Source organism: Rhodanobacter sp. MP7CTX1, assembly GCF_014205795.1.
Taxonomy (GTDB): Bacteria; Pseudomonadota; Gammaproteobacteria; order Xanthomonadales; family Rhodanobacteraceae; genus Rhodanobacter.
This window is the reverse complement of sequence record NZ_JACHCN010000001.1, coordinates 401,025-516,367: the sequence shown is the minus strand read 5'-3', so window position 1 is coordinate 516,367 and position 115,343 is coordinate 401,025. Positions and strand designations below refer to the sequence as shown.

General features: G+C 60.2%; 108 protein-coding genes and 4 pseudogenes (1 of these 112 only partly in view). 52 read left to right on the top strand and 60 right to left on the bottom strand.

Annotated elements, in window-relative coordinates; genetic code table 11:
* Positions 1-79 carry the 5' end (the start) of an H-NS histone family protein gene (locus HDE77_RS02475; protein ID WP_184415537.1) on the bottom strand. Its footprint begins 368 nt before the window's first position, so only the first 79 of its 447 coding nucleotides appear in the window; the start codon lies at positions 77-79; its stop codon lies off the left edge, out of view.
* Between the two features lie 33 nt (positions 80-112).
* Positions 113-628: a DinB family protein gene (locus tag HDE77_RS02470; RefSeq protein WP_184415536.1), complete on the bottom strand. Its 516-nt coding sequence runs from the start codon at positions 626-628 to the stop codon at positions 113-115.
* A 408-nt stretch (positions 629-1,036) separates the two neighbouring features.
* Here HDE77_RS02470 and HDE77_RS02465 point away from each other — a divergent pair, with 408 nt between their 5' ends.
* Both HDE77_RS02465 and HDE77_RS02460 read left to right on the top strand, forming a co-directional pair.
* Positions 1,037-2,116, top strand: coding sequence for a hypothetical protein (locus HDE77_RS02465; protein ID WP_184415535.1), 1,080 nt, complete (start codon positions 1,037-1,039; stop codon positions 2,114-2,116).
* A gap of 101 nt (positions 2,117-2,217) precedes the next feature.
* Positions 2,218-3,081, top strand: coding sequence for a hypothetical protein (locus HDE77_RS02460; protein WP_184415534.1), 864 nt, complete (start codon positions 2,218-2,220; stop codon positions 3,079-3,081).
* 66 nt (positions 3,082-3,147) lie between these two features.
* Here HDE77_RS02460 and HDE77_RS02455 read toward each other — a convergent pair whose 3' ends face one another.
* The 6 genes from HDE77_RS02455 to HDE77_RS02430 form a co-directional block, all read right to left on the bottom strand.
* On the bottom strand, positions 3,148-4,287 hold the full coding sequence (locus HDE77_RS02455; protein WP_343206044.1) for a YncE family protein: 1,140 nt from the start codon (positions 4,285-4,287) through the stop codon (positions 3,148-3,150).
* Positions 4,288-4,395: 108 nt separating this feature from the next.
* Complete coding sequence (locus HDE77_RS02450; protein ID WP_343206043.1) at positions 4,396-5,289, bottom strand: creatininase family protein; 894 nt, start codon at positions 5,287-5,289, stop codon at positions 4,396-4,398.
* Positions 5,290-5,675: 386 nt separating this feature from the next.
* Positions 5,676-5,912 (bottom strand): hypothetical protein, encoded by a 237-nt coding sequence (locus HDE77_RS02445; RefSeq protein WP_184415533.1) that lies wholly within the window; start codon positions 5,910-5,912, stop codon positions 5,676-5,678.
* A 126-nt stretch (positions 5,913-6,038) separates the two neighbouring features.
* Positions 6,039-7,244, bottom strand: coding sequence for a PAS domain S-box protein (locus HDE77_RS02440; protein WP_184415532.1), 1,206 nt, complete (start codon positions 7,242-7,244; stop codon positions 6,039-6,041).
* A 57-nt stretch (positions 7,245-7,301) separates the two neighbouring features.
* Positions 7,302-7,913, bottom strand: a complete 612-nt coding sequence (locus HDE77_RS02435; protein WP_184415531.1) for an acyl-homoserine-lactone synthase — start codon at positions 7,911-7,913, stop codon at positions 7,302-7,304.
* Between the two features lie 153 nt (positions 7,914-8,066).
* On the bottom strand, positions 8,067-8,471 hold the full coding sequence (locus HDE77_RS02430; RefSeq protein ID WP_255482486.1) for a DUF4902 domain-containing protein: 405 nt from the start codon (positions 8,469-8,471) through the stop codon (positions 8,067-8,069).
* A gap of 169 nt (positions 8,472-8,640) precedes the next feature.
* On the opposite strand from HDE77_RS02430, the gene HDE77_RS02425 reads away from it, so the two are divergent.
* From HDE77_RS02425 to HDE77_RS02410, 4 genes are all read left to right on the top strand, one after another.
* Positions 8,641-9,306: an autoinducer binding domain-containing protein gene (locus tag HDE77_RS02425; protein WP_184415529.1), complete on the top strand. Its 666-nt coding sequence runs from the start codon at positions 8,641-8,643 to the stop codon at positions 9,304-9,306.
* Positions 9,307-10,163: 857 nt separating this feature from the next.
* A complete protein-coding gene (locus HDE77_RS02420; protein WP_221444075.1) occupies positions 10,164-11,693 on the top strand; it encodes a DUF4331 domain-containing protein in 1,530 nt (509 codons plus the stop codon).
* A 9-nt stretch (positions 11,694-11,702) separates the two neighbouring features.
* The gene (locus tag HDE77_RS02415; protein WP_184415528.1) at positions 11,703-13,013 is read left to right on the top strand and encodes a hypothetical protein; all 1,311 of its coding nucleotides are present in this window, start codon (positions 11,703-11,705) and stop codon (positions 13,011-13,013) included.
* Positions 13,010-14,269, top strand: coding sequence for a HupE/UreJ family protein (locus HDE77_RS02410; protein WP_184415527.1), 1,260 nt, complete (start codon positions 13,010-13,012; stop codon positions 14,267-14,269). The genes HDE77_RS02415 and HDE77_RS02410 overlap by 4 nt, the downstream gene beginning before the upstream one ends.
* Before the next feature lie 28 nt (positions 14,270-14,297).
* Here the strand turns inward: HDE77_RS02410 and HDE77_RS02405 are convergent, their stop codons facing one another.
* Both HDE77_RS02405 and HDE77_RS02400 read right to left on the bottom strand, forming a co-directional pair.
* On the bottom strand, positions 14,298-14,648 hold the full coding sequence (locus HDE77_RS02405; RefSeq protein WP_184415526.1) for a DUF3147 family protein: 351 nt from the start codon (positions 14,646-14,648) through the stop codon (positions 14,298-14,300).
* A gap of 51 nt (positions 14,649-14,699) precedes the next feature.
* The gene (locus HDE77_RS02400; protein ID WP_184415525.1) at positions 14,700-16,856 is read right to left on the bottom strand and encodes a TonB-dependent receptor; all 2,157 of its coding nucleotides are present in this window, start codon (positions 16,854-16,856) and stop codon (positions 14,700-14,702) included.
* Between the two features lie 434 nt (positions 16,857-17,290).
* On the opposite strand from HDE77_RS02400, the gene HDE77_RS02395 reads away from it, so the two are divergent.
* Both HDE77_RS02395 and HDE77_RS02390 read left to right on the top strand, forming a co-directional pair.
* Complete coding sequence (locus tag HDE77_RS02395; RefSeq protein WP_343206042.1) at positions 17,291-18,271, top strand: cytochrome b/b6 domain-containing protein; 981 nt, start codon at positions 17,291-17,293, stop codon at positions 18,269-18,271.
* On the top strand, positions 18,264-19,019 hold the full coding sequence (locus HDE77_RS02390) for a molybdopterin-dependent oxidoreductase (protein WP_184415523.1): 756 nt from the start codon (positions 18,264-18,266) through the stop codon (positions 19,017-19,019). The genes HDE77_RS02395 and HDE77_RS02390 overlap by 8 nt, the downstream gene beginning before the upstream one ends.
* A 45-nt stretch (positions 19,020-19,064) precedes the next feature.
* On the opposite strand, the gene HDE77_RS02385 is transcribed toward HDE77_RS02390, so the two are convergent.
* From HDE77_RS02385 to HDE77_RS02375, 3 genes are all read right to left on the bottom strand, one after another.
* Entirely contained in the window at positions 19,065-19,637 is a 573-nt protein-coding gene (locus tag HDE77_RS02385; RefSeq protein WP_184415522.1) for a molybdopterin-dependent oxidoreductase, read from the bottom strand.
* A gap of 27 nt (positions 19,638-19,664) precedes the next feature.
* A complete protein-coding gene (locus tag HDE77_RS02380; RefSeq protein ID WP_184415521.1) occupies positions 19,665-21,263 on the bottom strand; it encodes an MFS transporter in 1,599 nt (532 codons plus the stop codon).
* Between the two features lie 111 nt (positions 21,264-21,374).
* The gene (locus HDE77_RS02375) at positions 21,375-22,334 is read right to left on the bottom strand and encodes a GlxA family transcriptional regulator (protein WP_184415520.1); all 960 of its coding nucleotides are present in this window, start codon (positions 22,332-22,334) and stop codon (positions 21,375-21,377) included.
* A 115-nt stretch (positions 22,335-22,449) separates the two neighbouring features.
* On the opposite strand from HDE77_RS02375, the gene HDE77_RS02370 reads away from it, so the two are divergent.
* The gene (locus tag HDE77_RS02370; protein ID WP_184415519.1) at positions 22,450-23,256 is read left to right on the top strand and encodes an SDR family oxidoreductase; all 807 of its coding nucleotides are present in this window, start codon (positions 22,450-22,452) and stop codon (positions 23,254-23,256) included.
* Between the two features lie 74 nt (positions 23,257-23,330).
* Here the strand turns inward: HDE77_RS02370 and HDE77_RS02365 are convergent, their stop codons facing one another.
* The 12 genes and pseudogenes from HDE77_RS02365 to modA all read right to left on the bottom strand — a co-directional run bounded on the left by HDE77_RS02365 (position 23,331) and on the right by modA (position 32,833).
* Entirely contained in the window at positions 23,331-23,675 is a 345-nt protein-coding gene (locus HDE77_RS02365) for a hypothetical protein (RefSeq protein ID WP_184415518.1), read from the bottom strand.
* Between the two features lie 25 nt (positions 23,676-23,700).
* Positions 23,701-24,972, bottom strand: a complete 1,272-nt coding sequence (gene glp / locus HDE77_RS02360; RefSeq protein ID WP_343206041.1) for a gephyrin-like molybdotransferase Glp — start codon at positions 24,970-24,972, stop codon at positions 23,701-23,703.
* Positions 24,969-26,129, bottom strand: coding sequence for a HesA/MoeB/ThiF family protein (locus HDE77_RS02355; RefSeq protein WP_343206049.1), 1,161 nt, complete (start codon positions 26,127-26,129; stop codon positions 24,969-24,971). Before HDE77_RS02355 ends, glp begins: the two co-directional genes overlap by 4 nt.
* Positions 26,127-26,531: pseudogene (locus HDE77_RS20700) on the bottom strand (molybdenum cofactor biosynthesis protein MoaE); the annotation flags it as partial. The pseudogene HDE77_RS20700 and the gene HDE77_RS02355, both read right to left, overlap by 3 nt.
* On the bottom strand, positions 26,528-26,770 hold the full coding sequence (locus HDE77_RS02350; RefSeq protein WP_184415516.1) for a MoaD/ThiS family protein: 243 nt from the start codon (positions 26,768-26,770) through the stop codon (positions 26,528-26,530). The gene HDE77_RS02350 and the pseudogene HDE77_RS20700, both read right to left, overlap by 4 nt.
* Positions 26,767-27,369 carry an NTP transferase domain-containing protein gene (locus tag HDE77_RS02345; RefSeq protein ID WP_184415515.1) on the bottom strand — a complete coding sequence of 201 codons (603 nt, stop codon included), beginning with the start codon at positions 27,367-27,369 and terminating at the stop codon, positions 26,767-26,769. The genes HDE77_RS02350 and HDE77_RS02345 overlap by 4 nt, the downstream gene beginning before the upstream one ends.
* The gene (moaC, locus tag HDE77_RS02340) at positions 27,366-27,854 is read right to left on the bottom strand and encodes a cyclic pyranopterin monophosphate synthase MoaC (RefSeq protein WP_184415514.1); all 489 of its coding nucleotides are present in this window, start codon (positions 27,852-27,854) and stop codon (positions 27,366-27,368) included. The genes HDE77_RS02345 and moaC overlap by 4 nt, the downstream gene beginning before the upstream one ends.
* Complete coding sequence (gene moaA, locus HDE77_RS02335) at positions 27,855-28,877, bottom strand: GTP 3',8-cyclase MoaA (protein WP_184415513.1); 1,023 nt, start codon at positions 28,875-28,877, stop codon at positions 27,855-27,857.
* Positions 28,878-28,911: 34 nt separating this feature from the next.
* Complete coding sequence (locus HDE77_RS02330; RefSeq protein WP_184415512.1) at positions 28,912-30,114, bottom strand: molybdopterin molybdotransferase MoeA; 1,203 nt, start codon at positions 30,112-30,114, stop codon at positions 28,912-28,914.
* 108 nt (positions 30,115-30,222) lie between these two features.
* Positions 30,223-31,290 (bottom strand): molybdenum ABC transporter ATP-binding protein, encoded by a 1,068-nt coding sequence (gene modC / locus HDE77_RS02325; RefSeq protein ID WP_184415511.1) that lies wholly within the window; start codon positions 31,288-31,290, stop codon positions 30,223-30,225.
* A 43-nt stretch (positions 31,291-31,333) separates the two neighbouring features.
* Positions 31,334-32,020 carry a molybdate ABC transporter permease subunit gene (gene modB, locus HDE77_RS02320; RefSeq protein ID WP_255482485.1) on the bottom strand — a complete coding sequence of 229 codons (687 nt, stop codon included), beginning with the start codon at positions 32,018-32,020 and terminating at the stop codon, positions 31,334-31,336.
* A 6-nt stretch (positions 32,021-32,026) separates the two neighbouring features.
* A complete protein-coding gene (modA, locus tag HDE77_RS02315; protein WP_184415510.1) occupies positions 32,027-32,833 on the bottom strand; it encodes a molybdate ABC transporter substrate-binding protein in 807 nt (268 codons plus the stop codon).
* Between the two features lie 336 nt (positions 32,834-33,169).
* Here modA and HDE77_RS02310 point away from each other — a divergent pair, with 336 nt between their 5' ends.
* The 9 genes from HDE77_RS02310 to HDE77_RS02270 all read left to right on the top strand — a co-directional run bounded on the left by HDE77_RS02310 (position 33,170) and on the right by HDE77_RS02270 (position 44,358).
* Positions 33,170-34,831 carry an OFA family MFS transporter gene (locus HDE77_RS02310; RefSeq protein ID WP_184415509.1) on the top strand — a complete coding sequence of 554 codons (1,662 nt, stop codon included), beginning with the start codon at positions 33,170-33,172 and terminating at the stop codon, positions 34,829-34,831.
* Positions 34,832-34,842: 11 nt separating this feature from the next.
* Positions 34,843-35,343, top strand: a complete 501-nt coding sequence (locus tag HDE77_RS02305; RefSeq protein ID WP_343206040.1) for a formate dehydrogenase subunit gamma — start codon at positions 34,843-34,845, stop codon at positions 35,341-35,343.
* On the top strand, positions 35,340-36,899 hold the full coding sequence (locus tag HDE77_RS02300; protein ID WP_184415508.1) for an NADH-quinone oxidoreductase subunit NuoF: 1,560 nt from the start codon (positions 35,340-35,342) through the stop codon (positions 36,897-36,899). The genes HDE77_RS02305 and HDE77_RS02300 overlap by 4 nt, the downstream gene beginning before the upstream one ends.
* Positions 36,900-36,926: 27 nt before the next feature.
* Entirely contained in the window at positions 36,927-39,818 is a 2,892-nt protein-coding gene (gene fdhF, locus HDE77_RS02295; RefSeq protein WP_184415507.1) for a formate dehydrogenase subunit alpha, read from the top strand.
* Complete coding sequence (gene fdhD, locus HDE77_RS02290; RefSeq protein WP_255482484.1) at positions 39,805-40,668, top strand: formate dehydrogenase accessory sulfurtransferase FdhD; 864 nt, start codon at positions 39,805-39,807, stop codon at positions 40,666-40,668. Before fdhF ends, fdhD begins: the two co-directional genes overlap by 14 nt.
* Positions 40,665-40,886, top strand: coding sequence for a formate dehydrogenase subunit delta (locus tag HDE77_RS02285; protein ID WP_184415505.1), 222 nt, complete (start codon positions 40,665-40,667; stop codon positions 40,884-40,886). Before fdhD ends, HDE77_RS02285 begins: the two co-directional genes overlap by 4 nt.
* Positions 40,887-41,078: 192 nt before the next feature.
* Positions 41,079-42,530: a S41 family peptidase gene (locus HDE77_RS20695; RefSeq protein ID WP_184415504.1), complete on the top strand. Its 1,452-nt coding sequence runs from the start codon at positions 41,079-41,081 to the stop codon at positions 42,528-42,530.
* Positions 42,531-42,746: 216 nt separating this feature from the next.
* A complete protein-coding gene (gene bla / locus HDE77_RS02275; RefSeq protein ID WP_184415503.1) occupies positions 42,747-43,649 on the top strand; it encodes a class A beta-lactamase in 903 nt (300 codons plus the stop codon).
* Between the two features lie 196 nt (positions 43,650-43,845).
* Positions 43,846-44,358, top strand: coding sequence for an AAA family ATPase (locus HDE77_RS02270; RefSeq protein ID WP_184415502.1), 513 nt, complete (start codon positions 43,846-43,848; stop codon positions 44,356-44,358).
* A gap of 128 nt (positions 44,359-44,486) precedes the next feature.
* Here HDE77_RS02270 and HDE77_RS02265 read toward each other — a convergent pair whose 3' ends face one another.
* Complete coding sequence (locus HDE77_RS02265) at positions 44,487-45,119, bottom strand: TetR/AcrR family transcriptional regulator (RefSeq protein ID WP_184415501.1); 633 nt, start codon at positions 45,117-45,119, stop codon at positions 44,487-44,489.
* Positions 45,120-45,175: 56 nt separating this feature from the next.
* On the opposite strand from HDE77_RS02265, the gene HDE77_RS02260 reads away from it, so the two are divergent.
* On the top strand, positions 45,176-45,961 hold the full coding sequence (locus HDE77_RS02260; protein WP_184415500.1) for a CPBP family intramembrane glutamic endopeptidase: 786 nt from the start codon (positions 45,176-45,178) through the stop codon (positions 45,959-45,961).
* A gap of 185 nt (positions 45,962-46,146) precedes the next feature.
* On the opposite strand, the gene HDE77_RS02255 is transcribed toward HDE77_RS02260, so the two are convergent.
* Positions 46,147-46,308, bottom strand: a complete 162-nt coding sequence (locus tag HDE77_RS02255) for a hypothetical protein (RefSeq protein WP_184415499.1) — start codon at positions 46,306-46,308, stop codon at positions 46,147-46,149.
* A gap of 34 nt (positions 46,309-46,342) precedes the next feature.
* Complete coding sequence (locus HDE77_RS02250) at positions 46,343-46,516, bottom strand: hypothetical protein (RefSeq protein ID WP_184415498.1); 174 nt, start codon at positions 46,514-46,516, stop codon at positions 46,343-46,345.
* Positions 46,517-46,830: 314 nt separating this feature from the next.
* Between HDE77_RS02250 and HDE77_RS02245 the strand changes: the two genes are divergently transcribed.
* The 3 genes from HDE77_RS02245 to HDE77_RS02235 all read left to right on the top strand — a co-directional run bounded on the left by HDE77_RS02245 (position 46,831) and on the right by HDE77_RS02235 (position 48,447).
* Positions 46,831-47,571 (top strand): carbonic anhydrase family protein, encoded by a 741-nt coding sequence (locus HDE77_RS02245; protein ID WP_184415497.1) that lies wholly within the window; start codon positions 46,831-46,833, stop codon positions 47,569-47,571.
* Between the two features lie 196 nt (positions 47,572-47,767).
* Entirely contained in the window at positions 47,768-48,076 is a 309-nt protein-coding gene (locus tag HDE77_RS02240; RefSeq protein ID WP_221444074.1) for a DUF3761 domain-containing protein, read from the top strand.
* Positions 48,077-48,120: 44 nt separating this feature from the next.
* Entirely contained in the window at positions 48,121-48,447 is a 327-nt protein-coding gene (locus HDE77_RS02235) for a hypothetical protein (RefSeq protein WP_184415496.1), read from the top strand.
* A 110-nt stretch (positions 48,448-48,557) separates the two neighbouring features.
* On the opposite strand, the gene HDE77_RS02230 is transcribed toward HDE77_RS02235, so the two are convergent.
* Positions 48,558-48,782 (bottom strand): hypothetical protein, encoded by a 225-nt coding sequence (locus tag HDE77_RS02230; RefSeq protein WP_184415495.1) that lies wholly within the window; start codon positions 48,780-48,782, stop codon positions 48,558-48,560.
* Between the two features lie 180 nt (positions 48,783-48,962).
* Here HDE77_RS02230 and HDE77_RS02225 point away from each other — a divergent pair, with 180 nt between their 5' ends.
* The gene (locus tag HDE77_RS02225) at positions 48,963-49,592 is read left to right on the top strand and encodes a chemotaxis protein CheB (RefSeq protein WP_184415494.1); all 630 of its coding nucleotides are present in this window, start codon (positions 48,963-48,965) and stop codon (positions 49,590-49,592) included.
* The gene (locus tag HDE77_RS02220) at positions 49,589-50,074 is read left to right on the top strand and encodes a hypothetical protein (RefSeq protein ID WP_184415493.1); all 486 of its coding nucleotides are present in this window, start codon (positions 49,589-49,591) and stop codon (positions 50,072-50,074) included. The genes HDE77_RS02225 and HDE77_RS02220 overlap by 4 nt, the downstream gene beginning before the upstream one ends.
* Positions 50,075-50,127: 53 nt before the next feature.
* Here HDE77_RS02220 and HDE77_RS02215 read toward each other — a convergent pair whose 3' ends face one another.
* Positions 50,128-50,859 (bottom strand): DUF1206 domain-containing protein, encoded by a 732-nt coding sequence (locus HDE77_RS02215; protein ID WP_184415492.1) that lies wholly within the window; start codon positions 50,857-50,859, stop codon positions 50,128-50,130.
* On the opposite strand from HDE77_RS02215, the gene HDE77_RS02210 reads away from it, so the two are divergent.
* From HDE77_RS02210 to HDE77_RS02200, 3 genes are all read left to right on the top strand, one after another.
* Positions 50,858-51,343: a hypothetical protein gene (locus HDE77_RS02210; RefSeq protein WP_184415491.1), complete on the top strand. Its 486-nt coding sequence runs from the start codon at positions 50,858-50,860 to the stop codon at positions 51,341-51,343. The two genes, HDE77_RS02215 and HDE77_RS02210, sit on opposite strands and share 2 nt — an antisense overlap.
* A 682-nt stretch (positions 51,344-52,025) precedes the next feature.
* Entirely contained in the window at positions 52,026-52,748 is a 723-nt protein-coding gene (locus HDE77_RS02205) for an antibiotic biosynthesis monooxygenase (protein ID WP_184415490.1), read from the top strand.
* A gap of 15 nt (positions 52,749-52,763) precedes the next feature.
* On the top strand, positions 52,764-53,159 hold the full coding sequence (locus tag HDE77_RS02200; protein WP_184415489.1) for a cupin domain-containing protein: 396 nt from the start codon (positions 52,764-52,766) through the stop codon (positions 53,157-53,159).
* Positions 53,160-53,477: 318 nt separating this feature from the next.
* On the opposite strand, the gene HDE77_RS02195 is transcribed toward HDE77_RS02200, so the two are convergent.
* Complete coding sequence (locus HDE77_RS02195; RefSeq protein WP_184415488.1) at positions 53,478-53,891, bottom strand: response regulator; 414 nt, start codon at positions 53,889-53,891, stop codon at positions 53,478-53,480.
* Positions 53,892-54,169: 278 nt separating this feature from the next.
* The gene (locus HDE77_RS02190; protein WP_343206039.1) at positions 54,170-55,021 is read right to left on the bottom strand and encodes a helix-turn-helix domain-containing protein; all 852 of its coding nucleotides are present in this window, start codon (positions 55,019-55,021) and stop codon (positions 54,170-54,172) included.
* Positions 55,022-55,145: 124 nt separating this feature from the next.
* Here HDE77_RS02190 and HDE77_RS02185 point away from each other — a divergent pair, with 124 nt between their 5' ends.
* The 3 genes from HDE77_RS02185 (at position 55,146) to HDE77_RS02175 (ending at position 57,058) form a co-directional block, all read left to right on the top strand.
* A complete protein-coding gene (locus tag HDE77_RS02185) occupies positions 55,146-55,589 on the top strand; it encodes a nuclear transport factor 2 family protein (protein WP_184415486.1) in 444 nt (147 codons plus the stop codon).
* 244 nt (positions 55,590-55,833) lie between these two features.
* Positions 55,834-56,142: a UBP-type zinc finger domain-containing protein gene (locus HDE77_RS02180; RefSeq protein WP_184415485.1), complete on the top strand. Its 309-nt coding sequence runs from the start codon at positions 55,834-55,836 to the stop codon at positions 56,140-56,142.
* 16 nt (positions 56,143-56,158) lie between these two features.
* On the top strand, positions 56,159-57,058 hold the full coding sequence (locus HDE77_RS02175; RefSeq protein WP_184415484.1) for a hypothetical protein: 900 nt from the start codon (positions 56,159-56,161) through the stop codon (positions 57,056-57,058).
* Positions 57,059-57,223: 165 nt separating this feature from the next.
* Here HDE77_RS02175 and HDE77_RS02170 read toward each other — a convergent pair whose 3' ends face one another.
* Positions 57,224-57,739, bottom strand: a complete 516-nt coding sequence (locus HDE77_RS02170) for a DNA starvation/stationary phase protection protein (RefSeq protein WP_184415483.1) — start codon at positions 57,737-57,739, stop codon at positions 57,224-57,226.
* Between the two features lie 44 nt (positions 57,740-57,783).
* A complete protein-coding gene (locus tag HDE77_RS02165) occupies positions 57,784-58,461 on the bottom strand; it encodes a DUF1275 family protein (RefSeq protein WP_184415482.1) in 678 nt (225 codons plus the stop codon).
* A 328-nt stretch (positions 58,462-58,789) separates the two neighbouring features.
* On the opposite strand from HDE77_RS02165, the gene HDE77_RS02160 reads away from it, so the two are divergent.
* The 5 genes and pseudogenes from HDE77_RS02160 to HDE77_RS02140 form a co-directional block, all read left to right on the top strand.
* Complete coding sequence (locus HDE77_RS02160; protein WP_343206048.1) at positions 58,790-60,163, top strand: M28 family metallopeptidase; 1,374 nt, start codon at positions 58,790-58,792, stop codon at positions 60,161-60,163.
* 254 nt (positions 60,164-60,417) lie between these two features.
* The gene (locus HDE77_RS02155; RefSeq protein ID WP_184415480.1) at positions 60,418-60,699 is read left to right on the top strand and encodes a hypothetical protein; all 282 of its coding nucleotides are present in this window, start codon (positions 60,418-60,420) and stop codon (positions 60,697-60,699) included.
* Positions 60,700-60,720: 21 nt separating this feature from the next.
* Positions 60,721-61,101 carry a TraR/DksA family transcriptional regulator gene (locus HDE77_RS02150; protein WP_184415479.1) on the top strand — a complete coding sequence of 127 codons (381 nt, stop codon included), beginning with the start codon at positions 60,721-60,723 and terminating at the stop codon, positions 61,099-61,101.
* A 188-nt stretch (positions 61,102-61,289) separates the two neighbouring features.
* Positions 61,290-61,604: a DUF4031 domain-containing protein gene (locus tag HDE77_RS02145; protein WP_184415478.1), complete on the top strand. Its 315-nt coding sequence runs from the start codon at positions 61,290-61,292 to the stop codon at positions 61,602-61,604.
* A gap of 373 nt (positions 61,605-61,977) precedes the next feature.
* Positions 61,978-62,331, top strand: a pseudogene (locus tag HDE77_RS02140) (DUF3363 domain-containing protein); the annotation flags it as partial.
* 68 nt (positions 62,332-62,399) lie between these two features.
* Here the strand turns inward: HDE77_RS02140 and HDE77_RS02135 are convergent.
* A complete protein-coding gene (locus HDE77_RS02135; protein WP_184415477.1) occupies positions 62,400-62,975 on the bottom strand; it encodes a TetR/AcrR family transcriptional regulator in 576 nt (191 codons plus the stop codon).
* 248 nt (positions 62,976-63,223) lie between these two features.
* Between HDE77_RS02135 and HDE77_RS02130 the strand changes: the two genes are divergently transcribed.
* Positions 63,224-63,976 (top strand): glucose 1-dehydrogenase, encoded by a 753-nt coding sequence (locus HDE77_RS02130; protein ID WP_184415476.1) that lies wholly within the window; start codon positions 63,224-63,226, stop codon positions 63,974-63,976.
* 198 nt (positions 63,977-64,174) lie between these two features.
* The gene (locus tag HDE77_RS02125) at positions 64,175-64,807 is read left to right on the top strand and encodes a class I SAM-dependent methyltransferase (protein ID WP_184415475.1); all 633 of its coding nucleotides are present in this window, start codon (positions 64,175-64,177) and stop codon (positions 64,805-64,807) included.
* A 396-nt stretch (positions 64,808-65,203) separates the two neighbouring features.
* Here the strand turns inward: HDE77_RS02125 and HDE77_RS02120 are convergent, their stop codons facing one another.
* From HDE77_RS02120 to HDE77_RS02110, 3 genes are all read right to left on the bottom strand, one after another.
* Positions 65,204-65,899: a dienelactone hydrolase family protein gene (locus tag HDE77_RS02120; protein ID WP_184415474.1), complete on the bottom strand. Its 696-nt coding sequence runs from the start codon at positions 65,897-65,899 to the stop codon at positions 65,204-65,206.
* A gap of 53 nt (positions 65,900-65,952) precedes the next feature.
* Positions 65,953-66,219: a XapX domain-containing protein gene (locus tag HDE77_RS02115; protein WP_184415473.1), complete on the bottom strand. Its 267-nt coding sequence runs from the start codon at positions 66,217-66,219 to the stop codon at positions 65,953-65,955.
* Positions 66,220-66,586: 367 nt separating this feature from the next.
* The gene (locus tag HDE77_RS02110; protein WP_184415472.1) at positions 66,587-67,480 is read right to left on the bottom strand and encodes a LysR family transcriptional regulator; all 894 of its coding nucleotides are present in this window, start codon (positions 67,478-67,480) and stop codon (positions 66,587-66,589) included.
* Between the two features lie 480 nt (positions 67,481-67,960).
* On the opposite strand from HDE77_RS02110, the gene HDE77_RS02105 reads away from it, so the two are divergent.
* The 6 genes from HDE77_RS02105 to HDE77_RS02080 all read left to right on the top strand — a co-directional run bounded on the left by HDE77_RS02105 (position 67,961) and on the right by HDE77_RS02080 (position 74,138).
* On the top strand, positions 67,961-68,938 hold the full coding sequence (locus HDE77_RS02105; RefSeq protein WP_184415471.1) for an AraC family transcriptional regulator: 978 nt from the start codon (positions 67,961-67,963) through the stop codon (positions 68,936-68,938).
* A 281-nt stretch (positions 68,939-69,219) separates the two neighbouring features.
* Positions 69,220-70,182, top strand: coding sequence for an alpha/beta hydrolase (locus HDE77_RS02100; RefSeq protein ID WP_184415470.1), 963 nt, complete (start codon positions 69,220-69,222; stop codon positions 70,180-70,182).
* 54 nt (positions 70,183-70,236) lie between these two features.
* Positions 70,237-71,136, top strand: coding sequence for an alpha/beta hydrolase (locus HDE77_RS02095; RefSeq protein ID WP_184415469.1), 900 nt, complete (start codon positions 70,237-70,239; stop codon positions 71,134-71,136).
* A gap of 46 nt (positions 71,137-71,182) precedes the next feature.
* Positions 71,183-72,142: an MBL fold metallo-hydrolase gene (locus HDE77_RS02090; protein WP_184415468.1), complete on the top strand. Its 960-nt coding sequence runs from the start codon at positions 71,183-71,185 to the stop codon at positions 72,140-72,142.
* Between the two features lie 97 nt (positions 72,143-72,239).
* Complete coding sequence (locus HDE77_RS02085) at positions 72,240-73,049, top strand: alpha/beta hydrolase (RefSeq protein ID WP_184415467.1); 810 nt, start codon at positions 72,240-72,242, stop codon at positions 73,047-73,049.
* Positions 73,050-73,175: 126 nt separating this feature from the next.
* Positions 73,176-74,138 carry a pyridoxamine 5'-phosphate oxidase family protein gene (locus tag HDE77_RS02080; protein ID WP_184415466.1) on the top strand — a complete coding sequence of 321 codons (963 nt, stop codon included), beginning with the start codon at positions 73,176-73,178 and terminating at the stop codon, positions 74,136-74,138.
* Positions 74,139-74,247: 109 nt separating this feature from the next.
* Here HDE77_RS02080 and HDE77_RS02075 read toward each other — a convergent pair whose 3' ends face one another.
* Complete coding sequence (locus tag HDE77_RS02075; RefSeq protein WP_184415465.1) at positions 74,248-75,147, bottom strand: LysR family transcriptional regulator; 900 nt, start codon at positions 75,145-75,147, stop codon at positions 74,248-74,250.
* A 127-nt stretch (positions 75,148-75,274) separates the two neighbouring features.
* Between HDE77_RS02075 and HDE77_RS02070 the strand changes: the two genes are divergently transcribed.
* The gene (locus tag HDE77_RS02070; protein ID WP_184415464.1) at positions 75,275-76,057 is read left to right on the top strand and encodes an SDR family oxidoreductase; all 783 of its coding nucleotides are present in this window, start codon (positions 75,275-75,277) and stop codon (positions 76,055-76,057) included.
* A gap of 166 nt (positions 76,058-76,223) precedes the next feature.
* On the opposite strand, the gene HDE77_RS02065 is transcribed toward HDE77_RS02070, so the two are convergent.
* On the bottom strand, positions 76,224-76,775 hold the full coding sequence (locus HDE77_RS02065; protein ID WP_184415463.1) for a type I restriction endonuclease: 552 nt from the start codon (positions 76,773-76,775) through the stop codon (positions 76,224-76,226).
* An 808-nt stretch (positions 76,776-77,583) separates the two neighbouring features.
* Positions 77,584-77,761: pseudogene (locus HDE77_RS20395) on the bottom strand (protease); the annotation flags it as partial.
* Between the two features lie 233 nt (positions 77,762-77,994).
* Here HDE77_RS20395 and HDE77_RS02055 point away from each other — a divergent pair.
* From HDE77_RS02055 to HDE77_RS02045, 3 genes are all read left to right on the top strand, one after another.
* Positions 77,995-78,147 (top strand): DUF3309 family protein, encoded by a 153-nt coding sequence (locus HDE77_RS02055; protein WP_343206047.1) that lies wholly within the window; start codon positions 77,995-77,997, stop codon positions 78,145-78,147.
* Between the two features lie 318 nt (positions 78,148-78,465).
* The gene (locus tag HDE77_RS02050) at positions 78,466-79,569 is read left to right on the top strand and encodes a catalase family protein (protein ID WP_184415461.1); all 1,104 of its coding nucleotides are present in this window, start codon (positions 78,466-78,468) and stop codon (positions 79,567-79,569) included.
* Positions 79,570-79,718: 149 nt separating this feature from the next.
* Complete coding sequence (locus HDE77_RS02045; RefSeq protein WP_184415460.1) at positions 79,719-80,099, top strand: response regulator; 381 nt, start codon at positions 79,719-79,721, stop codon at positions 80,097-80,099.
* On the opposite strand, the gene HDE77_RS02040 is transcribed toward HDE77_RS02045, so the two are convergent.
* On the bottom strand, positions 80,075-83,197 hold the full coding sequence (locus HDE77_RS02040; protein ID WP_184415459.1) for a PAS domain S-box protein: 3,123 nt from the start codon (positions 83,195-83,197) through the stop codon (positions 80,075-80,077). The two genes, HDE77_RS02045 and HDE77_RS02040, sit on opposite strands and share 25 nt — an antisense overlap.
* Before the next feature lie 320 nt (positions 83,198-83,517).
* On the opposite strand from HDE77_RS02040, the pseudogene HDE77_RS02035 reads away from it, so the two are divergent.
* Together HDE77_RS02035 and HDE77_RS02030 are read left to right on the top strand one after the other, a co-directional pair.
* Positions 83,518-84,266: pseudogene (locus HDE77_RS02035) on the top strand (DNA-formamidopyrimidine glycosylase family protein).
* 58 nt (positions 84,267-84,324) lie between these two features.
* Entirely contained in the window at positions 84,325-84,912 is a 588-nt protein-coding gene (locus HDE77_RS02030; RefSeq protein ID WP_184415458.1) for an alpha-ketoglutarate-dependent dioxygenase AlkB, read from the top strand.
* Positions 84,913-84,915: 3 nt separating this feature from the next.
* Here HDE77_RS02030 and HDE77_RS02025 read toward each other — a convergent pair whose 3' ends face one another.
* Positions 84,916-85,860 (bottom strand): Ku protein, encoded by a 945-nt coding sequence (locus tag HDE77_RS02025; RefSeq protein WP_184415457.1) that lies wholly within the window; start codon positions 85,858-85,860, stop codon positions 84,916-84,918.
* 30 nt (positions 85,861-85,890) lie between these two features.
* The gene (locus HDE77_RS02020) at positions 85,891-86,382 is read right to left on the bottom strand and encodes a DUF6496 domain-containing protein (RefSeq protein ID WP_184415456.1); all 492 of its coding nucleotides are present in this window, start codon (positions 86,380-86,382) and stop codon (positions 85,891-85,893) included.
* Between the two features lie 261 nt (positions 86,383-86,643).
* Between HDE77_RS02020 and ligD the strand changes: the two genes are divergently transcribed.
* Positions 86,644-89,199, top strand: a complete 2,556-nt coding sequence (ligD, locus tag HDE77_RS02015) for a DNA ligase D (RefSeq protein WP_184415455.1) — start codon at positions 86,644-86,646, stop codon at positions 89,197-89,199.
* Positions 89,200-89,229: 30 nt separating this feature from the next.
* Here ligD and HDE77_RS02010 read toward each other — a convergent pair whose 3' ends face one another.
* Both HDE77_RS02010 and HDE77_RS02005 read right to left on the bottom strand, forming a co-directional pair.
* On the bottom strand, positions 89,230-90,498 hold the full coding sequence (locus HDE77_RS02010) for a carbohydrate porin (RefSeq protein ID WP_184415454.1): 1,269 nt from the start codon (positions 90,496-90,498) through the stop codon (positions 89,230-89,232).
* Between the two features lie 97 nt (positions 90,499-90,595).
* Positions 90,596-91,951 (bottom strand): Nramp family divalent metal transporter, encoded by a 1,356-nt coding sequence (locus tag HDE77_RS02005; RefSeq protein WP_255482483.1) that lies wholly within the window; start codon positions 91,949-91,951, stop codon positions 90,596-90,598.
* 278 nt (positions 91,952-92,229) lie between these two features.
* Between HDE77_RS02005 and HDE77_RS02000 the strand changes: the two genes are divergently transcribed.
* The gene (locus HDE77_RS02000) at positions 92,230-92,415 is read left to right on the top strand and encodes a CsbD family protein (protein ID WP_184415453.1); all 186 of its coding nucleotides are present in this window, start codon (positions 92,230-92,232) and stop codon (positions 92,413-92,415) included.
* 23 nt (positions 92,416-92,438) lie between these two features.
* On the opposite strand, the gene HDE77_RS01995 is transcribed toward HDE77_RS02000, so the two are convergent.
* From HDE77_RS01995 to HDE77_RS01985, 3 genes are all read right to left on the bottom strand, one after another.
* Positions 92,439-93,275, bottom strand: a complete 837-nt coding sequence (locus HDE77_RS01995; RefSeq protein WP_184415452.1) for a glycosyltransferase family 2 protein — start codon at positions 93,273-93,275, stop codon at positions 92,439-92,441.
* Positions 93,276-93,568: 293 nt separating this feature from the next.
* Positions 93,569-95,158 (bottom strand): glycosyl hydrolase family 39, encoded by a 1,590-nt coding sequence (locus tag HDE77_RS01990; RefSeq protein WP_343206038.1) that lies wholly within the window; start codon positions 95,156-95,158, stop codon positions 93,569-93,571.
* Between the two features lie 34 nt (positions 95,159-95,192).
* Complete coding sequence (locus HDE77_RS01985) at positions 95,193-96,545, bottom strand: GH1 family beta-glucosidase (RefSeq protein WP_184415451.1); 1,353 nt, start codon at positions 96,543-96,545, stop codon at positions 95,193-95,195.
* Positions 96,546-96,692: 147 nt separating this feature from the next.
* Here HDE77_RS01985 and ugpC point away from each other — a divergent pair, with 147 nt between their 5' ends.
* A complete protein-coding gene (gene ugpC / locus HDE77_RS01980; RefSeq protein WP_184415450.1) occupies positions 96,693-97,802 on the top strand; it encodes a sn-glycerol-3-phosphate ABC transporter ATP-binding protein UgpC in 1,110 nt (369 codons plus the stop codon).
* A gap of 160 nt (positions 97,803-97,962) precedes the next feature.
* Here the strand turns inward: ugpC and HDE77_RS01975 are convergent, their stop codons facing one another.
* The 11 genes from HDE77_RS01975 to HDE77_RS01925 form a co-directional block, all read right to left on the bottom strand.
* Positions 97,963-100,809: a discoidin domain-containing protein gene (locus tag HDE77_RS01975; RefSeq protein WP_184415449.1), complete on the bottom strand. Its 2,847-nt coding sequence runs from the start codon at positions 100,807-100,809 to the stop codon at positions 97,963-97,965.
* Positions 100,810-100,813: 4 nt separating this feature from the next.
* Entirely contained in the window at positions 100,814-101,635 is an 822-nt protein-coding gene (locus tag HDE77_RS01970; protein WP_184415448.1) for a carbohydrate ABC transporter permease, read from the bottom strand.
* The gene (locus HDE77_RS01965) at positions 101,632-102,510 is read right to left on the bottom strand and encodes a sugar ABC transporter permease (RefSeq protein WP_184415447.1); all 879 of its coding nucleotides are present in this window, start codon (positions 102,508-102,510) and stop codon (positions 101,632-101,634) included. Before HDE77_RS01965 ends, HDE77_RS01970 begins: the two co-directional genes overlap by 4 nt.
* Positions 102,507-103,838, bottom strand: coding sequence for a sugar ABC transporter substrate-binding protein (locus HDE77_RS01960; RefSeq protein ID WP_255482482.1), 1,332 nt, complete (start codon positions 103,836-103,838; stop codon positions 102,507-102,509). Before HDE77_RS01960 ends, HDE77_RS01965 begins: the two co-directional genes overlap by 4 nt.
* Positions 103,835-105,301 carry a glucoamylase family protein gene (locus HDE77_RS01955; protein WP_184415446.1) on the bottom strand — a complete coding sequence of 489 codons (1,467 nt, stop codon included), beginning with the start codon at positions 105,299-105,301 and terminating at the stop codon, positions 103,835-103,837. The genes HDE77_RS01960 and HDE77_RS01955 overlap by 4 nt, the downstream gene beginning before the upstream one ends.
* A 47-nt stretch (positions 105,302-105,348) precedes the next feature.
* On the bottom strand, positions 105,349-106,869 hold the full coding sequence (locus HDE77_RS01950) for a tryptophan halogenase family protein (protein ID WP_184415445.1): 1,521 nt from the start codon (positions 106,867-106,869) through the stop codon (positions 105,349-105,351).
* Between the two features lie 122 nt (positions 106,870-106,991).
* On the bottom strand, positions 106,992-110,015 hold the full coding sequence (locus HDE77_RS01945; RefSeq protein ID WP_184415444.1) for a TonB-dependent receptor: 3,024 nt from the start codon (positions 110,013-110,015) through the stop codon (positions 106,992-106,994).
* Between the two features lie 241 nt (positions 110,016-110,256).
* A complete protein-coding gene (locus HDE77_RS01940; protein ID WP_184415443.1) occupies positions 110,257-111,312 on the bottom strand; it encodes a LacI family DNA-binding transcriptional regulator in 1,056 nt (351 codons plus the stop codon).
* 314 nt (positions 111,313-111,626) lie between these two features.
* Complete coding sequence (locus tag HDE77_RS01935; protein WP_255482481.1) at positions 111,627-112,421, bottom strand: alpha/beta hydrolase-fold protein; 795 nt, start codon at positions 112,419-112,421, stop codon at positions 111,627-111,629.
* Positions 112,422-112,537: 116 nt separating this feature from the next.
* Positions 112,538-114,292 (bottom strand): ABC transporter ATP-binding protein, encoded by a 1,755-nt coding sequence (locus HDE77_RS01930; RefSeq protein ID WP_184415442.1) that lies wholly within the window; start codon positions 114,290-114,292, stop codon positions 112,538-112,540.
* Between the two features lie 278 nt (positions 114,293-114,570).
* A complete protein-coding gene (locus HDE77_RS01925) occupies positions 114,571-115,182 on the bottom strand; it encodes a peroxiredoxin (RefSeq protein WP_184415441.1) in 612 nt (203 codons plus the stop codon).
* Between the last annotated feature and the right edge of the window lie 161 nt (positions 115,183-115,343).

The window sequence follows — 115,343 nt, the reverse complement described above, 5'->3', positions numbered from 1 at the left end:
CTGTATGCATCTGCGATTGCGCATCTGCGATGAGGGCCTGAAGGTCTTTCGGTGACAGTGCTTCGAGATTAAGAGCCATGAGCAGTTCTCATTAGTTGGGGCAGTGGTCATTCTAGGGCAACCGAGCGCAAGCACGGTCGCGTAAGAACACGGGAAGATCAGTCGTCGGTGGATGGGCCGGGATCTGATAGATCATGCCGGCAATGTGACCGCGGTGATATGTTGCATGATTGACGACGTGAAGCAGGATGTCGCTACGACTCATCGAGCCGGCCCCTCCGCCGATGAAGGTGAAATTCAGTACCTCCTTACAGGCTGCCTCATTCAAGCTCTCTGCATAGCGAACGTACCAGGCATCGATACTTTTTTGCGCGTCGCGCAACTCCCCAAACGGCGGACTGGCTTCTGGATTCCGCGTGGTGAATTCATGGGAGTTGCTTTCAAGATGAGCCTTCCATACGAGATCCATGACGTACACATGGTTCAGAGTGCGCAGGATATTTCCGAAGACAATTTGACGCTCCGCAATCAACTCGCTTTCAGGGTGTTCCGAGAGTGTCTGAAAGAGCAGATCATTGGCCCATGCCTTGTAGCGGGTGAGCATCTGCAGATGGTCAATACCGGACATTGATTGTCGTTTAAAAGCTTGCAGTGATTAGGGGGCTCTATCTTGCGTATGTCGTCAGCGCTCAATACGCCGGCATCTCGCAGGTTCTTTCGACGCATTCTACACAGATATCGTCAACTTCCTGCAATTTCGGGAAATGTCAGAAACCAGCCAATGGTGCCATGAAGGACAGCCCGGATCAGCATTCAGCGGCACCCGGGCACTGAATTGAAGTTACCTGTGTTTAACGGAATCTCGCGCAGGATGCCCACACGCGGTCTCGACCTACGCCTTTTCTGGGCGCGAGTCAGCCCGAACGACGCACAGCATGTTGAGGGGTCTGCTGGGTGAGCCATCGCTTGATGGCGTGAATGCGTGCAACTGCTTTCCGGGGAACGCTGCTTTATTCGATCATCATGAGGGGGTGTCATGGCCATACCAACTCCGATTCCGGTCTTCAGCCATTTTTCTGACGATGCAGCGGTCAACCAGGCTCGTGATGCGTTGGCTTGGTACGCACAATTCGCGATGTACGCGGAAGACCTGTATGTGCACGATAGCTCTGACCCCAGGGGCGATATCCGATTTGCTCCGGATTGGGGCTTCGTCGATTGGCTGCGCACGACGGTGGCTGCCGACGTGGTCGGCGATATTGAACATTGGCTGCTTGGCTTGAATGACACCACCTACTTCGGCGCCCTATTTCGACACCAGCAGGAACCCGACCAATATCTCATTACCATCCGTGGAACGGAGAGCGGACCCGAATGGGCGCAGAACGTGGTCGCTACACCGGATGTCCTGCACGGAATGACACTTGCACTTACCACCCAGCTGATAAAAAAGGGTGGCAACGCAAAAGCACATCCGGATGGCGGCTTTGTGCCTGCCGGCTTCTATGGGATATATGAAGCAATGACTCTAGGCGCCGCCGCAACAGTCTCACCGCCGGCAGCGGCAACGGGCATCACCCAGAAAATCGGCTCCCTGCAGACACTAAAGCAGCGAACGGTGGGGGATGCTTCCGTGACCGTTGTGGGCCATAGCCTTGGCGCCGCTGTTGCCGCTTACTTATCCTACGACCTGGCCAAGAATTCCGGCTTCGCACAGGTCAACGCCTATTTGTTGGCCACGCCGCATCCTGGTGACAAAATTTACGCTGAGCATTTCACCGGCACAGGGGTGAACTGCGTATCCGTCGCTTACGAACGCGACCTGGTTCCCGCGGTGCCACCACCGCCGTTATACGTTCCACTGGCGGAAACTGTGACTATCAGAGTGAATGGATCGTCTATAGCTCAGAACGAGATCATGGCGAGTGCAACGATCGGGGACAGCATCGGCGGCAATCACCATGCTGTCTGCTATGCCGCGATGCTGTCCTCCACCGTTGCGAAAAACATTGCATGTTATGCCCTGGACAAAGCCTGCGTAGACTGCATCCAGAGTCCGTCAGCACAGCCTCAACTGTTGCAAGGATCAAATTTTCCCGCAAATCCATGGCAATGATCTGCATCGAGGTCGCGACGAGGCTGACTCATCTAGACGCATCCACGGGCTGCTGCAAAACATGATGTGATTCATCTGCAGGCCCACACTTTGGAGGCAGTATGTTCGGAAGCACCGTTCTCGAAGTCGCCATGGGCATGATCGTCTGTTTCGGCTCCATTGCCCTGATTGCCAGTAGCGTGCAGGAGGCCTTTGCTTCGATGTTGCGTTGGCGCGCGAAGACATTGTTCACTGGTGTCACGGATCTGCTCAATGGGCAAAGCCTGGTGCTTGATATATACAACCACGCCCTGGTGAATCCACGTAGCGACGGCAAGGCTACGACGCTCGCCGAGATACCGTCGAAGTACGCGCCCTCCTATATCGAACCGGCAAATTTCGCCCAGGCGCTGGTCGATTCACTGCAAAAAGGACAGGTCACGTTCACCGCATTGCGTCCCGTTATCGCCGCCATCACCGACGTGCAGCTGAGGACGTGCCTGCTCGGCATGTACGACCGCGCTGCCGGAGACGTCAACCGATTTGAGGCAGCCATCGCCGGATGGTTCGACTCCGCCATGGACAGGATCTCCGGTGCGTACAAGCGCAAGTCGCAGTTCTGGACGTTCGTGTTCGCCCTGGCTATTGCCGTGGGCTTCAATGTCGACGCCCATCAGATCATGGCCACGCTGTGGGTACTCACGGTCAACGGCCACGTCCCTGCCACCGTCGTCGTCGCGCCAACAACGGTGCAGGGGGCGTTGTCCTCGCTGGACCAACTACCGATCGGATGGCACCGCCTGTCGTCGCTGCAGACTCAGCTATTGCAGTCGGCCGTTCTGTGGGCGGTGCCGGGGTGGGTGGTCACGGCGACTGCCGCACTGTTCGGCGCACCGTTCTGGTTCGGGTTGCTCGGCAAGGTGGCGGATCTTCGTGGGGTTGGAACAAAACCCGCCGAAGAAAACCCGAACCCAGGTAAATCCTGAATCACTCCGCCATACGGTGACACCAGTTTGGAACCGACGCCACCTCCGCGATGCGCTGATTACCCCTCAGCGCATGTCTCCGGTGTGACCCAGCGAATAACGTCCGGGCTGCGGCCAGACGGCCAGTCCGTGAGGCTCTGCACCTACCTTGATCGATTTGACTGCGCCGGTCGTCGTGTTGAACGCATAGACGACGTCATCAAACCGTCCCGACAGCCACAAAGTCTTGCCATCGGCACTGACATTTCCCATGTCCGGACTGCCGCCGCCCGGGATCGGCCAATTAGCGATGATCTTGCGGGTGGCGAAGTCCAGCACGGACACACTGCCTTTTCCGTGACGCGGCCCGTGAATGAGGTTTGAGCCACGGTTTGCGATATAGAGTTTCGTGCCATCGCGGCTTGGATACATCCCATGGGTACCGACACCGGTCGGGATAAATCCGATCTGGGTGAAACTCTTGCCGTCGATCACGTAAACGCCGTCCGCCATCATGTCGGCGACATAGAACACCTTGCCATCGGGCGAAATACGAATGTCCTGCGGCATGCCCTTCTTGCCGAGCGGGAGGTAACCGAGCACCTTGCGGTTGACGAAATCGATCTTGGCCAACTTTCCTTCGAATTCGCAGGTGAAAATGGCGAAGCTGCCGTCAATCGAAAAATCGGCGTGATTGATGCCCTTGCATCCGGGAACGGGAAGGCTCCATTTCAGCGCCATCGTGTGCGGATCGCGAAGGTCCAGTCGCGCATGCGCTTCCACGACCACGATCGCGTTTTTACCATCCGGCGTGAAGTACATGTTGTACGGATCATCGACCTTGATGGCCGGGCCCGGCTTGCCGGTCTTGGGATCGATCGGGGTCAGGCTGCCGTCAGTCCGGCCTTCAGCATTGTTGGTTACCCACAGTGTCTGCAGGTCCCATGCAGGGACAACATGCTGCGGGCTGCGGCCGACGGGAAACTTGTCAACTACCTTGTACGTCGCCGGATCGATCACATAGACGTCGTTCGAGCGCAGATTGGGAACATAGATCCGCGGCAATGCAGCGGCGACTGCCGGGCTCAAATGGCTGGCACTGGTTTCGCTGTAGAGATTGCCGGGATTGACCACCGGAAGCATGCCCGCAACGGGAACAATGGCCTGCGCAGCGGCGACACTGGCTGCAGCACACAAGCCTGCCGAGACGACCGCCGCATGCGACACGAACCGCAACGAACGGCGAAAACCTGAAGTAACAGAACGCGGAATAATGATGAATCTCCTTATCGAACAGAGTAGCTATTGTAGGTCGAGTCACTGGCCGCCGGCGGCTCAGCGCGCTGCCGTGTCCTTCTTCAGGGCATCGATCGTTCTTGAAACGATAGCATCAATGCCCAACCGGCCAAGTTGCGCGGTCGAGCGACGTGGATCCCCATCGTAGACCCCATCCGCAGCGCCAAGTTTCGGGCCGTTTTGCAGCCGATCCACTCGAACCATTTGCGGTGCGACCGCGAGTTGCAATGAGGTATCGGCGAGTCCGGCATGCGTACCGATCTCGCTATCGCGAAAGCCGTGCTGGCGCAGGATCTGGGCGTAGCCGTCTGAAAGGGAGTCGTAGTATTCCGGCGGCACGAAGGCCCGCGTACGTGAGCCGGACCACGTCTTGTTGAGTTGGGCAACCACCCGCTTCAGATCATTCTGATAGCCGCCATGGTCGCCCAGAAACACGATGTTCCGGAAACCGTGAACCGCAAAACTATTGGCCGCGGATTCCAGCATCTGCTCAAACACCGTGTCCGGAACAGTAATGGTTCCCGGAAAGCGCATGTGAGACGTCGGCGGCGCGTAGCTTCCCTCCGGCACATAGGCAATCACCGGGGCGACGAGCGCATTGCCCAGCCCCTCGGCAATTTTCTGCGACAGCCACGCCACGCGTGCGTTGTGCTTGCCCAGCGCCACGTCAGGTCCGCTTTGCTCGGTGCCGCCGATAGGAATGATGATGGTGGTCTTGCCCGCTTGAACCTGATCGCGCACCTCGGTCCAGGTCAGGTCCTCCAGGAGCACGGTTCGGGGTGTTTGCGCGAAAGACATCTGCGTGGCAATGAGCAGAATGACTGAAGCGAAAGCTTGCTGCCAAGGACGGCGCATCACGACGGTACTCCCTTGTCGCAAGCGGTGAAGCGCGCTGTACGTACTGACATTTTTTATCTGGCCGACCTGGGGCACTTCGAAAACCGGACACTTTGCATCGGGACCAGCGTGAAGCTGCTCCGCTGTGCCGAAGATCTTACTGCGCTCGTTGTGGAGTACATGCCGCTATCGCCCGCCAGGCTACAGAACCTGCGGGCCATCCGGTCTATGCCGATGAGCTGCTCAATCAGGAGTTTTGCGAGGCGGAACATGGCCTGCTCGTAGAAGAAGACGCGTGAACATACACAAAAACATACACCAAAGTCCAAGCTGCCTGGACAGGCTTGAAGCCTCCAGACGAACAAAACCCCGCTGTTGTGCGGGGCTTTGTTCGGTAGCGCGGTAGAAAGTCAAGCCAACAGCGCTCGATGAAGAGGCATAACTGCCGCCTGACTCCCGTTGGTTACCGACGCAGTCCTACTTCATCCTCGACTACGCATGTTTGGCACATGGCCATATTTGGCAAGAATCGTCGGTTCCGAGTGGTCGCGTCGATCAACCCCGATGACCCCCTGGTAAACCAGCACGCCGTGTCGGTTCGGAGCCAGCGTCTCGCCCTGTTTGCGCGCCACGCTTTCACTGTCATACAGCAACGGCTCATCGGCCCGAATCCCGTCATACACCTCGTGGAAGACCTGCACTGCGTAGATTTTTTCCATGGAGCGATTCCTTGCGATGGGGATTGGAAATCCGGACTTGGCTTGCGTAATTGATTGTGAAAAAGAAGCACATGGCGATCGACCTGCGCGTACTCCGCGAGCTCGATAGGTCGTCGACTCAGCGAATTAATCTGACCCCTTACGGCGGTCGGAATGCTGGTCATGCTCGGCACCCCCTACGTTGGAGCCCCATTGCACGTGATCCATCCAGCCACGCTCCTTCCCGAAAACCTCTTCGATCTCGCGAGCGATCCGATCTCCGATGTGTGTCTTGGGTTTTTCGGCGGCGAAACGGCTGACCTGTGAAGCTGACTTGCCCAGCAGCTCGGCCAGCACGGTCAAGCTTCCAAAGCGCTTGCCATCGCGGGTTCCGTCGCGCCCGACGGTCTCCAGAAGCAGGCGAACATTGCGATGTCGAATCTCTTTGATATCCAGCTGTTCAACCTGATGGCGCCTGCGGACCTCGCCCATCGCCAAGGCCTCCTCAAACGTTTTCCGCTCGGTAATATCCATGACGACACCGACATAACGCCGAGCGTCTCCACCCGGAGAGATCGCCTCGCCTCGGCGCGCGAGCCACCGAACTTCGCCCGTAACTGGGTCGACACGCCTGAACTCCGAATAGGAGATCGGATTGGACAGACCGCGGCGTTCAGGTCCCAAAAGCGAGCGTCGGTCATCCTGATGTATAAGGCCAGCCAAGAGCTCTTCGGTGACTACGACGTCGGCGGCCAATCCCCATACGCGTCGATATTGTTCTGAAACCTCGAAACGACCGGAGTCGGGAAACCACTCGAAGGTGCCCACGCCGCCGGCTTCCTGGGCGAAGCACAGGCGTTGATCGGCTTGAAATCGCTGTGTGGTGTTCTTCACCACAGCCAATGCCCCCCGGGGCGTCCCGGACTCATCGACGACCGGGCTGTAATTGATATCGAGCCAGATGTCCTCGGGCTGCCCATCGCGTAGCAGGACCATGTGCTGGTCGTGGAAATTGACGGTGTTTCCATCAAGCACGTGGTTCAGCGCCTGTGCTCTGAAGCCAGCCACTTCCGACCAGCTATCGCGTACGGTGCGCCCGAGCAAACCCGGATGACGAGAACCCGCGATTTCGCAGTAGGCATCGTTGTACAGCAACGTGCCCTCGGCTCCCCACTGGATGGTCATGGGCACATCGGAACGCAGGATCACCGATGTAACGACGCGCAAACAGTCCGGCCAATGGCTGAGCTGCCCGAGGGAGGTTTTCCCCCAGTCGAAAGCTCGAATCAGCTCGCTGGTTTTGGAGCCCTCCGCCAGAAAGGGGAAGGAACCTGAAGTGTTCTTGTCAGTCATGCAGGCCTGAACAATGGGATGGATGGCGGGGCTGCGCCTCGACATCCGTGAGTTGGGTCAATGCGACAGTGCGCTTGATTCGGTCAACGGGAGGTGCAGGGCCTGACGAGTCTGATCGTCCAGCTCGATCCACAGGGCCAGCACGGGTTCCCCATCAATCAGCTGAGGCGGCCCAACGCGATGCGCATGCATGCCGATGCTTCTGAGGATTCTCTCGACCCCCATGGCAGTGAAGGTGATCAACCGGGTGGCGCCCTGCCCGATCGCCGCCTCGGCCACGGCAGCGAACAAGACGCAGAAACGTCGCCTGGCTTCCTCGCGGGATATGGCAGGCGTTTCGCCAGTGGCTTTCGTCGAGAACCGCGACAGCTCCCAGACGTCGGAGGCATGCGGCGCCGGCGCGCCATTCATGAGACCCGGAAAGACCTCGTCAAGCAGGTACGCCTGGGTGGTTGGCAACAAACGCGCACAGCCGCATACCACTTGGCGCACGTCTCTTGCAATCACATACAACGTATCCGGCCGATCAAACTGGTCACGTTCCAAGCCGTTCTCCACCGGCAATTGCCAGTGCAACGTCTGTATGAATACTTCGTACCTATACGCAGCGAGTTCCAGCTCAAGGCCGGGCGCCAATTGACTTTTGATGCCTGAAACAACCGTCAACATGTGCCGTGACTCCACAAACCTGGGGACCACGGCATTTGAGGAGAATTTTCCTGAGGCGATAACTGTAATTTCCTACAGTTGCTTCAAGCGCGAATTTCGCGGCGGAAACCGGAGGCGGCCAACGCTCAGTCTCACAGCCTCCCGCGGAGCCGTTCAGAGGTGGCCAAGCACCTGCCCGGCGCCGGATGCTGGCTCGGCGGGCTGCCAGGATTCGCGCGCCAACCACGCGTGCAACAATTCGTTGGTCTTGTGCATTCCCAAGTCATACCCCGCCTGCGTCACGAGCATGACATTGCTACTCATTCCGCCCGGCGCGACGAACGTTCGGCCGTCTGCCAGGCTAAACCAGGCCCATCCGATGCTGATCTGTGGAGCGGCCTCTTCGGTCGCCCACTCGCAATACCCTGCACAGGAAGCAGGGATATCGTCTACGATAAGATCCTGCTGCAGTCCCTCGTCTTGCCACGCAAGCTTGGACGGGAAATTCAGATTCGAAAGTGCGTCGAACGTCATGCGTATATAGCCGTCCAACGACCTTTTGGTGTCAGTGAAGATCATGCATGAGGGTGATGAGGGGCTCACGGCATTTCTCCATAAGATCGGGCGGGTTACCCTATCCCCACTCTTGGAAGAGGGCCAACTGTCATTTTCAGCAGATTGACTTAGGACGACACTTGTGAAGGCTTGGCGAGAAGACTGTCTGAATCGACTCACCGTATCAGCGGGAGTGTCGACGGACGAAGTCCTGAAAGAACTCGCTTCCATCGTGCACCACCTGGGGTTCGAATATTGCTCCTACGTTTTGCGTGTGCCCTTCCCCCTGTCCAGTCCCAGTGTGACGTGGGCCAGCACCTATCCGGAGCGCTGGTTGAAACACTATTTCGCGAACAACTATCTCGAGATCGACCCACTCATCCAGCGAACATCGAAGGAGCTGTCCCCGGTGGTCTGGACTGATGAAGTCTTCGATAGCCAGCCAGCGTTCTGGGAAGAAGCGCGATCGCATGGCGTAAGCCATGGCTGGGCGCTCGCCACCCACGGCAAGCACATGACGACCGGCATGCTTTCCCTGGCACGATCACATCAACTGGTGACTCAATCCGAATTGGCAGAGACGGAGATGAAGCTGGTCTGGCTATCCCACTTGGTCCACGGTTTGATTGGCACCACCGAAGTCCAAAGGCTCATGCCGAGGCCCGAAAGCGAACTGACCTCCCGCGAGACCGAAGTGTTGCGATGGAGCGCCGCGGGCAAAACTGCCGAAGATATCGGGAGAATTCTTGGTATCGCCGAACGCACTGTCACGTTTCACATCACAAGCAGCCTGACCAAACTTGACGTCGCCAACAAGACGCAGGCGGTCGCCAAGGCATTGCTGCTGGGAATGCTCTGATCAAGCCGACGAGATTCGGAACACTCCCATTTCAGCCAGCAGAAGCCACCACCTGGTTACCTGTTTCGTGCTCGGGTGAATCTTTCCACATGACAACACCGTCGACTGAGCCTCCCAGGTAGGCGGCGTGAGCACGCGCAAGCACTTCGGTCTTGAAGTACCGAGTGATCCCTTCGCACCCATTGCGGAACCATGCACAACATAGGTGGTGTTCGTCATTACCCCTCTCCCTACCCTCGGCATCCATGCGCGCCCAACGTGGCACGAGAGTGCCGATAGATGAACTGGAAGAAATTACAGGTTCGCCTGGATCGTCATCCCCTATATCGTTGCGACGAGGTTGCCCAAGCCGAAGGATGGCGGCATTGCCGACCCGGAATGTCAGGCCGAAGGGATTCGCAGGGCAGCCTCATGCTGGTTATCGAAAGGACTCACCTTGGCGCCCAGATTCTGGGCGCCATTCTTTTGGATCGACCAAAGTCGCTCGCAGCTGTCCGCATTGGCGCGTGATAAGCGCAGAGCGCCACGAACACGATTCGCGCAAAAAATAAACGGCACCTGAATGGACCAGGCCATTGGTCGCCCCTCCCAAGATGTTCTGCATCCGCGGCCCCGATCCGGGCGTACGTCCTTGTGTCTCCCAAGGAAGCGAGATGGCCAGGGGGTCGACTGTGAAGATCAGCCATTCGATGTGCTTGCATGCGCTTAAGCAAATGCGCTGACAAGGCCACCGATTTCTGACTCACGCCGAACAGATCACCAAACGGAATCTGCAAGGGAGCCGTGTGGCGTCACTTTCGCGTCAAGCCCAAGAGACCTCCGCGGAATCGGATCATTCAGCGCGACGAGGCAACACCATGAAATTGAAATTGAAACCCATAGTCCTGCTACTGGGATTGGCGCCCGCCATTGCCATGGCTTCAAGCCATCGCGAAGCGCCATTCATCAGCACCATGCCGCAAGTGGACGCCAGCGACTTCTACATGTTCATGAGCTATGAGCCAGGCCGTCAGGGATACGTGACTCTGCTCGCCAACTACAACCCGTTGCAAAATCCTGGTGGCGGTCCGAACTTTTACGCGCTGGATCACAATGCCATCTATGACATTCATATCGACAATACCGGCCGCGCCAAGGCAGACCTGACGTTCCGATTCAGATTTACCAACACGTACAAGGATCTCACGGTGCCCACGGGGACGACTGGTACGCCGATTGCCGTGCCATTGCTCAATATCGGCGCAGTCTCCAGCACCAATCAAGCGGCGCTCAATCGCACCGAGACCTACACAGTGGAATTGCTGCAAGGCGATCCGGATACGGCCAGAGGTCGACCCCTTGTCAATAGCGCCGGCGGTTCGGCGGTTTTCACCAAGCCGGTCGACAATATCGGCAACAAGTCGATCGCCAACTACGCGACCTACGCCAACAGCTATGTGTACAACGTTGTGATACCTGGTTGTTCCCAACCCGGTCGTGTCTTCGCCGGCCAGCGCAAGGACGGTTTCGTCGCCGATCTCGGTGAAATCTTTGACCTGGTCAACCTGAATCCGCTCGGATCCAGGGATTCCACGCATAACGCGCTCACGGACAAGAATGTCGACACGCTGGCGCTGGAAGTACCCGCAAGTTGCCTGCGTGACAGCAGTGGCGACGCCGTGATCGGGGCCTGGACCACAGCCAGCATAGGCAGGACGCGGATCATTGGCCCGCAGGGCGAAGCTCAATCCGTCCCGGCAAACTTCGCCGCGGGCGACAACTTTGTGCAGGTATCGCGTCTGGGTCAGCCACTGGTGAACGAACTGGTGATCGGTCTGCCGGACAAAGACAAGTTCAACAACAGCAAGCCCAACAACGACACGCAGTTCCTGAAATACGTGACCAATCCCAGTGTGCCGGTGCTTTTGAATGCGTTGTTTGGCGCGAACGTGCCGCAAACGCCACGCAACGATTTGGTCACCGTATTCCTGACCGGCGTGCCGGGTATCAACAAACCGGCGAATGTCACCCCGTCCGAAGAGTTGCGCTTGAACACGACAACTCCGGTGACCGCACCAGCAAACCAGAACGATCTTGGTGTGCTGGGTGGCGATCTGGCGGGCTTCCCCAACGGGCGTCGACCGTATGACGATGTCGTTGATATCGCCTTGCGCGTGGAGGAAGGTGCGCTGTGCAGTACAGCGATCGGCACTTGCGGCAGCGAAGCCACCGACCCGAACAAGGGAGCACCATTTACCGACGGTGCACGCTCGCCCGGACCGACCGCAGCGACCGAACACGTAACGGGCGATGAGTTTGCTGCTGACACCTACCTGGCTCAGTTTCCCTACCTGATGACGCCGCTTGCGGGTTCGCCCAACGGCGTTAATGGCGTGGCTGCCAACTGAGTGATGGCCATGGGCCGCCTTCAACTCCATCGCATGAGCCCCGATGAACGCAGAGGTGACTCTGGGGTAGCGCACCGCAACGGCTGTTGCGGTGCGCTACGTTTCTTCGTTGCCCTGGCCCTATTCCTGACCGCCAGCGTCGTGCAGGCCGATCAGACCACGCCGTACACACCCGCCAACGCGTCCGTGGTGCTACAACTCGTTCCGCCGACCACTGACCCGCGGGTGCGCCGCTTCAATCAGCTGCGCAACGACTTCAGGCAACATCCGACCGATATGAGCAAGGCGGTGGCCTTGGCGCTCGCCTACATCGACTACGGGCGGTCCACCGGTGACTCGCGTTTTCTGGGTCGCGCAATGGCAGTGATCGAACCGGGCATGGAACAACCGGAACCACCCATTCCTGTGTTGTTGGTGCATGCAACGATCCAGCAAAGCCGGCACTCTTTTCATGCATCGCGCGAGGAATTGATGCAGGTCCTCAAACGCGACCCCGGCAACGCCCAGGCCTGGCTGACGCTGGCCACGATTGGCATGGTGCAGGGAGATGACGCGCTGGCCAATGACGCCTGCGTACATCTGGCCAATGCCAGCAGCGATTTCATGGGCATCGTGTGTACCGCATCTCTGCGTTCGCTCACCGGGCACGCCCCGCAGGCCTACGCGCTGATGTCGATGGTCGAGGATCCGGGCCCCAAGGCACCGGTCGCCATACGGGCGTGGGTAGAAGGCCTCATGGCCGATACCGCTGCACGCATGGGCAAGCCGGATGCGGCCGACGCCCACTTCAAGACTGCCCTGCAAATGACACCGGGCGATAATTTTCTGCTCGCCGACTACGGCGAATTCCTGCTCGACCAGGGGCGGCCACGGGACGCCATCAACCTGGTCAGCGGCGACATCCAGTCCGATACGTCGTTCCTGGTATGGGTATCGGCCGAAAATGCCTTGGGCTTGCCGCGAACCCGCATCGATGTCGCCGAGATGAACGCCCGGTTCCAATCCATGGCGCAACGCGGTGACCACGTTTTCATGCGCGAGCAATCCAGTTACATGCTACATGTCCTGCATGATCCAAAAGCTGCGCTCGACCTGGCGCAGCAGGACTGGAAGGTACAGCGATCGCCCAAGGACGTGCGTGTGTATCTTGAGGCGGCACTCGCCACTCATGATCCATCGGCGGCGACACCTGTGCTCGATTTCGTTGCCCGCACGCATCTCGATGACGTGACCATCAATCCACTGATTGCACAGTTGCAGGAAGCGCCGTCGATCGCGGCGCCCGTCGCGACATCGAAGCCGAAGGGAAATGGCCCATGAGCATTCGCCGTTTGCTCATTGCACTTTGCGCCCTAGCCCTCGGCCTGACTCCGCTGAGCGCGCTGGCACACAAGGAAAGTGATGCCTATCTGACGTTGCGCACCGATGCCACCAACGACCATGTGATGCACGGCCAATGGGATATTGCCTTGCGCGATCTCGATTTTGCGATCGGTATCGACGCCAATCACGATGGTGCGATCACCTGGGGCGAGGTTCAGACGCAGCGCAAGGCCATCGAGGACTACGCGCTATCCCGCCTTGAGGTCAAAGGCGATGGCCTGACGTGTGCCATGCAGCCCAGCGGTCAGAAGGTCGACGAGCATACGGATGGCGCTTATGCGGTCATCCTGTTCGATGCCGTCTGCGACAAGAACATTCCCAGCAAGGTCACCGTTGTCTATCGCTTGATGTACGACCTCGACCCCTATCACCGGGGCATTATCACCCTCCGCTCGGGCGACAAGATCGCCGGTGCGGTATTGGGGCCGAGCAACCCCGTGGCAAGCCTCGACTTGCGCGAACCGGATCGCTGGGGGGAATTCAAGAGCTTTGTTACCGACGGTATCTGGCATATCTGGACGGGAGTCGATCACATCCTGTTTCTGCTGTCGCTGCTGTTGCCAGCTGTGCTGATCAGGCGCCGCCTACCGCCGCACGGCAATGGATGGCGGGTTGGAGCAGCATTGGCGGAAAGCAGCGGCGCGCTGATGGCGGTTGCTACCCAGCACCCTCGCTATGGCTGGGAACCAACGTCGCGGTTCTGGCCGGCGTGCCTGGATGTGATCAAGATCGTATCCGCGTTCAGCCTGTCACATTCGGTGACTCTATCGCTGGCGGTGCTGGGTTTCGTGCACCTGCCCAGCCGGCTGGTGGAATCCGGTATCGCGCTGTCGGTGATGGTCGCAGCGTTGAACAATGTCTATCCCCTTGTGCACAAGCGAGTCTGGCTGATTGCGTTTGCCTTCGGCTTCATTCACGGCCTGGGTTTCGCCAGCGCCCTGGCCGGATTGCAGTTGCCAGCCGGAGCCATGGCAGCGTCGCTCGGCGGTTTCAGTGTCGGCGTGGAGATCGGCCAGGAGGCGATCGTGCTTGCCTTCCTGCCGCTGGCCTACCTGCTGCGCAAGACATGGTTCTATCAAGTGGTGCTGTTGCGCTGGGGCTCGTTCCTGATCATCGCCCTCGCGACCGGCTGGCTCGTGCAGCGAGCCTTCGATATCCTGATTCCAGGCTTCAGCGCGATCATTCCAAGCTGAGGTCGCCGGCTCCGCCCGAAAGTTGGACTCAGAGCAACTTGATGCCGAATGGCTTGACGACGAATGCAAACGCGCCAAAGCAGACGATCGTCAATATCGCGCACATAGCCAGAGCCGGCCAGAAGCCAAATCGGGCGAACAAGCGCGGAAAGGCCAGAAACATGGGTAGCGTGGGCAGGACGTACCAGAACATATACCACGCGTGATTCGCAATCTTGTCGGCAGGCTGCTTTTCAATATGCAACCAGGTCAGCGCCAACAACGTGACCAGTGGCAGCGAGGCGAGCAAGGCGCCCAGGCGATCGCTGCGCTTTGCCAGCTCGGATACGGCGACGACAATCGCCGCGGTCAACAGATATTTCGTGATGATCCAGAGCATGGATTCAGCGCCCGTATCAGATGTGCGTATCGTCATGCCGGCAGGCGGCGACTAGAGCTTCAGGTTCAGCGTAAGACGGAACTCACGTGGCTCGCCAGGATGGACCGTCATGCCGTCGGGCACGATCGGGCTATTCGGTGAAACCCGATAGTCTTGCTCGTAAGCGATATCGTAATACTTGCGATCAAACAAGTTCAGTACGTCCAGCGATAGCGAAATGCGTGGCGTCAGTGCACGTTGTACACGCATGTCCGTCACCACGGAGGGCGGCCCCATCAGGGTGCCATCCTGCGACAGCGGATATTTTCCGATGTAGCGCAGCTTCACATCTCCCGACCAGCCATCGACGTCATGCACGCTCAGTCCCACCGAGGCGACTTTCGGTACGGCGTTGGGAATGGCATTGCCCTGTTGCCCATTTTCGTTCTGATGGGCATAGCGCGCGTGGGTATAAGCCAGGTCGGCATCGAACAGAAGCCAGTTGTTCAACACAAGGTGATTGTTCCATTCAACGCCCTCGCGTTTGCTTGCGCCATTGGGCGTCGTGCTACCGATATCCGAATCTGCGTTGTAGATGAGTTCGGACTCGCTACTCAAACGCCAAAGCGCCAGCGAGCTTTGCAGTCCGGGAATGATTTCCGTCCTCACGCCAATCTCCTGGCCAAAAGCACCGACCAAAGGTGGCACGGGCGAAGCCGGACCGCCGGTGGTGGGATCAATCTTGTAAATGACGCCGCGCGCATCGTTGCTGTGAAAGCCGTCGCCCGCATCCACGAAGAATTCTGTTTTATCCCAGGGGCCGAAGATCAGGGACAACTTCGGAGACGTCCTGCTGGCTGACGCACTGCCACTGTTTTGCGCGAGTGCCAGCGAGGTCAGACCCATCTGGAGGCTGTCCTCACGCACACCTAGCAGGCTGCGGAACCAGTTGCTCCATATCGTGGTGTTTTCCACATACATCGCCGCTTCAGTCTCGCCGACCAGATTGTCATCTACGGTCTGGAACGGAACGCGGGCCTGCGTATCGAACAGGCCGACATGGATATAGTCCCGCCGCACCTGTACGCCGGCTTCAGTCGTCGAATCATGACCGAACAGGCTGTGCAACCAACCATGGGCGATTTTCGTGCCCAGCATATTGCGTGCTTCCTCCTGCTCGAATTGGTCACCCGTGTTCGGGCGCAATTCGAAGAAGGTGAAATTGGAAAACAGCTGCAATCGGTAGTGTTCCAGATACGCCGAAATCGTGGTGTAGCCTTTGGCGTCGTGCGTATGCCATTCGCCGGAAAGAATGTCGCGTGCGGTATCGCCACCGTCCGTGGGGTCGAGGGCACAGAACCGGCAAAGCTGGCCGGACTGGATCAACGCCAGAGGCACCTGGTCCGTGGAATTCCAGTGCGCGTCGTAGACGTTGGCATCGACCGACCAGCCACGCGATGTATCGCCATCGCTCAGGCGCAGGAAGCCATTGATCTTGCGCATGTCCTCAGGCGACTTCCAGGGCCCGTTCTCTTCGAGCCCCTCTACCGCCGCGAGCAGGGTTGGCCCGTGGGAACCCGAAAAAGCAGCCGAGCCGGAATTGCTCCTCTTATCGGACGAGAACACGGGGAAGGAACCCGCGAGCAGGACTCGGCGGTAGTCATAGCTACCCACTGTCAGTTGGGCAAATGGATTGCTCAGGCTATTTCGGTAGTAAATGTCGGCGGAGCCAGCCGCGGAGAAGTCACCGTTCTCGGCAAAATACGTGCCCTTCCGATAATCGATCTGCTGTACCAATTCGGGGGTCAGGAAGTTCAGGTCGGTATAGCCCTGCCCGTGCGCGTTCGTGGGCATGTTGACCGGAACACCATCGACACTGGAGGCAAAATCCGTGCCGTGATCCAGATTGTAGCCGCGCAGAAAATACTGATTCGCCTTGCCGTCGCCCGAATGCTGAGTGACCACCATGCCGGGGATGGCTTCCAGCACCTGGCCTGGTCGAAGTAGCGGAATGTCCTGGAGCAACGAACCAAGAATCACGCCCTGCGAGGCTGCGCTGGACGTTCCCACACCGTTCTCGTAGTGCCCGGTGACCACCACCGCTGGCAAGGTGCTCGCGGACGCGGCACTCGCGGGGGCGCCTGCTGCCAGGGGCGAATCCGATGGCTGTGCCCGGGCGATGGGCGTCGTAAATAACACGCAGAAGAACAGCCATGCGGGCCGCTGCATGAAGTGACTTAGACGGGAACGGGATGTATCCAACCAGGATCACCTACTCGAGATGAGGCGAGTGAGCCGAACGATTCAACGGCGAGGGTCACTCTTAGGTACGTCCAGGTCCCGCGTTTGGATTCATGGTGTTCTTGATCTCCATAGCGTAACGACTTCGACTGTGGTCAAGGGCATGCGGCCAAGGTCACTGGCCTGCGAACGGGTACTCGGCCTGATAGCTGCCTATGCCGGGCAGGTAACCGCAATCACTATGGCAGCGAAGTCATTGTGGCAGGATCGAATGAGACTGACCGATAGTCATCTTCGGTACGTCCGCAATTGAAAGCAGGCCTATGGGGATTTCAGCGGGAGGTTGTCTTGGTGACTGTAAAGCGCGAGTACAATGCTTCGATGGCCAATCTGTTCCGTTTGCTTCGCCGGGGTACATGGTCGTGAATACGGAAAGCCTGACTGTCGCCGACATTGACGCGCCGACACCCGAACCACGTGCATCATCTCGTCAGGTGGTCTACCGGCATGCCCTGCCGATCCGGATCATGCACTGGATCAACGTGATCGCACTGACGCTGATGTTCTTCAGCGGTCTGCAGATCTTCAACGCGCATCCGAATCTCTATTGGGGCAATCGATCCGACAAGGGCAAGGAAATCCTGTCGCTGGCCGCGCATCAGGACGCAACGGGCAGCCTTGTCGGCACCACCCGCATTGGCCACCACGAATTCACCACCACAGGCGTGCTGGGCGTCTCCAAAGATGGTAATGGCATGCCGACAGTGCGTGGTTTTCCCTCCTGGATCACCGTGCCGGGGCCGGGCTGGCTGGCGATGGGACGACGCTGGCACTTCTTCTTTGCCTGGGTGTTCGTGCTCAACGGCCTTTGCTACGTCGGCTACTCCCTCGCCAAACGGCACCTGCAGCACGATCTGTGGCCCACCGGTGCCGACTGGCGGGGCATCGGCCGCTCCATCATCGAGCACATCCGCTTCAAGCATCCCCACGGCGCGGAAGCGTTGCGCTACAACATTTTGCAGCGACTCGCCTACCTCACCGTGATCTTCGTATTCGGCGTGGGCATCGTGCTGATGGGCCTGGCGATGTCGCCGCGGATGGATGCCGTGCTCTCGCCGTTGGTCGAAGCTGTCGGTGGTCGCCAGTCCGCGCGAACCATCCACTTCATCATCGCCTGGGCGTTCGTCGCGTTCGTGCTGATTCATTTATTCGAGGTGCTGATCAGCGGGGTTTTCAATCAGCTGCGCGGCATGATCACCGGCTACTACAGGATTGATTCGGGGGAAGCTGACACTGTCCGGATTCACCCTGCCGAAGTCGAAACCGCAAGGGTCGATACGCACGAGGTTGATGAAGTCACACCGGACGCGCCAGCCGCCACCGAGGAGCGTCCCCATGACTGATCGTCGATCGTTCCTGCGCATGGCCATCATGGGTACGGCCGGCATCCTTGTCGCTGGCTGTGACCGGATCTCCCAGAGCGGCTGGGGAACCCGGGTACTTGGCAGCGCCGAGGGATTGAACCGTCGCGTACAGGCGTTGCTGGCGCCGTCCAGCAGCATGGCGAAGGAATATTCCGAGGCGGATATCTCTCCTGTGTTTCACGCCAATGGCACCACGCAACCCGGCACGCCTGCCTACCGGGCGCTGATGGCAAACCAGTTTCGCGACTACACGTTGCAGATTGACGGCCTGGTCAACCGGCCGACCCGGCTATCGATCGACGACCTGAAAAAACTCGACACGCGCACGCAGATTACCAGGCACGATTGCGTGGAAGGCTGGAGCGCCATCGGCAAATGGCAGGGCACGCTGTTGTCGGCCGTGCTCGACCATGTCGGGGTCGATCCGCAGGCACGGTTCGTCGTATTTCATTGCTTCGACGAAATGGACGTGGGCGTGCCGTATTACGAAAGCGTGGACATCGGCGAAGCGAGACATCCGCAGACGCTGCTGGCGTTTGCCTTGAACGACCAGCCTTTGCCGGTACCCTACGGGGCGCCTCTGCGTCTACGTCTCGGCCGCCAGCTCGGCTACAAGCAGGCGAAATATCTCAGCCGGATCGAGCTGGTCAAGTCCTTCGACGCGATCGGCGACGGCAAGGGTGGCTACTGGGAAGATCAGGGTTACGAGTGGTACGCCGGCATCTGATCAGGTCGGTTCGCTGAATGCGCCAAGCGTCCTCGCGATGCATGCTTATTTGCCGGAGTCAGTCTCTGTACGAGCCGAGGTACGATCCAGCCCGGATGAACCATCCACGATCTCGATGGTTTCGACCTCCCGCACCCATCGGGCCGGCCGCTTGTCCCCTTCCACAACAAGCCGAAATGGCCCGTCTTTCCGGGATAACGGATGGCCATCCTGTCGGTCGACCAACAACACATGGCGATCGCCGAACGCCGCGTCCAACTCGGTCAGACTGAAGACCACCTGGTAGCCATCGGCAGCCGTGACACGAACGAACTTGGCCATTTCGCGTCCCCGCAATGGCTTGTCCGTCGGCGCGCCGGCACGCCGCAAAAGCTCGGCAAGTGCAACGCCTTCCCACAGGCTCGGCTTCTCATCATGCACACCCGCCGTGATGCTGCTGCGTGGCAGATTCGCCAAATCGTTTTCGGTGAACGTGGTGGCGGCTCTTCCAGCGACCAGAATCTGCACGGACCCCGTGCTCAGTGATGCGGAAGGTGCTTGCGCGCCCCAAGCGGAAAACACGAGACACGACGCCAGAGATACGGCGATGCCTAGCTTCATCAAGGATATCTTCAACATGGGCGTTATTCGCTCTCGATCATAGGACTATCGTTGAGGCGCTGGCGAACCGACCGTATCACCCTTGCCGTCTATCAAGAACCACGCGCTGATCGCGCTCAGAAGTGCGAGCGCGCTGGAAATGGTCATTACCCAGCGAAATCCAGAGACGAAGGAGAGTCCGATAACACGTCGCAGTACAAGTGTGTCCTGGGATGAGACCTGGGCGGGTATGACGATCCCTGCCAACTTCTGGCGTTCCGCCAGGATGGAGACCACGGTAGCCGGGGCCACCCCTGAGTGGGCAAGCGCGGTAGCCAGCGCATTGTCGAATTGATGGGTCAAAACAACACCGAACACAGCAATCGCGAGTAGCCCGGCCACGCGGGACATCGCATTGTTGACACCCGAAGCGGTGCCCGCCAGATCGGTGCCCACCGAGTTCATGACGGTGGTCGTCAACGGCGCGATCGTAACGCTCATACCCAGACCCAGGACACATATCGCCGGGAAAAACGTGACCCAATAATTGGGGTTGATCGTCGGCCATGCAAACATCCCGAAGCCGACCGAAGCCACTACGGGCCCAACGACCAGCGGGAGTTTGGAACCGAACACATCGACCAATCGCCCGGCCCACCGCGACAGGACGAACATGATCACGATAAAGGGCATAAAGACCGCGCCCGCCGCCGTCGCGCCATACCCCTGGACCTGAATCAAGTCGAGCGGTAGAAAAAACAGGCTTCCTCCCAAAGCGGCGTAAAGCAAAAACGTAAGAAGGTTCGCGCCGGCGAAGTTGCGTTCGCGGAACAAACGCAAGGGAAGCATCGGAGAGTCTTGATGCGCCTCAACCCAGAAGAAAAGTACCAGCGCGATAACTCCTGCAGCGCCTGCGATCAACACCGCAGCGCTAAACCATCCGCTCGGCGCGTCGATGAGTGCGAACACGATGCCGCCCAGCGCGACTATCGCCAGCAAAGCACCTCTCAGGTCAACCGGGCTCTGGTTTTCCCGGTTTCGACTCTCTGGAACTTTCGTCAGGCAAATGATGAGCAATACACAACTGACCGGAAGATTCACGAGGAACGCCCACTTCCAGGAATAGTGCTCCACCAGGTATCCCCCAACGACAGGACCGATGGCCGTGGTGATGCCACTGAATGCTGACCAGGTCCCTATGGCCGCACCGCGCTCGGCCAAGGGGTAAGCCGAGCTCACGAGGGCCAGGCTTCCGGGAATCAGCAGCGCTGCTCCGATACCTTGAACGGCACGCGCAGCAATCAATTGCAGTGCACTGCCCGAAAGCGCACACGTGAACGATGCGATCGCAAACAGCGAAACCCCGATCACGAAAATGAGCCGTCTTCCGTAGCGATCGCCCAGTGCACCGCCTACCAGAAGTAACGCGGCCAGCGTGAGCGCATAAGCCTCCATCACCCACTGCGCGTCGGAAACTGCAGCGTTGAGCTCACGTTGAATGGCGGGAAGCGCTACGTTGACAACGGTGCCATCAACAAACGCCAGGCTTGACCCAAGCACGGCAGCAACCAGTGTCCACCGGCGCGAAGCCACTGAGCAGGGCACGGCTGGAGCATCTGACAAGACCCTACCGTTGTCGCATGGCGGCGTTCCGATGTGGCTCATGCTCCAGATGTCCGGTTGCAATGCCTGGCGCGGATCCGTGCTTGGGGACGCAGCCAGGCATGTCTCAAGGTCCCCGATGACTGCGCAAACTCTACACCTGATCGTAAAGGATCATGCGTGAGCAGCCGCGGGCTCGCCATCGGCGCGCGTCGCACGCTGCATCACCTGAGGTGGCTGCCCGAACGCGCGCAAGAAGGCGCGGCGCATGCGCTCACGATCTCCAAAACCCGTCTCGCGAGCTATGACATCCATCGAGTGCTTGCCGGAGCCCATCATCAATTGTGCCGCTTCGACACGTAGCTGCTCGACGGCCTTCGCCGGCGATTGCCCGGTCTCGGCGCGGAACGCTCGACTGAATTGCCTGGGGCTCAGGTGTGCGGACTCGGCGAGTTGCTCCACCGACAGTTCAGCCGTCAGGTTTTGTCGGGCGTAAGCCAGCGCGGTTTGAACTCGATCGGATCTCGGCTCCAGCTCAAGCAGCGCGGAAAACTGCAACTGACCACCCGCACGACGGTGGTAGACGACAAGTTTCTTGGCAACCAGCCGTGCCACGTCGGCCCCAAGATCTTTTTCGACCAGCGCGAGCGCGAGATCGATGCCGGCGGTCATTCCGGCGGACGTCCAAACCGGTCCATCAATGATGAAGATGCAGTCCTGCTCGACCTTTACTGCGGGAAAAGCCCGCTGCAACTCTTTGGCGTGATACCAATGGGTCGTCGCACGCCGGCCATCGAGCAGCCCTGCTTCGGCCAGCGCGAAAGCACCGGTGCAGGTCGCCCCGATCCGCCGGGATGTCCGCGCCGCTTCGCGCAGAAACGCTAGAAGGCCAGCTGACGCGGGCACGATGTCGTTGTCACCGCCGACCAGAATGGTGTCGAATCGCTGGTCGTCGAAGGGCTCCGTGCTGACTGAAAATCCACCCGAGGATGGAACCAGCCCGCCATGTTCAGACAGCAGCTTGATGTCATAAACGGCTTCGTTCGCGGTGAGGTTCGCGAACTCGAAAACCGTGGTCATGGCCAGTCCCATCACCTGGAAGCCAGGAAAAAGAACGATCCCGAGACGCAACATGACCAGATCTCCGCAGCGTCCTGAAACGTTGCATATATGTCATTGATGACGGGATGCTACGCGCCTAGCCTAGCTCTGTAAAGCCGGCGTCCGCCGACCACTACGGAGAAAACTCATGGTTACTGCATCAAAAGGCACCGCTCTCATTACTGGCGCATCGTCAGGCATTGGCGCCGTCTATGCCGATCGGCTGGCTCGCCGCGGCTATGACCTCATCCTCGTCGCTCGCAATCGAGACCGTCTAGGCGCGCTTGCCACTCGCCTGACCGCCGAGACGGGTCGCACCGTCGAGGTTCTCGCCGCCGACCTGAGCGTGGACACCGACATTCGCCTGGTCGAAGAGGTATTGCGCACGGACTCAAGCATCACCCTGCTGGTCAACAACGCCGGCGTGGGGGCGGCTTCTCCCTTGCTTGCGTCGGACCCCGTCAAGATGGATTCGATGATCACGCTCAACGTCACCGCACTGACGCGACTGGCTGGTGCTGCTGCGCGGGGATTTGTGGCCAGGGGTGTCGGCGCGATCATCAACATCTCATCGATCGTTGCTGTCGCACCCGAACTGCTCAATGGTGTTTACGGCGGCACCAAAGCCTTCGTGCTGGCTTTCAGTCAGTCGCTGCATCACGAGCTGAATGACAAAGGCGTAAAGATTCAGGTGGTCTTGCCGGGCGCGATCAGCACGGAATTCTGGGACGTTGCCGGCCTGCCCATCGAGAACCTGCCGCAAACCATGGTGATGAATGCCCAGGATCTGGTCGACGCCGCGCTTGCCGGTTTCGATCACGGTGAATTGGTGACCATTCCATCGTTGCCCGAGGTGGCTGATTGGGATGCTTTCGAGCGTGCGCGCCGCGAGCTGGGTCCGAATTTGTCCCACAACCAGCCAGCCAAACGCTTTAGTGCTCGTGCGGTAGCCTGATGTTCTGAGGTGATCGCATCAAGTGGATGTCCGCTGTCGTCGGCGGACGTCCATAGCTTCGCCGCCGGTCGAGATCATGGCGATCGGCGATGCCTCACGCTATCGCGTACATCCACGTCAAACAGCAACTGCAAGGTATCCCCGGCATCCTTACCTGCCATTGTGTAGCGGAGCCCTTCGCGCGTCGGCAGACGCGACGCATGCTCGCGCAACGCGGCATCGGGCAAACCGATCTGCCAGGCATCAGCCTGACCGGAAAACGTCGCGTCATCAGCTTGCGTTGTACGAACTGCAAAGCTGATCGCGAAAGCATCAGCGAATCCTGTGCGCGTCTCCAGCCCGTCGCCCGCCAGCAACCTGGCCAGTTCATTCTCGTCAATGCGTATCCGCAATTTCTGGCTTTCGATCTGGATTTTCATGAGCATGCTCCGTGATTTCAGCGGATCAAGGCGATGGGCGGATGCCGAGCGCGGCGCAGGGTTCCAGGCTGACGATCTCGACGCGCTTGCCGGCGGCACAGTCGCCCGCGTCTTCGGTCAGCACGACCCAGCTATCAGCCCCTGCAAAGGGCCTCATGCGAAACGGCTGCTGCTGGCTCGACACGCTGGCGTGCAGCTGACCTTCTGCACCCTGATGCAAGGTGGCACGCAGAAAATGGCGCATCCCGGCTTTGGGTTGCTGCGGCGTGTCAAGCACGGCGCGCAGCGGAGCCTCGGCGCCCTGCCCCATCATCGCGCGTAGTGCCGGTACCACGAAGAAACGAAAGCCCACGGCGACAGCCATCGGTGTACCCGGCAGCGCGAGAATCAGCGGACCCTCCGCCAATCTCGCGCACAACAGGGGCTTGCCAGGGCGAATCGCCACCTTGTGGAACAGCAGCTGAGCGTTGAAGCGGTGCAGCGTGTCAGGCACGAAGTCGTAGCGACCCATCGACACCGCGCCTGTACTGATCACCAGGTCGACGCCTGCGCTCACAGCACGCTGCAAAGCAGCGGCAAAGGTGCTCGCGGTGTCGTCTACCGTTTCGCATGACAGCACCTGCGCACCCGCCGTGGTGAGTGCGGCGACGAGATAAGGGCCGTTGGAGTTGTAGATATGGCCGTCGGCGAGCGGTTGCGAGGGATCGGCCTGCAGCTCCATGCCAGTGCAGACAACAGCGATGCGAGCGCGGCGCACCACCTCCACCTGGGCCACACCCAGCGCAGCCAGCAGCATGATGTGCGCAGCCTCGATGCGCGTACCCGCGGTGAGCACCGTCGATCCCTGCGCTGCGTCAGCGCCGGTGTGGCGCACGTTGTAGCCCGCCACGAGTGGATCGAGCAGGCGGATACGTGCAGGCGAACCGTCCGGATGCGTATCCAGTAGCTCGGTGCGCTCTATGGCGACCACCGCATCGAACCCGTCAGGCAGGCAGGCGCCGGTCATAATTTCGCAGGCGCTGATCGCATCCGCTTTGCGCGGCTCGCCCGCCGCCTGCGAGCCATGCACGACATGTTCGGAACCGGCTGCTAGCGGCTCGCGTGCGCATAGCGCATAGCCGTCCATCGCGGCGTGGTCGAACGACGGCAGCGCGATCGGGCTGCGGATATCGGCAGCCAGCACGCGGCCAGGGGCTTCGACGAGCGCGCAGTGTTCGCCGGGCAGTGACCGGACCTGCGCAAGCAGACACTGCAGCGCCTGGGCATAGCCGATCATGGGTTGATGAATTTTGCTCACCCGGGCACGTGATCGCGCGCAGGATGCATGGCGGCAATGCCCCCGGCCAATGAATGGACGTTGTGCATGCCCTGCTCACGCAAGCTGCGTGCAGCATGCCCGCTGCGACGGCCAGTGCTGCAAACCAGCAGCACGCGCCCCAAGGCGAGTTCGCTGGCAAGCGCTTCGATCTGCGTGGAAGGCAGTGACCGCGCTTGCACCGGCAGTGGCTGCGCGGAGATCTCATCCAGCTCGCGCACATCGATCAGAGTGTAGCCGGCAGCGATGGCCTCATCGAAGTCGTCAAACGCGAGATCCACCGCGCGTTCCTCCAGTGCCTGGGTCAATGCGCGGCGTGCCACCTCGATGCAGCCGCCGTGCAGTGCACAGCCCTGCGCCGAGTCGATTGGCAGCCGCTGGCTGCTGCCTTCGAGCAGGTTGACCAGCAGCAGCGCATGATCAACCGGTCGCGGCAGGTCGAGCAGCAACTTGAGCGCCTCGGTGGCCTGCATCGCGCCCAGCACACCGGCCACCGGACCGAGCACGCCGGATTCCACGCAGGTGCCAGCGACACCGGGAGCCGGTTGCTGCGGCCACAGGCAGCGCAGGCATGGCGCACCGGGTTTGGCCGTGACCACCTGCAGCTGACCTTCGTACTGGTAGATGCTGGCGAGGATCAGCGGCGTACCGGTAAGCACAGCGGCGTCATTGCACAGATAGCGGCTGCGCATGTCGTCGGTGCACTCGACCACCAGGTCGAACTGCGCGAATACGTCAGCCACGTTGCCGGCATGCAGTGGTTCGGCGAAGGTTTGCACGGTGACGGTGGGATTGAGCGCGGCGATGCGTTTCGCGGCCAGCTGCACCTTGAGCTCGCCGATGTCGCGCGCGTCGTAGAGCGTCTGTCGATGCAAATTGCTGGCGTCGAGGCGATCGCCGTCGACGATGCCGAGCGTGCCGACGCCGGCGCCAGCCAGGTAGGTGAGCACCGGGCAGCCGAGGCCGCCAGCGCCGATTACCAGCACGCGCGCAGCGGCGAGTTTTGCCTGGCCTGCTTCGCCCACATCGCGCAAGCGCGTCTGGCGCGAGTAGTCCGGCACAAAGACCGGTTCGGACGTTTGCTCGTACGCTTGCAGGTGTTCGTGCTCATGCGCGCGGTGCGTGTGCGCGCAGGCCACCCACGACGTGTCGCCGTCGAGGTAGTGCTCTTTCTTCCAGATCGGTAGCCGGTGCTTGATCTCGTCGATGATGTAGCGGCAGGCACGGAACGCCTCGTCACGATGCGCGGAGGAGACGCCGATCCACACTGCAAGCTCGCCGATCTTCAACTGGCCGGTGCGATGCACGCAGTGCGCTGCGATGATGCCGTAGCGCGCAATCGCCTCTTCGACGATGCGCTCGCCCTCGACCATCGCCAGCTCGGCGTAGGCCTCGTACTCAAGGCCGTCCACTTCACGACCTTCGTTGCTGTTGCGCACCCAGCCCTCGAAGGTGCAGAAGCCGCCGCTGCCCGGATGCTGCAGCGCCCTGCGCAGCTGCGCAGGATCGAACGCTGTGCTGGACAGGCTGAAATGTTTCATCCGCCGGCCACCGGTGGAATGAATACGATGGTGTCGCCCTCGCCAACCGCCCTGCCCCAGTCACTGAACTGTGCGTTGACCGCGACCTTGAGCGCATCGGCCGACAGCGTGAATCCGTGGCGCACACGCAGCTCGTCGTACAGCTCACGCAGCGAAGCCGCCGAGGTGGTCAGTTGCTCACCGCTGGAGCCGGCCTGCTCGCGCAGTTGTGCGTAGTACTGCAAGGTCACCGTGATCATGATGGTGACCCTATCTGTCGCTGCATCAGTGCGAATTCCTCGGGGGTATTGATGTTGTCCAGGGCGTCGCCTGGCGCAGGCAACAGAGTGATGCGAGACATCATAAGCGCCTTGCGCGGGCAATAACTTCCGTCATCGACCCGCTGCCTGAGCAACGCATGGCTGGAGGGTTCCCACAACGCACACAGCGGTTCGGGCAGCTCGTCGAAGCGGCTGGCGAAAACGGTGGCATCGGTGGCGGGATCGCGTGCATCGATCAGCTTGCGCAGGGTCGCTTCGTCGAGCAGCGGCAGGTCGCATGCCAGCACCAGCCAGGCGACATCCGGGTGGGTATCCTGGGCGGAGAGAATGCCGGCGGCGGGACCGATCGCATCATAGCGATCCACGATCTGCGGCAGGCTGGCGCGCAGCGGATCATCACGTTGCTCACTGCGCACCGAAACAAAGGCGCGCTCGGTCACCGCTGCGAGCAGACGCCATGTACGCAGCAGTTGCGGCTCGCCCGCGTAGGCAAGCTGTGCCTTGTCGCGCTGCATGCGTCGGCTGGCGCCGCCGGATAGCAGCAAGCCATAGATCGGTGGCGCAGCCTTGGTGCTCATGCGACGACTCCGCTGACCACCTGATCGATATCGTGCTTGCCGCCGGTTTTCTTCAGCAGGCGAATCTCGCCGATGACGATGTCGTGCGACATCGCCTTGCACATGTCGTAGATGGTAAGCGCAGCAATGCTTGCGCCGGTGAGCGCCTCCATCTCCACGCCAGTGCTGCCGCGGCAGGACACGGTGCAATCGATCAGCGCATCGCGGCCATCCATGTGGATCACGATATCGCACTTGTCCAGACTCAGCGGGTGACATAGCGGAATCAGCTGCGAGGTGGCCTTGGCGCCCATCACGCCAGCGATGTGCGCCACAGTGAACACCGCACCCTTCGGCGTGACGTAGCCAGCCGCATGCAGCGCGTCGGCGACGTCGGCCGGGAACGTCACGCGCGCACGCGCCTGCGCCGTGCGATGGGTAATCGGCTTGGCGCCGACATCCACCATGCGTGGCTGCTGCGAATCGTCGACGTGCGAAAGCTTCATCTATCCTCCGATGTAATGCATTTCTATTTTACGGCGGACATTGTTATGCCGCTCGGCGCGCTCCTCGCTGTAGCGATCGGCACGGCCCAGCCATATGTCACGCAGGCGATCGAGCAGTTGCTCGTCATTGTCTCCCGCGCGCAACGGGCTACGCAGGTCGGCGCCCTGATTCGCGAACAGGCAGGTATAAAGCATGCCCTCGGAAGATAGCCGGGCGCGCGTGCAGCTGCCGCAGAACGGTTCGCTGACCGAGGAGATTACGCCGATCTCGCCGGCTCCATCGCGAAAGCGGTAGCGCGTGGCAACCTCGCCCGGATAGCGCGCCGGCAGCGCCTCAAGCGGCCAGCGCGTGTCGATGCGTTCGATCAGCTCCCGCGAGGGCACCACGTCATCGGGCGTCCAGTCATTGCGATTGCCGACGTCCATATATTCAATGAACCGCACCACGATGCCGCTGCCGCGAAAGCGCTCGACCAGATCGGTCACGGTGTGCTCGTTGACACCACGCTGCACCACCGCGTTGAGCTTCACCCCCTGCGGATAGCCGGCCGCCTGAGCCGCGTCGATACCGGCCAGCACGTCCTCGAGCGCGCCGCGCCCACCGCTCATGCGATGGAACAGGGCGGGGTCGAGCGTATCCAGACTCACGGTCATACGATCGAGACCGGAATCGCGCAATTCAGCGGCGTGGCGGGAAAGCAGCACGCCATTGGTAGTCATCGCCAAATCCTTGATGCCGTCGATACGCCGCAATCGCGCCACCAGCTCAGCCAGCTTGGGCCGAAGCAGCGGCTCGCCGCCCGTGAGGCGCAGCTTGCTCACGCCCAGCTGCACGGCCAGCCGGCACAGCCGCTCGATCTCGTCGAAGCTCAGGCGCTCGTCGTTGCGCAGAAATTCAAAGTGCTCGCCGTAGGTCGCCTCGGGCATGCAATACGGACAACGGAAATTGCAGCGATCCATCACCGAGATGCGCAGGTCGTGCAGCGCCCGGCCCAGACGATCCCGCGGCAATTCGGCGGTCATTGGTGGACTCGCGATGGTGTTGGAAGACGTCATATCACCAACGATAGAACGCTGCCGCCGTGCCGGCTACCGCGACGTTCTGGCCGGGCGGCAACTGCACGAAGCCGTGGGTGCGCGGCAGCGAGGAGAAATCGCCCGAAGTCCGCGATGGCACCGGGTGCGCCAACGCCCTTCCGGACGAATCATGCTGTACGTGCGCAGGTACAAAACACGTCAAATTTGCGTTGGTGTCGACCGCCTCATCCAGGCAGACGTGCTCCAGTGGCTCCGCGACGGCGCCCATGGACGCCAGCAGCGCCGGCATCACATAGCGAATCGCACAGACCAGTGCCGAAACCGGGTTGCCGGGCAGCGCGAACACCGCCTGGCCCTGCGCCCCGATACCGAACCACATCGGCTTGCCCGGCCGTTGTGCGATGCGATGAAAAACGCAGCGCACCCCGAGCGCATCGAGTGCGGCCGGCACATGGTCGCGCTGGCCCATCGAGACGCCGCCGGACAGGATCAGCACCTGATGCGCCGCCAGCAGCGCACCGAGTATGGAGACGGTCGCGCCAAGATCGTCTGCAACCTGGCTCAGTGCCACCCGGCCGAAGCCGCGGCTGCGCAATGCGGCGGCCAGCGCGCGATCGTTGGACCGGCGGATCTGCCCTTCGCCGAGCGCAGCACCCACGTCCACCAGCTCGTCGCCGGTAGCAACGACGGCAACCGATGGCACGATGGCAACCTCGACATCAGTCACACCGTTCGCCGCGAGCACCGCCATTTCCGGCGCGCCAATGCGAATACCGGCATTCAGCAACAGCGCATCGATGGGGCAGTCGGAGCCGCGCGCGTGGATGAACTGACCGCTTGTCGGCACGTAGCCTTCAGCCAATAGATAACGATCCCCTTCGCGCAGTGTCTGCTCAACTGGGACGATGCAATTGCAGCCATCCGGCAACATCGCGCCGGTGGTCACTTCGATGCAGCAACCGTCGTCGACGAGCGTCTGCGCCACCATGCCGGCCAGCTGCACACCACACACCGCAAAGCTGCGTGGCAACGACCCGCTCCAGCGCAGCGCGATCCCGTCCATCATCACGCGATCGAACGGTGGCTGGTCCCGCTCGGCCCGGATCGGCTCGCGCAGGATCCGGCCAGCGGCGACGTCCAGCTCCACCCGCTCGCTGCCGAACGACGGCATGTGTCGGGTGATCAGGGCTTCGGCTTCGGCAACGCTGATCAGCTCATTCATTGACGCGATGGCCTGCAAGGCGGTGGCATGGCGCCAGGGCGCCGTGAAGGGAAATCATGGTGGTACGAGCGACCTTTGACAACCGCGGCGGCGGGTACCGACGTCGTATCACGCACCCAGCGCCACCGCCTTGACCTGTGCCCACACCTCGCTCCCGGGCATCAGCGCGAGCGCATGCCAGGAGCGTCGGGTGATACGCGCCAACAGTACGCTGCCACCTGCATCAAGCTGCACCAGGCATTGGGAGGGATGATCCGCATCAGCCATCGCGATCACGCGGGCGCGAATCTGATTCAGCGCGCTACTGCCCGTCTGGCGTTCATGCGTCAGCACCACGTCGCGAGCGCCGATGCGGCAGCGCAGTCGCTGGCCTACAACATCACGGCGGCGCGGCACGAAGAGCGTGCCGCCAACAAACGCCAGCTCGGTGAGATGGTCGTGCGCGTCGTGGCCGGCGACGGTGCCTTCAATCACCGCGCCGACGGCTTCGACTAGCGTTGCAGGTAGGTCAAGACGGGTAAGCGTTGCCTGCAAAGGTCCCTGCGCTACGACGTGACCGGCATCGAGCAAGACCAGGTGATCGGCCAACCGGGCGACTTCGTCAATCGCGTGGCTGACGTAGATCATCGGCACCGCCAGCGCCGCATGCAGAGTTTCCAGCCGACCGAGCAGATCGTTGCGCGCGGTGGCATCGAGCGCCGACAGCGGCTCGTCGAACAGCAGCAGGGACGGGTCGGACAACAGCGCACGCACGATGGCGACGCGCTGGCGCTCACCACCGGAAAGCGCCTCGATACTGCGCCCGAGCAAGGCGCGCAAGCCGAACTGGTCTATCAGCGCGTCACGATCGATATGTTTCGGCCGACCGGCGCGGCGATAGCCATAGTCCAGGTTGCCGGCCACCGAGCGATGCACGAACAGGCTAGCCTCCTGGGTGACGTAGCCGAGCCGACGCCGGTGCGGCGGCACGAACACGCGCCGTGCGCTGTCCTGCCATAGCTCGTCGCCAAGACTTAACCTGCCCTCGCTACCGCGATCCAGCCCGGCGATCGCACGCAGGCAGCTGGTCTTGCCGGCGCCGGAAGGGCCGAACAACGCGGTGATGCCACGGGATGGCAGCGCGATGTCGAGTTCGATCGCCAGGTCGCCACGACGCCACGCCAGTGTCGCCTCCACCCCGCGAGGACCATCCTTTTCTCGAAGATTTGGCGCCCGCTGCTCAGCCACGTTCGTGCCTGCGCGGACGCAGCAACGACATCGCCAGTAGCGCAGCGAACGAGAACACCAGCAGGCATAGTGACAATGTATGCGCCTGGGAGTATTCACCGGCTTCGACGTGATCGAAGATACGCATCGACAACACCCGTGTCTGGCCCGGGATATTGCCGCCAATCATCAGCACGACACCGAACTCGCCCATGGTGTGTGCGAAGCCCAGCACCGCCGCCGTGATGAAGCCCGGCAGCGCCATCGGGCAAGCAATGGAGAAAAAACGATCGAATGGACTTGCACGCAAGCAGGCCGCAACCTCCAGCGGCCGCACCCCGATTGCCTCAAACGCGTTGTGCAAGGGCTGCACCACGAACGGCAGCGAGTACAGCACCGAGCCGACCACCAGTCCGCCAAAGGTAAATGGCAGCGCCGACAACCCCATCGCGGCGATCAGCCTGCCCACCGCCCCATGCGGACCGAGCAGCAACAGCAGATAGAAACCCAGCACGGTCGGTGGCAGCACCAGCGGCAGTGCTACCACCGCAGCGACTGGCCGCTGCCAGCGCGAACGGGTCTGTGCCAGCCACCACGCCAGCGGTGTGCCCAACAGCAGCAACATGGCGGTGACCGTCGCGGCCAGTCGCAGGGTCAGACCAAACGCCTGCAGATCCTGCGTCGACAGTAGCGGCATCATTGTGGCTCAGTGATCCGCTGCACCTGGCAGGGTGAAGCCATAGCGCGTGAGGATGGCGCGCGTCGCCGGACTCTGCATGAAACGCGCGAAATCCTGCGCCAATGCATTGTCGGCACCGCGTTTGGTCAACACGAAACTCTGCTGCAGTGGCTCGTAAGCCGTCGGCGGCACTGGCGCATAGCTGCCCTTGGCCATGGCCGGATCCAGCGCCAGCGATTGCGCAATGATGCCGACCTGGGCATTGCCGCTCTGTGCGAACTGCGCCGTCTGCGCGATGTTTTCACCGAAGACCAACCTCGGCTGAAGCTGATCCCAGATACCTGCGCTGCGCAACGCCTGCTCGGCCCGTTTGCCATAAGGCGCGTGCTGCGGATTGGCGATCGCGATGCGGCCAAAGCGTGGCTGCACCAAGTCGGCGACCTGCACACCGTGCATGTCAATGCTTGCGCTCCACAAAACGATGCGACCCACCGCATAGGGCACCGGTTGCCCGCCAGCATTGCCATGCGCGATCAGCTGCTTGGGGTAATCGCTGTCCGCCGAAAAGAACAGCTCGAACGGGGCGCCCTGCTCGATCTGCGTCAGCAGCTGGCCGGACGCCCCATACACCACGTCGATGCTGTCGGCCGGATGATCATGACGATAGGCGGCGATGACGTGGTCCATCGCGTAGTGCAGGTCTGCCGCTGCGGCTAGTGTTATGTGTCGACTTCCGGCGGCTTGATGTGCGTCAGCCTGATCTACGGCGGCGTGTACCGACAGGGCCGTGATGGCCATGCCCAGAACAAACAACCAACGGGAAAGAATGCGCATACCAATATTCCTTGAGCGCAGTGCTGCGCCGCATTAATGGGAAGGAAAGGGCCGCTGCATCATGACATTCTCTCCCAGAAGGCGCACGTGATCTCGGTAACATGAGGCTTTGGTCGCCGGATAGCATGCGCATACCGGCGCTCCCCGCGCGCCATGCTGCGCCGCATTAAAGGAAACGCAACGGTTCACCGCATCATGCAGTTCTGTTGGCAGAGGGGCACGTCACGCCAGCGTCATGAGACTTTGATCGACTGGAACACAATTGAAACACTTGCATGACTAAGAAGATCGAAACCTGACATCCGGCGCAAAGCCGGCCACCATAAGGGGGTATGTATGGCTCGGGAACTGGTAACAGATGTCTTCGATGGATCAGCTGGAAGCTCGCCGGGATTTTTTTCCAGAGAGCGCACCATCGCCGGTCCAGCTTTCAACCGGTGGTTGGTACCGCCCGCGGCGCTGGCGATCCACTTGTGCATCGGCATGGCCTACGGCTTTTCGGTGTTCTGGCTGCCGATGAGCAAGCTGCTGGGCAACACCGATCCCACTGTTTGCGCGAACCTGGGTTTCTTCGCTGCGCTTACCAGCACCAGTTGCAACTGGACGGTGCCGCAGGTTACTCACATCTTTGAAACTTTCATCGCAATGCTGGGCATATCGGCCGCATTGTGGGGTGGCTGGGTGGAACATTCCGGGCCACGCAAGGCCGGCTTTATTGCTGCCTTGTGCTGGGGCGGTGGACTGATACTCGGCGGCCTCGGCGTATCGATGCACCAGTTATGGCTGGTATTTCTTGGCTGCGGCGTGCTCGGCGGCGTGGGTCAGGGCCTGGGTTACATCTCGCCAGTATCTTCGCTGATCAAATGGTTCCCGGACCGACGCGGCATGGCCACCGGCTTTGCCATCATGGGTTATGGCGGCGGCGCGATGATCGGTGCACCACTGGCCGTGGCATTGATGAAGCACTTTTCCGATGTCAGCGCACAAGGAGTGGCGTCGACGCTGATGGCGATGGGCGCCATCTATTTCATCGTGATGGCCTGCGGCGCGCTGGGCTTCCGCGTAGCCCCGAACGGCTGGAAACCAGCCAGCTGGACATCGCCGATCGCCGACGATGGCAAATCGATGATCACCCGCCGCCACGTGCATCTGAACCGCGCGTGGAAAACTCCACAATTCTGGCTGCTCTGGGGCGTGCTGTTTCTCAATGTGACAGCCGGCATCTCGGTGATCTCGATGGCCAGCCCGATGTTCCAGGATGTATTTGGCGGCAAGCTAGTCGGGCTGGCGAACACCGCCGCCGAACTCAGTGCTGCACAGAAGGCCGCCGTGGTCGCGGCAGCAGCGGGCCTGGTCGGCTTGATCAGTCTGTTCAACAGCCTAGGGCGTATCTTCTGGGCGTCGCTGTCGGACAAGATCGGCCGCAAGAAGACGTATTACACCTTCTTCGCACTGGGCATTGTCTTGTACTGCCTGTTGCCGACCTGGGGACATCTGGCACTGGCCGGGCTCTTCGTAGCCACCGTGTGCGTCATTCTGAGCATGTATGGCGGCGGCTTTGCGACCATCCCTGCGTATCTGGCGGATCTGTTCGGAACACAAATGGTCGGTGCCATCCATGGCCGGCTGTTGACCGCATGGTCGGCGGCCGGCGTGATCGGCCCGTTTCTGATCGCCGCCATCCGTCAGACGCAGATCGATTCGGGCGTCGCCAAAACCCTGGTATACGACCGCACGCTCTACATCATGGCGTTCCTGCTGCTGCTGGGTCTGATCTGCAACTTGCTGGTGAAGCCAGTGAAAGAATCGGCATTCATGAGTGACGAGGAGCTCGCACGCGAGCGCTCGTTGCAACATGAGGACCGGGTGACCATCACCGCTGAAACGGCGGCCCGCGGAGGCTTTGGCATGATGGGTGTACTGGCCTGGCTGGCAGTTGGCGTCCCGTTCCTGATTGGTCTATATATTGCGTTGGCTAAAGCCGCTGCTTTGTTCTGAAGGTGACGCAAGTGAAACGCGCTCCAAATATCAACTTGCTGCCGGACATCCCGGAGGATGTCCGCGCAGCGGTGCTGGACGTCACGACCCGGCTCAAGGATCTGCCGGGCGCGCTGTTGCCAGTACTGCACGCAGTTCAGAAAGCGCTCGGTTACGTGCCGGAAATCTCCGTACCGTTGATCGCGCGCGAGTTGAATCTTTCACGCGCCGATGTTCACGGCGTCATCAGCTTCTATCACTTCTTTCGCAGCAAGGCGCCGGGGCGGCGGGTGATCTATGTGTGCCGCGCCGAATCGTGCCAGGCGATGGGTGCCGTTAAGCTGGAGAAACATATCAAACAGCGCCTCGGCGTAGACTTTCACGAGACCACCGCCGACGGCGCGTACTCGCTCGAACCGGTCTATTGCCTTGGCAATTGCGCATGTTCGCCGGCAATCATGGTCGACGATGAACTGAAAGGCCGGCTGACGCCCGAACGCTTCGATGCATGGCTGGCCGCGGAGAACGGATGAGCATCACGGTTTACGTGCCGCGCGATGCCAGCGCACTTTCACTGGGTGCCGAAGCTGTCGCCGATGCAATCAGCGCCGAGGCTAAACAGCGTGGCGCCGATGTGCATATCGTACGCAACGGTTCGCGCGGCCTTTACTGGCTTGAACCGTTGGTGGAAGTGGCAACGCCGTCCGGTCGCTTTGCCTACGGACCAGTCCAGCCCGAGGACGTCCCTGCCCTGTTCGAGGCAGACTTCCTGCACGCAGGCAAGCATGCATTGATGCTCGGGCCAAGCGAGGACATCGCTTATCTGAAGAGTCAGCAGCGACTGACCTTCGCCCGAACCGGCATTGTCGATCCGCGCAGCCTGGACGACTACCGTGCGCACGACGGTTATCGCGGACTGGAAGCTGCGCTGCGTATGAGCGGCGCCGACATCGTCAAGGTCGTCACCGATGCCGGCCTGCGTGGCCGCGGTGGCGCCGCGTTTCCTGCCGGCATCAAGTGGAAGACCTGCCTCGACGCCAACGCCGATCAGAAATACATCGTCTGCAATGCCGACGAGGGCGATTCCGGAACCTATGCCGATCGCATGATCATGGAAGGCGATCCGTTCGTCCTGATCGAAGGCATGACCATCGCTGGCCTGGCTGTCGGCGCAACGCATGGCTACATCTATCTGCGTGTGGAATATCCGCATTCGCAGCGCGCACTGGAGGCGGCGATCGCCGTCGCCGAGGCCAACGGTTATCTCGGCGACGACGTGCTCGGCAGCGGCAAGGCATTTCATCTCGAAGTGCGCATGGCGGCCGGCGCCTATATCTGCGGCGAGGAGACCTCGCTGCTGGAGAGTCTCGAAGGCAAGCGCGGCCAGGTTCGCTTCAAGCCGCCCCTCCCTGCGATCCAGGGCCTGTTCGGCAAACCCACGGTGATCAACAACGTGGTGACGCTCGCCAGCGTACCGATCGTGCTGGACAAGGGTGCCGAGTTCTATCGGGATTTCGGCATGGGCAAGTCGCGCGGCACGCTGCCGATCCAGCTGGCCGGCAACCTCAAACGGCCGGGCCTGGTCGAGCGCGCTTTCGGCGTCACGTTGCGCGAACTGATCGAGGATTACGGCGGCGGCACCGCGAGTGGTCGACCGGTGCGCGCAGTACAGGTGGGCGGCCCACTTGGCGCCTACATACCCATATCGCAACTGGATACGCCGATCGACTATGAGGCATTCATCGCGATCGGCGGCATGCTTGGCCATGGTGGCATCGTGGTGTTCGATGACAGCGTCGACATGGCGGCGCAGGCGCGCTATGCCATGGAATTCTGCGCGATCGAATCCTGCGGCAAGTGCACGCCTTGTCGTATCGGCTCGGTGCGTGGGGTCGAAGTGATCGATCGCATGGTTGCTGGCGATACAGCCGAGCGCGAGCGCAACGAGGTTCTACTGCGCGACCTGTGCCAGACCATGTTGGGTGGTTCGCTGTGCGCACTCGGTGGCATGGCACCGTTCCCGGTGCTCAGCGCGCTGGATCATTTTCACGAAGATTTTTCAGGCGCCACCGAGAAAACCGCGACCTGAGAACTGCTTCCAAGGAGACACTGCATCATGTTGTCCATCGTCGATATCGATTACGGCACGCCCAAATCCACGTCCGAAAAGACGGTCGCGCTGCAGATCGACGGCAGGACACTGAACGTGCCTGAGGGTACGTCGGTGATGCGGGCTGCCGCCCAGGCCGGCATCAGCATTCCCAAGCTGTGTGCGACCGATATGCTCGAAGCGTTCGGTTCGTGTCGGCTGTGCCTGGTCGAGATCGAGGGACGCAAGGGCTATCCGGCCTCGTGCACCACGCCAGTGACCGCCGGCATGAAGGTGAGCACGCAGACGCCGAAGCTGGCCGAGATTCGCCGTGGCGTGATGGAGCTGTACATCTCCGATCATCCGCTGGACTGCCTTACCTGCCCCGCCAATGGTCACTGCGAACTGCAGGACATGGCCGGCGTGGTCGGCCTGCGCGAAGTGCGCTACGGCTACGACGGCGCCAACCACGTTTATGCAGAAACAAAACAGGGCGAAGCGAATCCGCTGTTCGTCGCCAAGGACGAATCCAACCCCTACTTCACGTTCGATCCCTCCAAATGCATCGCCTGCTCGCGCTGCGTGCGTGCCTGCGATGAAGTACAGGGCACGTTCGCGCTGACCATCCAGGGTCGCGGCTTCGAATCCAAGGTGGCCGCCAGCCAGGACAACCGTTTCCTTGATTCCGAATGCGTCTCCTGCGGCGCCTGCGTGCAAGCCTGCCCCACCGCCACGCTGTCGGAGAAATCGCTGATCGACAAGGGCCAGGCCGAGCACAGCGTGATTACAACCTGTGCCTACTGTGGCGTTGGCTGCAGCTTCCGCGCCGAGATGAAGGGCGAAGAAATCGTGCGCATGGTGCCGGACAAGAACGGCCACGCGAACCACGGACATTCCTGCGTCAAGGGCCGCTTCGCGATCGGCTATGCCACGCATCCGGACCGGATCACCACCCCGATGATCCGCGCAAAAATCTCCGATCCATGGAAGATCGTGAGCTGGGAGGTTGCGTTCGCCCATGTGGCCAACGAATTCAGGCGCATTCAGGGGAACTACGGCAAGCACGCGATCGGCGGCATCACATCCTCGCGCTGCACCAATGAGGAAACCTATCTGGTGCAGAAGCTGGTGCGTGCCGGCTTCGGCAACAACAACGTCGATACCTGCGCACGCGTCTGCCATTCGCCGACCGGCTACGGCCTCAAGGCCACGATGGGTGAATCGGCGGGCACGCAGGATTTCGATTCGATCGAGCAGACCGATGTGGTGCTGGTGATCGGCGCCAACCCCACCGATGCCCACCCGGTATTCGGCTCACAGATGAAACAGCGCTTGCGCGCGGGCGCCCGGCTGATCGTGATCGATCCGCGCCGCATCGACCTGGTACGCACGCCGCATATCAAGGCTGACTACCACCTCAAGCTCAAGCCCGGCACCAATGTCGCCATGTTGAACTCGCTCGCCCATGTCATCGTTACTGAAGGCCTGGTCGACGAAGCGTTTGTGGCGCAGCGCTGCGAACCGGAAGCGTTCACCAAGTGGCGCGCTTTCGTGGCACAGGAAAAATGCAGCCCCGAAGCGATGGCAGCGCAGACCGGCGTACCGGCTGAAGCCGTCCGTGGCGCAGCCCGCCTGTACGCCACCGGTGGCAACGGCGCGATCTATTACGGCCTCGGTGTCACCGAGCATGCGCAGGGATCCACCGCGGTCATGGGTATCGCCAACCTCGCCATGGCGACCGGCAACATTGGTCGCGAAGGCGTGGGCGTGAACCCGCTGCGTGGCCAGAACAACGTGCAGGGCTCCTGCGACATGGGTTCTTTCCCGCATGAGTTTCCCGGCTATCGCCACGTCGGTGATGTGGCCACGCGCGAGCTGTTCGAGAAAGCCTGGGGCGTGCCGCTGCTGGACGAACCGGGCCTGCGCATTCCGAACATGTTCGAGGCCGCGCTGGATGGCAGCTTCAAGGGCCTGTATATCGAAGGCGAAGACATCGCCCAGTCCGATCCGGATACCCAGCACGTCACCGCGGCACTCAGCGCGATGGAATGCATCGTGGTGCAGGACCTGTTCCTCAACGAGACAGCGAAGTACGCCCACGTCTTCCTGCCCGGCAGTTCGTTCCTGGAGAAAGACGGCACCTTCACCAACGCCGAGCGCCGCGTCTCGCGCGTGCGCAAGGTGATGGCACCGAAGGCCGGCTATGCCGACTGGGAGATCACCCAGGAACTGGCGCGCGCGATGGGCTATCCGATGAACTACAGCCACGCCTCGGAGATCATGGACGAAATTGCGCGATTGACCCCGACCTTCCATGGAGTCAGCTTCGACACGATCGATCGTCTCGGCTCGATCCAGTGGCCATGCAACGAGGATCACCCCGAAGGCACGCGCGTGATGCACGTGGACGAGTTCGTGCGCGGCAAGGGCCGCTTCATGCTGACCGAATACGTGCCGACCAGCGAGAAGGTGAACGCCGAGCATCCGCTGATCCTCACCACCGGCCGCATCCTCAGCCAGTACAATGTCGGCGCGCAGACTCGACGCACCGCCAACGTGATGTGGCACGACGAAGACCGGCTGGAGATCCACCCACACGACGCCGAAGAACGCGGCATCAACGAGAACGATTGGGTAGGTATTGCCAGCCGGGCGGGCGACACCGTGTTGCGCGCGATGATCTCGGAGCGGATGCAGCCTGGCGTGGTCTATACCACGTTCCATTTCCCCGGCTCCGGCGCCAACGTGATCACCACCGAGAACTCGGACTGGGCGACCAACTGTCCGGAATACAAGGTCACCGCGGTACAGGTCACCCGCGTTTCGCAGCCGTCCGAATGGCAGAAACGCTTCCGCACGTTCTCCAATGAACAGCAGGCACTGCTCGATCAATCGGTGGATACGCTTGGGCAACCCTGAACACGACGCGACGATTGAGGGTACGGCCGCCGTCGGCTTCGTCTCCCGCCGCGTCAATCGCTGGCGCCACGGTAAAGCTACGTGTGAAGACGATTGCGTGGCCGAGGAGATGCCGATCGCGATGGTCTACAACGGCGTGAGCTTCGCCGTGATGATGGCAACGCCGCATGATCTCGAAGACTTCGCGTTGGGCTTTTCGCTCAGCGAGGGCTTGATCGCCACCCCGGAGCAGTTGCAGGACGTGCAGGTGCACACGCTGCTGGAGGGTATTGAGCTCGCGCTGCGGGTGGCACCCGAAGCGCATGCCGCGCACCTTGACCGTGCTCACGAACGCCTGATTCCCGGGCGCAGCGGCTGCGGCATCTGCGGCACCCGCGATCTGGAACAGGCGATCCGACAGAACCCACCGGTGGGCGCTGGCAGCACGCTGACCCACGACGCACTCGAACACGCACTGGGCGAATTGCAGACGCGCCAACCGATGAATGCTGCCACCGGCGCAGTTCACGCCGCCGCCTGGGCTGACAGCAACGGCGACATCCTGCTGGTTCGCGAAGATGTCGGTCGCCACAACGCACTGGACAAGCTGATCGGCGCCATGCGCCATGCCGGCATCGATCCCAACGCCGGCATGGCGCTCGTCACCAGCCGCGCCAGCTACGAAATGGTAACCAAGTCGGCAAGTGCTGGTATCGCGATACTCGCCGCGATATCCGCACCTACCGCCCTGGCCATTGAACTGGCACGCAGCGCCGGCATCACCTTGATCGGCTTCACCCGCCCGGGCAGCCACAACATCTACACCCATCCCCATCGACTCATACCCGCGCATTCCGGGGAACTGCCATGAACATCGAACGACTGGTCGCCATGGCCAACGACATTTCGAACTACTTTGCCGCCGAGCCCGATCACGCCATGGCCGTCGAAGGTATCCGCGACCACCTGACCAAGTTCTGGGACCCGGTCATGCGTCGCCAGCTCAAGGCCCACGTGACAGCCGGCGGCGATGGCCTGACACCGCTGGCCCGAGAAGCCGTCGAACGCGTTGTGGTCTCCCCAAACTGATCCGGGCTTACAGGACACAGACAATCCGCCGTAGAAATCGCACTATGGCCCTTTGGATACCCTGCATTTGCCACGATTGTTGACTGCGGTCAGGACGCACTGACATCGAATAGCCACAAGGTTTCGAAGGATCATGCAAATACTGCGGAGCCGATCATTCCGTTTCAATGCCAATCCGCTTCTGGTGGGCAGGTGAGCATCGCTCCGTCATCACTTCTCAGCGCAGTGCTCTTGGCTTCCACCTTTCTGTCCAGCGCCCCGAGTGCCGAGGCAACGCCTCCGTTGCCCACGCATCGGTACGTCCCGACGATTCAAAGCGGCGAGGTGACACACCTTGCGCAGGGGCGCTGGGATCTTTCCAGCTACGGCATGCTATTCGACTTCAGCGCACATGAGGTTGGTGTCTTCGACCGTGCTGGAGGGCTGTGTTGGCGCGACACCGAATATATGGATGCGAAGTCAGTCAATGACCTCGTTCCCTTTGTCGCGACCGGCTCATCGCCGTCCTCGTTGCTGTTTGCTTCCTCACCGGACGGCACGCAATATCGCACCGAGCCGGTTTCGATGCTCCCGCTGGCGTGCACCGAACTGCAGGACCGCACCTCACCGCTCTATATCTTCAATGCGATAACCGCCTCGCTGCTGGAGCTTTATCCCTTTGCGCGCGAACACAACGTTGACTGGGCGGAGCGAACGTCGCGGCTACGGCCCCGCATAGCGTCGGTTCATAGCAAAGTTGAGCTGCTGGCGGTGTTCATAGAGCTCTTCCGCGGCGTCGAAGACCCTCATACAAGCCTTGCGGGCAGCATCAACGGCAAGCCCTTCAGACTGCGCTCCTTCCGCGGCCAGGACTTCAAGGAACTTGAGGCGGCATATTCACGGCAAAACCAATACGACATTTTTCTGGACTGGCTTTTTAAGCGCTGGATGCCTGGCGAACTCGACCAAGCTTCCGCGGCACTGCTGCCGGGTACACGCCAACAGGCCTTCGATAGCGGTTTGGTTTGGGGCAAGCTAAAGGGAAATATAGGCTACCTGGCCATCAACAAAATGGCAGGCTTCCGACAAGACAGCGATCTTGCGGGGGATCGATCATTGCTTGGACCTGCATTGGATCGAGCCTTGGCTGACCTGCAAGACACCAGCTCCCTGGTATTGGATATCTCGCACAATATGGGCGGTGACGACGAGATTTCATCCGACATTGCGGCCCGCTTTGCTGACAGGGCGCGCAAGGCCTACAGCAAGCAGGCCTTTCGCGGTGGCACGGTGCAATGGTTCGAGACGGTTCCTCACCAGGGAGCCCGCTATCTCAAACCAGTCTATCTGCTAACCAGCGAACTCAGTGCTAGCGCGACTGAGGTCTTTGCCATTCGAATGCGCGGGCTGCCCAACGTTGTACAGGTTGGCGAGACCACCCAAGGCATCTTTTCGGACTCGACGGAGAAAGGCCTTCCGAATGGCTGGGTGCTGGCCATGTCTACTGAGATATACCGGGATCCGCACGGTAGAAATTATGAGGGCTCCGGCCTAAGCCCGGTGGTTCCTTATCGTGTCATTGGGGTGAACCATGCGGCGAACAGATATCGCAACGCCATCCTTCGCGCCGCTGAGCTCGCCACCACGCATAGACTTGCTTACTAATCTGCTTACGTCCGTTTCCACCCGAAACGGACACTGTTAAGGACAGGGACGATGATGAGTTCAGGGTATTCAATTTTTGGGGAAAGTATGTCTGGCAAGTGCGCTTCATTCTCTTGGAGAGCACTTGTACTCATTGGAGGCCTGCTGCTGACGACTCTCGTTTCAACCGACGATCTAGGGCAATCTCGAGTGTCGAATGTGCCCCTCCAACAGGCCTTGGAACAACTCGCAGCGGGGGCTCGGCCCGGCATCCTCGGCATAACAGTGCTGGATATGGATATGGGCACGGCAATACGCATAAACGCAGATCGTGCCTACCCGATGATGAGCGTTTTTAAGGCCCCAGTCGCGGCAACCGTTCTTGCGCAGATCGATGCCGGAAGCCTTTCGCAGGATCAAAAGGTGACGATAAACAGCAAAGATGTCGAAGGGGGCTCTGCAGTTCCATCCATCGGCGCCCACTTCAGCGGCGAACAAATGACGTTCTCGGTACGACAGCTGCTCACTGCAGCCGTAAGCGAAAGCGACAACACCGCCGCTGATGCATTGGTCAGGCTTGTGGGTGGCCCAAAGGTCGTAACCGAATTCTTGCGGGCTCACGGCATCAACGGCATGCACGTCGATCTGGATGAAGCGGGTGTCGCAAGCGTCTTCGAGGAAACCGAACACGGAGAATCCATTTCTCCGCAAGAAACCGATCTACAGGCTTTGGCACGGCATCGGCGCGGCTACAGCGCTTATCTTCATGATCCGCGCAACAGAGCTACGCCCGACGCTGCCGCAGACTTTCTTAAGAAGCTTTGGGAGGGGCAGCTGCTGTCGCTGGAGTCGACCAAGCGATTGCTTGACCTCATGTGCAATCAGACCGTTCCCGCTCGCCTTAGAAGTGGATTGCCTGCGGAGGTCCGCCTTGCGGACAAAGCTGGAACGTCTTACTCGTTGGACGGAGAGACGGCAGCTTTCAACGACATGGGTATCATCATGCGCCCCAATGGCCGCCCCACCATCATCGCCGCATTCCTGACCGCTTCCTATGCCGACAAAACCCAAAGAGAGGCGCTCTTTGCGGAAATTGCCAAAGACGTGTCAGCGATACGAGCTCGGCATACGTCGCATTGAGCGCAGGGTCTGACGGAGACACCCACGTCGGAACCGGGGTTGCACGATGTCACTTGCGCCTTGTCGGATAGAACTGAGCTAACCCTGATGACGTCCGCAACCGACGGTTAAGACCGCACCCGCAGTGGACCTGGACGTCTAAAGCCGTCTTCTTCTGAACCCCTGCTTCTTCAGAACCCTGAGGCAATCAACGCACATGCATCGAATACTCATCACGGGAAACGCGGGCTCGGGAAAAACTTCGGTTGCCATGGCATTGGCAGCCAGTTTGAACCTGCCGTACGTTGGCCTCGATAGCATTGTCTGGAAGGCCGGATGGGTCAGAACACCGAGGACCGAACGTCGAGAGAAGGAGATGGAAATTTCGCAGCGCCCGTCGTGGGTTGTGGATGGCGTTTCCGAAATCCCCATGCAGAAGGCCGACTTCATCCTATTTTCCGATGTACCAAGGCACAGATGCTTCTATCGCGCCTTTTTCCGAAATCTTCCCTATCTTTTTAGTTCGCGACCGGGAATGCCGGAGAGATGTCCTGAGATCCGGATTGTCCCAACGTTAGTAAGGATCATCTGGAATTTTCCAGTCACCGTTGCTCCCCTAATTCTCGCTGTGAGCCATCGAAGTGATACACGCTTCTTTCGCGCCAAAACTCAATTTGAGATAGATTCTGCAGTAGCAGCGATCAGTTCGGCTGTTGCATCGACCGTTTGAGACCGCCACCCGTTACCGTCGTTTGACACAGCCGTGAGAAGAGTGCCGCGAGCCCTCAATGCCGTATGCCCAAATGGCGCCAATCCTGCTTGAGTATCGACAACCTACCCCGAGATTGAGCCTGAAGGTCAACGATTACGGAGGTAGGCGACGAAGCTGGCCGTCAGGTCGCTTGCAAGCGATTCATCCGTAACGTCTGGCAACGCCTGCCACATCGAGTTCTCGTTTAGGGCGTGTGCCTCGACAGAACATGCCGCGTTCAGCACGGCAAACCGCAGGGCGCGCTCGGGATTCAATCTCTTGATTTCGTCTCGGTGGTGCATGAGCAAGGCAGCAACCTCACTAAGGTTTGCGGCCATGATCCTACGCGCCTCAATGACGAATGCTCGATCCCCCGAGGCATCAAGGTAGCGCACAAGTGCGCGCATCAGTAGCGGATGGCGTCGATGCTGTTCGAACAGGGACCGTATGACTTGCGTGACGGTTGATTCCAGATTCTTCCTGAGGAGAAGCTTCTTCATCACCTGGCGGTTGTTCTGGTTGCTGCTCTCCAGCGCGTGCAGAAACGCGGCGCGTAGCAAAGCATCTTTGTCGGCATAGCGGCGGTAGACGCTGGCTGGAGCGACGTCCGCTGCTGCGGCAATCCGTGGCACGGTAGCACCTTCCAGCCCAGCTTCGTCAACGACACGAATTGCCGCCGCGAGGAGGCGTTCAGCGGTGGCGCGGCTACGAGCCTGTTTCGGACTGATTTCGCTGTTCATCGGGCCAAGTCTAGACGTTTGGCCTAAAGTATGAGAATGTAAATACGCATTCGCATATGGCCAAGCCCCCCATGCAACTTTTGCCAGTCGCGCAAGACCTCTTCACAGCCTTCTTGGTACTTCTGACGCCGTTGATCAGTATGCGCCGCACACAGCAACTGCGGCGCTGCACGAGCGGCGAGGCACGCATCACGTCGTACCAGTTCACGATTTGGAAACTTTGGGTCTCCGCAGCCGTTGCGGTGTTACTTGCTTACCCAACGAACCTGAATGTGCTTCCAGACCAAGAGCACGTTGCAACTTGGCTTGGCGCGCATCTGCCCGTATTCCTGGTCGCGGCCGTTGCAACAACTTCGTTCGTGATTATCGGCCTCCGCCAGGGGTTCCGTGCCATGGCGGACGCCGCATGGCGCAAGAAAGTGGCGAAAGCGGTGCAGACGATGAGGTTCATGCTTCCTGTGTCGGCGAAGGAGCGACGGTATTGGATCATGCTCAGTCTCTCTGCCGGCATCTGCGAGGAGCTGCTGTATCGCGGCTTCCTGATGCATTACCTGTCGGGATTACTCGCAGGTGGTGTCGCACTCGGTGTCCTGGGCGCCTGGCCGGTGGCCTCGACGCTGTTCGGACTGGCACATGTCTACCAGGGAGTCGCGGGCGTCATCCGCGCCACGATCGCAGGCTTGTTGCTTGGCCTGATAGCGATCCTCACAGGTCAGTTGATCCTGCCGATCCTGCTGCATGCCCTATTCGACTTGCAGATGCTTTGGATGTATCGGCCGGTCGACGACGATCCTGACATTGCCGAAAAGCTGATACAGGGTTGCACTCCATCGGAATTGTGATCTTCGGCGGTGCACTGACGGGTCTTCACCGAAGTCGCCGGTCGACTCCGGCTGCTGGCGAACGTGGTCCGTTCTTCTCGCGAAGATTGTCGGGCTAGATGCCAGGAGTGGGCAATGCGATGGCGATGATGGGAAGCATGATTGACGTTTTGCAGAAGGCCCGCGGTAGCGCAGAAGTATTGAACTCAGGATTTCCTGGGATCCTTCGCCTTAGCGCCGGAACCACCCTCCTTCTTGATGCCCCCTGCCCTTTGCTGTTCATAGTCACGTGAGGGCGGCAGCTCCTGCTCATGCTGTGCGTTCTTGCCTCCGGGCTTTACCAGATGCTCACTCTCATCTTTTTTCACGTGAAATCTCTCCATATTGGGGTGTCGCAGGCAATCAGTCGACCACAAAGTGTTCGCCATATTTTGTGCTGTGGGCCAACAGGTACGAATCAAAGAAATCCTGATCAGTTTTCGTTGTGTCCTTGAATTGTTCAGCCAGGTCTGGATCCATTTGACGACGGATTTCCTCGAAGTCGAACGTTTGCCCGTTGTAAGTGATCTTGCTCATGGGGTTCTCCCTCTTTTCATCGGCGTGAATAGCGCAATCTGCACTTTCCCGGCACCAGTTACTCATAGGCACCTGTCGTGCTTGCGCTGCCCACGTAGCCTGCGGGTCAGTTCGTTAAATTCGCGCGTGCTTTCTGTCTAGGCCCATTGCACTCTCAGGCTTGGCGATCGACCATCAATCTGGCTTTCCGGACTCGCTGCAGACTAGGAAAATCCAACGTTGCCGGGACCTGATGCACAAGTTCATGCGCACGTTATTGTTCGATCTCCCCATACCGTAACTGTAGGAGGCGCAACGTGAGGATGACGTTTGTAGTGCTGACTGCCACCGCGCTTTTGGTGCCCGTGATTTCGCAAGCCCAGTGGAAGACGCCGTGGGACTATGAAGGTAAAGCCGGTGCCGAACATTGGGCTTCGCTGGATCCGGACTACGCTGTCTGCGGTAGCGGGAAAGAACAATCGCCAATCGACATTCAAGCTACGCAGAAAGCCGAGCTCCCCGCGTTGCGGTTCGTCGACGAAAGCAGCCCGCTCAAATACCTCATCAACAACGGCCACTCGATCCGGGTGGACTACCACGCCCCAGGAAGCGGAGACTGGCTGATTGTGGGCGATCAGCACTACCAACTAACCCAATTCCACTTTCATCGCCCCAGCGAAGAGTACGTTCACGGCAAACCGTACGACATGGCGCTTCACCTGATGTATGAAGCCAGCGACGGCAAGGTGGCCGGAGTCACGGTGCTCCTGAAATCGGGCCGTGCAAATACCACCATTCAGCAGCTTTGGGACCATATGCCGATGACCCCCGGCAAAGAGCAGGAAATTCCCGGCGTCGAGATCAACCCCGCCGGCCTGCTGCCGCGCGATACCTCCTATTACACGTACATGGGCTCGCTGAGCGCCCCGCCCTGCACCGAGGGCGTCACATGGTACGTACTGAAGACTCCCGTGGAGATTTCAGCCAAGCAGATCACGGCATTCGCCAAGCTCTATCCGCGCAATGTGCGTGCCCTTCAGCCGCTCAACGGACGCATCGTGAAAGAGAGCAGGTAGCGCAAAGAAGCCAGACGATCCCGCGCAGACTCGCCCGTCATGTAGGCCGTAGCGCCAGAGTGCACTGCCGTCGGCCGGATCGCATCCGGGCGGTAGCACGTGCCACCCGATGCCGACTCCTCCCCCATCCAAGCAAGCTTGGCAAAGCTTTTGCTTTAGTCCCCTGGACAAACAAGAGAAACGCAGGGGATCGACCGTGGTTAAGCATCTTGGCATCGCGCTGGGCCTGTGCCTTATGGCGCTTGGCGGCACGGTGGCGGCCCAGAACACCGCACTGCAGACGCAGCAAGGTAGCGCGCAGAGCGTCACAAATGGCTCAACAGAGCTTGTGGAGACGGGTAGCTACGTCAACAAGGAGGGCTACTCGGTCCATCGGCCGGCGCACACCGTGTCGGGCAACGTTTCGTCGGGTGCGTCGGCGCAGTGTCGCGACGGTAGCTACAGCTTCAGCATGAGTCATCGCGGCACCTGCTCACACCATGGCGGCGTCTCGAGGTGGCTGTGATGCGATACAGAACTTTATTTGGCAGAAACCGTCGGGGAAAGAACATGGCTTTGACCACCTGCCTGAACTGTGGAAACAACGTCAGTATCCACGCCGCATCATGTCCTGACTGTGGCTCCGTGCTGAGGGCCCAAAGCTACCTTGCATGGCCCACATTCCACATCGCCACCGGAGCTTTCGCGATTGCTGTCGCGGCACCGTTCCTGTCATCCACTGGTGTCGCCTGGCTCAAAGTGCTCAGCATGGTCCTGTTGGCGCTGGTCACGATCTGCATGGCCTGGATCATTCCCGCCATCGTTGAAGGCAAGCGACGCCAGAAACGATCGTCCAAATCGTCGAAGAGTCAGGAGTTCGTGCCCACCAGGAATTGAAACCTGGGGTCGCAACGCACTTCCGTCGGAATCGTAGGTGGCAACTACGTACTCTCCGAGCCAGGTCGCTTCATATCTTGCTGACCTCGGTCGCCTGATTCGGCTAGTACTTACGCAATTCCCTTTACCCGATGGTCGAACATCCGCCATTGCCCGTCGCCACCCTCGACGGTGATCAGGGTATCGTCTCCGCACTGCTGCGCGTGCACAGCAGAGCTGACTGCGAACCGAAGTGCATCCTTGCGACTCTTGAATTCCGAATGACCGTCATTGCTCACTTCCACGGACCATTCACCATGGCGCAACGGCGCATACGGAATATCGAAGATGATCATATAAAAAAAACCATGGGGTGCTGGATGATCTGCAGCTTGGGCTCCCTTCCGTGACCGCACCGTAAAACTCGACGGCGGATCGTAGCCAACTTTCGGCGGCAACCTTGTCGCCAAATCTCAGCACGCTGCATATACAGAGGCGAGAGCACCCTCAAGTCACTTCGCCAAGGGATCAATTCAATGTTTGCGCTCAAGCGATCCGATTTCGTCGTTGGCACGTCGCCAATCGTGGTAGTCGCCGCTTCGCGCGGCGGGCTGGCTGCACTGTTCCAGCTCTGCCACTTGCTCCCGACCAACTTTCCAACGGCGATTCTGGTCGTTCTGCACACGTCGCCAGACGGTCCCAAACTCGCGGCAGGGATACTCAACCGCAAGATTGCGATGCCGGTCTCCTATGCTCACTCAGGCGAGGAGCCGAAACCAGGACATGTTTACCTCGCTCCGCCAAATCATCACTTGACCATCTCTGCCGATGGTCGAATGAACCTGAACCAGCAGCCGAAAGTTCATCATTCGCGACCCGCGGCCAACCCTCTCTTTGAGAGTGCGGCAGCGGTATACGGCTCGCATGTCATTGGCATTGTGCTGACTGGCGGTGACTCCGACGGCGCGGAAGGACTGCGCTCAATTACCAGCGTCGGTGGCGTTGGAGTCGTTCAATCCCCCTCCGATGCATGCGATCCAAGCATGCCTATCGCCGCCATGGAAGAGGATCACCCGCAGTACATTCTTCCCGTGGAGGAAATGGGACCGCTGCTGATGAAGTTGGTTTTCAGCAAGCGTCAGATGTCCGGAATGATCCCATCATGAGCTCTCAGCTAGTCGCCGACTTCACGACTCAATTTGCAGCGATGGCCGCCGCAAACAAGCTTTTGTCTTGTGGGCTAGGACGCGAACATGTTGCTGTCATGGTGTATGGGAGCGTCGGTAAATCAGCTGCCAACGCAAGCACGTCTACGAGCGTCATCCCGCATGTGAGCGATCAGGATCTCGAGGTGAATGACCCGCCATCCGAATTACACTATCCAAGCAATATTCCAGAGCCCGCGCAGTTCGGATACACCCAGGTGACCGTGGAATTGAACCATGAACTGTCCGCAGACGATGTTCGATTCATCCTGGAACTTGCGGGTCCGCAATCCATTCGAAGCGTCGATGAAGAATTCGGGCGCGAAGGTCCAGAGGTCTGGTCCGCCGGCCACTACGGCAATTGTACTGATGTGAGACGAACGATCGAAGCCTCTCGTGCTGGGGAATCCATGCCGTCACCCAGTCGAAATGAATCCAGCTAGCACTTGATGCGTCGGTGCAATTTCAATGCACGGACTGTGCAGATGTTGAACGGTCAGATAAGGCGGTAACGTGCCTTGGCGAACTGGAACACACCATACGCCATCAAACCGAAAGCCACGACGCCAAGCAGCCATGGCCCATCGGATTGCTCTCTCAATGCATACAATGCGGCAACGAGACCTTGTGCCCTTTCCGCACGAAAACGCCATGCGGTGAAGACCAACAGAACACCGATCAGCCCGAAGACGACGCCACGCGTCAGTACTCCGAACAGACTGACGGCAACGAGCAGCTGATGTCTTTCCCCGCCGCTCAAGCCGATGCGCTTACCGATGCTCACGGTCGCGGCGCGGTAGATCTGAAATAGACCAAATACGGCGATCCCGATACCGATGCTGGCCACCGCCCAGCGCCCGAACGGCTGTTGCATCGCCCAGGTTATCCATTGTGCCGTCGTGCGCCCCCGATTCGTGTCGCCACGCGCCATGAACAATCGCCAGGCCGCACCGCCAATCAGTGCGCTTTGGATCACCGCGCTGCCCAGGTAGCCAAGGCGCGCCAGCAATCGCTTCAGGCAAAACCGCACACCCCCGTGTTCCGGGTCAAATGCGGCCTGGATCAATTTCCATGCGGAAAACGCGACCAGACCCGCCAGTAGTGCAACCAGCATGACGCCGCCCAAAGGCAACTCGGCCAGCCGATGCATGGCGCCAATATAACCTTGCGGTTGCTCGCGCGGAAAGGTTGCCGCGACTAAGGCAAAGCCACCGAGCAGGAAATACATGGCGCCTTCGCCAACGAAGCCGCACCGTGCCGTCCAGCGGATCCAGGTCGGTACTCTGCGGTTCGCAAACGTCACGTCGGCCCACGACTCCAAGGCGGTTGCGGGGCTATCGACAGGCATCACTGATCCGCTGTTCGGCATCTCCATCACGGGCGCTGGAGGGCCCGCCAACTCACCGCTTGCCCAGTTCGTGCCGGCTCCTTTCACTGAGCTCGACACCGAACTTCTTCGCTGCTGTCTGGATGCGCTTCCAAGCCTCGTCTTTTTCTTCGGCGCTTACGCCTTCGACCTGATTGAAGCGAGCGACGGCGTTGCGCACATGCGTGGCGTTCTCAAGAGGTTCCTTACGTTGCCTGGGAAACGCGAAGTTACTCTTGCTCAGGTCGTCGCGCTTTTCGGTATCGAGTTTTGCCATGTCATCTCTCCTGTCGTATTGATGGACGCCAGCACTCAGACCAAGGCTCGTCTCACCAGCGACTTTTGATAGCGTTCACTGGCATCACGAACGGCCTGTCACTCGCAGTAAAAGTTCCACACAAACAATCTCTCTCGACCCAGTGGTCGGTCGTGACATCCGGCAAGTCGCTGAGAGCTTCGCTCTGCGGGTTCTTTACTTCATCGCGATCAAGAGCCGATACGGGGGGAGACTGCGGTGCATTGGTGCTCATGATGAATGTCCGGATAGGCGAGGGGTCGCAGCGAGATGAGGTTTGACGACGCACATACAACGACCCTTGGGCGATAATGCAACCCACGCACGTGAACGCGCGGTGTTATCGATCTGCTCAAACAGCGATGCCTGTTTAACATCTCATTCGGCCCCAACCTTTGCCGCCATGAACGCTACGTGGTTGGTGCCATTCGGCGACTGCGCGTATACCTGGCCTTGCAATACAAAGGCGACTCCTGTCCCGGCCAACATCGGCATTACGCCGCGTGCGCCTTGGTAGTCGCTACCTGAAACAGCTGGTTCGATACCCACGTTGGGTTCACGCGCTTCGTGCTGTCATGTCGACTTGGAGTCTGTAAAGGCAGCGTCATCATGGGCAAGCCGCCCGGGCAATCTGCAACAGCGCCGTGTGCTTATGACGCGTCAACGAAGCCCAGCAGAGTGTTAGCGTGGTTAGCGCAATGCCATCCCCGATCACCCTGCCGAGGAAACCTCCATGTTTGCGGTGATCTTCGAAGTCCACCCGAGGAAAGAACGCAAGGATGAATATCTTCATTGGGCAAAGCATCTGAAGCCCATCCTGGAGACCGTGGACGGCTTTATCGACAACGAACGTTTCGGCAGTAAACGAACTGAAGGCAGCATTCTTTCGCTGTCGACCTGGCGAGACGAAAAATCGGTCGTGCGATGGCGCACGCAGAGTGAGCATCACAACGTGCAGGAGAAAGGCCGCTTCGAAATTTTCGAGGGCTATCATCTGAGGGTTGGTGAGGTTTTTTCGGATAGTCACCCACCGCAAGGCGAAGCGATTGATGAAAAGCGCTTCGACGAAACCGTGGTTGGCGCAGCCAAAGTCTGCACCGTCACGGAAGTTACGCTTGCTGATGAATCTTCGTTGGTTCCGAATGGTTCAGCACTTCCCACGCATCTCGGCCTCCAAACCGGTACGCAAGGACTGATTGACCAAGAAGTCTTCGAAAGCATCACAAACCCCGGCAAGTTCCTGTTGCTGGGATCGTGGAAGGACGTAAGCACGGCGCAGGCATTCAACCCTCGTTTGTTTGCCGGCATTTCATCATTGCGCCATCGGCAGGTGCGGGTGATCCGCGACTATGGCATGTCCGATCGCCGCGAGGCACCGCAGTATTACCCGGACGTGAGGCCAGCCCAAGCGGGCCATGAAGACGTCAACGTCAGGTGCCAGAATGAGTCTCCGTAAGACGGGAGCATTCACATGAAGTCCCAGTTTCCTTCAGCACTGGAGTATTCAGCGCAGACGGCGCGCTACCCTGCTTTGGCTGTCGTCGATATTCGCGCGGAACAAGCCGCAGTAACCGAGTCGTATCAAAACCAGGTACTGCTCGATGTCAACACCGACTGCATGCGGTTGGCGGTGTTCGAGGGCGAGTATCGCTGGCATCACCATCCGGATTCGGACGAGCTTTTCCTGGTGGTGGCCGGAACGCTACAAATCGACCTCATGGATGGCAGCCGCATGGAACTTGCCGAATGGCAGAGTGTTGTCATCCCGGCAGGTACGGTGCATCGAACACGAGCCATCGGACGCACAGTCAACCTCACCTGCGAAAGGAGTGGCACAAAAACCGTATTTGACGAGCTGCCGTCCTGAATTCGGGAAATTCAGAACGGGCCATAGGCACGATCGGCTCGAATCCAACCAAAACGGGTGTCGTCTTTGATGCCTTGTGGATGCGCAGGAGAGCGATCGAAATATGGCCGCTGGCATAGAGATGATTCAGCGATCGTGACCGACGATAGCGGCTTCGCGCTGCGGTTCGTCGATCGCCGCGGCAAAGGACCGCGCAAAGTCTGCTTACGGACAGAAGCCAAATGAGCGCTGCTCACACGTGGGCGGCGAATGCACTACCCACTTCAAACGCCACATTTGCAGTCAACTTGGGCACGCCCCGATGCCAAGCATCCAAACCTATCCGGCCGTACATTCGATGATGGCTTGGCGCAGCTGCTCTACGTCGTAAGGTTTGCAGACAAACGGCGCGGACGAATAGATGGTGGGGATGTCAGCGCGTTTGGCATGAGTAGCCAGGATATAGGGAATGCCGCGTGGTATCAGCTTGTCCAGAATAGGAAAGGCAGATTCGCCATTGAGGTTTAGATCAACGATCGCCAGTTCATACGTGGCCGTCTCGGCAGCTGCCATCGCGCCTCTGAACGAGCCCTCGCAGTCGACCGGCGTATAGCCAAGCTCGGCTAACACGTCGACAAGCGTCGAGGCGAGCAAGTAGTTGTCTTCGACAATGAGTACGCATGGTTGCCCGCTGGACCGCGAAGCGTCGGTGGGCCCTATGTCCTTGATTGTGTCTAGCGTTTCCAATTCCATTGTCACCCCAGCATACGCTCCCCCTCTCCAGGTGCAAGTGCGATGAATGGCGAAATGGCGGTTATTCGCCGCGTTGAACATCTATCGCCCATTCGCCGTCCGCTTTCCTGCGATGGCCGAGTCTGCCGAGGGCGCCAGATTTATGCATGAACAGGAGTTTTAAGGGAGATTGGCTTGATCTGCCTTATGGCGTTTCAGGCCGACTAGGGCGTTCAGCAAGCAGCATTACTATATCGGCACGCCAACACGCAGACATTGAACGATGCAATGGGAGGTAATCACCGCAATTCCAGGTATTCGCCCGGCGCGCACCCGACCATTCTCTTGAAGTCGTTGTTGAAATGCGACTGGTCAAAATAGCCCATGTCCTGTGCGAGGGCCGCCCATGCCACCGGTATGCCAGCACTCAGCTGATTAAGCACGTCATACACTCGATAACGCTTGATCACCCAGCGCGGACTCGCCCCGACATATCGATGGAACAGTCGTTGGAGTGTTCTCTCCTGCAGACCACACCGTGCCGTGACGTGTTCGACGCGCGTCACACAACGGTCATTCGCAATCTCCTCCACGATCTTGCAAGCAATGTCTACATTAGGATCGCGCGGTGGCAAATGTGCGATCAGGAACTGCGCCGCCGCATCTACCATGGCGTGATCATCGCAACATGCCAATACACTCTTCTCTGCAGGTATCGCATTTGGGAATACCTGCTGGGCCGGCAGAGACGTATTCACAATCGTGCTCACGGGCTTGTGAAAAAACGGATAGAACGCACCAGCGCGAAACTTGATCCCGAGGATGCGGTCGTCGCCCTTCAACTCTCGAACGAAGCGGCTCAACTGCACGCCATAGATCCTTGAGCGGCCTGGCGCGAAGACGAGATGCACGCACGGATGGGGAAGTACTACTCGGGTTTGCGGAGCGCAACCGCGAAGCGCCCACGATTCCATCCAGAAATGTTCCACCCAATCGGCCAATGCGCTGGGCGGCCTATAGCGTATGTGCTGGTAGCTACCTGGCGGGGGCGAGTGACGCAATATCCCGCAGCCCTGTCCGAAAGCGCCACGGCGTGGTGGGCTCCCTTGCGCTTGCCCATTCGGGTCGAGATGTCGGCTTTTTCCAATCATCTTCGCGCGTCTCGCGATTCAATGGAGATACAGGCTTCGCGGTCTAGCTGAGGATGCCCACGGCCAGTTTTACACCAGCTGCCTCCAGCCTGCCTACTACTGCGAGTTCGAGGAGATCCTCCCGATGAAAACTGCAACGGCGATCCTGATTTTCTGCGCTGTATTTGGCCTGACGAGGCCTACCATGTCACCCGCATCAGAGGCTAACCTGGAACCGATGAAAACCGTTCAGCTGAAGTTTGCGGCATTCAATGTGCATGACGTTGCGGCCATCAAAAACATTTACGCCAGTGATGCAACCCTGCATAGCCCGGACTATCCCAAGCTGGTAGGCAATGCGCAAATAGCCGATACCTACAGACAGCTATTTGCAGCTATTCCCGATGCCCGAGATAACATCGTGAGCATCCAGAGTTCGGCAGATACCGTCTACGCGCAGTTCGTACTCACCGGGCATTTCAATGGCGTGGAAAGCAAACCCGTCTCCATCCGCATCATCTCCGTCTACACGGTCAAAGATCACCACATAGTTGGCGACTCAACCTACTACGATCGAAAAGCACCATAGAAAAATAGGCGCGTCCGGAACGTACCGCCAGGAAACCGCGCGGTACAGCCTATTCAGAATCGGAAAGGCGGATTCCCCGGTTGAGGTTCAAGTCAACGACCGCCAGCTCATACGCTCGTCTGGGGGCAGCGTAACCGCGCTGTCGAGCTTCTTCCGCTTGCATTACTCGCGCTGCAACCCGCCAACGCCCTCAAGTCGGCCTATGATTACGGCTGGCCGTGTTGCGCTTCGACGGAATTTCCCGATGACCAGACGTTGCAGCCATCTCGCTTCCATTCAGGATGTCACACCAAGCGCGCGAGGTTGCGAGGAATGCCTCAAGTCCGGAGACGTCTGGCTGCACCTGCGCATCTGTCGCACCTGCGGACACGTGGGCTGTTGTGACGATTCACCGAACCGACATGCGACCAGGCACTTTCACCGTAGCCAGCATCCGATCATCGAAGGTTATGATCCACCGGAGGGCTGGGGCTGGTGCTACGTCGACGAGGTCACGTTCGACCTGCGCGACCGCATGACGCCGCAGCTCGGTCCCATTCCGCGCTATTACTGACCCAGGGGTCATCGCCATGGCCACACCTATCCGGATCCTGTTGCAGACGACCATCCCCACCGTCGACGACGACTGGCACATTGGCCGATTCAGTCTGCTGCGCGACTATCTCGCCAACCTGCGCGATGCCGCCGGCGAGTCGTTGTTCGAGGTGGTTGCACGCGACCGTGATCCGCCCGACGCTCCCGATAGCGTCCTGTCGCAGCTGGACACTTCATCATTCGATGAGATGTGGCTATTTGCTGTCGACACAGGCAACGGCATCACCACGGAGGATTGCGAGGCGATCACACGCTTTCGCCAACGTGGCGGCGGCTTGCTGGTGACGCGTGATCACATGGACCTCGGCAGCTCGGTATGCGCACTGGGTGGGGTCGGCGCGGCGCATTTCTTCCATACAAAGAATCCCGATCCCGATGCCTCCCGTCATCACGTTGATGACACCTTCACCACAGAGATTCTCTGGCCCAACTATCACTCGGGAGCCAACGGCGACTTCCAGCACATCAGCATCAGCAGGCCGCTGCATCCGGTGCTTACCGACCCGGATTCGCCGGACGGTGCATTGCATTCGTTGCCCGCGCATCCACACGAAGGGGCTGTCGGCAAACCGGAGAGCGATCCGACAGCGCGCGTGATTGCCACGGGACGCAGCAAACTGAGCCAGAGGGAGTTCAATCTCGCAGTGGCGTTCGAGCCGTCGCCCGCGGGCGGACCGGCGATCGCCCAATCCACCTTCCATCACTTTGCCGACTACAACTGGAACCCATCCATGGGAGCGCCGAGTTTCGTCACCGAAGCACCCGGCGATGCCCTTGCACATGCGCCCGAGGCGCAGCGTTCGATCGAACGCTACGTCAGGAACCTCGCATTGTGGTTGGCCGGACAGCCAGTGGACACGGTGATAGCGGAGTAAATTCGTTCGTTTCACTATGCTCAGGGCGAACGGTTTGTAGAGTGCGTGAGGTGGGGACAGCAGGGCTGCGTTGGTTGGGATGAGCAAAGCGAAGCCCAACATTCCGGCACAAAAGCGCTGGGCTTCGCGAACGCTCACCCCAATCTACTGGCGACCTCGATGGTCTCAGGAGCGTCCAGATTCAAACAAGAACCATACCCGACGCTCTGCTTCATCGATCCATGTCTCAAGCACGCTGGCGGTCGCTACGTCGTGGTAGTTGTCGCATAGAGCATGCGTCTCGCGCATAAATGAAGCGAGGCGTGCGTTGTCTTCGCGAAGCTCGGCCAGCATGTCGGCGGGAGTGACGAAGTCGGCGTCGTTATCCGACAGTCGTTGCAGTCGGGTGATGTGTCCTGTCGAGCGTAGTGTGGTGCCACCGACCTTTCTTACGCGCTCGGCAATCGGGTCGATCGTCGCGAAGATCTGATCGGATTGCTCGTCGAGCAACAGGTGATAGTCCCTGAAGTAGGGACCGGACATATGCCAGTGGAAGTTCTTGGTTTTCACGTAAAGTGCAAAAACGTCGGCCAGCAGCGCGTTCAATTCAGCGGTGATATCGCGCCTCGCATCGTCCCCGAGTGAGTTCGGCGTCTTGAGTGACGCTTTTTGCTCTTGCTTTGCCTTGGCTATATTGACCATGGGTTTTTCCTCATCTTGGCTAGGGTTGCTTTGAGACAATCGACTTATGTTGTGGCGTAGGCCTCCTCATGGTTGTAGGTCAATAGGGCAACGACGGGCAGCACGACAAAGCATTTGACGCTAAACAGATCAAAAAGCAGGGCTCCGCCTCCGCAGCCCAGGGCGAAGGCACATACATTCGTCACCATGCGTGAGAGCCGTGCATCAATCGCGACTTTCTGCTCGGCAGAGACACCTTGAAACTTGTCGGCAAGATCGAGCATCACTTGGGTTGTTGTACCGGTCATCAGCGTTGTCGGCGGCGCATGGGAAAGATGTACGCGCTGAACCGCATTTTGAATCGCCATGGCCGCGACGAAGGTCAGGCCGGTCAATATGGCTGAGACACTGTCGCCATTGGGAAACGGACCAAAATAGAACGCCGATGCCGCGCCGACGATCAGCAGCAGCAGCATCAACATGAGCATGGTGCGCAACACCGGGCGCCCGCGACGGATCAGCACGTAGCGCAAAAGCCTCACCAAGGCCACGACCAGGCAAAAGACCGGCAATGCCAGCAACTTCGCTATGGCCCCTGTGGCGCCGGTCACCAGCGAGGCGCCGAGCGTGACAAAGTTACCCGTCACATGCGCGGTAAAAAGCCCATGCAAGGCCAGGAATCCGGCGGTATCCACATAGCCGGCGTTGAAGCTCAGCAGCGTTGGGAGCGTGGGCTTTTTCATGACGGCAATGGAACCCTTCGAAAGGTCACCGTGGTCTCCTGGGGTTGGAGCTCCTTACACTTGCTGACGGTCGCATGTGTCGCCACCCTGGCGAACTTCAAGTCCGAGTCATGCCACGAAGTAGCGCTCGCTTGCGTGGGTGAGGCTGCTGATCGCTCCCCAGTTTAGCTGCAACTGTCCGTGGCTGCTGCCGTGACGCACCGATCAGGCCTTCAATACGCATGAAAGTCTCCGAGCCTCCTGGCTGCCTTCAACCCTGTCTCACGCCCAACGGCTACTCGTTGTAAGGTTGGGTTTCCTTCATTCAGGGGTCCCCGCCGTGCGTCGAATCCTCCTCCTTTCCTTCGCCCTGTTTCCAGCGCTTGTCTTCGCCAGTCAGGGCGAAAGCCCCGCCGAACCACTTGAGCAACCTTCCCTACATGTACTCGCCAGCGCGCCCAGCGAAACCGAATTGCGCGCGACGATCGAGAAGCTGGTCGGCTTCGGCACTCGTCACACACTGTCCGATACCAAGTCCGATACACGCGGCATCGGGGCGGCACGGCGCTGGGTGAAAGCGCGCTTCGAAGCGATCTCGCACGACTGCGGCGGATGTATCGAAGTAGTTACGCCATCACAGATGTTCACCGGCAAGCGCATTCCGCAATCCACCGAAGTGATGGATGTGGTGGCGATCAAACGCGGCAGCGAAGGTTCAAAGCGCGTGATCGTGATGACCGGCCATCTGGATTCGCGCGTCACCGACGTGATGAACGCAACCAGCGACGCACCTGGCGCGAATGACGATGCCTCCGGCGTCGCCGCGTTGATCGAGGCCGCCCGACTTCTGTCGAAGGAGGACAATCGTGCCACCCTGGTATTCGCCGCGCTCTCAGGCGAAGAACAAGGCCTGTACGGCGGCAAGGTGCTGGCCGACTATGCGACCGCGCAGGGCTGGCAGGTTCAGGCTGATCTCAACAATGACATCATGGGCAACAGCCGCGGTCAGAACGGTGTGCTCGACAACACCACGGTGCGGGTGTTTTCCGAGGGCACCAAGAGCAACGAGACCGACGCGCAGGCAAAGTACCGCCGCTATCACGGCGGTGAGGTGGATTCACCCTCGCGCAACGTCGCCCGCTACATGGAACAGACGGCCGAGCGCTATCTGCCTGATCTACGCGTGCACATGGTCTATCGGACCGATCGTTACGCGCGCGGCGGCGACCAGGTGTCGTTCCTGGAAGCCGGCTATCCGGCGGTACGCATAAGCGAAGGTCATGAGGACTACACGCGCCAGCACCAGGATCTGCGCACCGAAAAGGATATCCGCTATGGCGACACCATCGATGGCGTGGATTTCCGTTATCTGGCCCGTGTCACCGCGCTGAACACGGTGACGATGGCTGCAATGAGTCGCGCGCCCGCTCCACCCACCGGCGTCGATATCGAAGGCGCGCTGGCCACCGACACCACTGTGCACTGGAAGAAAGTGCCTGGCGCCGCAGGCTACAGCGTGCATTGGCGCGACACTACCGCGCCGCAATGGCAATTCAGTCGTGCCGTTGGCGACACCGACCAAGCCGTGATCAAGGACGTCGTGATCGACGATTGGTTCTTCGGCGTTTCGTCTGTCTCGGCCGATGGCTATGAGAGCCCTGTAGCGTTTCCGGGTGATGCAGGCAGTTTCGTGCGCTCGCCGCCGGTGGCCTCCAAGCCGTGATTTCCGACCCGGGTCGCAGTCGCGTTAGTTGCGACCCGGTGCGAAGGCTCCAGCATCATCGATGCCAGCCGCATTGCAGCGCCCTCGGCGCCCCCCGCCGCGCGTCTTTACAGAGTTTTCACCTGCTCGATTCCATTGTGTGGGGACACTAGGCACGGTGGATTCCCGGCCGTCCCGCCGTCGAGCCCCGCTACTTGGCCTGCGCCACGGAGGCACGACTCGACCCGTGCTCTGCACCTGCCGGATGGACGCCCATGCACGAACAGATCGAACCGGGTTTCATGGTCTTCGTCTCTGACGGCGAAGAGGGTATCGGCGCCGTGCGCGAGGTCAGGCATGGCCTGCCCGAGCTGCTGATCTACATCGAGAACGCCGGCGACTTCGTGGTGCCGATCTCGGCGGTCGCGGCGGTGCATTCAGGCAAGGTGATCCTCGACCCCTCACGCGTGGGGCTGCGCGTGCGCAGAGCGCTCGCCACGGCGCGCGACTCGGAAGATCCTTCCTACATCGCGCCGGCTACCGACGCAGACGAATAACGGCAACGCCAGGAGAACCCCATGTCGGAGCAACATGCCGGATTGAGCAAGGAGTTCATCGACCAGCAGCACCAGCGCCTGCTGGCATTGCGCAGCCAGTTGCTTGGCGGCGAGCGGAGCACGCTTGCCGGTGAGCGCCAGTTCCAGCAGCAACACGGCGACGAAGCGGAAGAGTTTGAAGAAGCGGCGCAGGACATGGCGCGGATGGAGGTCGACCAGGCAGTGCAAGACGTGGATGTCCGCCGCATCGCGCATGTCGAACGCGCTCTGCAGAAGATTGAAGATGGCAGCTATGGCATGTCTGACCTCAGCGGCCAGCCGATCCCCAAGGCCCGGCTCGAGAGCACGCCAGAGGCTATCCTCACTGTGCAGGAAGAACGCGGCCTGGAAACCGGCCGTTGACGATGGAGCGATCGCCTCCCCACGCCCACCCGTACCCGACCTACCCCACCATCATCGATATCTGAGCCGGGTCGCCATGCGCATCCTGCCCGCCAGAATGGTCGCCCGGACGTTGCCCTGGATTTTCCTCCCGTTAAAATAGCCGACCGCGATCGACATCCTGAAGGACGGCGGGGAATCATCAGGCGATGACCGTATACGTCGACAGTCTTCACAACTACGGCTGGGTTCTCCATGGGCAGGTAACACCAAGCTGCCACTTGTTCACCGATGCGCTCGACCTCAGCGAACTGCATGCGATCGCGCTGCAGATCGGCATGCGCCTCGAGTGGTTCCAGGACAAGACCCTCGCACCCCATTACGACCTCGGACCGAGCCTTCGCGCAGCGGCGATCGAAGCCGGTGCCGTACCCGTTGAGCGAAGGCAGGCAGCACGACTCTGGCGGGCCCGCCGAGCGCTGCTGTCCGATCGTCAGATGGCTCGGTCAGCCCCACCCAAGTAACGGCTTCTACGCATCCCATTAATGATTGCGCGCCTTGTTCAGGGAAGTTTGCGCACGGTACCGCTGCGAAACGTCGCCCCGCAAGCCGGCACTTGGCTTCACGCGACCGGCTTTCCAAAGTTGACAGCCATCTTGGGTAACCAGTCGTCTGCTCGCGATGGCAGTTTGAACAACATCCTCTGGAAAAGGGCGGGCTGCACGGGCACAAACTCGCGCGGCCACATTTGCGGCTCGGGCATCATGTAATGCCGGCGTACGGCCTAATACAAACGATGGGCCGCCCGTTTCCAACCTTCTCCGGCTTGTCTCGAAGACACCCATGCCCACAAGTGGTGCCTTTGTGGTGCGGCTCTTGAATGGGTTGTCGCCGAGGCTAGCCGAGCAGGGATTGGCCGAGCGTCGCAGGCAGCGCGTCGTCCTTGCGCGCAACCTGCTGGCGACGCTCCACGGGCGCGAGCTGGCGCAGGCCGCAAAGGAAATAGCCACCGAAACCGGGCTGGAACATCAGCCGATGGCCGACGGGCAGCGCGTGGACTGCATCTACCGGCGCAGCGTCATGCCCGCCAGCGGACGCTACGCGATGCTCGACGACAGCATGGAGTTCTCGCTGCTGCCGTGGAAGCCGGTGATCAAACAGCGGTTGGTGCAGCAGCTCGCCGCGACGGTGCGCGGCGGCGGCGCGTCATGGGAGATTGGTGGTAGCGAGGCGCGGCGATTGGCTGTTTGAGCATCCTGTCAGGGGCTGACTTGCGGAAGCCAGCCGACGCAATGCAGACAACCATTCTTTCCACTCCGTTACGTCGCCTTCTTGGCATCGTTGCTCGACGGATTTGTCAGGACGGCGCTCGTAATAAGGTGAGAGAGATGGCCCGCCCGCGGCGCGAATGAGGGTAGATCGACGAGCCAGCCGAGCGCTGCCATCAGGCCGAACAAGTCGTCACCATTCATATCGGCGCGGGCCGTACCTTCGGCCTGACCACGGAGCAGCAGTCGCGCGCTCGCTGAGTGCACCGCTGCGCATGAAGCATAAAGAGCAGAGTCCGGGTTCGTGTGGGCGGCCGCCATCAGGGCGACAACGCCCGTATGGCTTTGTGCGAATGCCAGCCATTCGTGAAACCAGGACACGAGCGCTTCGTCAGGTGAATTCGATGTTTCGAGTTCGTCGGCCTTCTGCGTCAGTGCGTCCAGGTCCGTACACACCAACGCTTCAAACAAGGCTTCTCGCGTCGGGAAATGGCGAAGCAGCGTGGCCAACCCGACTTCGGCCCGGCGGGCGATATCTCGCATGGACGCGCCGGCGCCTTGCTCGGCGATGACGTCGCGCGCAACGGCGAGTACATGGCTGTAATTTTTCTTGGCGTCAGCTCGCATGGGGGCCCTTGACAAACGGATCAGTGATCCATATATTTGGACCACTGATCCGAATATACAGCGTCTTTGTACCAGTGGGAACAGAGGCGCGACAACTCCTAGGAAGGATGCATGACATGAACAGACTGGTCGCCGTTGACGCCGGCCGCAAATCTGACCCCGGCGTAGTCCGTGCCTGGCCCCTCCAGTCGCGAGACCACGCTTCACAAGCTTCACAAAAACACACCCATCGAAAAGGATGAAAGATTATGAAAAAACTGGAAGGTAAGGTTGCAGTCATCACGGGCGGAAGCAGCGGGATTGGCTTGGCCACAGCCAAGCGCTTCGTGGATGAAGGTGCGCACGTCGTGATCACTGGGCGACGAGAGAAAGAGCTGAAGGAGGCCGCCACCTTCATCGGGAGAAACGTTATGACGGTCATGGGCGACGTGTCGCGCTTGGAAGATCTGGACCGGCTCTATGCCGTCGTGAAAGAGAAGCATGGTCACATCGACATTCTCTTCGCGAACGCGGGCGCGGGGACAATCGCACCGCTCGCGGCAGCTACTGAGGCCCATTTTGACCAGACCTTCGACGTGAACGTGAAGGGGCTGTTCTTTACGGTGCAGAAGGCCCTTCCCCTCTTCAAAGACGGCGGTTCGATTATTCTGAACTCTTCTGTCTCTAACGTGCTCGGTCTCCCAGGGTTTACCGCCTACGCCGCGAGTAAGGCGGCTGTGCGCAACTTCGCGCGCGGCTGGGCTTTGGAGCTGAAAGACCGCAAGATCCGCGTGAATGCCATGAGCCCCGGAGCAATCGATACTCCGGCCTTGGCGACGACGACGGGCCTCACCGCTGAACAGGCCGAGCAAGCGGTCGCACAGTTCACCACGCAGATTCCAATGGGTCGCAGAGGCATGCCCGAGGAAATCGCGGCAGCAGTCGCGTTCCTCGCCTCCGATGAAAGTTCTTACATCACCGGTATAGATCTCCCCGTCGACGGGGGCATGGCGCAGGTCTGACTCCGACGCGGTCCCGTGCTGGCCTCCAGCCCCGCCAGTCGAGGGACCACGCTTCTAAAATTTTGGTTCTATCAGATGATCGGAGAAACGTCATGAAATACCTGATTAGCTCCGACCTTCGGGATAGACGGTAAATCACCCGTAGATCGCCCCTCGGATACCGCGCTCGTCGAATACCCAACCGTAAAGGAGATCTCTATGTACGACCAATCCAAGCTATCCGAGTTGATCCGGTTTGCACGAGTCGATGCGGGCTCCACCGTCATCGACGTTTACCCAGGCGATGGCGACTGGACCCGTCTGTTCTCCGACATCGTTGGACCCGAAGGACGCGTCTACAGCTTCGTGCCGGCCGAAGTCGCCCACTTCAAGAACGATCCGGTCGGCGGCATGCGGACGCTTGCCAAGGAGCCGGGCCGGGAGAATGTCGAAGCCGTCTCGGCGGACCTCGTGGCGATGCCGGAAGTCACGCAACCAGCGGATGTCCTGTGGCTGCACCTGTTCTACCACGATCTCCATACCGCGCTGATGCAGGCCGGGGGCGCGACGGCGGCCGACTTCAATCGCGCCGTCTTCAAGCGGCTGAAGCCCGGTGGGTCCTACGTCATCGTGGACCACGCCGCCGCCGTCGGGGCGGGCATGAACGACGCCCAGTCGCTCCATCGGATTGAGCCTGCCTCCGTTCGCGAGGAGGTGGAGGCGGCCGGCTTCGTGCTGGACGCGGAAAACACCATCCTCGCGAACAAGGACGATCCACACTCGATCAAGGTGTTCGATCCATCGATCAAGGGCGAGACCGATCGCTTCGCCTATCGGTTCGTGAAGCCCTGACAGGTCGCAAACTGGCGTACCCGCGATGATATGCCTAGCTGAGATCCTTAAGATTCAAGAACCAGAGGTCAAATCTCCCGTCAAGTCCGTAAGTGGTGGTGTCAGTGGAAAACGACATGGCCCTTTTTGGCACGATCACCGGATAACCGGCCCCAGGCCCTTTGGTATAGCCGCCGCGCCCCTTCCCCGCACAAACCGTCATCCCGGCAAAAGCCGCTATCCCGTGCATGTGGCGCTCGATCAATTCGCTTGAATTGGCTTCCGTTGAAGTGGTAACCGAAGCAACGCTTCCGTTCTCAGCGGGTAGCTACTCTCAAACGTAGTAGCCGCTATATGGCACGACGCTCTGCAGCGGAACGACACTGGGCGATTCCTTCATGCACGCACACGGTCTACTCAGGTGACTAGATATTCCCGAAAAAAATCGACCGTTCGCTGCTTGGCGAGCGAGGCATCGGCCGCGTTGTAGTGGTCGCCGCCGTGTCGAGCGAAGGCATGCTGTCGCTGTGGGTAAGTATCGATCTCGACCAAAGGGCAGCCGGACAAGGCTGCCTGAATTTTCTTTTGCGCAGCGGGCGCCATGTATTCATCGTTCCCCGCCAGGTGCATGAGCAGTGGTCCTTTCACTCGCCCGAGTTCATCGACGTACCGCTCTGTACCTCCGCCGTAGTAAGAGACAGCCGCGTCCACAGGGTGACGAGCAGACATAAGGGTTGTCAGCAGTCCACCCAGACAAAAGCCCATGACCCCCACCTTGTGTGTCGATGAAAGGGGGCGCGCCACTTCGACGGTAGCGTAGACGTCATCGACCGCTTTACCGATATCGAGTTGATCGTAGATTTCGAAGGCCTGTCTTGTTTCAGATTCGATGTGATCGGACAGTTCAATACCCGGCGCTACGCGCCAATACAGGTCCGGGCACACGGTCACAAAGCCCTCCTTTGCTATCTCTCCTGCGGTGTAGCGGATGCCGGCGTTAACCCCGAAGGCCTCCTGAAGCAAAACAACGATCGGCCCGCTACCCGACTTGGGTTTAGCCACATAGGCGGAGAATGTACCGTCTGAAACCGTTATGGTCAGCGTCTTTTCCATGGCTTAGTCCGTAGATGATTGAGCACCCGTAAGGCGCGCCGCTACGCGATGACTTACTTCTCGCTGCCGCACGACTTCAAGTCATTGACACCCGGCAATCGCGCAAACGTATGTGCGCGCAATTCCTTCGAGCAAACCGCGACGGTGACAGGCTGCCCCTGCAGAACTTTCCGCACCACCGGAACGGCTTGTTCGCCAACCAGGATGCCCAAGAGTCCTATCAGAGCGACCATTGGTGGAGCGGGTGATCTAACGTTGAGAACACCGTAAATAAGGCCAACCAGAAGCCCCACAGCGGAAGAGATCAAATAGATCTTCATTGCTTGTCCTCATACCGACCTGGCGGGGGTATTCCACATCGTGCAGCAGACCCGGTAGGTCTGAACGCTTCCAGGTCTCGCCGCGGCACTTGCGTCTTGTCTCTGGGCGGCGACACCGCCGTGACCATTTCACGTCCTGACACGGCGGTCACACTTAACTCGCCTACTCCTGGCCGCCACCGGGACCATTTCTTGCGTCGAAGTCCATCGGGAATTCGTAATCAAGTCTGGTGCCGACACACATTGCCGTATTGTCCGAATCACTGAGGATTGGATAAAGACGCTGAGGTTCTCTTCGCACCCTGGAGCGGGGATGCAGCAGCCGCCGGTCGTGGCCCAGTGCTGCCGCAGTTGATCCCCCGATCGGCTAATTTAGGACCGAGTTATGCCGCAGCCTCTCAACGAGCATATCCAGGAAGAGCTTCACCTTTGCCGACACATGCCGTCCCTCAGGAATAAGTGCATGGATCGGGAGCGGCGGACCTTCAAATTCAGAGAGAACGGGTTGAAGGCGCCCCTCCACAAGGGGAGAGGCAATTTTGTAAACCATGATCTTTGTGAGTCCCCAGCCAGCCATGGTCGCAGCGATTCCAGAGCCATCGTTGCTGCACAACAGCCGGGGGTTCACGGTGACAGTCGTGTCAGGGTGACAGAACTCCCAATCCTGGGGCGACCAAATATCGGCCACGGCAATCACATTGTGACCGCGGAGATCAGACGGCGAATTGGGAACACCGTGCGCGTCAAAGTACGACGGAGATCCGCAGACAATGCTTCGTACAGAACCCACGAGAATCGCGCGGTAGTCAGAGTCAGGCAGATGCCCAATACGTACGCCCACATCGATCTCCTCGGTCACCAGATCGGTGACACGATTCGTGAAAAGAGCGTGCCCTACGACCCGCCGGTGCTGTTGTAAAAAGTCCAGAAGAATGGGCAGCACATATAGCTGTCCAAACAACTCGGGCGCGGTTACCGTCAGCTTCCCGGATGGCGTTGAGTAAGCGGCGGCCGCCGCCGATTCGGAAGCATCGATATCGGTCAGGATGCGCCGGCAGTCTTGAAGGTAACGGACGCCTGCCTCGGTAATCTTCAGTGCTCGAGTTGTGCGAACAAAGAGGCGCGTTCCGATTTGCTCTTCAAGGTAAGTGATGGCGCGCGTTACGGCCGAGGCGCTCATGAATAACGTTCGCGCCGCTTCAGCCAAACTGTCGCAGTCGGCGACCTTCACGAAGATCTTCATAGCAGCGTAGCGGTCCATCGAGCCGACCCTCTATCGTCGATATGGTCTGCCCATGGGGCAAATTCTTGCCTCTACGTCCAGTGACAGTAGAGACCTTACGTCTCACGGACGCAAGTTTGTCACGCCATGCGGGCTCGAAGACGCGCCGAACTCTAAAGTCCTTCTTAACAAGTGGCCGAAAGTCGCCGCGAATCTGAGTTTTCGCGCACGTCACCGATATTCACCGCTCGATCCTTGCGCAAGATGATGCGTGGCATTGCGAAAAAAAGGTATTCTCATGGCGGTGGTAGCGGCGCAAGATCTCCTTCCCATCCCATCAGTCCCGGCGTTGGCTCAGGGCTGGATTGGCATACAGAAGCGGATACCACTCGGACGAGGTGACGTCGCTCGGTTATCGAGGCGTCCTGCAATGTCGAAGGTAGCCCGATCACCGCCAGGGCTGCCTGCTCTTTATTCTATCAGGGGAACTGAGGCTCCATCTTTGATTAGGGGCATGCCATGCTCGATGAAGAAACCACCCTGATGAGCTTGATGTTCCAGCGCGACGGTGACGGTAGCGTCCTGCGCTCCGGCATCTCGATCACTTCACCGCGCTGCGTCATCAATCACGATCGCATCCAACCCGCTAGTGAAGTGGTCTGCGAATCATTGCCCTGCAGGTCGATGTTCACCGTGGTGGTCTATCTCGAAAGCTACATTGGCCACGACATGTGGTGCAACGCGCAACGCGTTGCCCTCCCGTTTCAGTCGGAAGGCATGGTGGGTATCTATGACCGGGCGTATTGCTGGAACAGCGTTGTTCGTCGATCTCTCAATTGCGTCCAGTTCCATTTCCCCAAATCACGTCTTGACGAACTGACGGGCGGCACAGAGGGCAAGAGCGTAGTGCCCCTGGAAAGAATGCCAGCGCGACTCTCACTGTTCGATCCACTTCTGAAATATCTCGCACTTGCCTGCCTTCCCTTGCTCGAATCGCAAGGAGAGCCAGCGGCCTCCCATACCGAACAGATCATGGATGCGGTGGTCACCCACGTGGCTCGCACGTACTACTGCGTAAAAGCCAAGTCGACGTTCGATCGCGATCGATTAGCCCCCTGGCAAATTCAAAAGGTCAACGAGATCGTCTCCGAAAAGATTGAAAGAAGGCTATCTATCGAAGATCTGGCGTGCGCGTGTGCGCTTTCGCCGAGCCACTTCTCCTATCTGTTCAAGAACACGACGGGAAGCGCGCCGCACCAGTGGCTCTTGAATCGCCGCATCGACTTGGCCAAGAAGCTACTTCTCGGCACGGATGAGCCACTGGCCAGTATCGCTTCTGCCTCCGGATTCTCGGATCAAAGCCACTTTACGCGGGTCTTTTCACGCCGGGTAAAGGCAAGTCCGTCGGCGTGGCGCCGCTCGGAGTGCGCGCACTTCCGCTCATCCCAAGAACAACGCGCATCGGCTGCTCAAAGCGCATGGTCAGCCACGCTCTGACAACCACCTGTTCGGACAATTCTGCAAATGGCCCTTGTTTATCCAATCTCTGCGCTTCAACAGCTCGTAAGGTGCAGCTGGCGACACGCGAAGTGAACCTTTAGCACAGTCAATTCAGTCAGACCGCCCTTGTCGCTTGGGGAGAATGACGCAAGACACGGGAGCAAAGCCCGGACTCACCGGCTGAGGCGGCAAGCACCGCCCCCTTCCGCGTCACTTGTCCAAGCGCTTGTCAGCGACATCAAAGACGGCGGCATGCGCACTTCAGGAGGTACTTACCCATGAGATCCAACACAACGTCAGCCACAAGGCGCAACTTTGTCGTCGGTGGACTCGCCGTTGTCGCTGCAGCAACACCGCCCGTCAACGCAACCAAGACGAGCGGCCCAAGCGCTTCCGGGTCACACGCTGACTCCCCCGCGAAACGCGCGGTCATTACGCAGGACGGCACCCGAATTTTCTACAAGGACTGGGGAACGGGTCAACCCGTGGTCTTCTCCCACGGGTGGCCGCTGATGGCGGATGCATGGGACAACCAGATGTTTCTCATGGCATCTCATGGTTTTCGCGGTGTTGCCCACGACAGGCGTGGGCACGGGCGTTCCGATCAGCCGTGGTCGGGAAACGACCTCGGCACTTACGCCGACGATCTTGCCGATCTTATCGAGGCGCTCGATTTAAAGGACATCATTCTGGTTGGCCATTCCACAGGCGGTGGCGAAGTCACGCGATATGTCGGCCGCCATGGCACCAAACGCGTGTCGAAGGTCGTGCTGGTCAGTGCGATTCCACCGTTGATGTTGAAGACAGCAGCCAACCCCGGCGGCCTTCCCATCGGCGTTTTTGACGATATCCGTGCAGGTGTCCTCAACAACCGTTCGCAGTTCTACAAGGATCTGAGTGCGCCTTTCTACGGCGCGAATCGGCCGGGATCAAAAGTCTCACAGGGCATACGAGACAGCTTTTGGCTGTGGTCGATGCAGGCAGGGTTGAAGGGTTCCTACGATTGCATCAAGGCGTTTTCGGAGACCGACCTCACCGAGGATCTAAAGAAGATCGATGTGCCAACCCTGATCATTCACGGCGATGACGATCAGATCGTACCGATCGCGGACTCGGCGATGCTCTCCTCAAAAATCGTCAAGAACGCGACGCTCAAGGTCTACGACGGCGCACCTCACGGACTCTTCGCCACGCACACCGAGCGATTCAATCAGGACCTGCTTGCCTTCGCGACCGCATAGGCCGTGCAGCAAGCCCTAAACCGCCATGACCAGCGACAACGCGGGAGACATCCGATGAGCAACGACAAATCAACCCCTACGCAGCAGATGCCAGTGACGCACCATCGGTATGCGCAGATCGATGGCATCAAGATCTTCTATCGAGAGGCAGGATCGAAGGATAAGCCCTGCGTACTTCTTCTTCACGGCTTTCCCACCTCATCACACATGTTTCGTAACCTGATTCCAGCTCTGGCAGACAGCTACTACGTGGTTGCGCCGGACTACCCGGGGTACGGGCAAAGCGATATGCCGGACCGAAAGTCCTTTACCTATTCCTTCGATCGCTACGCGGAGCTGGTCGACCAATTGCTTTCGAAACTCGGCATCAAGCGCTATGCCATGTACGTCATGGACTATGGCGCGCCGGTCGGTTGGCGTCTCGCTTTAAAGCATCCCGATCAGGTGACCGGGCTGATCGTGCAGAACGGAAACGCCTACGACGAAGGCCTCAAGGAATTTTGGGATCCCATTAAAAAATATTGGTCGGAACGCACCGACGAGAACGCCAAGGCCCTGTTGAAACTTTTCACACTCGAAACCACCAAATTTCAATACACCGATGGCGTCGATGACGTCACCCGCGTATCCCCGGACAACTGGGTGCACGACCAGGCGTTGCTGGATCGACCCGGAAACTCGGACATCCAATTGGACATGATGTACGACTACCGGACGAATCTTCCCCTCTACCCGAAGGTCCAGGAATACCTGCGAAAGCATCAGCCGCCAACACTCATTGTCTGGGGGGAGCGCGACTTCATCTTCCCGGCAGACGGTGCCCACCCGTACAAGCGCGACCTCAAGGAGCTGGAGTTTCATCTGATTCCTACCGGGCACTTTGCGCTCGAGGACAAGGCGGACGTCATCGTTCCACTCATTCGAGACTTCCTCGCCAGGCGCGTGACGAAGTAGTAGTCCACGGGCAAAGACGCGTGATCAAAGACGCTGGAGAGCAACCATGTTGACGACGAACCGTTTGCAGACTGAGATATCAGGACTGGCGATCCTTGGGATAGCCCTTGCACTCGGCCTTTCGTGCCCACCTGCAAGTGCACAAGTCCCTGCCATAAGCCCCGTAACCACGATCAACGAAGCCGCGGCAAAACCCGACATTGTGCTGACGCCCCTGCGCGGAAATCTCACCGTCGTGTCCGGGTCCGGTGGAAACATCACGGTGCTGACGGGAACTGACGGAAAGTTCATGGTCGACGGCGGTATCTCGCTGTCCAAGGACAGCATCCAGGCGGCATTGGCCAAGATCAGCAACGCGCCTTTGAAATATCTCGTCGACACGCACTATCACTGGGATCACACCGACGGCAACCCGTGGCTTCACCAGGCGGGCGCCACGATCATCGCGACCCCCAACACCGTCAAACACCTCTCGATGCCCACGCGAGTGGACGACTGGAAATACACATTCAAGACGATGGCACCCGACGGCATGCCGACCGTAGTGATCAGTGGCCCCAAGACGTACAACTTCGACGGCGAGAGCATTGTGTTGACACCCGTCGTGCCCGCGCACACGGACAGCGACCTCTACGTCTACTTCAAAAAGGCCGATGTGGCTGTTCTGGGCGACCTGTTCTGGAACGGTGTTTATCCCTTCATCGACAATGAGCAGGGCGGCGGCATCGACGGCATGATCAAGGTCGACAACCAGATTCTCGCCGTCATCACGGACAAAACCATCGTCGTCCCGGGTCACGGCCCTGTCGGCAATCGGAAAGACCTGGTGGCATTCAGGGACATGTTGGTCGGTATCCGTAACAACGTGGGCTCTCTCAAGAAGCAGGGGAAATCGCTGGCCGATGTTGTCGCATCGAAACCCACAGCGGCCTTCGACGCTACATATGGAAAGTTCGTCATTGGCCCGGATTTCTTTACCAAGATTGTCTATGACGGTATCAAGTGACGGCGAGTCATCCGGGGTGGCCGGATGACCATCGATCTGTCTGACCGAAGAGCCATGAACCACAGGCGTCAATAGCTTCTGAGAGAGGTACGTAGAGATGAAAGTTCTTCTCACCACATTAGCCGCTACCGCGATTGCTCTGGGAGTAACTTCGACAATCGTTCGTTCCGCGACACCAGCTGCCCCCGACGCAACCGGCGTAACGGTGGTTTTGGTGCACGGTGCGTTTGCCGACTCTTCCAGTTGGGATGGCGTTGTGAAGTTGCTTATCAAGGACCAGGTCAAGGTAGTCGCTGTGGCTGTGCCTCTGCGAGGACTGGTGATCGACACCACGAGCGTCACCGATCTTCTGAAGAGCATCCCCGGGGACGTGGTGTTGGTCGGCCACTCTTATGGCGGTCAGGTCATCACCGCGGCAGGTTCCGGGAATCCCCACGTCAAAGGGCTGGTATATGTCGACGGCCTGGCGCCGGATACTGGCGAGAGCGCCGCCGACATCAGTGACCATTTTCCGGGCGCCACTCTGGGGCCCGCCCTGGCTCCCCCGGTCAGTCTCAGCGATGGCGGAAAGGATCTCTACATCAAGCAGGACCGCCTTCCGGACCAGTTCGCGGCGGACGTCCCTCTGGAGACGGCGCAGCTCATGGCGGTGTCGCAGAGACCGGTCACAGATGCTGCGCTCCACGACAAGCTGCAGGGCCCGCCTGCGTGGAAGTCGGCGCCATCCTGGTTCATCTACGGCAGCCTGGACAAAAACATCGTGCCCAAAGCTCACGAATTCATGGCGAAGAGAGCCCACGCACGCCGTACTGTGGCTGTCGCGGGCGCATCGCACGTGGTGATGATCTCTCACCCCGATGCCGTCGCGAAGCTGATTGAGGATGCCGCTCATTTGGCGCATCCCTGATGGATATTCTTATCGCCCCGAGCAAGGTGACGCGCCTGGAATTGCCTCGTCGCTTTGACGAGGGCGCCGAACTTGATTTCGGAGAGTAGGAATGTATTCCTCAGTGGAGACGTGCCATGCCGTCTGATGAATGCGAATGCAATACGTCAAGCGCAGGCCATGACAATGATCGAGAGATTTGCGGCGGACGCCGTCGTGCGATGGCATGTTGGTGAAAGAGCCCTGCAGCACACGATTGGTGCGGACCAGGTATTCGCCGGCTTGGAGAGCCGTATCTTCCATACGCAGCTAAGCGAGCAGCAGCGCATCTTCTTCTCTTGCCTGAGTCTTCTTGTTATCGGGTCAGTGGATGACGAAGGACTCGTCTGGGCAACAGTGGTCTCAGGAAGTCCGGGCTTCTTGTCGTCACCCAACACCAGGACGCTAAGTATCGGCACGGCACTGTCCGAAGCGGATCCCGCACGTAAAGGCCTCCATTCGGGAGAGTCGGTGGCTTTGCTGGGAATCGATTTCGCGACGAGGCGGCGATACCGAGTGAACGGAAAGGTGGTCGCGTCGGCAAGTTCCCACATGGACATTCGAACGGCACAAGTGTTCGGCAATTGCCCCAAGTACATCAAGGTGAGGCACGTGGTGGGCAGGCCTGCATCAACCGACCCGGTGGATGGACGCGAGGAGCTGAGTGTACTGGATGGCGATGCGCGCTCTCTTATCGAGAGAGCCGAGACATTCTTTGTTGGGTCGTACGTGGATTTGCCGGATACGGGGCGCCAGGTCGACGTGTCTCATCGAGGCGGGCCTGCTGGCTTTGTCCGTGCCAGTCAGAACGGTACGCTCACTGTGCCGGACTACTCGGGCAATCGATTTTTCAACACACTCGGAAACTTCGCAGTAAATCCACTCGCCGGTCTGGCATTTGCGGACTTCGAGCAAGGCACCTTGCTTCAACTTAGCGGTGCCGTGGAGCTAGTGCTAGACGGACCTGATATCGATGCGTATCCCGGAGCAGAACGTCTTTGGCGGTTCGTACCTCGAACCGTGGTCCGAAGACATTCGGCCTTTGATCTCCTGCAGTTGAAAGGGGCGTGACCATTCCCTGCTCTTGGCGCGTAAGTAACTGGACAAGCGTGGGGTTGAGCCATGGGCCCATTGTTGTTTGGTTGATCCAGTAGCAAACGGAGGTATAGACAAAGAGAACCTATTGATACCGTTTATAGACTTCGGTGATCCAACTGACAAAGACGCGGACTTTTGCACTTAGCTGCCGGCTTGGCGGGTACACGATATAGACGTCCAGCGGCTCAGGACGCCACGGCTCCAGTATCGGCATCAGCTCGCCTCGGGCGATCGCGGGGCGCACCATGAAATCAAGCGTGTGGATAAGACCGAGACCCGCCAATGCTGTCGCGAGATGTGCATTGCTCTCGTTCACGATGACGCTCGTTCGAGGGTCGATTTGAAAAGAGTCCCCATGGTCCCGAAAGTGGAGCGGCTGGACGACCCTGGTGCGCGCAGAAAAATAGCCTGCCACGGGGTAGTTTCCTTCGAGGATCTGCTTCGGATGGTCGGGCGTGCCGTAGCGCGCCAGGTAAGCTGGGCTGGCACAGGTCGTCCACTTAAGTTTGCCGATGCGATGGGCGATAAGTGCAACGTCGCTGGCAGTACTTCGGATGGCGCAGTCGATATTCTCGCCAATGACGTCGACCACTCGATCGGTCACACCGATTTCCAGGTGAATGTCCGGGTAGCGATCTCGGAACTCTGGCAGGGCCGGGATGAGAATGCCGCTGGCTGTGGAGCCGCCGGTATCGACGCGTAGGCGACCTCGCGGGTTGGTGTGAGTGCGGCCCAAGGTGGACTCGACATCATCCAACTCGGCCAGTAGTTGGCGCATGCGTTCGTAGTAGGCCGTGCCCTCATGGGTGACCCGCAGGCGGCGCGTACTGCGCTCAAGAAGCGGGACGCCGAGGTGCACCTCCAAGGATCGGATCCACTTGCTCACCGTGGCATTGGGCATTTGGAGGGATCGGGCAGCGCGGTTGAAGGCGCCGGTCTCAACCACACGGCAGAAAACTCGAATGGCTTGCAGATGATCCATGGCCGTTCCTCGTGCCACTCGATTATCTACCCATGTGGATAAACAAAACACGAAGAGCCCGTTTATCCATCGAAACAGGGACCCATTAACTGGGCTCACCGGGCGCAATCGCCCTACTGGAGAGCACATGAACATCCTCGATCACACCAAGATCAACGCCGAACGGCATGCCGGCAAAGTCGCATTGGTTACCGGCGGCAGTTCAGGGATTGGACTTGCAGCGGCCAAGCGACTTGCGCTGGAGGGGGCCAAGGTCTACATCACCGGTCGACGCCAAAGTGAGTTGGATTCGGCCATCGCCGAAATCGGCCATCACGCCACGGCCGTCCAAGGCGACGTTTCAAAGAACGCCGATCTCGATCGCGTATTCGGGCTCATTGAAGAGGTGGAGGAACGGCTCGACATACTGCTGGCCAACGCCGGCGGTGGCGAGTTCGCGCCCCTCGGCGAGATTACGGAAGCGCAGTTCCACAAGTACTTCGACATCAACGTAAAAGGGACGCTATTTACGGTTCAGAAGGCGCTGCCGTTGATGTCGTCAGGCGGTTCGATCGTGATCACGGGATCAATCGCCGCGGTCAAGGCATTTCCCGCCTTCAGCGTGTACGCAGCGACGAAGGCTGCCTTGCGCTCGTTCGTGAGGACCTGGTCCGTTGATCTGAGGGGCCGAGGCATTCGCGTCAACATCGTTGCGCCGGGAACCGTGGTAACACCCGCGTACAAAACCGAACTGGGCTTCAGCGACGAACAGATTGAGCAGTTCATGGCGCAAACATCCGAAATCACGCCACTGGGTCGGCCGGGATCGGCAGACGAAATTGCCGGCGCGATGTCGTTTCTTGCATCCGATGAAGCCAGCTATATAACGGCTACCGAGCTCGTCGTTGACGGCGGGCAGTCGCAAATCTAACTGGCTCCCGAGGAGGCCGCGTGCTCATCGCCCACGGCAGTGCAGTGAGGCCGAAATCCCATCGATCGAGCCGCATCGGTTGCACGGTCATCGTGCAACTGCCTTTGGGAAGTTGACGCCTTGGACAATCGGTTCATCCCCAAGGATGGACCGATTCGTTGAAGAGCTAAAACTTCGATCGCGTCGTGAGAGCGAAGTGGCTCTGCGCGATATTTTTATGGGGTATCAACGCGCCTGCTTCGTCGAAATTCGCCTGCAGCACCGCGCTTTCTTGCTCTGGAGCGAACCTCTTCCAGCGTCGGTAGCGGTCCCAAAGTTCGGTGGGGCTGGGAAATCTATCCATCGCCAGCGACTGCTCGAGCTGCTCGGAGGTTCCGGTGCGGTCGTGAAGCTGAAATCCTTTGCCGTTTGAGGAGAAGACGTATGGGATATCGAGCGTGGCGGCGTAGCCCAGCGCCTGCTGCGTGCCATCAGCAATGGCGCGGGTCTGATCCTTAGCCTCGATCAGCGCCAGCGGCAGATGCTTGTAGTAGAGGACATAGTCGGCCCGCTTGGCCTTTCCCCTGGTAACCAGCCCACCCCGGACGATGATGCGGCCCTTGGTGAAGCCGACTTCCTCGCGAATCTGTGTTTGCACGTCCCACCCGGCGGCGACCAAGGCCGGGGTGATGAACTTTGTGCAGACGTCGCGTTCGCTCAGTTTCGTCCCTGCATCCACTGACCTGGGCCCCTAGCTATTGCCCACCCGAAGCGCGCATTTCCAGAACTTAACAAAGGAGGCCTTAGATGAGGCTTTCCGAGAGCTTCGGAATCCGTCGTCAAGAAACCGGCCCGAAATAGATCCAGGCCCCGGGGTCTAAGAAGTTGGGAGCTGTCCATCTCGGACGAGCTTAATTCGATGGCAGACCAGAGCCGTTCCTTTCCGATCAGGAGCCTGGCTGGAAAAGTTTGCCAAAGCCATCGTTCTGGAACGTGCAAACTTTGTTGGGCGTTCATCGAAGTTTGCGCAAACGCGCAAAGTTCAACGAAATGCGCAGCTTCTTTCGGTCACACTTCATTAACGAACCGTCTAGTACATTAAGTGCGTGTCGTGAGACACCGCTCCCACCGCATGGCTAGGCTCCCCTCCTCTGCCATGCAATTAGACGGATCCCCCAAGGCCCGCAGACTCCCCATCTGCGGGCTTTTTTACGTCTGCGACCCATGCGTTCACGGGCCCGGGTCGGTCGCCTGACCGAGATCGCAACGAGCCCAGCCGGCCCGAGGAAACCTGCTTGGAGTGACCTCTTGGTCGACAGCGCGATGGGCGCCCGCTCGCGCCATGGCGACCCATGCTGATGGGGAGATGTCGACTACCTTCAGGCGGCCTTGGAAGCGGTTGCCAGCGACCCAGCGGTGGCGAACCTGGACAGGCAGTCGCCGGTGCCCCACCTACCGAGCCGCCGCACGTCGAGAGACATTTGCGCGCGTGTCGAGAATGGCGCCAGGGTGCCATGGCTTGCCGACTGCGCATCTTCCAGCGCCACATCCACGGTCACTGTGCCGCCCCAATTCCTGTTGCTCCAAGCCCTGATGTGCTTGGTGCCAGCCAACCTTTGCCCCAGCCTCTTCCAACAGCCGCTTTGGTTCGGTCAATTCGGATTGCTCGAAATCGTTGGTGGCGAGCACGGCGACCTTGAGGCCGCTTAGCTTGAACAGGGTCATCACGATCTCCTTGATGATGGACACCCAGCATTGCTGGCCACGCATGCGGGTCAAGTCATTTCCCGTGCATGCGCTGTGATCGGCCAGAGAGGATTACATTGACACTGCATGCACCGATGCATCGCTACCGTTGATAAATCGCGCGTAGGTTCGAAATTCTGCGCGAGGATCCGTCCACTGCGAACCTTGCCTAGGGCTCATCGCACCTGACGACAAGGACACCACCCATGTCTATTTCATTGCTGCTCGTCATCGTCCTCATTTTGCTCTTGATCGGTGCGCTGCCGACGTGGGGATATAGCCGTTCATGGGGCTATCGGCCGATAAGCGGCCTCGGGATCGTTCTCATCATCGTGATTGTGCTGCTGGTGCTCCACGTCATTTGAAGCGCGCATTGATGCCTCACAAGCCGATGCGGCAGAAGCGAAGTCGCTGGATCGCATTCCTTTTCCTTGTCATCTCGATTGTCGTCATGCTCGGGATGGGCCTCTACCTGAGTGCAACGCATCAAGCAATGCATCCGCTCGACAGTGGTTCACCAGGCAGCACGTCGGTACAGCCCCATTAGCCCAGGCGGCGCATTGGTGGAAGATGCGGGGCCTGTCCTCTCCAACGCGAGACGGCGGCATGAGTGCTGTGGCGGTGATGCACCCGACGCAGATGTCGTCGGTGTTCTTACAAGCGCTCAGAGTCAGGAGAACGACATGTCTTATCTCATTCCCGCTTCACTGCTGCATTACGATTCCTCGCTGGAGACACCCGAAGCCGACGAAGCCGAGACCATTCACGCGCTGCTTGAAGCCCTGCATAAGATCAACGAGACGACTTTCCGCGACAACCACCATGGATTGCGCAGCGTGCACGCAAAGAGCCACGGCCTGCTGACGGGTGAATTGCGGGTGCTGGAAGGGTTGCCGCCGGAATTGGCGCAGGGCCTGTTCGCTCAAGGCGGGACCTACCCAGTGGTAATGCGCTTCTCGACCGTTCCCGGCGACCTGCTCGACGACAAGGTGTCCACTCCGCGCGGTCTGGCGATCAAGCTGATCGGCGTGCCGGGCGACCGTGTATCCGGTTCGGAAAATGATGCGACGCAGGATTTTGTGATGATCAACGGTCCCGTCTTCGGTGCGAAGGATGCCAGGCATTTTCTCGGTAGTCTGAAACTGGTGGCCGCCACCACCGACAAGGGAGAAGCGTTGAAGAAGGTGTTTTCAGCCGTAGCACGTGGTACCGAGAAGCTCATCGAGGCGTTCGGCAGCAAGAGCGGAACCGTCATTGCCCTGGGTGGTCACCCGGAAACGAATCTCCTCGGCGAAACCCATTTCACGCAGGCGCCCGTGCGTTATGGCCGCTATGTGGCGAAGCTATCGCTCGTCCCGGTATCACCGGAACTGCGGGCGTTGACGAACGCCCCGGTCGACCTGCACGACAAGCCCAACGGATTGCGCGAAGCGGTGATCCAGCATTTCGCGCAGCTTGGCGGCGAGTGGGAGCTTCGCGCGCAGCTGTGCACCGACGTGGCGAGCATGCCGATCGAAGATGCCTCGGTGGAATGGTCGCAGGACAAAAGTCCCTACCTGAGCGTGGCACAGCTCAGCGTGCCTGCGCAGACAGCGTGGTCCGAGGCACGCTCCGAGGCGATCGATGACGGCATGGCGTTCAATCCATGGCATGCGCTGGCCGCGCATCAACCGCTGGGCTCCATCATGCGTGCTCGCAAGGTTGCCTACGAAGTGATGTCAAAGGTGCGTGCTCGACAGAATCACCGTCTGATCACCGAGCCCTCGGCGCTCCCTTTGCTTTCGTAGTGTGCTCGACCGAAGTCACTCCTCGGTCCAACTGAGGTGATGGGCCATCAAATCACGGACACATTCCTGGCCGGATCGCACAATTGGCGCGCTGAACAGCATAGACTTCCGACGATAGCGGGCCGCTCCCGGCCGGAGCAAGGCAGACCATGTCGTCACTGAAAACCCGGCGCGTATTGATAGTCGAAGACGATCCGGTGGTCGCCATGGTGGTGGAGGACACTCTGCGGGGCATGGGACTGGAGACCCTGGTCAACCTCAGCCTGTTCGATGCCCTCAACGAACTCGAAACCAGTGATATTGATGCCGCCTTCATCGACATGGGGTTGCGCGGCGAAAGCGCCCATCCCGTCGTGCTCGACCTTGTCACTCGTGGCATACCGGTTGTGGTGATGTCAGGCAAGGACCAGCCCGAGCTGAGGGCAGAGTTCCCGCAGATCCGGATTGTCCTCAAACCATTGAGCGTGCAGGCGCTGCAAGAGATCACGCTGGAACTGCTCGACATTCAGCGGTCAGCGTTGAAGCTCTGACGGTACCGGCGGCTCAGGATGCCGTGTTCGGTGTTCTCGATCATTTCGCGTATTCGCAATGCCAGCGCCTGGACGGTGAACGGCTTGGTGATCAGTTCCATGCCTGGCGCGAGGAAGCCAGCTGCCAGCGCGGCACCCGACGCGTATCCGGTCATCAGCAAGACCTTGATCCCGGGATGAAGCTGTTTTGCTGCATCAGCAAGCAGGCGACCGTTCAAACCCGGCAGACCGATATCGGATATCAACAGATCGATCGCCTGCCCTGAACCCAGCACCTCCATCCCCACCTCGCCACTGGCAGCTTCGATCGACTGGTATCCCAACTGGTCCAGCACTTCGAGGACAATCTTCCGCACCACCGGCTCGTCCTCAACGACCAGCACCACTTCGCCCCTGCCGGCAGGACTGTGGGACGCGAGCACCGGTGGAGGCGCCTGCACCTCCGCGCTGTTCCGGGGCAGGTACAGCAGGATCGAGGTGCCAAGGCCCGGTTTGCTGCGAATCTCGCAATGGCCGTTCGACTGGCGGGCGAACCCGTACACCATCGACAGGCCGAGACCGGTGCCGTGTCCTGTGGGCTTGGTGGTGAAGAACGGATCGAACGCGCGCTCGACGACCTCCTGTGGCATTCCGGTGCCGGTGTCCGTGACATCGATGCAGATGTACTGGCCGTAGGCCACGTCGCGCAATGTGCCCGCCTTCGTCGAATCGATGTCCGCGTTGTGCGAACGGATGGTCAGGCGACCGCCCGCAGGCATGGCGTCACGTGCGTTGATCGACAGATTCAGCAGCGCGCTTTCCAGCTGGTTGGGATCGCATAGCGTCGACCATAGGTCGGCGGCCAGTTCGAACTCGAGCTGGATCTGTTCACCCATCGTCCGCCGCAGCAGATCCTCCATGGAGGTGACCAGCGGATTCGCGTCGATCGGGCGTGGATCGAGCGGCTGCTGTCGCGAGAAAGCCAGCAGCCGATGGGTCAGCGCGGCGGCACGATTCGCCGACGTCAGGGCGCCCTCAACGAAGCGCCCGATATTCTCACTGCGACCGGCATTGATGCGTAGCTGGATCAGGTCGAGCGAGCCGATGATGCCCTGCAGAAGATTATTGAAATCGTGGGCAATACCGCCCGTCAACTGGCCGACAGCCTCCATTTTCTGCGCCTGCCGCAGCTGCGCCTCGATCAGGACCCTTTCGGTGAGGTCGCGCATGAAAACATTGAATCGCATGCCGTCATTCATCACCAGCACGCTGATGCTCAGCTCCACGATGAGCCTCTTCCCTTCGCGCGTGATCGCTTCGATTTGTCCGCCGCCACTGGGTGACAGGGCCGAGCGCAGGGTCGGCGGCAGATACTCGGCAAATCGCGCCTGATCCTCGGGAGCCACCACGAGGTCGATCAGGCGGCTCCCCACGGCTTCCTCGCGCGTCCAGCCGAATACGGTCTGCGCACGTGGATTCCATTCCAGAATGAGCCCCGTTGCATCCAGCTGCGCGAAGCCGTCAAGCGCCGTATCGATGACGCCACGCGACTGACGCTCGCTTTCGATCAGCGCGGTCTCGTTCTTCCTGCGTTCGGTGACGTCGCGGGTGATCTTGGCGAATCCGATCAGGCTGCCCTGGTCGAAGATGGGATCGATGACCACGCTGGCCCAGAACCGGCTGCCGTCCTTGCGCACGCGCCAGCCTTCGGCCTCGTATTTTCCCTCGCGCAGCGCGGTGGCCAGTGCCCTTGCCGGCAGGTTTTGCGCACGGTCTTCGGGCGTGTAGAAGCGCGAAAAATTCTGCCCCACGACCTCTTTGGCCAGGTAACCCTTGATCCGCTCCGCTCCGCGATTCCAGTTAGTGACGTTGCCCTGGGGATCGAGCATGTAAACCGCGTAGTCGACGATGCTGCCCACCAGCAACGCAAAATTGCGCTCGCTGCGATGCAGATCCTGGTAGATCGCTTCTGCCTCGCGCGTCCGCTCGTGGACGCGCCGTTCGAGCGTATCGTTGAAGTCCTGCAAGGCCCGTTCGATTTTCTGGTGTTCGGTGACATCCACCAACATGTTCACCGCGCCAACCATGACGCCGGCCTCATCGAACAGCGGCGTCGGATAGGCCGCGAACGCTAGCCGGCTGCCATCGGGCCGCTCCGCCACAGCCTCTGCGCCATGTATCGGTCGCTGCTCACGGATGGCCACGGCCATCGGGCACTGGTCGTGTGGAAGCGGCGTGCCATCGACCAGGAACATCTTCCACGAAACGCACCATTCCTCACCAAGCGCCGGCGTTCGCCCCGCGAACGTAACCGCTGCCTGGTTATAGAACGTGATCCGCCCCAGTGCGTCGGTGGTGTAGATCGCCACCGGCAAGGCCTCGAGCAGCTGATGAGAGAGCTTCTCGCGTTCGTGGATTGCCTGGGCGAGCTGGTGCTGTTCAGTGACATCGACGGTGAAGCAGCGGGTATGGGTGAGCCGGCCGGACTCAAAGCGCGCGCTGGAGCTGATCTGCACATACTTGATTTGCCCGTCCCTGGCGATCAGCCGTGCGGGATACTTGTCGAGCGTCTCGCCCGCGCCAAGGCGCGTCAGGATGTCGGCGATCACGTCCGCATCGGCGTGGAACTCGCTTATATGCCGGCCGACGTAATCGTCACGCCGATACCCGAGCAGATCCAGTTCGGCCTGGTTCGCGCGCAGTATGGTGCCGTCTGCTGCCACGAAATGCAGACCGATCGAGCCATTCTCAAACAGGTCCTCAAGATCGTCCCTCGACCCGCCCGGCTGAATCTCGACGAGTAAGCCATGTACCGCTCCATTGCCGGCCCTAAGCGGTCGCAGGCTGACCAGTGCGTTCAGCGCATCGCCCCGCGCGGTGTCGATCACGACCTCCACACCGCATATCGGCTCCCCTGCGCCCAGTACGATGTCGAAAGGGGATGCCCGCGACGGCGTCGCAACACTTTCGGTCCCGTCTTGGCGGATCTGCCGGAACAGGCTTTCGCCGCGAATGCCACGGGGCAGAGCGGCTCCCCACAACTCCACGGCCGCTCTATTGCAGGCGACGACAAGGCCAAGCGCGTCGCATACGCAATGGGCCGCGGGCAACGCGTCCATGATGGACTGGCACCATTCGCCTGGCGGAGGTACTGACTCGGCCCGATCTACGGCCACGACGTCGTCTTCGAACATGTTGTCCCCGGATGGGCTAAGGGTCCCCGAAATGAAGAACCCGTGATGGCAAGAGTCGCGCGCAGAGCGTGAAGAGAATGCCACGGAATTCACGTGCCGCTCACCATGTTGCCGCCAGCCAGCAACCGTGCATCCACGTGGGCGCGATCTCCCCCATACACGAGGACAACTAACTCCCAGCCTGGTGTTCACCTCGTATTGGCGCCATGCTCCGCACAGTGTTCCCGACGACGTCGGAGAGAACCATGCCGGAAGGTCTTTCCATATGGACCCTGCGTGAAGTAGCGGCGGCGTTCGCCGGCCAGACCATCCGATACGCGGAAGGCAACGCGAAGATCGACATGCAACGCCTGCCCGGCCAGCGGCTCGAGGCGATCCACAGCTTCGGCAAGCAGTTCCTGATCGAGCTACCGGATCGGCTGGCCGTACGCATTCACTTGCTGATGTTCGGCAGCTATCGCATCGAAGCACGCAAGGATGCGGTGCCCCGATCAGGCCAGGGCTTCGATCACGGTGAGCTCAACTTCTACGCCTGCTCGGCGCGCCTGCTGGAGGGCGACCTGGACGAGCTGTATGACTGGGCACCGACGTAATGGCGGACAGCTGGGATCCCGCGCTCACCCGCGCGAAGCTGCGCAAGATGCCGAACACGTTGGTATGCGACGCGTTGCTCGACCAGGCCATCTTTGCGGGCGTCGGCAACATCATCAAGAACGAGGTGCTCTACCGTACGCGCATCCACCCATTGTCCACGCACGGCGCCCTGCCCCTGCGCAAGCTGCGCGAACTGGTGGAGCAGGCGCGCGTCTACGCGTTCCAGTTTCTGGAGTGGAAGAAGGCGTTCGTGCTTCGCAAGCACTGGCTGGTGCACAATCGCAGCCGCTGCCCACGTCACGACATCCCGCTGACCCGCGCTTACCTGGGCAAGACCGACCGCCGCAGCTTTTACTGCGGGCTCTGTCAGAAACGCTATACGCAGGATTCACAGCCGTGAGCCGTAATGACTTCACCCGCCGACGCAACGGGGCCACCTTGCCTTCGCGGTGTAGCTGATGTCGCAACTGAGCCTGTTCGGCACGGGTCAGCGCCGACTGCTGGATGACGCCAGTGGCTTCATCGAGTTGACGCCGGATTTCCTGGATGCGACCACGGCGCAATCCTGGTTCCACTGGCTACACGAAAACGTCGCCTGGGAAGCCGGACGACGCCTGATGTACGAGCGCGAGGTCGACGTGCCCCGTCTGCGCGCCCACTACCCTTCAAGCGATGCGCAGCTGCCAGCCCTTCTGAGTGATGCCCTTGAGCGGGTGCGCGCCGCCATCGGCGCACCGTTCGACAGCATCGGTCTCAACCTCTATCGGAATCAGCACGACAGCGTGGCGCCCCACAACGACACGCTCGCCGACCTCGAGCGCGATCAGCCGATCGCCCTGCTCTCGCTGGGTGCCACCAGACGCATGACAATCCGCGCCAAGCAACCTCCGCGTCGGGTGTTGCAGGTGGACATGGAGTCCGGCGCCCTCCTGCTCATGAGCTGGTCCACGCAACTGCACTATGACCACTCGATCCCAAAGCAACGCGAGGCGGTGGGGCCACGCATCAGCCTGGCGTTCCGGGTGCGCGGCAATCCACCCGAATGAAGTTCAGCTGGCCTTGCGGGCCGCTGCGCGCTTCGTGGTCTTCTTCGTTGCGCTGGCCTTTTTCGCCACCGGCTTCTTCGCGACGGACGCTTTCTTGCTGCCCGACTTGCGCGCCGATTTTGATGAGTGTTTTTGTGCCGGTGTACGTTTCTTGCTGGCCAGACTTTTCTGCAGCAGCGCCATGAAGTCCACCACGTTGGTCGTGGCGTTTTCTGGCGTCTCCGCCTCTTCGTCGATGGCCGGCGTGACCACACCCTTGGACTTGAGCCGCTTCTCGATAACCTTGCGCAGGCGATCGCGGAATTCATCCCGGTAATCGTCAGGGTTCCAGTTGCTGCTCATCGAATCGATCAGCTGCTCGGCCATCTGCATTTCCTTCGGCGAGATACGGTGTTTTGATGCTGCACCCTCGGGGATCTTGTAGTCGTTTACGTCGACCAACTCCTGCGGGTAGCGCAACAGCATGAGCATCAGCGCGTCACCCTTGGGCATCACGGCCGACAGGTACTCGCGTGTTCGGATCACCACGCGGGCTATCCCTATCTTGCCGGTGCGCTTGAGCGTCTCGCGAAAAAGCACATAACCCTTTTCTGCCTTCTTGCCTGGCACCAGCACGTAGGGCTTTTCGAAATATTCCGGCCCGATCGAATCCGCATCGACGAAAGCCTCGACCTCGACTGCCTCGCGTCCCTCCGATGCGGCCGACTTGATGTCTTCGGGCTCCAGCACGACATAACTGCCCTTCTCATATTCGAATGCCTTGACGATCTCCTTCCATGGCACTTCCTCGCCAGTTTCCGCGTTGACGCGCTCATAGCGCACTGGCGTGTTGCTGCGACTGTCCAGCATGCGGAAATGCAGATCGACGCTGCGCTCGCCCGACATCAGCGAAACCGGCACGTTGAGCAGGCCGAATGAAAGTGTTCCAGTCCAGATCGGGCGTGCCATGTCATGCAGTCTCCAGTGAGGTGGATAGGGTCAGGACGCCTTCTTCGCGCGAGTCTTCGCTGCTTTTCTGGCTGCTGCCGAAGGTCCTGCCGCACCCTTGGTGTGCGCCGCCTTTTTCGCGGAGGCCGCACGCGAGCCGGCGCTGCGCTTGGCGGTGATCTTCTTTGCGTGGGATGACAACGCGGTTGTCGACGCCGCCTCGTGGCCTTCCTTCTTCAGCGCGCTGGTAGTGGCCCCTGAGCGCTTTGCCGCGGGTCTGTGATGATCGTGCGAGGCCGCCTCATCCTGGGCGGCCTTGTTCCTGGTCGACTTGCTGGCGGTCCTGCTGGTCGGCACCTTCACCCCGTCACGTCGCGCCTTGGACAGTCCGATGGCGATCGCCTGCTTGGTCGACCGCACGCCATGTTTTCCCTCGCGTACATGCTCGATTTCCTCGTGCACGTATTCACCTGCCTGGGTACTCGGTGACTTGCCTTCTTTTTTATCTTTGCTGGCGGCACGTTGGGTTTTCTTCTCTGGCATGACAGCTCTCCATTGGCAGTGGGTAGCCGGACTATTCCCCTCGTGATGTCGACGAGCTGTCAAATACACCTGCAAATGATGAACGCTTCACCCGGGAAGCACGATCTGTTCGCTAGCGTTGTTGAACCCGCCAGCTGTTAATCCAGGGAGTGTCATTGCCATGCCTTTCAGCACACGCGCTTCGCGTAGCGGAGCAACCAACAAGCGGGAACGTGTCATCCAAACCACCACGGATCACGAAGAACGGCCAACCAGCTGATCATGGCCAGCCTGCGGGACTACCAGCGCAAGCGTGATTTCTCCAGGACACGCGAACCGGCCGCCAACGAAATCGGATCGACGGATCGTCGCGCTATCTTCGTGGTGCAGCTGCATCACTCCAGTCGTCGCCATTTCGACTTCCGCCTGCAGGTCGGCGACGTGCTGAAAAGCTGGGCGGTGCCAAAGGGGCCCAGCTACGACCCGTCGGTGAAGCGTCTGGCAGTCGAGGTCGAGGATCACCCCGTTTCATACGCCGGCTTCGAGGGCGACATCGAGCATGGCTACGGCAAGGGCCATGTCGATCAGTTCGACCGTGGCGTATGGACCACGCCCGGTGATGCCGAGGCCCAGCTGCAAAAAGGCCACCTGAGCTTCGAGCTGTTTGGCAAGCGGCTCAAGGGCAGCTGGCATCTGGTGCGCAGCGGCCGCAAGGAACGCCAGCCCGCGTGGTTCCTGATCAAGGCCAAGGACGCATTCGCCGGTGATGTCGAAGCCGATGATCTGCTCGACGCGAAGATGACCCGTAGCACCCGCAAGGCAGCGAAGACACCGGCGACGAAGGCGGCGGCAAAGAAATCCACCGCCCGCAAAAAGCCGATTCCCACGGCGAAAAAGCGACCCCGCCTGCGTCTGGCCAAGGCGGCCGCCGCGTTGAGCGGCGCCCGGCCGGCCGCCCCGAGCAGTCATTTCTTCAAACCCGAACTGGCACGCCTGCGCGAATTTCCGCCGGAAGGAACGCAATGGCTACATGAAGTGAAATGGGACGGCTACCGCATCCTGGCTGCGATCGCGGATGGCGAAGTGAAACTGTGGTCGCGCAACGCGCTGCCGTGGAACGAACGTCTGCCGGATATCGTGCAGTCACTGGAATCGCTGGGCCTGCATTCGGCCCGCCTCGACGGCGAACTCGTCGCGCTGGATGCGCACGGACGCAGTGACTTCAATGGGCTGCAGCAAACGCTGTCAGGCGAGGCACAGTTGCCGCTGGTCTATATGTTGTTTGACCTCCCCTATCTCGAAGGCAGCGACCTGTCGCGGGTCGGCCTGCTGGAGCGCAAACAACTGCTGGAAAAACTGCTGGCGCATGCACCGAAACACCTCGCCTTCAGCAGCCATGCGATTGGCGATGGCCAGGACGCATTCCAGATGGCCACTGACGAAAAACTCGAAGGCATCATTTCCAAACGCATTGATTCGGCCTACCGCCCGGGCCGCGGCGACGACTGGCTCAAGATCAAGCGACTGGAGAGCGACGAATTTGCCGTAGTGGGCTACACGCCACCCAAGGGCAGCCGCAGCGGCTTCGGCTCGCTGCTGCTGGCCCGGCCCGATCCTCAGGTGAAATCCGGCTGGATCTACGTCGGACGCGTGGGCACCGGCTTCTCTGACGAACAACTGCAGCAACTGAGCAAGACCATCGCCGACAAGGGCAGCGCCAAACCCACGGTGAAACTCACCGCCATCGACCCGCTATTGCGCGAGGCGCGGTGGGTCAAGCCGACGGCAGTCGCCGAGGTGTACTACCGCGGCATCGGCAACAAGAACCTGCTGCGCCAACCGAGCCTCAAGACCATGCGTATCGACAAGACCCCTACGGACCTCGCCGACTCCGATCGCAGCAAGACCAAGCCGGCGGCGAAAAATTCAGATGCTGGACGTCGCAAATCGCCGGCCTCGAAACCGGCCGACATCGAGATCACGCATCCCGATCGCGTGGTGTTTGCCGATGACGGCTACACCAAGCAGGACGTGGCCGATTACTACGCCAGCGTCATGCGGTGGTTTCTGCCCGGCGTGGTGGGTCGCCCGACGTCAGTGATCCGCTGCCCCGAGGGAACCGCGAAGCCCTGCTTCTTCCAGAAGCATGTGATCACCGGCCTGAAACACGTGGGCAGTGCGAAGCTGAAGGAGGAATCCGGTGCGCAGGCCACTTACATCTATCCTCTGGATGCCGCATCGGTGATCGAGCTGGTGCAATTTGGCGCGCTGGAATTCCACCCTTGGGGTTCAACCATCAAACAGCCGAACGTGGCCGACCGGGTGGTGTTCGACCTGGATCCCGGCGACAACGTGGCCTGGCCCCGGGTCGCGGCAGCTGCACGCTTGATGCGCAAGCTGCTCGCACAGCTGGGCCTGGAATCATTCCTGCGCACCACCGGGGGCAAGGGCCTGCATGTCGTCGTTCCGTTGAATCCGGGTTGCGCCTGGCCGCAGGTGAAGGACTTTGCACACGCCTTTGCCGCCACCGTGGCGCAGGCACATCCGCTGGAATTCATCGCGACCGCGACCAAGGCAAAGCGTGGCGGCAAGATCTACGTGGACTACCTGCGCAACAGCCGAGGCGCCACCAGCGTGGCGTCGTATTCGCTGCGTGCACGCAGCGGCGCGCCGGTCGCCGTGCCGCTTCGCTGGACCGAGCTGGGCAAACTCAAAAGCGGCCACGACTTTGATATTCGCTCCACGCCCAAGCGGTTGTCGCGGTTGCGTGCGGACCCGTGGGCCGGCATTGACGATGTGCGGCAGGATCTGAAGAACATCATGGGGAAGCTTGGCTGAGTCGGACTTCCTGCTTGCCTGGACAGCCGGTCAGTACTCCAGGTGGACACGCAGCCCTACGACTCGTGCCGGCCCGCGATCCGTGTTGTATCCGGGATTGTGAATGAGTTGAATGTCTGCCGTCACGAAGGCGAACGAGGTGACGGAAAACTCGTAATACGCTTCCCCGATCTGTTCGGTGCCGTAGTTCAAGCGGCCATCGCCCAAGGTGAAACCGGAGCCACCTGCCGCCAGATAGTTTCGGTGCTCCGGAGAAAGTCCGTTCACCGCGAACGCAATCGCGACCCGGTCCCTGGGACGCTGCCACTGCGTTCCCGCGAGCTGGCCGCCGATACTGGCACTGCGGTCCGCTTCGGTGAAGGCGAACGATTCCGTCCTTCCATCGTTCCACGCCACGCGTCCGAAAAGACCTGTGTCTCCGTCGTCGGCGATAGGTACATCGATGCCTGCGGCCGCACCGAACTTGTGTCGTCCGTCCTGGTCATCAGCGCGGATATCCGGAACCGAGCCGGTTTCTTCGGCTCGTAGCAACGCATTGTCGTAGATGCCCATGCGTGCCTTGTTGCAAAAGGCGAGCAACCAGACGCTGGCGCTTTTCGGATCGTGCTGCCAGGTCACCTGCGCATTTTGGCCTTTGGCTCGATCAATGCCCCCTTCCAGATCAGGCCCGTTCGCTTGCGTCGGCATCTGGTAGATGCCGTAACGCCAGGTCCATGGGCCAGTGACGTACGTTACGAGTCCGCCAACGGTGTAGCCACGGGTGTCGGCGGCAAAGTCCCATGCCGGACTATTGAACAAACTCCAGTTCATGAACTGCGTTCTCGTCGAATTGGCGTAGCGGCTCTGATCGAAGTCGTCGTTGACTGCCATCAGCCCCAACTTGAAGCTGAGGCGATCGTCAGCCTGTTCGCCAGGCAGTTGATCCAGCTTTCTTTTGACCGTTGTCGTTTTATCGCCCAGCGGTATGTCGTAGGTAAGAAATGCGCGGGCAACATAGGCACCCCGTCCCAGTGAGCCACCGCCACCGCGGATCACATCGCCGTTGGTAAGACCAGCCAGTCCTGTGCTGTGACTGATTCCTTCACCTCGGAACATCTCGACATCCACATAGCCAGAAAGACGTGGTGTCAAAGGCACACCGAAATACACGCCGAAGGTATGCGAGCGTGCATGGTCGCCTCCAGGCTCCAGGCTGAGCGGACCGGCATAGGGCGAATGCAGGCTGTTCTGGATCTGGGTGATGAACGTGTACTGTGCCCCGAGCAATTGCGGCACAAAGTAATTGACGTCGTCAGCCATTGCTTCGCCCGTCCAGACGGAAGCGACAAGCGTGGAAGCAATGATTGCCAAATAGCGATGCACTCTTGCTTCCTGTTGTTTGGGATCTGGGCCTGTTTTACTGACCCCAGGTAATAAACATCACGATCGCAGCCGCGGTCATGACTCCGGTCGCAATCCAGCCCCATATCTTCAGCGACGTGTTGAGCGTGAATGGCCCCATCACTTTATTGTTCATGGCCAGCAGCATGATCATGATCATCATCGGCACCGCCGTAACGCCGTTGATCACAGCGCTCCAATAGAGCGCCTTGATTGGATCAATGGGAGTGAAATTCAGCGCTATGCCAACGAGGCTGGCGAATACCAGTACACCGTAGAAGAACTTCGCTTCGTGGGGCTTGTACTCCAGCCCATAGCGACGCCCAAGTGAGCCGGCCGTCGCGAAGGCGGTAGCGCCGGCAAGAACCGGCACGGCCAGCAAGCCCGTTCCAATAATCCCCGCGGCAAATAGCGCGAAGGCAAACCGCCCGGCAATGGGACGCAAAGCCTCAGCTGCATCCGCAGCCGACTGGATGTCGGTCTTCCCATGAGCATGCAGAACCACGGCTGCCGTAAGGACGATAAAAATGGCCACAATGTTGGAGAACATCATTCCTATCGTCGTATCCACCGTGATCCGTTCGATCTGTTTGGGTCCTTGTGAGGGATCTTTCTTCAACGGCTGTCGATCATCGTCCCCGCGAATTTCCTCGGCTTCTTGCGCGGCTTGCCAGAAGAAAAGATAGGGGCTGATGGTGGTGCCGAGTACAGCAACGATGGCGACGGCATACTTTGCCGTCAGCTGCACCTTGGGCATGACGATGCCTCGCAGCACGTCGCCCCATGGCACATGGATGACGAATACCGTACCCACATAAGCGAATAGGCTGAGCGTCAGGACCTTCAGGATGGGCGAGTATCTGGAAAATGGCACATACATCTGCAGCAGCAGAGAAACGATGGCGAAGACTGCCGCGTAGACAACCGCCGGGCCGCCGATCAGCAGTTTAAGCGCTGCGCCCATCGCACCGATATCAGCGGCCAGATTGATCACGTTGGCGATGAGCACGGAAAACACGAGCCCGTATACCCATGGATGCGCATAATGGCTGCGCATGCTGCTCGACAGTCCCTTGCCCGTGGCACAGCCGATTCGCGCGCTGATCGCCTGTATCGCGATCATAAGTGGCATGGCGAGGAACAGACTCCAGATCGTGGCGTATCCGAAGGCAGCCCCGACCTGGGAATAAGTGGCGATACCGCTCGGATCGTCGTCCGCCGCGCCCGTAATGAGGCCCGCGCTCAGCTTGCCCAGCAAGGATGGCTTCGACTCAGTCGTCGTTGATTTTTTAGCCGATAGATCGTTCAAGAAACCATCCTCATCGGGCGATAAAACGCCGCGCTCCATCGGTTCATACAGGTAGCTATCCATGGAATTGACGCAGAGACCCCCAGTGCGAGCTCAAGGGTCGACCCCAAGGCTCGTGTCGCTCAACGACAGGATAGGCATGCGCCATGTCTACAGAAGATCAACAAAGCTGAGCAACTCGACTCACCGTGCCAAGTCACCGCTGATGCGTGAAAAAACTTTGCCGCCGACGTTTCAGTCGGGTGAATTTTGTATGTTGATTTCCTGCACCATTCCTCACAATCCACGCACGCAGATATCTTTATAAGTTCCTTTACTTATGTCGCGGGATGGAGAAAGTCATGGACAAGAATCGCATTGAAGGCGCCAAGCACGAAGTGAAGGGTGCCGTGAAGGAAATAGCCGGCAAAATCACGGGTAACAAGGGGAAGGAAGACGCCGGCAACTTCGAGAAGTACGCGGGCAAACTGGAAAAGGAAGCAGGCAAGTCGGCCGACAAAGCGCGAGCCGAAGCAAAGAAGCAATAGTCTGCACGTCCTTGAAACCTTCTCTATAAAGAGGTCCCGGGGTCGACGCGTGGTATCGGCTGCACGCTGCGATGCCTTGCATTCAACGGCTCTGCTGCGGATGCGTCGTCGGACAGCACAACAGCAATGGTTGGGCTGCGATGAGCACGTTGGAAACTTGAGATGGGTTGGCCGTAGCGGAACATGCATCTGGCGACATGAGCTGTGATTCGTGTGGTATCGGCCACAGGTCTGAAATGGCTGTGACGAAAGTTCGTCTGATAGCGCGACGCGATCGGTATCGACACAACGCCCAGGCCGGCCTCACGCGACGCACGGATCAAAATCGCTGTCTCAAATACAAAGCCTTCCTCAGCTGACTCCGCGAGTTCCAATGCAGCGCGGGGGTACCAACGCTGACCGCTCTGCGTATCGACGACGGGTTGCGCGCATGCCCAGGAAATCCACCAGTCCGCCACCGCGTTGGCTCGACGGCGAGACGCGGGCTGTTGCTCGCGATCCACCAAACGGGCGCCGATGATGACGGCGCCCGGATAGAGACGAGAGGCCGCAGCCATGCGCGGAATATCAGCAGCCAGGTGCTGACCATCTCCATCCATGGTGGCGACGGCGTCGACTCCCATGCGCAATGCTTCCCGAAATCCCGTTCGCAATGCCTCACCCTTGCCACGCTTGCTGTCATGTCGGAGCAGCGTGACTGGAAGCTCGGAGACGATGTCGGCCGTTCGATCCTGTGAACCATCGTCGACCACGATGACTGGCCTACCCAACTTGATTGCCGAACAAACGACTTCCCTGATCGCCTTTTCCTCGTTGAAACAGGGAATAAGCACGCACCAGGATGTGGAATGATCAAACATCAAGTGCTCCTTTCAACGTGGTCTCGGGGAATGGCCTCGACTCCCACATATAGCGATGGCCTGCGACTCGAAAAGCTATCGCGGACTAGATCGCTACGACGTGAACAGAAGATCGATTCCGGCAGGCTCCCACCATCGCGCACTCGCTCAGCCTGCCACTGCGAACGGTAGAAGGGCAAGCATTGGCATTGGACCTGGCATGGCGATCCCTGCCATCTCGGCTGTCGCTGTTTCTGGCACGCTCTTCCAGCCTGCTCGGCTGCGCCGGTGACCGGTGCAGCCAGATAGCTGTCTCAGCGCAGCTCAATCACCACCAGGCCCTGCGGTGGAATATCGAGGTCGAACCTGCCGTTCTGCACAACCAGTGATTCTGGAACGCCGGGTTTCGCTGCCGCACGCAGTTGCACAAGCTGTTCACGACTGGGAAAGGCCGGCCGCCCCATGCGGTCGAACGCGGCAACCGCGTTGCCGTGGGTCTGGTCCAGACGCCACACGGTGGCGTGTGCAGTTGCCGGCAGCGACGCTATGTCGACGCTGAAGCGCCGATTCGATCCGGAAGGTTCGCCGACCTTGTAAACGGCCGTATCGCCGACCGGCGGTGCATAGTTCCACAGCGCCATGACCAGGGTGCCATCGACGCGGCGGGTGACGATGGCCGAATCGGACGTCACCTGCAGTTGCTGTTCGCCAAGCCGGTGCAGCATCGCAAAGGCGTTGTAGGCCGGTTTCGGAATGCGCTCGGCGGCGATCAGCCCAAAACCGCCGTAGAACGGCGTCTGCACCACGCCCTGCTCCTCGAACACATCCGAGAATGCCCAGTAGCTCATCAGGTCGACCTTGCCGGCACACTCGCGGATGGTGTTGGCCATCCACGGGCCCATGTACACGGTGTCGGTGACATTGGGCAGATTGGCGTACGAGGCGTTGAACTCGCTCATGATGAAAGGCAGCTTCGGGTATGGCGAGGCCAGGATTTCACCGTGCACCTTGTCGACCGTGCGGCACACCATTTCCGACCGCGGGATGCGCTCGTCGGTATGGAATACGTCCTGCGCCTTGTCATCACCGTAGACGTGCGTGCTCACGAAATCCACCGGCACCTGGTCGGCATGCGTGTGTGCGAGGAAGGCGCTGACCATGGCGCCTTGTGCAGTGGCAGGGCCACCAACACGCAGGCGCGGACTGACGGCTTTCAACGCGCGTGCCGTGTGATCGTAAAGCGTGAGATAGGTGGGTTGCACCGGCTTCCCTGCCCAGAAGCCGTTCGGCTCATTCCATACCTCGAAATACCACTGGGATACTTCGTCGATCCCATAGCGCTCGATCAGGTGATGCGCGAACGCCTCGATCATCCCGTCCCATAGCGCGTAGTCCTTCGGCGGCGCGATGTTCGGGTGATACCAGAACGCCTGCAAGGCCTTCGGATCGGACGTCATGTCCGCCGGCATGAAGCTGAGCTCGACGAACGGCCGGATGCCGCGATCAATCAGGCCGTCGTAGATCTCGTCCACGTAGGAAAAGTTGTAGACGGGCTTGCCGTTGCCGTCCAGATGAAACAGGCCGACGTCGTCGTTGAAGATGCCATGGAAGCGTATGTAGCTGAAACCCGTGGCCTGATGCACGGCACTCAGGTCGGAGCGGTAATCGTCACGCAGCGCCAGCACGGCGCGGCCGGAACCGAACATCTGCTCCCAGAAATGCGGGAAGGGCGTGCCCTGCGCCTTGGCGTCGACATGGATCTGCACAGTCGCGCTGGCGGCCGTGGCGGGGGGTGCAGCATCCGGCGCCGAAAGGTCGGTGGCGAATAGACCGGTAGCGGACACGCTCGTGGCCAACATCCCCAACCACAATCCGGTCAACAGATAGATCGATTTCGCTTTCACATAACCTCCGTGTGCCTACACAAACGATGAAACCCTATTCATCCAGTGCCAGGCCGTTGCTCTCGATCACCTGCGCATAGAGTTTCGCGGTGGCCTTGGCCGTGCGCTGCTGGGTGGCAAAATCGACGTGGTACAAACCGAAGCGCTTGGAGAAACCCAGCGACCATTCCAGATTGTCCATCAGCGACCACGCGTAGTAGCCCTTCAAGTTCACCCCGGCCTCGATCGCATGGTGCAGGGCCTTCAGGTGCTTACGCAGGTAACCGGTGCGCAGTGGGTCATCCAGCACACCATCTTCTGCTACCGGCGGATCGTAGAACGCCGAACCGTTCTCGGTGATGTATAGCGGGATGTCGCCGTAGCGATCCTTGAACCACGTCAGCGTGTCGACCAGGCCCTGCTCGAACACCTCCCAACCGGTTTCGGTATAGGTCTTGTTCGGCTGGCGTACCGGCGTGGCCTTCAGCGGGTACTGCTTCGGATCGTGCTTCACCACCGCGCGGGTGTAGTAGTTGATCCCGACGAAATCAACCTTCTGCTGGGTCAGCTTGAGGTCGTCGTCCGGAAAATCCGGCCACGCGTCGCCGAAGATCTCCTTCAGCTCGGGCGGATAACTGCCGAGCAGGGCCGGATCGGCGAACTGCTGGTTCATATAGGCATGCGCGCGACGCGTGGCGGCGAGGTCTTCCGCACTGTCCGAATGCGGATACTTCGGCTCGATGTTGAACACCACGCCGATCTGGTGCTTGCCATGCGCGCGATACGCCTGGATTCCGGCGCCACTGGCCCGCATCAGATTGTGCGCCGCGATTGGCGCCTCGTACTTGCTGCGATGGCCTGGCGCCAGCGCGCCGTGCAGATAGCCGCCATCGGTGACCACCCATGGCTCGTTGAGCGTGGACCATAGCTGCACGCGACCATCCAGCGCCTTGAACATCACCTCGGCGTACTCGGCGAACCAATGCGCGCTGTCGCGATTCAGCCATCCACCGCGGTCGTCCAGCGCCGCCGGCAAATCCCAATGGAACAAGGTGGCGTTCGGGGCAATGCCCTGCTCGAGCAGTTCGTCGACCAGTCGCGAGTAGAAATCCAGACCCTTCGGGTTGATCCGGCCGGTGCCCTCGGGCAGCACGCGCGCCCAGTTGATGCTGAAGCGATAGCCTTGCAGGCCCAGCGCCTTCATCAACTGCACGTCGTCCTTGTAGCGCCGGTAGTGGTCGCAGGCGATGTCGCCGTTATCGTCGTTCGCCATCATGCCTGGCGTGTGAGCGAAGCGCTGCCAGATACTGGGACCCGCACCGTCGGCGAGCGGCGAGCCTTCGATCTGATAGGCCGACGTCGAGGCCCCCCAGAGGAAGTTCTCGGGAAAGCGGAAGCTGCGAGTCATGGGCAATAGCTCTTGATGCCGCAGTGCGGCTTGAAGTAAACGATTACATGACGAGAATAGCCTAACGTCGAGTCGATGTGCAGATGCCCTGCACATGACAACGCCGCGGGCTCACACAGCTCGGCACCATGTGAGGAGCCCGTAGGAATGGCAACCGTATGCCTGGATAGAGTGCGCAAGGTTTACCCGAACGGCCATATCGGCGTGGCGGGCGCCAGTTTCGATATCGCCGATGGCGAATTGCTGGTACTGGTCGGCCCTTCCGGCTGTGGCAAGACCACCCTGCTACGGATGATCGCCGGGCTGGAATCGATCAGCGATGGGACGCTCAGCATCGCCGGCCGCGTGGTCAACGACGTGGCGCCAAAGGAACGCGATATCGCGATGGTGTTCCAGAACTACGCGCTGTACCCGCACATGACGGTGGCGGAGAACCTCGGCTTCGGCCTGCACCTCCGCGGGCACAAGCCCGCCGAAATCGAGCAGCGGGTGCGCGAGGTGGCGAAGACCCTGGAACTGGATCAGCGCCTGGGGTCGAAGCCTGCCGCACTTTCCGGCGGCCAGCGCCAGCGCGTCGCGCTGGGCCGTGCCCTGGTCCGCAATCCGAAGGTGTTTCTGCTCGACGAGCCGCTGTCCAACCTCGACGCCAAGCTGCGCCTGAGCATGCGCGTGGAGATCGCCCGGCTGCACCGCCAGCTGGGCGCCACCATGATCTATGTCACCCACGACCAGGTTGAGGCGATGACGCTGGGCCAGCGCATCGTGATGCTCGATGGCGGTGTGATCCAGCAGATCGATACGCCGATGAACCTGTATGAACGCCCGGCCAACCTGTTCGTCGCAAGCTTCCTCGGCAGTCCCGCGATGAACCTGTTGCGCGGCACCTGGCGTGCCGACAATGGCCTCAAGCTTGCCACCACGCAGGGGGATATCGCGTTCGGATCAGTGCCGCAAGCAAGTTCACTGGAAGGCTGGCTGAATCGCGAGGTGATCCTCGGTGTACGACCCGAGGATTTGCGGCTGCTCGACTCCAACGCCGATGCCGCGATCGAGGCCACGCTGGAGGTGATCGAACCGGTTGGCAACGAGGTCTTTCTCAACCTGCGCTATGGCAACCAGGCCCTGGTTGCGCGCACTCCGCCACGCACGCTTCCCGAACCCGGCAGCACGCTGCACTTCGGCTTCGCCTGGGAACGACTACATTTTTTCGACCCACAGGCAGGTGTGCGCATTACCCCTCTGTCCCGTTCGCCCTGAGCGTAACGAAGCGAAGTCGAAGGGCAGCCCCTCTACCCCGTTCTCCCTGAGCGTAGCGCAGCGAAGTCGAAGGGCGGCGCGCACAACTTATTTGCGGACTGAATCAATAGCCGGGAAGCTGAATCGATAACCCTGCCCGACCTAGATCCGCACCGACACGCTACGGTGCCGTACCAGCTCCAGGTAGCGGAATGCTGAGCACGGCAGGCAAGCTACGAATCACGATCTCGCCACCGTGCCAGTCCACCGATTTTCCATTGAGTGATGCCATGCCCAGTGGCTTGCCCGGATACGGCCACGGCAAGACGAGACCGCCCGACGGCATACTCTGGCCAGCAGGAATACGCAGCACCAGTTGCCCACGCTCCTCGCGCAAGCTGTAGCTCAAAGCTCCCCACGGTGTACGCAGGCGCTCGATGGCCACGCCGCGACCGGCGAACCATGCCGGATCGAGACCGGCAGCAAGCACCATCGATCGGTCCGCGACACGCTCGTACGCAAACATGTCATACACCGAGCGCAGGAAATCCGAGGCAATCCAGGCATGTGGCATATCGCCAACAAAGCGTGGCTGGCGCGGGTCGCGCCCCACCACTTCGGCCCACTGGTTCCATGCGGCAGGACGACGGTCGGCAAGAAAAAAAGTCAGCAGCTGCTGGACGCGGTCACGCCAGTCCAGGCGCACAAAGCTGGCCACGGTACGCAACTCATAGGGCGTGTAATCGTCCCAGTGCTGGCTGCCGTCGCGACGTACCACGAAGCCCTGCCAATAACGCTGGAATGTCTGCGCCAACAGTGTGGGTGGCAGCCAGTCCATCGCATCGCCGGGCGATAGCGCGATCGTGGTCGAGGTGGCATCGAAATCGCCCAGCTCCGCTGCGCCGGGAATGTAGTCGATGCGGTGTTGCTGCATTGAAGTCAGGATCGAGGCTTTCAAGTCGGCGCGGAACTGATCGCGCGCCACCGCATAGCGGCTTGCTTCGTCAGACTTGCCCAGCGCAGCTGCCAGCTCCACCGCATCGTCGTAACCGATAAGCGACCAGAAGTCGTCCCAATACGAATGCATCGGCTTGGCCGAGTAGCCTTCGTGACTGATCGAGGCCGGCATCAGTCCATACAGCGCACGCCGGTCGCCAACCTGGTTGGCCGCCGTGCGTTCGCTGGCCCGCAACTGATCCATGTAGGCCACGGTGCGTTCGACATGCGGCCACAACGATTCAAGTCCGACGCGGTCGTGGCTATAACGCCACCACTGCGCGATGACGAAGATCAGCTCGCCCTGACTGTCGTTCTCCGGTACCGGATCGGAGCCCCGCGCGTCCACGCAGCATGGCACCTTGCCAGTGCTGAACGGGTGCGTGGCATACCAGCGCACGAATTCTTCGACGGCATCGGCATGGCCGCTGCGCAGCAAGGCCTCGCTCATCATCGCGCCATCGCGAATCCAGCTACGGCCGTACGAACGCGTGCCCGGTTGCAGCGCCGGGCCGTCGCGTGACATCAGGATCTGTGCTTGCGCACTGCGCGTTGTGTCGACGATGGCCTGCTGCGCCGGTGGCAATTGCAGCGTCACACGATTGAGTTTCTCCCGCCACGCAGCAGCTACCCGATCGCGCTGCCTTTGCAGCCACGCAGCAGCATCGGCGGGTGGGATGAACGGCTGGCCCTCGCCCGGCACCACCAGACCCAGCGTCACGTCCGCATGGGCCGGCACGGTCAGCCGATAGAGCAGTGCGCCCTGCGCATGACCGTCAGCGTCGTGCAGGGTGCTGATACGCGGCGCCTTGTCGCTGGTCAGTTGCTCGGGCAATGAGTTTGCCACTTCGCTGCTGGCAACAAACGCGGAGGGTGCTTGCAAGGGAACCACGTGCTGGCCGTTAACCTGCAACGCGTGACCGTCCCAGGCAAGGTCCTGGATCGGACTGATGCCGCCGGGCGTGTTGAGAAACTGCGTAGGCGGGTTCACCTGGAATGGGCGCATCAGCAGCGCCATCGTAAGCGAACGCGGCTGCGCGCCGTCATTGTGCACCGTGTATTGCAACAGGAGCCTGGAGCTCGCTGTTGTGCCGTCGGCCATCAAGGTGGTTTCCAGCCCGAGTTCGCCGGCCTGCCAGTGCACCGTAGGTATCGGCAAATAGCCATCCTGCAGGCTCTGCGTGGCTTTTACGCTTGCCCAGTCGATCAGATTGCCGCCATCAATCAGCATCGGCTCGATCGACCAATTGCCCTTGCCCACTTCCACCGCACCGTCTTCGGAGATCAGTGCCGAATGCGCCGCACCGCCATCCACGCCGACCAATGTCCAGTAACTCTGCTCACCGGAAAATCCGCGCGGGTACGTGCCGCGTGGCGCGTGTTGCGCCTGCTGCAGGAATAGCGCGTTCGAGGAAATGCTTGCCGGCATCGCTGACTCGCGCGCGGATGCCGGCGGCAGTGGCGTGAGCCGCAAACGGCTCACGCACAGTTCGCCCTTGCCGCCATGACCGGCATAGACAGTGAATTCCAGCGCGCTGCTCTGGCGCAGCGTTCGATCCTTGGCTGGCCCCCAGGCGGATTCGATTTCGCGCTTGCCTGCGCTGATCGTCTGCCACGTCGTGCTGGGTTGAAAGCCCTCGCGCCGGTACCACCACACGTTGTCGCCGCTGGCGTCGATCAGTTTCACTTGCAGGTCGTTCGCCGGCATCGCGCCACGCAGGTCGAACGACAACGCGTAATTGGTGGGAAACGTAATGGGCAACGCACGGCGCAAAGTGGCGCCACCGGAGACGCCGTTGAAATTGAAATCCAGACACAGCGCGCTGCCCTGGTTACCAACGGTCGGACGCAACGCGGTGCTGATGTCGTCGGTGCCTTCAGCATGCCAGAGTTCTGGATGGCTGAAATCATCCAGCGTTCTTGACTGCGAAGCATCGGCGACCCGGATAGTCAGGCCGATGGCGAGCAGCAGACCCGAAAGCAGAACGAACAAGAGTGGTCTGGCGCGATAGTTGTATGTAAGCCAAAACATCGCCTCAACCCTTCACGCTGCCCAGCAGCAGCCCTTCCAGGTAATAGCGCTGCATCGCCAGGAACAGCAGCAACACCGGCAACACGGTGATGACCGAGCCGGCCATCATCAACTCGCTGTCCTGCGCGTGCTCGCGCGCCAACGAAGCCAGTCCGATCGGCAAGGTGTAGTGCTCCTGTCCGGTCAGCACAATCAGCGGCCACATGAAGTCGTTCCACGCCGCCAGAAAACTGAAGATGGCCAGGGTGACCATGATCGGCTTCAGCAGCGGCAGCACGATCTGCCCGAAGATGCGCCACTCGCCGGCACCGTCGATGCGCGCAGCTTCGATCAGCTCATCCGGAATACCGCGTGCATACTGGCGCACCAGGAAGATGCCGAAGACGCTGGCCATCGCCGGCACGATCACGCCTGCGTAACTGTTCACCAGGCCGATGTACTTCAGCAGCAGGAACAGCGGCAGCATCGCCACCTGGGCGGGAATCACCAGCGCGCCGATCAGCGCCTGAAACAGCCGTTCGCGACCGGCGAAGCGCAGCTTGGCAAACGCGTAGCCGGCCATAAGATTGAACGCCAACGACAGCGCGGTGATCACACTCGATACGGCGAGGCTGTTGATCAGATAGCGTCCCATGCCAGCATGCACGAACAGTTCGCGGTAGTTGCTCAGCGTGGCATGCACCGGCAGCAGCGGCGGCGGCAGCGCGCTGGCTTCGCCCGGCTGCATGAAGGACACCGAAAGCATCCACAGCAGCGGGAACAGCGCCACCACGGCGCCGCCGATCAGCAGGCCATTGATCAGGGATTTTGCCCAGCTCTGGTTCATGCTTCGCTCCCCCGCCGCGCCAGTTTCAGCATCACGGCGGTCACCGCGAACATGATCAGGAACAGCAGGAACGCCACCGCCGAGGCAGAGCCAAGGTTCCACCACTTGAAGCCCTCGTCGTACATCAGATACAGCACGCTGGTCGTGCTCTGCAGTGGGCCGCCTTCGGTCATCACATAAGGCTCGGCAAACAGCTGGAAATAACCCGAAACGGTGAGGATGCTCACCATCAACATCGTCGGCCCCAGCATTGGCAGAGTGATGTGGCGGAACTGTCGCCATGCGGACGCGCCGTCAATGCGTGCGGCTTCATAAAGATCGGCAGGAATCGCCTGCAGGCCAGCGAGGAAGATGATCATGTTGTAGCCGAAGTTCTTCCACACCGCGAACAGGATGATCGTCGGCATCGCCCAGTGCGGATCGCCCAGCCAGTCGATCGAATGGATGCCGAAATGGCCCAGCACGAAGTTCGCCATGCCGTACTTCGTGTTGAACAGATAACGCCAGATCACCGCCACCGCCACCACGGTAGTAACCACCGGCGCGAACAACGCGGTGCGGAAGAATGGTTTGCAGCGTGCCAGCGGTGAGTTCAACAGCAGCGCAGCGCCGAGTGACGTACCCATCGACAACGGCACACCGACTGCCACGAAATACACCGTGTGCCCGAGCGCCGACCAGAACAGCGGACGCTGCAATAGCGCCCAGTAGTTCTGCAACGCCACAAAGCGCAGGTTGTGGATACTTGCCAGCGCGTAGAGATCGTAATCGGTGAGGCTGAGCGCAAGCGCGGCGATCACCGGCAACAGGAAGAACACACCCAGGACCAGCAGAGCGGGCGTGAGGAACAGCCACGCGGTGCGTTGGGGGTTCATCGGCTGGCTCCTGCATCGGGATGCGCATGATCGAGCATCCAGCGGCGCTTCTCCAGGATGCGGTCGGTGCGGCGATTCATCTCGGCGACGGCCTGGTCAATCGTCAGTTCGCCGGCAACTGCCTGCGCGGCAATTAGCTGCATCTCGTTGGCGATGCGCTCCCATTCGGGCACCGCCGGCGTCGGCCGTGCCCGTTCCAGCTGATCGCGGAACGCAAGCGCCTTCGGATCGTCATGCAGCGCACCACCCTCCCACGACGAGCGCCGCGGCGGCATGTCACCCAGCAAGTCGTAGAAGCGCTGCTGCACCTGCGGCTGTGACAGGAATTCGATCAACTGCCACGCAGCATCCTTGTGCTGTGACGTGCGGAAGATCACCAGACTGGAACCACCCGCCGCACCGATGCCGGCATCGTTCGGGCCAGGCAACGGCGCGGTCGACCAGTCGTCCTGCTGGTCGGCCGGCAGGCGCTTGCGGAACTCGCCGATATTCCATGGACCGGACAGATAAAACGCGTAGACACCGCGACCGAATTCCGACCACGGGTTGCCGGCCTCCACGTTGGTGATGGCCGGCGCCTGATGCTGGCGGAAAGTATCCACGTAGAACGCCAGCGCACGCCTGAAGCCGGCGCTCTCGAAATTGCCGTAGCGATTGCCGTCACGCAGCAACGGATCAGGCTCCTGCACCGCCAGCGACATCAGTTGCTCGTACTCGTTGGTCGGCAACAGGACGCCGTAAGTGTGACGCTGTGGATCGCTCAGTGCGGCAAGCATTCGCCTCCACTGTGCCCAGTCGCGCGGCGGCGCATCGAAGCCGGCGGCTTTGAGCAGATCCTTACGGTAGAACAGCAGCCGCGTGTCGACGTACCACGGCACGCCGTACAGCGTGCCGTCGACCACATTGGTCGCCCAGATGCTGGCGAAGTAGTCGCTCGGCTTGATCATCGCGGAACGATCAACACGTGCCTGTAGCGGTTCCATTGCATCCAGCGCCACCATTTCAGGTAACCATGTGTTGCCTACCTGGGCCATGTCCGGCGTCGAGCCGCCAGCAAACGCGGTGAGCAATTTCTGGTGCGCCGCACTCATCGGCAGCTGCTGCACGTTCACGTGGATGTCGGGATGCGCCCGCTCGAAATCCGGCAACAGCTTGACGACCGCTTCGCCTTCGCGGCCGATCGTCCAGAACGTGAGCTCATGGCTGGTGCCCGGTGCGCGTCCGCAACTACTGACCAGTGCGACGCAAAGCACGATGCGCGCCAGCCACGGGCCGCGTCGCATCGAACACAGGTCGAGCGATCGACGCAACCAGCCACCGTGCTTCATGTCGCCGGTGGTTCTGCGCTTAGCCAGCCGCCACTGAAGCCGGCGCGCTCAAGCCCCTTGCGGACATATGGATTCTTCTTCATCACCTTCCACACGAAATCGCTGCGCCAGTTTTCGATCATCAATACGATCGGCCCCTGGTCGATGCCCAGCTGCTTGGTGTCGGCCCAACCCTGGCCTGGCATCAACTGGCCGCTGCGCGGTCGTGACTTCGCATGAAAGGTCGGGTTGAACGCATCCACGAAACCGTACTGATCGTAGATGGACGCGCCATAGCGATGTTTCATTTCCTGCAGATCGGGTATCACGATCTCCGGCGCGAACGCGATCGAGCCCCCCGCGGCGGTCGGTGCGATGGTGCCGTCATCGGTGATGTCTTCAAGACCTGCGCCGCGCGCGGTGTAACCGTAGAACTTGCGCTCGGTGGTGCCGTCCGTCACCTCCATATCGCCCGGCCCATTGCTGGCAGTCAGGCCCCACACATTGGCGCCGTAGCCGGTCCAGCCGGCAGGATTGGCGATCGCGTAGGCGCGCTGTGCGTAGGTTGCGCGACGACTGTTCTCGAAATAATCCAGGTCGTGCTCGCGGCTCCACGAGTCGCGAATGCCGCGAAAATCGACCCAGACCTCGGTGTATTGGTGACCGAACAGCGGGGCGAAATTGAGAAAGGTCTGACCCTGGAAAGTACCCCAGGTGCGGTCATTGGTGGACAGCCACGCCTTCCAGGCATCGGCCTCGACTGGATGGGTCGGCGAGCCCAGCGCGAGGATGTAGACCAGCATGCCCTCGTCATAGCCCCTCCAGTCGGATGGAATAAATTTGCCGCCAGGGGTCCAGCCCATGCTGATCAGCGGCCTGCGCGGCTGCATCCAGGTCCAGTCGACCTCGCGGTAGATCGCATCGGCGAGTTGCCGAATCTCCTTTTCCTGCGGAGTCTCGCGGTCGTAGTACGACTCGGCGAACAGCACCCCACCGAGCAGCAAGGTGGTATCGACACTGGATAGTTCGACAAAACGCTTCACCCGCTTGCCGGTCTGCATGTCGAGGAAGTGGTAGTAGAAACCGTGGTAACCGGTGGCATCATCCTCGCTGTCGTTCTGAGGCGCATGCCTGAAGAAGCGCAAGGTCGCGAGCGTCCGTTCGACCGCCTGTTCGCGCGTGATATAGCCGCGCTCGACACCGACGCCATAGGCAGTCAGGCCGAAGCCTACCGCGGCGATGCTGGAGAACGAGTGGCCCGGATAGGCATCGGGTATCAGGCCGGTCTTCGGGTCCGCACTCTGCCAGAACCATTCGAACGTGCGCTGCTCCAGATCGTCGACCAGCAGCTGTTGCTGCCTGGGCAACGCGGCGTAACCATGGTCCGCAGTCCTGGCCGTAGCCAGCGACTGCCAGCCCGTGCCGAGTACCAGCAGGGCAACGAGTACGGTGCTGTGCAGGATCCGAAAAAGTTTGCTATGCATGTGAAACGCTCTAAATCACGACGGGGGCGTGTGGAACCAGCTGGCGGTCAAGCCGCCATGCTGGGTGCAGCACAGTAGCGATCGATGAATGCCTGGTGCGGCGGCATCGAATCGACGCAGGAGTTGATGACGTGACTGACGCTGGCCATGAATCCGGCCAAGTCCTTGTCCGACATCTTGTCGACTAGTGGATGGTAGCTCTGCGGCACGATGTGCTGGCCGAGCATCACCTGCACCCAGCTGACGATCGCAAACATTTCCTCGGCATTGCGAAAGAAGCGGCCGCTGTCCTTGAAGAGGCGGATATTGTCCTGCAGCTGCGCCGGAATCGACATCGTGCGGCACTGGTTCCAGAACGGTGTGTCGTTCCGTTCGGTGGCGTGATAGTGCAGGATCAGGAAATCGCGGATGCGCTCGTATTCGAACGTCGCCTGTGCGTTGTAGCGATCGATCACGACTTCACTGAAATCGCGCTGCGGAAACAGACTAAGTAACCGGGCGATGCCCGACTGGATCATGTAGATGCTGGTCGATTCGAGCGGTTCCAGAAAGCCACTCGCCAGGCCCAGCGCGACGACGTTCTTGTTCCAGAATTTCTTGCGCACCCCGGTGGTAAAACGCAGCGGGCGCGGATCGCTCAGCGGTCGACCATCCAGATTTTTCAACAGAGTCGCGGCCGCCTCGTCGTCACTGATGTGCGCGCTCGAATAGACATAGCCGTTGCCGGTGCGGTGCTGCAGAGGGATGCGCCACTGCCAGCCGGCGTTGCGCGCCGTCGAACGGGTATACGGCGTGGGCGGCCCGACTTTTTCGCAAGGCACGGCCATGGCACGGTCACATGGCAGCCAGTGCGTGAAATCGAGATAACCGGTATGCAGCGCCTGCTCGATCAACAAGCCGCGAAAACCGGAGCAATCGATGAACAAATCACCTTCCAGGCGCTCGCCGCTCTCCAGGACGACCGCCTCGACAAAGCCGTCATGAGGTCGCAGCAAGGTCTGTGCAATCTTGCCTTCGGTGCGCAGCACGCCACGCTTCTCTGCGTAGCCGCGCAAAAACTTCGCATACAGTCCTGCGTCGAAGTGATATGCATAGGCAATGTCCGACAACGGCGACGTCGCTGGTACATCCGTAGCTGAAGCCATGAACTTGCCGCGCGGCGCCGCCACCGTGTTCAACGAGTACGCACCGATATCGGACGCCATGCCTTTCTGCATGGCCTTGATCCAGAACTGGTGAAACGGCAGCAGGCTCACGTCATGGCCGATCGTACCGAAGCCATGAATATATGAATCGCCGATCCGCCCCCAGTCATTGAACTGGATGCCGAGCTTGAACGTGCTCTGGGTTTGTCTGATGAATTCGATCTCATCGATTTCGAGCAGGTTGTTGAACAGTTTCAAGTGCGGCACCGTCGCCTCGCCCACACCGACGGTACCGATTTCCTCGGATTCCACCAGCCGGATCGAATATTCGGAACCGAGTACCTTGGCGAATGCCGCCGCGGCCATCCAGCCAGCGGTGCCCCCGCCGACGATGACAACATTTTTTAGGCGAGTGTCGGTCATGAGATGCCTGCAACCAGCAAGAGATTAACCATCTTGATGCCCAGCAGCACAAAGCCTGCACCGTGCAGGCTTTGTGCTGGGGCCTGTATACCGTTGCCGGTATGGGCACTCCGGGAGCGGCCCTAAAAACTTAGGCCCACGGACAGTTTCAAGGTACGTGGATAGCCAGTGATATCGCCGGTCGGGTTATAGATGACCGGAGTCTTGCTAAATGTACCGTTAGCGCCAAAGTTTTCTATGTAGTTGACGTAATTGTTCCAGTTGAACGCGTTAAGCAGGTCGAACCGGACATAAGCGTTCAGGCCGCCGTAGACCTTGAAGTTTTTAGTGGCCTGAAAATCAATGTCGCGATCACCGTAGATCTTGCCGCCGATCAGGAACTTCCCGTTGCCCGGCGGTACGATGGACACCGAACGGCAACCTGCACCGGAGATACCGTTGGCGTCCTGATTCGTGGCCGGCGCCCCATAACACGCGAGGTTGAGATCGGGAATCGGCGTGGCCAGAGTCAGCTTGGCGCCAAGCACGAAACCCCATGGGCCAGCGTAGCTGCCTGTAACCACCAGGCGGTTCTTGGCGAGGGCTGCATTGGTGAAGGGATAGTTCCCGATCCTCTCGTAGTCGAACGCATACTGATCAGTCGGATCGGCGTTGTCGTTGTTCTGGCGTGCGTGACTATAGGTATAAGCGATCGTCGTGCCCCAGCCGGATTCATTGGTGAATGGCTTGTCGGCTTCCAGCAACACCTGTGTGGTCCTCGTCTCCAGGCCGTTGTTGCCGATGATCAGACTGCCAAAGCCAGGGATACCATTGCCCCACGGCTGGCTGCCGTTCTGCCAGAAAGCGCCGCTCGGATAGCGGTTGCCGAGGGTGAATACCAGGCCATCGTAGCTGAGGATGCGCGCAATGGTGGCGCTGGTATTCCAGTCGCCGAACTTGTTGCGCATACCGATGCTGAACTGGTCGGAGTACGGCGCCTTCAGGTTGTTGTTGACCATGTCAACTTCCTTGCCCGCCGTGGTACCTGCCACCAGCGACTGCAAAGTGCTGATGTCCAGGTACTTCGGATCCCACGTCAGACAGCTTGGGCCCAACAAGCAGGGCTCAAGCGGCGTGTTGAACAGGATCGTGGGTTGCGACAGCACCGACTTGGTCTGCTCGACCTGTAGCGATTCGTAAAGGTCGCGATCGTAAGAGCGACCAATGCCGCCGAAGAACACATGCTCCTCGTCACCATTGAGGTCGTAGGAGAAACCCAGACGTGGCTGGAACTCATTGGTCGGCGCGTGGCGGTTATTCCCGGTGCTGATGTAGTCATTGATGTTGACGCCGCCCTTCGCCAACGTCTGCGCGTAGGTCTGCCCCATCGGTGCGTTCGGATCCTGCATGTTGAATGCGGCAACCACGTTTGCCGGAGTGACATAGTCGAGGTATGAAGGAGTCTTTTCGTAGTCCCAGCGCACGCCGAGGTTCAGGGTCAGATGGTCGTTGACCGCCCAATCGTCCTGGATATACGTGCCGAACTGCTTGTCCGAGCTGGTGGCAACCGGACTCAGCCCCGGCGTCGGTGAACCGAATTGCACCTGGAACGGGATCGGTTCCGTGCCGTTCGCTTGAGTCACTGCATAGCTGTAGAGCGCGTTGGAATCGCCCGAGTCTTGCGCCGTCAGCCTCACCAGCTTGTACTTGACGCCCATCTTGATGACATGGTCGCCATTCCACTCGAAGTCGTTGAAGGTCAGGTCGTCCTGCAACGACGGACCCTTCTGACCCTTGTCCTGCTGGGCAAGCGGCGAATTGCCAGTAGTCAGAATCGTCTGATTCAGATTGGTGGCCTGCACATAAGTGGCACCATCGCCAGTGTTCACCGGCGTCGGCGCGAAAGACGCATCTTCGTAGGTACCCTGCAAGCGGTTGAACCAGCTATCCGTGCTGTGATCCCAACGAATGTCGAAGCGCTTGTCGGTATTGATCGTATCGAGCGCGGCGGATGCCGTGGAGGCTCCGCCAATACCACTCAACGAGGTTTCGTGACGGTATTTTCCGCTGATCTCGAAGCGATCCTTGTCGGACGGTTCGAAATCGATTTTGCCGAACCAGTCGTTTTCCTTGAAAGGCAGACTGGCAGGTCCGAACTGCGCCCGTGCGCTTGCCGGCAACTGACTGAAATAACTCTCGTCGCCACCCGGAACCACCGTAATCGGCGTATCGAATTCCTTGCCTTCGTAGGCAATGTAGAAGTGCGCCAGGTCCTGCGCGATCGGGCCACCAAAGTCGAAGCCATAATCCTTTTCGTGCGACGCGGTCTTGTGGCCGGCCGCTTCCTCAGACGGCGTCTCTGCACGCATGGCGGTATTGGTGAAGCTGCCAAACACGTCACCATGGTACTCATTGGTGCCGGACTTGGTTTCGGCGGTTACCGCGGCGCTCGAGATCTGGTCGTATTCCGCCTTGTAATTGGACGTGATGACCTTGTATTCGGCGACCGCCAGCTGCGGAAACGGGTTGCCCTGACTGGCGTTCTGACCGGTAATGCCGCCGGACAGGACATAGTTTTTCTGGCCCACACCGTCGATGTACACATTGATGGCGCTGCTCGCCTGGGCACCGGACTGCAGATTGGTATTGCCGTTCGCACTCCTCGTGAACACCATGCCAGGCACGGTATCGGCGAATTCGAGGAAGTTGCGCGACGCTTCCGGAATGGTATTGATATCGTGCAGCGACACCTCCGTGCCGACTTCCGAGGTCTTTACTTCTCTCAGCGTCGTTGCCGAAACCGAGACTGCTTTGAGGTTGGTGGTGTTGCCGGCCGATGGCGCGGTGCCGACCAGATCAAGCGTGGCGGTGGAGGCTACGGTGAGGGTGACGGTTCGTTCGGTGCCTGCGCCGGCATCCACCTGGTAGGTGCCGGGCGGCAGCCCAACCAGCGCGTAGCTGCCATCCTTGTCAGCGGTCGTATGTCGTACTGCACCCGTAGCAATTTGCTTGGCCGTGACCACCGCCCCCGCGGCCGCGTGGCCGCGCAAGTTGGCGTCGGAGCTGGCTGCAATCGACATAACCGATGTGCTGACGGCGAACGTCGCGAACGACGCCTTGATGATACTTGCGAGCATTTTCTTCTTGAAATACGTGTGCGTTTTCATGGCTCCCCTCCCGCAAAGACAACTGATTTATCGAACTTGAGTGCTTCCTGATACCGCGCGCGGCGCGCAGTCATGCATGCGCCCGCGAAATGCACACCGGATGACGTGTTGCTCTTTTCATGACCTAACGCCCTCCCTCAACAAGCTTTGAGTAGAGCCAGCCCTGGCCGCAGTCCTGTGCGATGAATGCTGGCGGGCGCCCTCTCGCCCACCTGCCGAAACAAACCCGACCCCGGGTCGATCAGGGCGGATGTCGCTCCGAACCTGTCGTCGTTGTCGTTGCCAATGTCTTTGTCGGTTCACCAGCGCGCGATGCCGTCGATGCGCGTATTACCAAGGTCGCCGTGACGCGCTGGTGTACTGGCACCAGACTGCCAGGGTCGGCAATCTGCATGCACAGCTGTTCCAGTGCCAACCTGCCCAGTTCGGCAATGCGCACGCTCACCGTCGTCAATGGCGGAGTGACGTAACGCGCCATCGGCACATCATCGAAACCCGCTACGGCAATATCGTCGGGAATGCGCAGGCCAGCCTCACGCAGGGCCGCCATGCAGCCGATCGCCATCATGTCGTTGGCGGCGAATATCGCATCCGGACGTGGACGCAGCGCAAGCAACTGTTGCCCGGCGGCATAACCGGACTGCTCGCTGAAGTCACCCGGCAGGATCACCGCACCCTCGGTCGCGCCAAGCGCGGCAAGTACTTCATGAAAAGCCTGTTCGCGCTCGCGCACGTCCTGGTTCCTGGCCGGCCCCTGGATCAAGGCAATCCGCTTGTACCCGCAGTCGAGCAAGTGCTCCAGCATCAGCTGCACGCCACTGCGGTTGTCCACCGAAAGCGTTGCATAGTCATGGTTCGTTTCCAGCGTGTTCATCAGCACGCTGGGCAACGTCACTTGCAGGTTTCGGCGCAGAAAATCCTCATCGGCATGCGGTGACATCACCAGCAAGCCATCGACTCGCCCGTGCATGGAGCGCAGCGCAATCGCCGCTTCATCGGCGTCGTCGTGGGAACTGGATACCAGGATGTTCAGGCCGCGCGCACGAGCGGCCAGATCGATGCCGCGAATGAGCTCGGAAAAGAACTCGCCATACAGATCCGGCAGCAGCACCCCGATGGTATTGGTGCGCCGGGTAATCATGCTGCGCGCTGCGTTGTCCGGCACATAGCGCAAGCGCGCCGCCACTTCACGCACAATTTTCACGGTGTCCGGGGTGACGCCTCCGCTGCCGTTGAGCGCACGCGACACGGACGCCACAGACAGCTTGGCTTCGCGCGCCACGTCTTTGATGGTCACGGTCCTGGACGCCACAACCCCGCCCCGCTTGCAGACGCAGCCCACCGCTGCGTGTTCGAGCGCAACGTAAACGTTTTCACGAGGCCTTGTAAAGCTGCCAAAACCGAATATTTTCGCTGCAGTGCGGCAGGAATGCCCACAGTACGACGGCTTCGGGCGGGATGAACCGCGAAACGCAACACTGCGTCAGGCATGCGCGATCACGCCGCCCTGATACGGCAATGCAACAATCGGGGTTAAATTATTTTTTAACTCACAAACGAACGTCGTACCTGACGAGGCGCGAAACGCGCCGCTGCCGCAGCGACCGTGCGCTACCGCGGATGATTCCGCCGATGGCTGAACATCCATGGCCACAATTCCGGCGTGGCATAGGCTGGCACCCAGGAGCCGTGGTTCACACCGGGAAATTCGGTGTAGCGCACGTCGTCCCCCCGCGCCTTCAGCGCGGCATAGATGTCGCGCGAGCCTTGCGTCGGCACGATGTCGTCCGCCGCGCCGTGAAATATCCATGCGGGCAACGGTGTGATGCGATGGGCAAGCCAGGTGTACGGGTTCTTATCCGCAGGCACTCCGTGGAGATGCAATTCTGGAGCGTCCGACGGCGGCAACACCCCGCCACACACGATGGCTGCGGCCGCAAACATGCCCGGATGATCGGCTGCAATCTGCCATACGCCATAACCACCCATGGACAGGCCGGTCAGATAAAGCCGGTCGCGATCGCCATGGAATGCTTCGATGCTGTCGTGCAACGCCGCCAGCGCCATCTTCTCGGGGGTTCCATACCAGGAAGTGTCCTGAGGAGCTTGCGGGATCACCACCACGGCAGGGAAATCGGCACCGTGTTCCTTCAGCCACGGCGGCAACCCCTGGCTCAGCGGCGCACTATTGTCGCTGCCGCGCTCGCCGCTGCCATGCAGGAATAGAACGATCGGCCAGCTCCGCTTGCTGTCCCAGCCGGCCGGCAAAAATACCCGGTACGCATAGCTGTGACCGTCCACGCGCACTTGCCTGGCAGTGAAATGCAACATATCGGCATCCGCGGCGTGGCAGGAAAGACCGAGCACCATCAACGCGACGAACAACGGCATCAGCAATCGTTTCATGGACGGCTACTCACTCGTGGTTCGCCCGATTGTGGCATGGGCGGTCATCCGATCATGCGATGCCCCTGCACGGTGGACGTTGGCCCAAGTCGACATCCGCTGGCCCGTGAGTCGGCCTAGGACTTATAGCGCTCCGATACACCCAGCAAAGACGCTATCCGTCGCAGGTCCAATTTTCCATCGACCGTCACAGCGAGGTTACTTGAAATGTTCAGGCATTGATCTGCAATCGCCGCCACGCCGCTCCTGTGCGACACGACGATCAGGATCGTCTGCGGCAGACGGCGCTTCAGCGCTGAAAGAACCGCGATCTCGGAGACGCTGTCGAGCGCGCTCGTCGCTTCGTCCAGCAAGGCGAGGAAAGGCTGGCGCAGGATGACTTGTGCCAGCAGCAGCCGCTGCAACTCGCCGCCGGAGAGCCTGCTCGAGGAGCTGTGCAGCGCTGTATCGAGTCCGTGCTGCGACCCCTCCAGGCGATGGTCGAGGCCGACGTCGACCAGCACACCACGCAACGTCTCGTCCCTGGCATCAGGCGCCGCCCACAACAGGCACTCACGTACGGAATGCTGCCAGGGTCGGACGTTCTGGCTAACGTAGCCGCCACGTCGGACAAGCTCGCGGTACTCGTCAAAATCGATCGATCGTTCGCCGACGCGTGCCGCAAAAGTCACAGGCTCCATCATGCCCGCCAGGACATCGACCAGGCTGCTCTTACCGATACCGGAATCACCCGAAATCAAGGTCAGCTCACCGGGCACGAGAACCAGTTCGCCGACATCGAGTCCGGCCGTTGGCGGTATCAAGCGCATCCGCTCGATATGCAGCGCACCGCCAGGGGTCGGCGTGCGCAAGGGCACCGCGGATGACCGGGTTGAATCCAGGCTCATGTAACGCTGCCACAGTTCGAATGCCGGAGCAGCCGAGCGCAGCTGCTGAAAACTCTGTCGGGTCGACACCAGATAAGGCAGCAAGCGTCCGAGCAGCAGGCACACCGCGATGAGCGACGCCTGATCGATGCCATGCCAGCGATGGGCAAGCACGAACAGTCCCGCGATACCGACTGCCGCCAGCAGCTCAAGCATCAACCGCCCGGAGGCCACCAGCTCCAGCTGGCGCCGATAGCCGTGGCACAACCGAGCGGTAATAGCGCCATAACTTGCTTTCTCCACATCCTCCTTCTCGAACGAGCGGACATGGCGCAGGCGTCGTGGGAAATCCTCACTGTGCCAGAACAGCCGTGTCATGTCCTTGACGTACTCACGACAGACCAGTGCTTGCTCGCGGCCATACGCACGCGACGCGATCAGACCAAAGACCGCGAGTAGCGGCGCCGCCAGCATCAGTGGTGGCGATACCCAGAACGCGAAACCGAGGCTGACGCCGGCGCTGACGCCGGCGATCAACAATTGCTGCAGCGCGCTGAAACCCTGGACGATAACCTCGACGTTGTGAGTGAGGACGTTGGCGATTTCCGCGGACGTCGAATCCGCCAGTGACGTCAAGGGAGCGTCGATCAGGCGCGCATGAACCCGGCGGCGCAGGTTCATGCCATAGCGACCCACCAGACGCGCCCCCAGATGCGCCGCCTGCCAACGCACCAAGGCAAAGGCACCCATCGCGATGGCGAAGATGGCCGCCTGCATTTCGACACTGCGTTGTGCGTTGAACAGCGCGCCGCCGAACGGCAGCGTATGCCCCGGCTGGACCAGTGGCACCAGCAGAACTGCCGCGAGACTGCCGGTAAACGCCGCGCCCAGCGACAACGCGACGTACGCCGCCGTTTCCACCAGTTCGACGCCGGAGAGCGTGCGCAGCAACGAACGCAGCAGACCGTGGGCTCGATCGGGTGCTGGCGAGGACTCGCCTGACATCTTTACGAACTCACGCTGCTGGCCGGCAGCATCGGCCGCGGCTTTGATGACGCTTCAAGGCGATTCAGAACAGCGCTACTCCCGAGCCGGATTGCCCATGTCGGTAAGTGCAGCCCGCCGAATAAAAGGTTGCGCGTCACCATCGCGAGCAGCGGGTGACAACCGTCGAGCAGCGGATGCAGCCAGGGGGCAGATTGCCCCCTGGCTGTCGTGGCCATTCAGTGACGCGGCGCTTCAGTCCGACCTTTGATGGCCACCTTTCGGCAGACTGAACCTGGTTACGGCGTCTTGCCTGCCTGCAGGCCCTGCACGATGGCCAGCGACCGCTTCACATGCTCGTCAGGGTGAAGGTGATCCGTCTCCGAGGAAAGCGTGGCGACGATCTTGCCGTTGCTGGCGATGACGAAGGTCGTGCGGGAGATAAAGGCATGGTCAATCGCCACACCGCGCACATCGTTCATGCCCGGCTGTGCCGCCTCGGCTTTCAAATCATAGGAGAGCGCGATCTTGAGGTCAGCATCAGAGGCCACTGGAAACTTGCCGGCGCAGTAGTTTGGATCCGATGAAAAGGTATTGAGTCGTTCGATGCTATCGGCCGACACACCGATGATGGTCGCGCCTGCCGCATCGAATTTGTCCCGGGTGGCTGCAAAGCTGTGTGCTTCGAGATCGCACCCACCCGTATAGGCCGACGGGTAGAAGTAGACCACCACTGGCCCTTTCTTGAGCGCATCGGCAAGCGAGAACGTGAAATCCTTGCCTGCCAGGCTTGCCTCGGCCGTGAATGCGGGTGCGGTGACACCCGGTGCGAGTGCGGCGACGGCCGGCAACGCTGAAGCCAGCGCCACCAACACACCCAGTGCCATTGATCCTGCAAGACGCTTTTTCATTTCTGTGATCCTCATTCATTGAGGGGCATCGACCCGGCACGGAGCACATCCCTGCTTCGGTCCGCTACCCGTTTGACGTTGAACTACCCCGGATTTTCCGTGGATCCTGACCCTTGAGCAGATGAAGCGCGCGCGGCGACCTCACCCTTGTTCCGATGCTC

Coding starts and splice junctions, on each gene's coding strand:
- HDE77_RS02415 (WP_184415528.1), top strand. CDS start 11,703: ATGGGCCGCCTTCAACTCCATCGCATGAGCCCCGATGAACGCAGAGGT.
- ugpC (WP_184415450.1), top strand. CDS start 96,693: ATGGCAACCGTATGCCTGGATAGAGTGCGCAAGGTTTACCCGAACGGC.
- HDE77_RS02270 (WP_184415502.1), top strand. CDS start 43,846: ATGCATCGAATACTCATCACGGGAAACGCGGGCTCGGGAAAAACTTCG.
- HDE77_RS01925 (WP_184415441.1), bottom strand. CDS start 115,182: ATGAAAAAGCGTCTTGCAGGATCAATGGCACTGGGTGTGTTGGTGGCG.
- HDE77_RS02310 (WP_184415509.1), top strand. CDS start 33,170: ATGGCTCGGGAACTGGTAACAGATGTCTTCGATGGATCAGCTGGAAGC.
- HDE77_RS01965 (WP_184415447.1), bottom strand. CDS start 102,510: ATGAACCCCCAACGCACCGCGTGGCTGTTCCTCACGCCCGCTCTGCTG.
- HDE77_RS02465 (WP_184415535.1), top strand. CDS start 1,037: ATGGCCATACCAACTCCGATTCCGGTCTTCAGCCATTTTTCTGACGAT.
- HDE77_RS02285 (WP_184415505.1), top strand. CDS start 40,665: ATGAACATCGAACGACTGGTCGCCATGGCCAACGACATTTCGAACTAC.
- HDE77_RS02330 (WP_184415512.1), bottom strand. CDS start 30,114: ATGAATGAGCTGATCAGCGTTGCCGAAGCCGAAGCCCTGATCACCCGA.
- fdhF (WP_184415507.1), top strand. CDS start 36,927: ATGTTGTCCATCGTCGATATCGATTACGGCACGCCCAAATCCACGTCC.
- HDE77_RS01950 (WP_184415445.1), bottom strand. CDS start 106,869: ATGACCGACACTCGCCTAAAAAATGTTGTCATCGTCGGCGGGGGCACC.
- HDE77_RS02375 (WP_184415520.1), bottom strand. CDS start 22,334: ATGTTGCGTCTCGGGATCGTTCTTTTTCCTGGCTTCCAGGTGATGGGA.
- HDE77_RS02045 (WP_184415460.1), top strand. CDS start 79,719: ATGTCGTCACTGAAAACCCGGCGCGTATTGATAGTCGAAGACGATCCG.
- HDE77_RS02180 (WP_184415485.1), top strand. CDS start 55,834: ATGACCAGACGTTGCAGCCATCTCGCTTCCATTCAGGATGTCACACCA.
- HDE77_RS02410 (WP_184415527.1), top strand. CDS start 13,010: ATGAGCATTCGCCGTTTGCTCATTGCACTTTGCGCCCTAGCCCTCGGC.
- HDE77_RS01945 (WP_184415444.1), bottom strand. CDS start 110,015: ATGAAAACGCACACGTATTTCAAGAAGAAAATGCTCGCAAGTATCATC.
- HDE77_RS02370 (WP_184415519.1), top strand. CDS start 22,450: ATGGTTACTGCATCAAAAGGCACCGCTCTCATTACTGGCGCATCGTCA.
- HDE77_RS02155 (WP_184415480.1), top strand. CDS start 60,418: ATGCACGAACAGATCGAACCGGGTTTCATGGTCTTCGTCTCTGACGGC.
- HDE77_RS02405 (WP_184415526.1), bottom strand. CDS start 14,648: ATGCTCTGGATCATCACGAAATATCTGTTGACCGCGGCGATTGTCGTC.
- HDE77_RS02025 (WP_184415457.1), bottom strand. CDS start 85,860: ATGGCACGCCCGATCTGGACTGGAACACTTTCATTCGGCCTGCTCAAC.
- moaC (WP_184415514.1), bottom strand. CDS start 27,854: ATGAAGCTTTCGCACGTCGACGATTCGCAGCAGCCACGCATGGTGGAT.
- HDE77_RS01930 (WP_184415442.1), bottom strand. CDS start 114,292: ATGTCAGGCGAGTCCTCGCCAGCACCCGATCGAGCCCACGGTCTGCTG.
- modA (WP_184415510.1), bottom strand. CDS start 32,833: ATGCGCATTCTTTCCCGTTGGTTGTTTGTTCTGGGCATGGCCATCACG.
- HDE77_RS02170 (WP_184415483.1), bottom strand. CDS start 57,739: ATGGTCAATATAGCCAAGGCAAAGCAAGAGCAAAAAGCGTCACTCAAG.
- HDE77_RS02070 (WP_184415464.1), top strand. CDS start 75,275: ATGAACATCCTCGATCACACCAAGATCAACGCCGAACGGCATGCCGGC.
- HDE77_RS02100 (WP_184415470.1), top strand. CDS start 69,220: ATGAGATCCAACACAACGTCAGCCACAAGGCGCAACTTTGTCGTCGGT.
- HDE77_RS02185 (WP_184415486.1), top strand. CDS start 55,146: ATGAAAACTGCAACGGCGATCCTGATTTTCTGCGCTGTATTTGGCCTG.
- HDE77_RS02215 (WP_184415492.1), bottom strand. CDS start 50,859: ATGTATTTCCTGCTCGGTGGCTTTGCCTTAGTCGCGGCAACCTTTCCG.
- HDE77_RS02380 (WP_184415521.1), bottom strand. CDS start 21,263: ATGAGCCACATCGGAACGCCGCCATGCGACAACGGTAGGGTCTTGTCA.
- HDE77_RS02165 (WP_184415482.1), bottom strand. CDS start 58,461: ATGAAAAAGCCCACGCTCCCAACGCTGCTGAGCTTCAACGCCGGCTAT.
- HDE77_RS02105 (WP_184415471.1), top strand. CDS start 67,961: ATGCTCGATGAAGAAACCACCCTGATGAGCTTGATGTTCCAGCGCGAC.
- HDE77_RS02365 (WP_184415518.1), bottom strand. CDS start 23,675: ATGAAAATCCAGATCGAAAGCCAGAAATTGCGGATACGCATTGACGAG.
- HDE77_RS02220 (WP_184415493.1), top strand. CDS start 49,589: ATGAGCTCTCAGCTAGTCGCCGACTTCACGACTCAATTTGCAGCGATG.
- HDE77_RS01960 (WP_255482482.1), bottom strand. CDS start 103,838: ATGAAGCACGGTGGCTGGTTGCGTCGATCGCTCGACCTGTGTTCGATG.
- HDE77_RS02010 (WP_184415454.1), bottom strand. CDS start 90,498: ATGGCTGACGACGTCAATTACTTTGTGCCGCAATTGCTCGGGGCACAG.
- HDE77_RS02440 (WP_184415532.1), bottom strand. CDS start 7,244: ATGACTGACAAGAACACTTCAGGTTCCTTCCCCTTTCTGGCGGAGGGC.
- HDE77_RS02350 (WP_184415516.1), bottom strand. CDS start 26,770: ATGATCACGGTGACCTTGCAGTACTACGCACAACTGCGCGAGCAGGCC.
- HDE77_RS02080 (WP_184415466.1), top strand. CDS start 73,176: ATGAATGCGAATGCAATACGTCAAGCGCAGGCCATGACAATGATCGAG.
- HDE77_RS02030 (WP_184415458.1), top strand. CDS start 84,325: ATGTCGCAACTGAGCCTGTTCGGCACGGGTCAGCGCCGACTGCTGGAT.
- HDE77_RS01935 (WP_255482481.1), bottom strand. CDS start 112,421: ATGAAACGATTGCTGATGCCGTTGTTCGTCGCGTTGATGGTGCTCGGT.
- HDE77_RS02085 (WP_184415467.1), top strand. CDS start 72,240: ATGAAAGTTCTTCTCACCACATTAGCCGCTACCGCGATTGCTCTGGGA.
- HDE77_RS01985 (WP_184415451.1), bottom strand. CDS start 96,545: ATGACTCGCAGCTTCCGCTTTCCCGAGAACTTCCTCTGGGGGGCCTCG.
- HDE77_RS02130 (WP_184415476.1), top strand. CDS start 63,224: ATGAAAAAACTGGAAGGTAAGGTTGCAGTCATCACGGGCGGAAGCAGC.
- HDE77_RS02200 (WP_184415489.1), top strand. CDS start 52,764: ATGAAGTCCCAGTTTCCTTCAGCACTGGAGTATTCAGCGCAGACGGCG.
- HDE77_RS02390 (WP_184415523.1), top strand. CDS start 18,264: ATGACTGATCGTCGATCGTTCCTGCGCATGGCCATCATGGGTACGGCC.
- HDE77_RS02420 (WP_221444075.1), top strand. CDS start 10,164: ATGAAATTGAAATTGAAACCCATAGTCCTGCTACTGGGATTGGCGCCC.
- HDE77_RS02460 (WP_184415534.1), top strand. CDS start 2,218: ATGTTCGGAAGCACCGTTCTCGAAGTCGCCATGGGCATGATCGTCTGT.
- HDE77_RS02435 (WP_184415531.1), bottom strand. CDS start 7,913: ATGTTGACGGTTGTTTCAGGCATCAAAAGTCAATTGGCGCCCGGCCTT.
- HDE77_RS02090 (WP_184415468.1), top strand. CDS start 71,183: ATGTTGACGACGAACCGTTTGCAGACTGAGATATCAGGACTGGCGATC.
- HDE77_RS02250 (WP_184415498.1), bottom strand. CDS start 46,516: ATGAGCAAGATCACTTACAACGGGCAAACGTTCGACTTCGAGGAAATC.
- HDE77_RS02000 (WP_184415453.1), top strand. CDS start 92,230: ATGGACAAGAATCGCATTGAAGGCGCCAAGCACGAAGTGAAGGGTGCC.
- HDE77_RS02385 (WP_184415522.1), bottom strand. CDS start 19,637: ATGTTGAAGATATCCTTGATGAAGCTAGGCATCGCCGTATCTCTGGCG.
- HDE77_RS02020 (WP_184415456.1), bottom strand. CDS start 86,382: ATGCCAGAGAAGAAAACCCAACGTGCCGCCAGCAAAGATAAAAAAGAA.
- HDE77_RS02120 (WP_184415474.1), bottom strand. CDS start 65,899: ATGGAAAAGACGCTGACCATAACGGTTTCAGACGGTACATTCTCCGCC.
- HDE77_RS01970 (WP_184415448.1), bottom strand. CDS start 101,635: ATGAACCAGAGCTGGGCAAAATCCCTGATCAATGGCCTGCTGATCGGC.
- HDE77_RS02125 (WP_184415475.1), top strand. CDS start 64,175: ATGTACGACCAATCCAAGCTATCCGAGTTGATCCGGTTTGCACGAGTC.
- HDE77_RS02110 (WP_184415472.1), bottom strand. CDS start 67,480: ATGGACCGCTACGCTGCTATGAAGATCTTCGTGAAGGTCGCCGACTGC.
- HDE77_RS02265 (WP_184415501.1), bottom strand. CDS start 45,119: ATGAACAGCGAAATCAGTCCGAAACAGGCTCGTAGCCGCGCCACCGCT.
- HDE77_RS02205 (WP_184415490.1), top strand. CDS start 52,026: ATGTTTGCGGTGATCTTCGAAGTCCACCCGAGGAAAGAACGCAAGGAT.
- HDE77_RS02175 (WP_184415484.1), top strand. CDS start 56,159: ATGGCCACACCTATCCGGATCCTGTTGCAGACGACCATCCCCACCGTC.
- HDE77_RS02195 (WP_184415488.1), bottom strand. CDS start 53,891: ATGGAATTGGAAACGCTAGACACAATCAAGGACATAGGGCCCACCGAC.
- HDE77_RS01995 (WP_184415452.1), bottom strand. CDS start 93,275: ATGTTTGATCATTCCACATCCTGGTGCGTGCTTATTCCCTGTTTCAAC.
- HDE77_RS02095 (WP_184415469.1), top strand. CDS start 70,237: ATGAGCAACGACAAATCAACCCCTACGCAGCAGATGCCAGTGACGCAC.
- HDE77_RS02300 (WP_184415508.1), top strand. CDS start 35,340: ATGAGCATCACGGTTTACGTGCCGCGCGATGCCAGCGCACTTTCACTG.
- HDE77_RS02225 (WP_184415494.1), top strand. CDS start 48,963: ATGTTTGCGCTCAAGCGATCCGATTTCGTCGTTGGCACGTCGCCAATC.
- HDE77_RS02040 (WP_184415459.1), bottom strand. CDS start 83,197: ATGGACGCGTTGCCCGCGGCCCATTGCGTATGCGACGCGCTTGGCCTT.
- HDE77_RS02190 (WP_343206039.1), bottom strand. CDS start 55,021: ATGATTGGAAAAAGCCGACATCTCGACCCGAATGGGCAAGCGCAAGGG.
- HDE77_RS02075 (WP_184415465.1), bottom strand. CDS start 75,147: ATGGATCATCTGCAAGCCATTCGAGTTTTCTGCCGTGTGGTTGAGACC.
- HDE77_RS02470 (WP_184415536.1), bottom strand. CDS start 628: ATGTCCGGTATTGACCATCTGCAGATGCTCACCCGCTACAAGGCATGG.
- HDE77_RS02050 (WP_184415461.1), top strand. CDS start 78,466: ATGTCTTATCTCATTCCCGCTTCACTGCTGCATTACGATTCCTCGCTG.
- HDE77_RS02345 (WP_184415515.1), bottom strand. CDS start 27,369: ATGAGCACCAAGGCTGCGCCACCGATCTATGGCTTGCTGCTATCCGGC.
- HDE77_RS02235 (WP_184415496.1), top strand. CDS start 48,121: ATGGCTTTGACCACCTGCCTGAACTGTGGAAACAACGTCAGTATCCAC.
- HDE77_RS01955 (WP_184415446.1), bottom strand. CDS start 105,301: ATGCATAGCAAACTTTTTCGGATCCTGCACAGCACCGTACTCGTTGCC.
- HDE77_RS02115 (WP_184415473.1), bottom strand. CDS start 66,219: ATGAAGATCTATTTGATCTCTTCCGCTGTGGGGCTTCTGGTTGGCCTT.
- ligD (WP_184415455.1), top strand. CDS start 86,644: ATGGCCAGCCTGCGGGACTACCAGCGCAAGCGTGATTTCTCCAGGACA.
- HDE77_RS02005 (WP_255482483.1), bottom strand. CDS start 91,951: ATGGATAGCTACCTGTATGAACCGATGGAGCGCGGCGTTTTATCGCCC.
- HDE77_RS01975 (WP_184415449.1), bottom strand. CDS start 100,809: ATGTTTTGGCTTACATACAACTATCGCGCCAGACCACTCTTGTTCGTT.
- HDE77_RS02135 (WP_184415477.1), bottom strand. CDS start 62,975: ATGCGAGCTGACGCCAAGAAAAATTACAGCCATGTACTCGCCGTTGCG.
- HDE77_RS02230 (WP_184415495.1), bottom strand. CDS start 48,782: ATGATCATCTTCGATATTCCGTATGCGCCGTTGCGCCATGGTGAATGG.
- HDE77_RS02260 (WP_184415500.1), top strand. CDS start 45,176: ATGGCCAAGCCCCCCATGCAACTTTTGCCAGTCGCGCAAGACCTCTTC.
- moaA (WP_184415513.1), bottom strand. CDS start 28,877: ATGACCGCCGAATTGCCGCGGGATCGTCTGGGCCGGGCGCTGCACGAC.
- modB (WP_255482485.1), bottom strand. CDS start 32,020: ATGATGCCGCTACTGTCGACGCAGGATCTGCAGGCGTTTGGTCTGACC.
- HDE77_RS02145 (WP_184415478.1), top strand. CDS start 61,290: ATGACCGTATACGTCGACAGTCTTCACAACTACGGCTGGGTTCTCCAT.
- HDE77_RS02150 (WP_184415479.1), top strand. CDS start 60,721: ATGTCGGAGCAACATGCCGGATTGAGCAAGGAGTTCATCGACCAGCAG.
- HDE77_RS02400 (WP_184415525.1), bottom strand. CDS start 16,856: ATGCAGCGGCCCGCATGGCTGTTCTTCTGCGTGTTATTTACGACGCCC.
- HDE77_RS02210 (WP_184415491.1), top strand. CDS start 50,858: ATGGCGCCTTCGCCAACGAAGCCGCACCGTGCCGTCCAGCGGATCCAG.
- HDE77_RS02430 (WP_255482486.1), bottom strand. CDS start 8,471: ATGATCTTCACTGACACCAAAAGGTCGTTGGACGGCTATATACGCATG.
- HDE77_RS02445 (WP_184415533.1), bottom strand. CDS start 5,912: ATGGAAAAAATCTACGCAGTGCAGGTCTTCCACGAGGTGTATGACGGG.